The organism is Streptomyces sp. NPDC002004 (assembly GCF_053593975.1).
The window spans coordinates 78,706-194,048 of record NZ_JBSFDP010000001.1 but is presented as its reverse complement, the minus strand read 5'-3'; the positions used below and the strand labels follow the sequence as shown (position 1 = coordinate 194,048).

The 115,343-nt window shown below is 72.0% G+C and carries 90 protein-coding genes and 1 pseudogene (1 of these 91 running past the window's edge); 49 read left to right on the top strand and 42 right to left on the bottom strand.

Annotated elements, in window-relative coordinates; translation table 11 throughout:
* A protein-coding gene (locus tag ACWCP6_RS00790; RefSeq protein WP_450930142.1) for an AfsR/SARP family transcriptional regulator crosses the window boundary here: on the top strand, positions 1-493 show its 3' portion. The gene continues 2,819 nt to the left of window position 1, outside the view; 493 of the gene's 3,312 nt are visible here — the last part of the coding sequence; its start codon lies off the left edge, out of view; the stop codon is at positions 491-493.
* Between the two features lie 29 nt (positions 494-522).
* Here the strand turns inward: ACWCP6_RS00790 and ACWCP6_RS00785 are convergent, their stop codons facing one another.
* From ACWCP6_RS00785 to panB, 3 genes are all read right to left on the bottom strand, one after another.
* Complete coding sequence (locus ACWCP6_RS00785; protein ID WP_450930141.1) at positions 523-1,368, bottom strand: ABC transporter permease; 846 nt, start codon at positions 1,366-1,368, stop codon at positions 523-525.
* Complete coding sequence (locus ACWCP6_RS00780; RefSeq protein ID WP_450930140.1) at positions 1,365-2,405, bottom strand: ATP-binding cassette domain-containing protein; 1,041 nt, start codon at positions 2,403-2,405, stop codon at positions 1,365-1,367. The genes ACWCP6_RS00785 and ACWCP6_RS00780 overlap by 4 nt, the downstream gene beginning before the upstream one ends.
* 417 nt (positions 2,406-2,822) lie before the next feature.
* The gene (panB, locus tag ACWCP6_RS00775) at positions 2,823-3,713 is read right to left on the bottom strand and encodes a 3-methyl-2-oxobutanoate hydroxymethyltransferase (protein WP_450930139.1); all 891 of its coding nucleotides are present in this window, start codon (positions 3,711-3,713) and stop codon (positions 2,823-2,825) included.
* A gap of 198 nt (positions 3,714-3,911) precedes the next feature.
* Here panB and ACWCP6_RS00770 point away from each other — a divergent pair, with 198 nt between their 5' ends.
* The 4 genes from ACWCP6_RS00770 to ACWCP6_RS00755 all read left to right on the top strand — a co-directional run bounded on the left by ACWCP6_RS00770 (position 3,912) and on the right by ACWCP6_RS00755 (position 8,831).
* Positions 3,912-5,531 carry an MFS transporter gene (locus ACWCP6_RS00770; protein WP_450930138.1) on the top strand — a complete coding sequence of 540 codons (1,620 nt, stop codon included), beginning with the start codon at positions 3,912-3,914 and terminating at the stop codon, positions 5,529-5,531.
* 90 nt (positions 5,532-5,621) lie between these two features.
* On the top strand, positions 5,622-6,239 hold the full coding sequence (locus ACWCP6_RS00765; RefSeq protein ID WP_450930137.1) for a TetR/AcrR family transcriptional regulator: 618 nt from the start codon (positions 5,622-5,624) through the stop codon (positions 6,237-6,239).
* Between the two features lie 173 nt (positions 6,240-6,412).
* Positions 6,413-7,444 carry an endonuclease/exonuclease/phosphatase family protein gene (locus ACWCP6_RS00760; RefSeq protein WP_450930136.1) on the top strand — a complete coding sequence of 344 codons (1,032 nt, stop codon included), beginning with the start codon at positions 6,413-6,415 and terminating at the stop codon, positions 7,442-7,444.
* A gap of 166 nt (positions 7,445-7,610) precedes the next feature.
* A complete protein-coding gene (locus ACWCP6_RS00755) occupies positions 7,611-8,831 on the top strand; it encodes an MFS transporter (RefSeq protein ID WP_450930135.1) in 1,221 nt (406 codons plus the stop codon).
* A 159-nt stretch (positions 8,832-8,990) separates the two neighbouring features.
* Here the strand turns inward: ACWCP6_RS00755 and ACWCP6_RS00750 are convergent, their stop codons facing one another.
* The 3 genes from ACWCP6_RS00750 to ACWCP6_RS00740 all read right to left on the bottom strand — a co-directional run bounded on the left by ACWCP6_RS00750 (position 8,991) and on the right by ACWCP6_RS00740 (position 13,345).
* Positions 8,991-10,745: an NAD+ synthase gene (locus ACWCP6_RS00750; RefSeq protein WP_450930134.1), complete on the bottom strand. Its 1,755-nt coding sequence runs from the start codon at positions 10,743-10,745 to the stop codon at positions 8,991-8,993.
* 83 nt (positions 10,746-10,828) lie between these two features.
* Positions 10,829-12,472: a multicopper oxidase family protein gene (locus ACWCP6_RS00745; protein WP_450930133.1), complete on the bottom strand. Its 1,644-nt coding sequence runs from the start codon at positions 12,470-12,472 to the stop codon at positions 10,829-10,831.
* 99 nt (positions 12,473-12,571) lie between these two features.
* Positions 12,572-13,345, bottom strand: coding sequence for a hypothetical protein (locus tag ACWCP6_RS00740; protein ID WP_450930132.1), 774 nt, complete (start codon positions 13,343-13,345; stop codon positions 12,572-12,574).
* 164 nt (positions 13,346-13,509) lie between these two features.
* Here ACWCP6_RS00740 and ACWCP6_RS00735 point away from each other — a divergent pair, with 164 nt between their 5' ends.
* The 5 genes from ACWCP6_RS00735 (at position 13,510) to ACWCP6_RS00715 (ending at position 17,684) form a co-directional block, all read left to right on the top strand.
* Complete coding sequence (locus ACWCP6_RS00735; RefSeq protein ID WP_450930131.1) at positions 13,510-14,352, top strand: alpha/beta fold hydrolase; 843 nt, start codon at positions 13,510-13,512, stop codon at positions 14,350-14,352.
* 437 nt (positions 14,353-14,789) lie between these two features.
* On the top strand, positions 14,790-15,767 hold the full coding sequence (locus ACWCP6_RS00730; protein WP_450930130.1) for a magnesium transporter CorA family protein: 978 nt from the start codon (positions 14,790-14,792) through the stop codon (positions 15,765-15,767).
* Positions 15,768-15,966: 199 nt separating this feature from the next.
* The gene (locus ACWCP6_RS00725) at positions 15,967-16,380 is read left to right on the top strand and encodes a DUF5994 family protein (RefSeq protein WP_450930129.1); all 414 of its coding nucleotides are present in this window, start codon (positions 15,967-15,969) and stop codon (positions 16,378-16,380) included.
* 262 nt (positions 16,381-16,642) lie between these two features.
* Entirely contained in the window at positions 16,643-16,915 is a 273-nt protein-coding gene (locus tag ACWCP6_RS00720; protein ID WP_450930533.1) for a hypothetical protein, read from the top strand.
* Positions 16,916-17,198: 283 nt separating this feature from the next.
* A complete protein-coding gene (locus ACWCP6_RS00715; protein ID WP_450930128.1) occupies positions 17,199-17,684 on the top strand; it encodes a DUF5994 family protein in 486 nt (161 codons plus the stop codon).
* A gap of 38 nt (positions 17,685-17,722) precedes the next feature.
* On the opposite strand, the gene ACWCP6_RS00710 is transcribed toward ACWCP6_RS00715, so the two are convergent.
* The 5 genes from ACWCP6_RS00710 to ACWCP6_RS00690 all read right to left on the bottom strand — a co-directional run bounded on the left by ACWCP6_RS00710 (position 17,723) and on the right by ACWCP6_RS00690 (position 23,049).
* Positions 17,723-18,991, bottom strand: a complete 1,269-nt coding sequence (locus tag ACWCP6_RS00710; protein ID WP_450930127.1) for an ATP-binding protein — start codon at positions 18,989-18,991, stop codon at positions 17,723-17,725.
* Between the two features lie 156 nt (positions 18,992-19,147).
* A complete protein-coding gene (locus tag ACWCP6_RS00705) occupies positions 19,148-19,990 on the bottom strand; it encodes a slipin family protein (protein WP_450930126.1) in 843 nt (280 codons plus the stop codon).
* Positions 19,991-20,140: 150 nt separating this feature from the next.
* Complete coding sequence (locus ACWCP6_RS00700; RefSeq protein WP_450930125.1) at positions 20,141-20,416, bottom strand: hypothetical protein; 276 nt, start codon at positions 20,414-20,416, stop codon at positions 20,141-20,143.
* A gap of 10 nt (positions 20,417-20,426) precedes the next feature.
* Positions 20,427-21,113, bottom strand: a complete 687-nt coding sequence (locus ACWCP6_RS00695; RefSeq protein WP_450930532.1) for a DUF5994 family protein — start codon at positions 21,111-21,113, stop codon at positions 20,427-20,429.
* A 694-nt stretch (positions 21,114-21,807) separates the two neighbouring features.
* Positions 21,808-23,049, bottom strand: coding sequence for a PP2C family protein-serine/threonine phosphatase (locus tag ACWCP6_RS00690; RefSeq protein ID WP_450930124.1), 1,242 nt, complete (start codon positions 23,047-23,049; stop codon positions 21,808-21,810).
* 496 nt (positions 23,050-23,545) lie between these two features.
* On the opposite strand from ACWCP6_RS00690, the gene ACWCP6_RS00685 reads away from it, so the two are divergent.
* Together ACWCP6_RS00685 and ACWCP6_RS00680 are read left to right on the top strand one after the other, a co-directional pair.
* Complete coding sequence (locus tag ACWCP6_RS00685; RefSeq protein ID WP_450930531.1) at positions 23,546-24,517, top strand: hydroxyacid dehydrogenase; 972 nt, start codon at positions 23,546-23,548, stop codon at positions 24,515-24,517.
* Positions 24,518-24,698: 181 nt separating this feature from the next.
* Complete coding sequence (locus tag ACWCP6_RS00680; RefSeq protein ID WP_450930123.1) at positions 24,699-24,929, top strand: hypothetical protein; 231 nt, start codon at positions 24,699-24,701, stop codon at positions 24,927-24,929.
* A 72-nt stretch (positions 24,930-25,001) separates the two neighbouring features.
* Here ACWCP6_RS00680 and ACWCP6_RS00675 read toward each other — a convergent pair whose 3' ends face one another.
* From ACWCP6_RS00675 to ACWCP6_RS00665, 3 genes are all read right to left on the bottom strand, one after another.
* The gene (locus ACWCP6_RS00675; RefSeq protein WP_450930122.1) at positions 25,002-26,948 is read right to left on the bottom strand and encodes a S53 family peptidase; all 1,947 of its coding nucleotides are present in this window, start codon (positions 26,946-26,948) and stop codon (positions 25,002-25,004) included.
* Between the two features lie 389 nt (positions 26,949-27,337).
* On the bottom strand, positions 27,338-27,961 hold the full coding sequence (locus ACWCP6_RS00670; protein ID WP_450930121.1) for a DUF305 domain-containing protein: 624 nt from the start codon (positions 27,959-27,961) through the stop codon (positions 27,338-27,340).
* On the bottom strand, positions 27,958-28,647 hold the full coding sequence (locus ACWCP6_RS00665) for a DUF3105 domain-containing protein (protein WP_450930120.1): 690 nt from the start codon (positions 28,645-28,647) through the stop codon (positions 27,958-27,960). The genes ACWCP6_RS00670 and ACWCP6_RS00665 overlap by 4 nt, the downstream gene beginning before the upstream one ends.
* A gap of 165 nt (positions 28,648-28,812) precedes the next feature.
* On the opposite strand from ACWCP6_RS00665, the gene ACWCP6_RS00660 reads away from it, so the two are divergent.
* From ACWCP6_RS00660 to ACWCP6_RS00625, 8 genes are all read left to right on the top strand, one after another.
* Positions 28,813-29,268 (top strand): RrF2 family transcriptional regulator, encoded by a 456-nt coding sequence (locus ACWCP6_RS00660; RefSeq protein ID WP_450930119.1) that lies wholly within the window; start codon positions 28,813-28,815, stop codon positions 29,266-29,268.
* A gap of 54 nt (positions 29,269-29,322) precedes the next feature.
* Positions 29,323-30,288: an aldo/keto reductase gene (locus ACWCP6_RS00655; protein ID WP_450930118.1), complete on the top strand. Its 966-nt coding sequence runs from the start codon at positions 29,323-29,325 to the stop codon at positions 30,286-30,288.
* A gap of 172 nt (positions 30,289-30,460) precedes the next feature.
* A complete protein-coding gene (locus tag ACWCP6_RS00650) occupies positions 30,461-31,330 on the top strand; it encodes a universal stress protein (RefSeq protein WP_450930117.1) in 870 nt (289 codons plus the stop codon).
* A gap of 599 nt (positions 31,331-31,929) precedes the next feature.
* Positions 31,930-34,005 (top strand): transketolase, encoded by a 2,076-nt coding sequence (gene tkt, locus ACWCP6_RS00645; RefSeq protein WP_450930116.1) that lies wholly within the window; start codon positions 31,930-31,932, stop codon positions 34,003-34,005.
* Positions 34,002-35,033, top strand: a complete 1,032-nt coding sequence (gene gnd / locus ACWCP6_RS00640) for a phosphogluconate dehydrogenase (NAD(+)-dependent, decarboxylating) (protein WP_450930115.1) — start codon at positions 34,002-34,004, stop codon at positions 35,031-35,033. The genes tkt and gnd overlap by 4 nt, the downstream gene beginning before the upstream one ends.
* 3 nt (positions 35,034-35,036) lie before the next feature.
* On the top strand, positions 35,037-36,494 hold the full coding sequence (zwf, locus tag ACWCP6_RS00635) for a glucose-6-phosphate dehydrogenase (RefSeq protein ID WP_450930114.1): 1,458 nt from the start codon (positions 35,037-35,039) through the stop codon (positions 36,492-36,494).
* A 249-nt stretch (positions 36,495-36,743) separates the two neighbouring features.
* The gene (locus ACWCP6_RS00630) at positions 36,744-37,487 is read left to right on the top strand and encodes an HAD family hydrolase (RefSeq protein ID WP_450930113.1); all 744 of its coding nucleotides are present in this window, start codon (positions 36,744-36,746) and stop codon (positions 37,485-37,487) included.
* The gene (locus ACWCP6_RS00625; RefSeq protein ID WP_450930112.1) at positions 37,484-39,856 is read left to right on the top strand and encodes a glycoside hydrolase family 65 protein; all 2,373 of its coding nucleotides are present in this window, start codon (positions 37,484-37,486) and stop codon (positions 39,854-39,856) included. Before ACWCP6_RS00630 ends, ACWCP6_RS00625 begins: the two co-directional genes overlap by 4 nt.
* A 136-nt stretch (positions 39,857-39,992) precedes the next feature.
* Here the strand turns inward: ACWCP6_RS00625 and ACWCP6_RS00620 are convergent, their stop codons facing one another.
* Entirely contained in the window at positions 39,993-41,234 is a 1,242-nt protein-coding gene (locus ACWCP6_RS00620) for a globin domain-containing protein (RefSeq protein WP_450930111.1), read from the bottom strand.
* 353 nt (positions 41,235-41,587) lie between these two features.
* On the opposite strand from ACWCP6_RS00620, the gene glnA (ACWCP6_RS00615) reads away from it, so the two are divergent.
* The 3 genes and pseudogenes from glnA (ACWCP6_RS00615) to ACWCP6_RS00605 all read left to right on the top strand — a co-directional run.
* A complete protein-coding gene (glnA, locus tag ACWCP6_RS00615; RefSeq protein WP_450930110.1) occupies positions 41,588-42,949 on the top strand; it encodes a type I glutamate--ammonia ligase in 1,362 nt (453 codons plus the stop codon).
* Positions 42,950-43,399: 450 nt separating this feature from the next.
* A complete protein-coding gene (locus ACWCP6_RS00610; RefSeq protein WP_450930109.1) occupies positions 43,400-44,185 on the top strand; it encodes a hypothetical protein in 786 nt (261 codons plus the stop codon).
* A gap of 233 nt (positions 44,186-44,418) precedes the next feature.
* Positions 44,419-44,505, top strand: a pseudogene (locus ACWCP6_RS00605) (glutamine synthetase); the annotation flags it as partial.
* A 99-nt stretch (positions 44,506-44,604) separates the two neighbouring features.
* Here ACWCP6_RS00605 and ACWCP6_RS00600 read toward each other — a convergent pair.
* Positions 44,605-46,029: a glycosyltransferase family 39 protein gene (locus ACWCP6_RS00600; RefSeq protein ID WP_450930530.1), complete on the bottom strand. Its 1,425-nt coding sequence runs from the start codon at positions 46,027-46,029 to the stop codon at positions 44,605-44,607.
* A 524-nt stretch (positions 46,030-46,553) separates the two neighbouring features.
* Here ACWCP6_RS00600 and ACWCP6_RS00595 point away from each other — a divergent pair.
* From ACWCP6_RS00595 to ACWCP6_RS00585, 3 genes are read left to right on the top strand one after another with little or no spacing between them, the layout of a single operon-like run.
* Positions 46,554-46,763, top strand: coding sequence for a ferredoxin (locus ACWCP6_RS00595; protein WP_450930108.1), 210 nt, complete (start codon positions 46,554-46,556; stop codon positions 46,761-46,763).
* Positions 46,753-48,120, top strand: coding sequence for an NAD(P)/FAD-dependent oxidoreductase (locus ACWCP6_RS00590; RefSeq protein ID WP_450930107.1), 1,368 nt, complete (start codon positions 46,753-46,755; stop codon positions 48,118-48,120). The genes ACWCP6_RS00595 and ACWCP6_RS00590 overlap by 11 nt, the downstream gene beginning before the upstream one ends.
* Positions 48,121-48,153: 33 nt before the next feature.
* Complete coding sequence (locus ACWCP6_RS00585; RefSeq protein ID WP_450930106.1) at positions 48,154-49,359, top strand: cytochrome P450; 1,206 nt, start codon at positions 48,154-48,156, stop codon at positions 49,357-49,359.
* Positions 49,360-49,434: 75 nt separating this feature from the next.
* On the opposite strand, the gene ACWCP6_RS00580 is transcribed toward ACWCP6_RS00585, so the two are convergent.
* The 3 genes from ACWCP6_RS00580 to ACWCP6_RS00570 all read right to left on the bottom strand — a co-directional run bounded on the left by ACWCP6_RS00580 (position 49,435) and on the right by ACWCP6_RS00570 (position 52,997).
* Positions 49,435-50,553 (bottom strand): TolB family protein, encoded by a 1,119-nt coding sequence (locus tag ACWCP6_RS00580; RefSeq protein ID WP_450930105.1) that lies wholly within the window; start codon positions 50,551-50,553, stop codon positions 49,435-49,437.
* A gap of 82 nt (positions 50,554-50,635) precedes the next feature.
* A complete protein-coding gene (locus ACWCP6_RS00575; protein ID WP_450930104.1) occupies positions 50,636-52,066 on the bottom strand; it encodes an MFS transporter in 1,431 nt (476 codons plus the stop codon).
* A 1-nt stretch (position 52,067) separates the two neighbouring features.
* Positions 52,068-52,997, bottom strand: coding sequence for an alkaline phosphatase family protein (locus ACWCP6_RS00570; protein ID WP_450930529.1), 930 nt, complete (start codon positions 52,995-52,997; stop codon positions 52,068-52,070).
* Positions 52,998-53,244: 247 nt separating this feature from the next.
* Here ACWCP6_RS00570 and ACWCP6_RS00565 point away from each other — a divergent pair, with 247 nt between their 5' ends.
* Complete coding sequence (locus ACWCP6_RS00565) at positions 53,245-56,238, top strand: bifunctional [glutamine synthetase] adenylyltransferase/[glutamine synthetase]-adenylyl-L-tyrosine phosphorylase (protein ID WP_450930103.1); 2,994 nt, start codon at positions 53,245-53,247, stop codon at positions 56,236-56,238.
* A gap of 255 nt (positions 56,239-56,493) precedes the next feature.
* On the opposite strand, the gene ACWCP6_RS00560 is transcribed toward ACWCP6_RS00565, so the two are convergent.
* Both ACWCP6_RS00560 and ACWCP6_RS00555 read right to left on the bottom strand, forming a co-directional pair.
* A complete protein-coding gene (locus ACWCP6_RS00560) occupies positions 56,494-57,348 on the bottom strand; it encodes a phosphatase PAP2 family protein (RefSeq protein ID WP_450930102.1) in 855 nt (284 codons plus the stop codon).
* A gap of 329 nt (positions 57,349-57,677) precedes the next feature.
* Positions 57,678-58,712, bottom strand: a complete 1,035-nt coding sequence (locus ACWCP6_RS00555) for a LacI family DNA-binding transcriptional regulator (protein ID WP_450930101.1) — start codon at positions 58,710-58,712, stop codon at positions 57,678-57,680.
* A 336-nt stretch (positions 58,713-59,048) separates the two neighbouring features.
* On the opposite strand from ACWCP6_RS00555, the gene ACWCP6_RS00550 reads away from it, so the two are divergent.
* The 6 genes from ACWCP6_RS00550 to pulA all read left to right on the top strand — a co-directional run bounded on the left by ACWCP6_RS00550 (position 59,049) and on the right by pulA (position 70,987).
* Complete coding sequence (locus ACWCP6_RS00550; protein WP_450930100.1) at positions 59,049-60,323, top strand: extracellular solute-binding protein; 1,275 nt, start codon at positions 59,049-59,051, stop codon at positions 60,321-60,323.
* A 73-nt stretch (positions 60,324-60,396) separates the two neighbouring features.
* Positions 60,397-61,401: a carbohydrate ABC transporter permease gene (locus ACWCP6_RS00545; protein ID WP_450930099.1), complete on the top strand. Its 1,005-nt coding sequence runs from the start codon at positions 60,397-60,399 to the stop codon at positions 61,399-61,401.
* A gap of 19 nt (positions 61,402-61,420) precedes the next feature.
* Positions 61,421-62,290, top strand: coding sequence for a sugar ABC transporter permease (locus ACWCP6_RS00540; protein ID WP_450930098.1), 870 nt, complete (start codon positions 61,421-61,423; stop codon positions 62,288-62,290).
* Between the two features lie 80 nt (positions 62,291-62,370).
* Positions 62,371-64,080, top strand: coding sequence for a glycoside hydrolase family 13 protein (locus ACWCP6_RS00535; RefSeq protein WP_450930097.1), 1,710 nt, complete (start codon positions 62,371-62,373; stop codon positions 64,078-64,080).
* Positions 64,081-64,207: 127 nt separating this feature from the next.
* Positions 64,208-65,581, top strand: a complete 1,374-nt coding sequence (locus tag ACWCP6_RS00530; RefSeq protein ID WP_450930096.1) for an alpha-amylase — start codon at positions 64,208-64,210, stop codon at positions 65,579-65,581.
* Positions 65,582-65,707: 126 nt separating this feature from the next.
* Positions 65,708-70,987 carry a pullulanase-type alpha-1,6-glucosidase gene (gene pulA / locus ACWCP6_RS00525; RefSeq protein ID WP_450930528.1) on the top strand — a complete coding sequence of 1,760 codons (5,280 nt, stop codon included), beginning with the start codon at positions 65,708-65,710 and terminating at the stop codon, positions 70,985-70,987.
* Positions 70,988-71,054: 67 nt separating this feature from the next.
* Here pulA and ACWCP6_RS00520 read toward each other — a convergent pair whose 3' ends face one another.
* The 6 genes from ACWCP6_RS00520 to ACWCP6_RS00495 all read right to left on the bottom strand — a co-directional run bounded on the left by ACWCP6_RS00520 (position 71,055) and on the right by ACWCP6_RS00495 (position 80,088).
* Positions 71,055-71,753, bottom strand: a complete 699-nt coding sequence (locus ACWCP6_RS00520; RefSeq protein WP_450930095.1) for a TetR/AcrR family transcriptional regulator — start codon at positions 71,751-71,753, stop codon at positions 71,055-71,057.
* A 47-nt stretch (positions 71,754-71,800) separates the two neighbouring features.
* On the bottom strand, positions 71,801-72,895 hold the full coding sequence (locus tag ACWCP6_RS00515; RefSeq protein ID WP_450930094.1) for a PDR/VanB family oxidoreductase: 1,095 nt from the start codon (positions 72,893-72,895) through the stop codon (positions 71,801-71,803).
* The gene (locus ACWCP6_RS00510; RefSeq protein ID WP_450930093.1) at positions 72,895-73,839 is read right to left on the bottom strand and encodes a metal-dependent hydrolase; all 945 of its coding nucleotides are present in this window, start codon (positions 73,837-73,839) and stop codon (positions 72,895-72,897) included. The genes ACWCP6_RS00515 and ACWCP6_RS00510 overlap by 1 nt, the downstream gene beginning before the upstream one ends.
* 120 nt (positions 73,840-73,959) lie before the next feature.
* Positions 73,960-75,903 carry a hypothetical protein gene (locus ACWCP6_RS00505; RefSeq protein ID WP_450930092.1) on the bottom strand — a complete coding sequence of 648 codons (1,944 nt, stop codon included), beginning with the start codon at positions 75,901-75,903 and terminating at the stop codon, positions 73,960-73,962.
* A gap of 113 nt (positions 75,904-76,016) precedes the next feature.
* On the bottom strand, positions 76,017-76,823 hold the full coding sequence (locus ACWCP6_RS00500; protein WP_450930091.1) for a tyrosine-protein phosphatase: 807 nt from the start codon (positions 76,821-76,823) through the stop codon (positions 76,017-76,019).
* A 148-nt stretch (positions 76,824-76,971) separates the two neighbouring features.
* On the bottom strand, positions 76,972-80,088 hold the full coding sequence (locus ACWCP6_RS00495) for an alpha-N-acetylglucosaminidase (protein ID WP_450930090.1): 3,117 nt from the start codon (positions 80,086-80,088) through the stop codon (positions 76,972-76,974).
* Between the two features lie 113 nt (positions 80,089-80,201).
* Between ACWCP6_RS00495 and ACWCP6_RS00490 the strand changes: the two genes are divergently transcribed.
* Entirely contained in the window at positions 80,202-80,645 is a 444-nt protein-coding gene (locus tag ACWCP6_RS00490; RefSeq protein WP_450930089.1) for a hypothetical protein, read from the top strand.
* Positions 80,646-80,713: 68 nt separating this feature from the next.
* On the opposite strand, the gene ACWCP6_RS00485 is transcribed toward ACWCP6_RS00490, so the two are convergent.
* The 8 genes from ACWCP6_RS00485 to ACWCP6_RS00450 all read right to left on the bottom strand — a co-directional run bounded on the left by ACWCP6_RS00485 (position 80,714) and on the right by ACWCP6_RS00450 (position 89,156).
* The gene (locus ACWCP6_RS00485) at positions 80,714-82,318 is read right to left on the bottom strand and encodes a DUF1996 domain-containing protein (RefSeq protein ID WP_450930088.1); all 1,605 of its coding nucleotides are present in this window, start codon (positions 82,316-82,318) and stop codon (positions 80,714-80,716) included.
* Positions 82,319-82,558: 240 nt separating this feature from the next.
* Positions 82,559-83,548, bottom strand: a complete 990-nt coding sequence (locus ACWCP6_RS00480; protein WP_450930087.1) for an NAD-dependent epimerase/dehydratase family protein — start codon at positions 83,546-83,548, stop codon at positions 82,559-82,561.
* A gap of 102 nt (positions 83,549-83,650) precedes the next feature.
* Positions 83,651-84,229 carry a winged helix-turn-helix domain-containing protein gene (locus ACWCP6_RS00475; protein ID WP_450930086.1) on the bottom strand — a complete coding sequence of 193 codons (579 nt, stop codon included), beginning with the start codon at positions 84,227-84,229 and terminating at the stop codon, positions 83,651-83,653.
* A gap of 376 nt (positions 84,230-84,605) precedes the next feature.
* Entirely contained in the window at positions 84,606-85,529 is a 924-nt protein-coding gene (locus ACWCP6_RS00470) for a DUF6891 domain-containing protein (RefSeq protein WP_450930085.1), read from the bottom strand.
* An 84-nt stretch (positions 85,530-85,613) separates the two neighbouring features.
* Positions 85,614-86,651, bottom strand: a complete 1,038-nt coding sequence (gene glnII, locus ACWCP6_RS00465; protein ID WP_450930084.1) for a glutamine synthetase — start codon at positions 86,649-86,651, stop codon at positions 85,614-85,616.
* A 234-nt stretch (positions 86,652-86,885) separates the two neighbouring features.
* Positions 86,886-87,356 (bottom strand): hypothetical protein, encoded by a 471-nt coding sequence (locus ACWCP6_RS00460; protein WP_450930083.1) that lies wholly within the window; start codon positions 87,354-87,356, stop codon positions 86,886-86,888.
* A gap of 462 nt (positions 87,357-87,818) precedes the next feature.
* Positions 87,819-88,673, bottom strand: coding sequence for a hypothetical protein (locus ACWCP6_RS00455; protein WP_450930082.1), 855 nt, complete (start codon positions 88,671-88,673; stop codon positions 87,819-87,821).
* Positions 88,674-88,784: 111 nt separating this feature from the next.
* The gene (locus ACWCP6_RS00450; protein ID WP_450930081.1) at positions 88,785-89,156 is read right to left on the bottom strand and encodes an ArsC/Spx/MgsR family protein; all 372 of its coding nucleotides are present in this window, start codon (positions 89,154-89,156) and stop codon (positions 88,785-88,787) included.
* Positions 89,157-89,277: 121 nt separating this feature from the next.
* Between ACWCP6_RS00450 and ACWCP6_RS00445 the strand changes: the two genes are divergently transcribed.
* From ACWCP6_RS00445 to fxsT, 3 genes are all read left to right on the top strand, one after another.
* The gene (locus tag ACWCP6_RS00445; protein WP_450930080.1) at positions 89,278-90,753 is read left to right on the top strand and encodes a VMAP-C domain-containing protein; all 1,476 of its coding nucleotides are present in this window, start codon (positions 89,278-89,280) and stop codon (positions 90,751-90,753) included.
* A gap of 134 nt (positions 90,754-90,887) precedes the next feature.
* On the top strand, positions 90,888-91,973 hold the full coding sequence (locus tag ACWCP6_RS00440) for an AAA family ATPase (protein WP_450930527.1): 1,086 nt from the start codon (positions 90,888-90,890) through the stop codon (positions 91,971-91,973).
* The gene (gene fxsT / locus ACWCP6_RS00435) at positions 91,973-96,418 is read left to right on the top strand and encodes an FxSxx-COOH system tetratricopeptide repeat protein (protein WP_450930079.1); all 4,446 of its coding nucleotides are present in this window, start codon (positions 91,973-91,975) and stop codon (positions 96,416-96,418) included. Before ACWCP6_RS00440 ends, fxsT begins: the two co-directional genes overlap by 1 nt.
* 153 nt (positions 96,419-96,571) lie before the next feature.
* On the opposite strand, the gene ACWCP6_RS00430 is transcribed toward fxsT, so the two are convergent.
* The gene (locus tag ACWCP6_RS00430) at positions 96,572-97,873 is read right to left on the bottom strand and encodes a cation:proton antiporter (protein WP_450930078.1); all 1,302 of its coding nucleotides are present in this window, start codon (positions 97,871-97,873) and stop codon (positions 96,572-96,574) included.
* Positions 97,874-98,366: 493 nt separating this feature from the next.
* On the opposite strand from ACWCP6_RS00430, the gene ACWCP6_RS00425 reads away from it, so the two are divergent.
* The 6 genes from ACWCP6_RS00425 (at position 98,367) to ACWCP6_RS00400 (ending at position 104,077) form a co-directional block, all read left to right on the top strand.
* Complete coding sequence (locus ACWCP6_RS00425; RefSeq protein ID WP_450930077.1) at positions 98,367-99,467, top strand: caspase family protein; 1,101 nt, start codon at positions 98,367-98,369, stop codon at positions 99,465-99,467.
* A gap of 101 nt (positions 99,468-99,568) precedes the next feature.
* Complete coding sequence (locus ACWCP6_RS00420; protein ID WP_450930076.1) at positions 99,569-99,787, top strand: aldo/keto reductase; 219 nt, start codon at positions 99,569-99,571, stop codon at positions 99,785-99,787.
* A gap of 73 nt (positions 99,788-99,860) precedes the next feature.
* Positions 99,861-101,699, top strand: a complete 1,839-nt coding sequence (locus tag ACWCP6_RS00415; protein WP_450930075.1) for an HEXXH motif domain-containing protein — start codon at positions 99,861-99,863, stop codon at positions 101,697-101,699.
* 99 nt (positions 101,700-101,798) lie between these two features.
* The gene (locus ACWCP6_RS00410; RefSeq protein ID WP_450930074.1) at positions 101,799-102,083 is read left to right on the top strand and encodes a hypothetical protein; all 285 of its coding nucleotides are present in this window, start codon (positions 101,799-101,801) and stop codon (positions 102,081-102,083) included.
* 148 nt (positions 102,084-102,231) lie between these two features.
* Positions 102,232-102,723 (top strand): hypothetical protein, encoded by a 492-nt coding sequence (locus ACWCP6_RS00405; RefSeq protein ID WP_450930073.1) that lies wholly within the window; start codon positions 102,232-102,234, stop codon positions 102,721-102,723.
* Between the two features lie 4 nt (positions 102,724-102,727).
* Positions 102,728-104,077, top strand: coding sequence for a DUF2252 domain-containing protein (locus tag ACWCP6_RS00400; protein ID WP_450930072.1), 1,350 nt, complete (start codon positions 102,728-102,730; stop codon positions 104,075-104,077).
* A 1-nt stretch (position 104,078) separates the two neighbouring features.
* Here the strand turns inward: ACWCP6_RS00400 and ACWCP6_RS00395 are convergent, their stop codons facing one another.
* A complete protein-coding gene (locus tag ACWCP6_RS00395; RefSeq protein ID WP_450930071.1) occupies positions 104,079-104,801 on the bottom strand; it encodes an alpha/beta hydrolase in 723 nt (240 codons plus the stop codon).
* Between ACWCP6_RS00395 and ACWCP6_RS00390 the strand changes: the two genes are divergently transcribed.
* Both ACWCP6_RS00390 and ACWCP6_RS00385 read left to right on the top strand, forming a co-directional pair.
* Entirely contained in the window at positions 104,800-105,813 is a 1,014-nt protein-coding gene (locus ACWCP6_RS00390; protein WP_450930070.1) for an asparaginase, read from the top strand. The two genes, ACWCP6_RS00395 and ACWCP6_RS00390, sit on opposite strands and share 2 nt — an antisense overlap.
* Positions 105,814-105,941: 128 nt before the next feature.
* Positions 105,942-107,054 (top strand): CapA family protein, encoded by a 1,113-nt coding sequence (locus ACWCP6_RS00385; protein WP_450930069.1) that lies wholly within the window; start codon positions 105,942-105,944, stop codon positions 107,052-107,054.
* A 16-nt stretch (positions 107,055-107,070) separates the two neighbouring features.
* Here ACWCP6_RS00385 and polX read toward each other — a convergent pair whose 3' ends face one another.
* From polX to ACWCP6_RS00370, 3 genes are all read right to left on the bottom strand, one after another.
* Complete coding sequence (gene polX, locus ACWCP6_RS00380) at positions 107,071-108,810, bottom strand: DNA polymerase/3'-5' exonuclease PolX (protein WP_450930068.1); 1,740 nt, start codon at positions 108,808-108,810, stop codon at positions 107,071-107,073.
* A 120-nt stretch (positions 108,811-108,930) separates the two neighbouring features.
* Positions 108,931-109,332, bottom strand: coding sequence for a DUF5994 family protein (locus ACWCP6_RS00375; RefSeq protein ID WP_450930067.1), 402 nt, complete (start codon positions 109,330-109,332; stop codon positions 108,931-108,933).
* Positions 109,333-110,100: 768 nt separating this feature from the next.
* Entirely contained in the window at positions 110,101-110,688 is a 588-nt protein-coding gene (locus ACWCP6_RS00370) for a hypothetical protein (RefSeq protein WP_450930066.1), read from the bottom strand.
* A 368-nt stretch (positions 110,689-111,056) separates the two neighbouring features.
* Here ACWCP6_RS00370 and ACWCP6_RS00365 point away from each other — a divergent pair, with 368 nt between their 5' ends.
* From ACWCP6_RS00365 to ACWCP6_RS00355, 3 genes are all read left to right on the top strand, one after another.
* A complete protein-coding gene (locus ACWCP6_RS00365; RefSeq protein WP_450930065.1) occupies positions 111,057-111,446 on the top strand; it encodes a MerR family transcriptional regulator in 390 nt (129 codons plus the stop codon).
* A gap of 238 nt (positions 111,447-111,684) precedes the next feature.
* The gene (locus ACWCP6_RS00360; RefSeq protein ID WP_010986199.1) at positions 111,685-111,888 is read left to right on the top strand and encodes a cold-shock protein; all 204 of its coding nucleotides are present in this window, start codon (positions 111,685-111,687) and stop codon (positions 111,886-111,888) included.
* Positions 111,889-112,091: 203 nt separating this feature from the next.
* The gene (locus tag ACWCP6_RS00355; RefSeq protein WP_450930064.1) at positions 112,092-112,427 is read left to right on the top strand and encodes a CBS domain-containing protein; all 336 of its coding nucleotides are present in this window, start codon (positions 112,092-112,094) and stop codon (positions 112,425-112,427) included.
* 58 nt (positions 112,428-112,485) lie between these two features.
* Here the strand turns inward: ACWCP6_RS00355 and ACWCP6_RS00350 are convergent, their stop codons facing one another.
* Positions 112,486-112,725 carry a hypothetical protein gene (locus ACWCP6_RS00350; protein ID WP_450930063.1) on the bottom strand — a complete coding sequence of 80 codons (240 nt, stop codon included), beginning with the start codon at positions 112,723-112,725 and terminating at the stop codon, positions 112,486-112,488.
* A gap of 416 nt (positions 112,726-113,141) precedes the next feature.
* Positions 113,142-114,551: a type I glutamate--ammonia ligase gene (gene glnA, locus ACWCP6_RS00345; RefSeq protein ID WP_450930062.1), complete on the bottom strand. Its 1,410-nt coding sequence runs from the start codon at positions 114,549-114,551 to the stop codon at positions 113,142-113,144.
* A 210-nt stretch (positions 114,552-114,761) separates the two neighbouring features.
* Here glnA (ACWCP6_RS00345) and ACWCP6_RS00340 point away from each other — a divergent pair, with 210 nt between their 5' ends.
* On the top strand, positions 114,762-115,229 hold the full coding sequence (locus ACWCP6_RS00340) for an RDD family protein (RefSeq protein WP_450930061.1): 468 nt from the start codon (positions 114,762-114,764) through the stop codon (positions 115,227-115,229).
* The last annotated feature ends 114 nt before the right edge of the window (positions 115,230-115,343 follow it).

The following is a 115,343-nucleotide window of genomic DNA, read 5'->3' as shown; positions in this document are numbered from 1 at the left end:
CCGGATGTTCCTGGTGATGACACTCGGCCGCAGCGGCCGCACCGCTGAGGCGCGCCGTGAACTCGAGGGGCTGCGCGAGGGTTTCATGGCCGGTGCGTTCGTGGTCTTCGACGGCATCCTCACCGGTCTGGAGGCCTGGATCGACGCCACGGACGGCCGGTACGAGATCGCGCTCGACGGGGCGCGCCGGGCACTGGAACGCTCGCGCGACCCCATGGCGCGGATGATCATGCCGCATCTGTCGAGCGTGCACCTCGTGACGGCGGCGCGCTCGTTCGTCGGCCTCGGCGGCAGCCGGGCGCGTGACGCGGCCCGGCTCATCGGCGCGGCCGACGCCGGGCTGCCGCACGGCCATGTCGCGTCGCCGACCGAGCGGCACGCCCGGGGGGAGGCGGAGGCGGCGGCGCGGGCGGCGCTGGGCGACGCCCGGTACGAGGCCGCCTACGCCGAGGGCGGCGGCCTGTCCCTGGACGAGGCCGCCGCCCTGCTCTGACGCGGACCGACGATGCTGGTGCGGGTGTGTCAGTGCTTGGCGCGGAACTTGTGGATCGCGATGGGGGCCATGACCGCGGTGATGGCCACGGACCAGATCAGCGTCACCCAGACGTCGTGGGCGATGGGCTGGGTGCCGCCGATGCCTTCCTGGTGGTTCATCAGACCCCGCGCGGCGTCCGCCAGCGAGGACAGCGGGTTGTAGTCGGTGAAGGCCTGGAGCCAGCCCGGCATGGACTTGGTCGGTGCGAAGATCGACGACCCGAACTGCAGGGGCATCAGCACGAGGAACCCCATTCCCTGGATGGCCTGGGCGTTCTTCATCACCACGCCCATCGTGAGGAAGATCCACATGATGGACGCGCCGAAGACGAGCGAGAGACCGATCGCCGCGAAGAGACCCGGCACGTTGGACACGGACAGGCCGAGGATGAATCCGACGGACAGCAGGATCGTGGTGGCCACCAGCATGCGGCCGATCTCCACGACGATCTTCGCGATGAGGACCGAGGAGCGGGCGATGGGGAGGGACCGGAAGCGGTCCATCACGCCCGTCTGGAAGTCCTGGTTGAAACCGGTGCCGACGCCCATGGCGATGTTCATGCCCTGCATGGCCATCAGGCCCGGGACGACGTAGTTGACGTAGGCGTCCCGGTTGTCCTTGCCGGCGATCGCGCCGCCGAACACGAAGACGAACAGCAGCGTGAACACGATCGGCATCAGTACGGCGTCGAACATCGACTCCGGGTCCTGACGGATCCACAGCAGATTGCGTCTCACCAGGGCACCGATGTGGCGCAGATGGGCGCGCAGCCCGATCCGGTCCTCGACGGCTCCGTGGGCGAGGGAGGGCACGGGGGCGGTGGCGGTGGTCATACGGCGACCTCCTCGAAGGTCGAAGCGGTGTCCTGGAAGTCCTGTGCGTCCCGCGGGACACCGGCCTTCTGGCCGGTGATGGACAGGAACACCTCGTCCAGGCTGGGCAGTTCGGTGGTGAGCGAGGCCAGCGTGATCCCCCGGGCGGCGAGTGCGCCGACGACCGCGGTGAGCTGTTCGTCGCTGAGGATCGGTACGAGGACCGTGGACGACTCGGCGTCCACGGCTGCCCGGGCCGCGCCCGTCAGGCCGAACTCGTCGAGCGCGTCGGCCGTCGGGCGCAGCTCCGCCGGGTCCGCCGGGCGGATGCGCAGGGTGCGGCCGCCGACCCGTGCCTTCAGCTCGTCGATGCCGCCGTTGGCGATGACCTTGCCGCGGTCGACGACGGTGAGTTCGGAGGCCAGCTGCTCGGCCTCCTCCATGTACTGGGTGGTGAGCAGGACGGTGACGCCGTCGCCGACCATGCGCTTGACCTCGTCCCAGACCTCGTTGCGGGTGCGGGGGTCGAGGCCGGTCGTCGGCTCGTCCAGGTAGAGGACGGCCGGGTGACCGATCATGGAGGCGGCGAGGTCGAGCCGGCGCCGCATACCGCCGGAGTAGGTGCTCGCGGGGCGCTTGGCCGCCTCGGTGAGCGAGAACCGCTCCAGGAGCTCGTCGGCGCGGGCGCGGGCGGCCTTGCCGGAGAGGTCGAGGAGCCGGCCGATCATGTACAGGTTCTCGAAGCCGGAGAGCTTCTCGTCGACCGAGGCGTACTGGCCGGTGAGGCCTATCACACGGCGCAGCTGCCGGGGCTGGCGGACGACGTCGTAGCCGGCCACGAACGCGGAGCCGGAGTCCGGGGTGATCAGGGTGGACAGGCAGCGGACGAGGGTGGTCTTGCCGGCGCCGTTCGGTCCGAGCACACCGAGGACGGTGCCCTCGCGGACGTCCAGGTCGACGCCGTCCAGCGCCTTGGTCTCGCCGTAGTGCTTGACCAGCCCCCTGACCTGTACGGCGCTCGTCGCGCCGGTGCGGGGGTTCTTGTCGATTCGCGTCATGCCGACGACTGTTCCAGCCCCCACCGACAAACCACCGACATCGCCCCGACACCCGGCCACCGCCCCGATGTCGGCGCGATGTCGGTGCCCTCGTGGTGGGGCGGTGCGCCCGGATGTCCGCGCCGCCGCGCGGCCGACACACGGTCCGGTCCGCGCCGCACCGGCGGCGTACTGGACGCCCGCCCTCGCCCCGGCGCCGTGCCGCCGCGCGTCGCCCCACCCGCCGCCCGCGTCGGCCGCTCGCGGGCGATCCCCCGCCCCCGTGCATCGGGCGCGGTACTCCCGCGACGGAGAGCGGATGCCCCCGTTACCCACAGGCGCCCACGCCAGGGGAAGGCGCCGGGAAGGGCGACAGCCCGCCGACGGGGGAAGATCGGCGGGCTGTCTTGGTGCCGCATTGGCTCAGGGCACGGCGCGTCAGTGCACCGAGTGCTCCTCCAGCGGGAACGTTCCGCCGACCACGTCCTCGGCGAACGCCTTCGCCGCGTCACCCATGACGCCGCGCAGATCCGCGTACTGCTTGACGAACCGCGGTACCCGTCCGGGGGTCAGGCCGAGCATGTCCGTCCACACCAGGACCTGGCCGTCCGTCTCGGCGCCGGCGCCGATGCCGACGGTCGGGATGTGCAGCACCCGGGTGACCTCGGCCGCCAGCTCGGCCGGGACCAGCTCCAGGACGACCGCGAAGGCGCCCGCGTCCTGGACCGCCTTCGCGTCCCGCAGAAGCTGGTGCGCCGACTCGTCGCCGCGGCCCTGCACCCGGTATCCCATGGTGTGCACGGACTGCGGCGTCAGGCCGATGTGCGCCATGACCGGGATGCCGGACTCCACCAGCAGCCGGATCTGGTCGAGCGAGCGCTCGCCGCCCTCCAGCTTCACGGCGCCGACCCCGGCCTCCTTCACCAGGCGGGTGGCCGAGCGCAGGGCCTGCACCGGGCCCTCCTGGTACGAGCCGAACGGCAGGTCGCCGACGATCAGGGCGCGGCTCGTGCCGCGTACGACGGCCGCGGAGAGCATGGTCATCTCGTCGAGCGTGACCGGTACGGTCGTCTCGTACCCGAGGTGGCAGTTGCCCGCCGAGTCGCCGACGAGCAGGACCGGAATACCGGCGTCGTCGAAGACGGAGGCGGTCATCGCGTCGTACGCGGTGAGCATGGGCCACTTCTCGCCGCGCTCCTTGGCGGCGGCGATGTCGCGCACGGTGATGCGGCGGGTGCTCTTGCCTCCGTACAGCGCCTTGCTGCTGTCGGCGGACTTCTCGAGCGATCCCTCCGCGGGCTGCGTCTGGGCAGCAGGAAGCTGCGTCATCGAACGGCTCCTTCTGTCATCTCGAGGCACCCTGACGGTGTCCCCGGACCGGGTCCATGGTGGCACCAAGTGCCGCCTCGGGGCCAGACCACCCCCGCGGTTCGTGCCGAGCCGCATCCGCTGCCGCCGGGTAAAGTCTTGCTAAGACTTTTCAATACGAGACGGTCTCGTATCGTAAAGGTCCTAGGGTTTGGTGCCATGACAACTCCTGCCGTCCCCGTCTCCCGCGTACCGGAGGCAGTCCACCGGCGCCGCTGGGCGATCCTGGGCGCCCTCATGCTCAGCCTCCTGATCGTGGTGCTGGACAACTCGATCCTGAACGTCGCGATCAAGACCATCTCGACCCCGGCACCCGCGGGGCTCGGCGCCACCCAGAGCGAGCTGGAGTGGGCCATCAACGCGTACACGCTCGTGTTCGCCGGTCTGCTCTTCACGGCGGGACTGCTCGGCGACCGGCTCGGCCGCAAGAAGGTCCTCCTCGCCGGTATGGCCGTCTTCGGCATCGGCTCGGCGCTCGCCGCGGAGTCGGGTTCACCCACTCAGCTCATCGCGTTCCGGGCCGTCATGGGCCTCGGCGCCGCGTTCGTCATGCCCGCCACGCTCGCGGTGCTGATGAACGTCTTCGAGCGTGAGGAGCAGCCCAAGGCCATCGGCATCTGGGCCGGCGGCGTCGGCCTCGCCATCGCGATAGGGCCCATCACCGGAGGCGTCCTGCTGGACCACTTCTGGTGGGGCTCGGTCTTCTTCGTGAACGTGCCGATCGTGATCCTCGCACTGGTCCTGATGACCGCCCTGGTCCCGGACTCGCGCGACCCCAGCCCGGGGCGCATCGACCCCGTCGGCGTGGTCGTGTCCGTCGTCGGCCTCGTGCTGCTGGTCTACGGCATCATCAAGGGCGGCCAGCTCGCCGACTTCACCGACGCCAAGGTCCTCGCCTCGATAATCGGCGGCCTCGTGGTCCTCGCCTTCTTCGTCATCTACGAGAAGCGCAGCGACCACCCGTCCATCGACGTCAACTACTTCAAGAACCGCGTCTTCTCGGCCGCGATCGGCGCCATCGCCCTGGTCTTCTTCGCGCTGATGGGCGTGACGTTCTTCTCGGTCTTCTACACCCAGAGCGTGCGCGGCTACTCGCCCCTGCAGACCGGCCTGTTGATGCTTCCGCTCGCCGCCGCCCAGCTCATCTTCGCGCCGCGTGCCCGGCTCGTCGTCGACCGGTTCGGCAACCGTGCGACCTGCACGGCGGGCATGGTCCTGATCGCCGCGATGCTGGCCGCGTTCACGCTGCTCAAGGCGGACACGCCGATCTGGCTCCTGGAGGTCGTCTTCTTCCTGATGGGCACCGGTATGGCGCACATCATGACGCCCACCAGCGTCGTCATCATGCAGGCCCTGCCCCGGGAGAAGGCGGGCTCCGCGTCCGCGCTCAGCAACACGTTCCGTCAGGTCGGCGGCGCCCTGGGCGTCGCGGTCCTCGGCTCCGTGCTCTCCACGGCCTACCGCACCGGTATCGAGGGCAAGCTGACCGCACTGCCCCCGGGCGCGCGCCACGCGGCCGGCGAGTCCATCGAGGCCACCCTCGGCGTGGCCGCGAAGCTGGGACCCCAGGGCAGGGCCCTGGTCGGCCCGGCCAACGACTCCTTCCTGCACGCGATGCACGTCACGTCCCTGTGGGGCGCGGGAGTCGCCCTGCTGGGAGCCCTCGTGGTGCTCCTCTTCCTGCCGGGCAGGCCGGCGGAGGGCGGCGCACCCGCGGACGGCCGCTCCGCGGGGGCCGAACCGGTCGGCGCGGCGGAACCGGGCGGCGCGGGCTCCTGATCCGGCCCCCCGGCACCCGGAGCCGGGCACGTCGAAGGCGGGGGACCAGCGAGAATCGCCTGACGCACAGCGAGAGAAAGGCGGAATGAAGTGAGCCTCGCAGACCCTGCCCTGCCGGCCTCCCGGGGCGGTCGGGGCCGCCCCCGGAGCGAGGCCGTCGAACGGGCCATCATCGAAGGTGTGGTGGCCCTCCTCGAAGAGGGCGTCCCCCTGGCGGACATCTCCATCGAGCGGGTGGCCCGCACCGCCGGCGTCGGCAAGGCCACCATCTACCGCCGCTGGAGCGACAAGGAGGAGCTCTTCGTCGAGGTCGTGCGCACCGCCGAGCCGCCGGACCCCGAACTCCCCGGCACCAGCGTGCGCGACGACCTGATCGCACTGCTCGAGTCGCTGCGCCAACGCGGTCTCGCGGGCCGGTCGTCCGCCCTGCTGCACAACGTCTACGCCCAGATGAAGAGCCATCCGACGCTGTGGAAGGCGTACGAGACGACGGTCGTCGAGCCGCGCCGCAGACTCGCCAACGAGGTGCTGCGTCGCGGGCAGGAGACCGGCGAACTCCGCGCGGACGCCGACCTCGAGCTCGCCAACGACCTGTTCGTCGGCCCGATGCTCGTACGCTCCGTGCTGCGCCCCGACTCCGAACTGCCCGAGGATCTGGCGGAGCGCATCGTCGACAGCGTTCTCGCAGGTCTGCGGCCCGCCGGGTGAATGTGCGCGTTTTGTCACAGACGCCGGACCTGGGGCATCGAAGCGGAACTCGCGGCGCCGAAATGTTCGTCCTCGTGCCCGTACGGCCGTCTTGGACGGCGGAGGACGAGACCGTTCATCCCCTAGGGTCTTGAGGGCGGGGACGGTTGCACGGCAGGCAGTGAGGCGACGCGATGGCGCAGGCGTATGTGACGGAGACGGGGAACGGCGGCTCGGGGAGCGAGCGCGACAGGTCCCGGTTCCGGCGCCTGACCGATGGATGGCGCGGCGACCGGGGGATCTGGCGGCGCGGGCTGATCCTCGCGGCGGTCGCCCTGCTCCTCGCGCTGGTCATGCTGTTCCACGCGCAGATCCCGAACGACGTCGGCAACTCCGGAAGCCTCCTCGAGACGTTCCTGCCCTGGCTCGGCGTCTTCGTTCCGCTGCTCCTGGTCCTCGCGCTGGTCCGCAAGTCGGCGACGGCGCTGATCGCGGTGCTGCTGCCCGCGGTCGTCTGGCTCAACCTGTTCGGCGGTCTGCTCAGTGACAAGACGAGCGCGGGCGGCGACCTCACGGTCGCCACGCACAACGTGAACGCGGACAACCCCGACCCGTCCACCACGGCCCGCGACGTCGCCGCGTCCGGCGCGGACGTGCTCGCGCTGGAGGAGCTGGCCCCGGCGGCGGTCCCGACGTACGAGAAGGCGCTGGCCGGGACGTACCGGTACCACACAGTGCAGGGCACGGTCGGCCTGTGGAGCAAGTACCCGCTGAGCGACACCCGCCCGGTCGACATCCGGCTCGGCTGGACCCGCGCCCTGCGGGCCACGGTCACCACGCCCCGCGGGGAGCTCGCCGTCTACGTCGCCCATATGCCGTCGGTGCGGGTCAAGCTCGACGCGGGGTTCACGGCCAGCCAGCGCGACCGCAGCGCCGACGCGCTCGGCGAGGCCATCGCGGGCGAGCCGATCGGCAAGGTCGTCCTGCTCGGCGATCTGAACGGAACCATGAACGACCGCGCGCTGCGCTCGGTCACCTCCCAGATGAGGTCCACGCAGGGCGCGGCGGGCGACGGGTTCGGCTTCAGCTGGCCCGCGTCGTTCCCGATGGCGCGCATCGACCAGATCATGGTCAAGGGCGTGGAGCCGGTCGCGTCGTGGACGCTGCCCCGGACTGGGAGCGACCACCTGCCGATCGCCGCGAAGGTGCGGTTGGGGCTGCGCTAGCGGCAGGGGCGCGATGGTCGCCCGGCCGGCGTCGGAGGCCTTCGATCCGGGAATCGAAGGCCTCGTCGCAACCCCCTCTTCACTTTCCGGAATACTGGGCCTGGCAGACTTTGTTCCGTAGCTGAACATACGGAACCGCTCACCCTCCATCCCGGGAAGGCCCCTCATGCCCCTGGCCCTGCTCGCCCTCGCCGTGGGCGCCTTCGGCATCGGCACCACCGAGTTCGTGATGATGGGCCTGCTGCCCGACGTCGCGGACGACCTGCACATCTCCATACCAGCCGCCGGGCACCTGGTGTCCGCGTACGCGCTCGGTGTCGTCGTCGGCGCCCCGCTGCTCGCCGCGGTCACCGCCCGGATGCACCGCCGCACCGTACTGATCGCCCTCATGGCCCTGTTCGTGGCGGGCAACGCCCTGTCCGCCGCCGCGCCCGGCTACCACTCGCTGCTCGCCGCCCGGTTCCTGAGCGGGCTGCCGCACGGTGCCTTCTTCGGGGTCGGTGCCGTCGTCGCCACCGGCCTCGTCGCCCCCGAGCGCAAGGCGCGCTCCGTCTCGCTGATGTTCCTGGGCCTCACCGTCGCCAATGTCGCGGGCGTGCCGGTGGCCACGCTCATGGGCCAGCACCTCGGCTGGCGCACGACCTTCCTGGCGGTCGGCGCCATCGGTCTCGCGGCGATCGGCTCGCTGGCGCTGCTGGTCCCCGCCGACCGTACGCACGCCTCGGGCGGCGGGCTGCGCGGGGAGCTCGCGGCGCTGCGCAGCCTTCCGGTGTGGCTCGCGCTCGCCACGACCGTCGCCGGGTTCGGCGCCCTGTTCGCGGCGTACAGCTACATCGCGCCGATGCTGACCGGCGCCGCCGGGTACGCCGAGGGCAGCGTGACGCTGCTGCTCGCCCTCTTCGGCGTCGGAGCGACCGCCGGCAACCTCGTCGGCGGACGGCTCGCCGATCACTCGCTGCGCGGGACGCTGTTCGGCGGTCTCACGGCGCTGGCCGTGGTGCTGGGTCTCTTCCCCCTGCTGATGCGGACCGAGTGGAGTGCCGCGGTGGCCGTCGTGCTGCTCGGCATGGCGGCGTTCACGACGGGGTCGCCGCTCCAGCTCATGGTCATGGAGAAGGCCGCCGCCGCGCCGTCGCTGGCCTCGTCGGCCAACCAGGCCGCGTTCAACCTCGCCAACGCGGGCGGGGCCTGGATCGGGGGACTCGCCCTCGCCGCGGGCCTCGGCGTGACGTCGCCCGCGCCTGCCGGGGCCGTGCTCGCCGTGCTCGGTCTCGCGGTGGCCGGCGTCGCGTACGGGGTGGACCGGCACCGGGCCCGCCCGGCAGGCCGGGGCCGCCTGGTCGCCGCCCATGTCCCGGCTGCCGAGGAGCCCACGCACGCCGCGTAGTACTCCCGCGACCGGGCGCGGAACACCCGGACGCAGGGACGCCGTGCGGTGCCCGCGGGCCATGGGGGAGGCGGATCGTGCGACACGCACGTGGCGTGCGCCGGCTCGGGGAACTGCATGGCGCCGCCGCCGCGCGGTATACGGCGGCGGCACCCGGCGTCACGCGGTCTCGCGCCACCTGTTGGTGATCGGCAGACGCCGGTCCTTGCCGAAGCCCTTGGCGGAGATCTTGGTGCCCGGCGGGTACTGGCGGCGCTTGTACTCGGCGCGGTCCACCATCAGGACCGTCCGGGTCACCAGATCGCGGTCGTACCCGGCCGCGACGATCGCGTCGGCGCCCTTGTCGTGGTCGACGTACAGGTCGAGGATCCCGTCGAGCACGGGGTAGTCCGGCAGGGAGTCCGTGTCGACCTGGTCGGGACGGAGCTCGGCGCTCGGCGGCTTGCTGATCGAGTTCTCGGGGATCGGCGGGGTCGCGCCCCGCTCCGCCGCGGCACGGTTGCGCCACTCGGCGAGCCGGAAGACGGAGGTCTTGTACACGTCCTTGATGGGGCCGTACGCACCCACCGAGTCGCCGTACAGCGTCGAATACCCCACCGCCAGCTCGGACTTGTTGCCCGGCGCGAGCACGATGTGCCCCTCCTGGTTGGAGATCGCCATGAGCAGCGTGCCGCGCAGCCGCGACTGGAGGTTCTCCTCGGCGAGGCCGGTGAGCCCCAGTGCGCCCATGTACGCGTCGAACATCGGAGCGATCGGCACGGTCCGGAAGTTCAGCCCGGTCCGCCGCGCCAGCTCCTCCGCGTCGGCGACCGAGTGCTCGGAGGAGTACTTGGACGGCATCGCGACGCCGTACACGTGCTGCGCGCCCAGCGCATCGCATGCGACGGCCGCGGTGAGTGCCGAGTCGATGCCGCCGGACAGGCCCACCAGCACCGAGCGGAAACCGTTCTTCGCGACATAGGCGCGGAGTCCGACGACCAGGGCCGTGTAGACCTCCTCGTCGTCGTCGAGCCGGTCGGCGTACCCGCCGGCCAGCTCGGCCTCGTACGCCGGGAGGGGATCGGCGGAGATCGTGACGTGGTCGATGCGCAGCCCGTCGTCCACGACCCCGGACGGGGGCTCGGCGCTCGCGGCCGGCAGGTCCAGGTCGAGGACGACGCAGCCCTCGGCGAACTGCGGTGCCCGGGCGACGACGTCACCGGCCCGGTCGACGACGATCGAGTCGCCGTCGAAGACCAGCTCGTCCTGGCCGCCGATCATCGCCAGATAGGCCGTGGTGCAGCCGGCCTCCTGGGCGCGCTTGCGGACCAGTTCGAGCCGGGTGTCGTGCTTCTCCTGCTCGTAGGGCGAGGCGTTGACGGAGATCAGCAGGCCCGCGCCCGCCGTGCGGGCCGCGGGCACGCGCCCGCCGTCCTGCCACAGGTCCTCGCAGATGGCGAGCGCCACATCGACCCCGTGCACCCGGATGACCGGCAGGGTGTCGCCCGGCACGAAGTGACGGAACTCGTCGAAGACGCCGTAGTTCGGCAGGTGGTGCTTGGCGAACCGCAGCGCGACCCGGCCCCGGTGCAGCACCGCGGCCGCGTTCTGCGGGGTGCCGGCGGGCTGGCCGTACCTCGGCAGGGCCGTCTCTGAGCGGTCGAGATAGCCCACGATCACGGGGAGTTCCCCGAAGCCCTCGTCGGCCAGGCGTACGGCGAGCTCACGGAGCGCCTCGCGGGACGCCTCGACGAAGGACGACCGCAGGGCCAGGTCCTCCACGGGATAGCCGGTCAGCATCATCTCGGGGAACGCGACCAGATGCGCTCCCTGCTCGGCGGCGTGCCGGGTCCAGCGGACGACCGCCTCGGCATTACCGGCGAGATCGCCGACGGTCGAGTCGATCTGATTCAGGGCGAGGCGTAGTTGAGGCACGTCCGCCAGTGTAATCGTCAGACCGACGCGATGTCCGGCCGCGGGGTGTGGGGCGCCCCACGTCGGGGCGCCCCTTCCGCAGGTCAGCCGCGGTAGCCGAGGACCGTCATCATGCCCGCCTCCGCGTGGTAGACGTTGTGGCAGTGGATCATCCACAGCCCCGGATTATCGGCGTCGAAGTCGGCCGTCAGCGAGCGGTTCGGCAGGACGACGGCGGTGTCCTTGCGTGCACCGCCCGGGGTGCCCGCCAGCGCGAAGGTGTGGCCGTGCAGATGCACGGGGTGCCACATCGAGGTGGTGTTGGTGAACACCAGCCGCACCCGTTCCCCGGCGGCCACGGGGTGGCGCCGGTCCGCGGTGTACGGCTCCCCGTCGAAGGCCCAGTCGTACCGAGCCATCCCGCCCGTCAGCCGCAGCCGGACGATGCGGTCGGGACGCCGCACGGCAAGCCCGGCCGGTCCTGCCGCCTTCAGCCGGCTCGCCGTGAGCACCCGCCCGGTCAGCTCCTTCGGACGCACCGAGGCCGGCGGCGCCGCGCCTCCCGAGGTGCGCAGCAGGGCCAGTGCCGCGGCCTTCTTGCCCTCGGCGACCGCCGTCAGCGGGAAGACCCCGTCGCCCGCAGTGACCAGCACGTCGTACCGCTCGCCCATCCCGAGCAGCAGCGCGTCCGTCGCCGTGTGCTCCACCGGGAGACCGTCGGTGTGCGTGACCGTCATCTCGTGACCGCCGAGCGCCACCCGGTACGCGGTGTCGCCGCCGGCGTTGATCAGCCGGATCCGGATGCGCTCGCCGGGGCGCGCCCGGAACACCTGGGGCGCGTCCGCCGTGCGGCCGTTGACCAGGTGGTACGGGTGGGCGACGTCGCCAGCGTCGCCGCCGAGCAGTTCGCTCGTGGCGCCCATCAGCATGCGGGACGGCCCGGAGCGCCCGGGGGAAGCCGATGCGCCCCCGCTGTCGCTCCGCCGGCTGTCCGTCATGCCCGCCATACCCCCCATGTCATGGCCGGAGTGGTGGCCCGCGCCGCCACCGGTGTGCATCCCGTCCGCGCTGTCCATGGATCCGCGCAGCTCGGCCAGTACCCCGGGCGGTGTCGAGCCGTCGACGCCGTCGAGCCAGTCGTCGAGGACGACCACCCACTCCGTGTCGTACGACAGGGGCTCCCTGGGGTCCTCGACGATCAGCGGCGCGTACAGACCGCGGTCCTGCTGGGTGCCCGCGTGCGGATGGAACCAGTACGTCCCCGGATGCGGGACCGTGAAGCGGTACGTGAAGTCGGCGCCCGGTGCGATCGCCCGCTGCGTGAGGCCGGGCACCCCGTCCATGTCGTTGCGCAGGGCAATGCCGTGCCAGTGCAGGGACGTGGCCTCGGGGAGGTGGTTGGCGAGGGTCAGGGCGAGGGTGTCGCCCGCGGTGACGCGGACTTCCTTTCCGGGCAGGGCGTCGCCGTAGGCCCAGGAGGCGACGGTGCGGGAGCCCAGGTCGAGCCGGGCCGGTGTGGCGGTGAGCTTCACGGTGCGGACCGGGCCGGTGCCGCGCTTCCGCTCGGCGGCCCGGACCTCCGGGCCTGCCGGGTCGACGTAGCCGGCGGGGCCGCCGCCTGCGCCGTCGTGGTGCATGCCGTCGTGGCTCGTGCCGCCGTGGCCCGAGCCCGAACAGGCGGTGAGAACTCCGGTGGCGGCGATGGCCGCCGATGCGCCGATGGCGGCGCGGCGCGTGTGTGTGCGCATGACTGAGTGACACCTCGTCCGGGTTTGTGTCGGATGTGAGAAGGGCATGCCTGGCGCCGACCGGTCCGCCGGGCAGGGCGGAGCGGTCGGCGGGCCCTCCTACAGGCGCAGCACCGAAAGACGGGAGAACAGGGCGCGGGGCGGGGGTGGTTCGGGGTGCAGGGCGTGCGGCAGACGCGCGGGTCCGCCGGGCCGCCGTCGGTACGCGCGCGGGTGCAGCAGTCCGCCCAGCAGTACGAGCAGGGTGAAGCCGCCGAGCACCGCCAGGCACACGGACATCGGGTCGAGACCGTGCGAGCCCGTCCCCGCGGGCGTCGGCGGCCCGGCGGCGACGCGGCTCGCCCCGGCGGCGCGGGTCTGCGTGTGGTCCGCGACGGTGGTTGCACCGGTCATGTGCGTCTGCGTGTGGTCCGCGACGGTGGTTGCACCGGTCATGTGCGTCTGCGTGTGGTCCGCGACGGTGGTTGCACCGGTCATGTCCGGCCGCGTGTGGTCCGCGGCGGCGGTCGCGTCCGGCAGAGCGGTCACGGCCGTTGCGGACAGGGCGCCCGTGCGCCGGCCGGACTCCACGGGGGTGCCCACGCGCCCTGCGGACGCCGCGGAGGGACCGGTCCCGTGCCTGGTGGGTGCCGTGAGGGTGCCGGTCCCGTGCCGGGCGGACTCCGCCGTGGTGCCCGCGCGCCCGGTGAACGCCGTGGTCGTGCCGGTTGCGTGCCGGGCGGACATCGCCGTGTCGCCCATCCCGTGCTCCGCCGGATGTCCCAGCGTGTGCATGGTCACGATGCCGAGGAGCAGCGCGGTGAACAGCAGCAGCCGTCCCGGCCGTGCACGGGCGCCGCCGGGCGCACCGTCTCTCCTGGTGGTCGTGACCATGACGCGAGCCTACCCCTACCGGGTATCGGCGACCGCGGCGGCGTACTCCACTGCGCCGCCCGCACGCGGGTGCCGCCGCCCTCCGCCTGCCGTGCCCGCCGCGCCGCGGCCGATTCCGGCCGGATCCGCGGGCGACCGGGACCGGCGCCCACGATGCTGTCCCCATGACCTTCGTAGGCATCGGCGGAGTCCCGCACCACGTGGTCGTCGAGGGCGACGGGCCGGTGTGCGTGCTGAGCCCGGGGCTCGGCATGAGCTGGTTCGACTGGGACCCCGTCGTGCCGTTGCTCGCGGCGCACCGCACGGTCGTCCGGTTCGACCGGCCGGGGCTCGGTCTGAGCGCGGCCGCGCGCACCTGGCCGACGCTCACCGGCGAGGCGGAGCGCATCGCCTGCGTCCTGGACGCCTTCGGCTTCGACGGCCCCGTGACGGTCGTGGGCCACTCGCTCGCGGGATTCCACTGCGAAGCCTTCGCGCGACTGCACCCCGGGCGGGCGGCGGCGCTGGTGCTGGTGGACCCCAGCATCGAGGAACGGCCCCGGCCGCGGCGGGCACCGGCCGCATGGGACGCGGTCACGCACGTGTGCGGCACGGCACTCGGTCTGCTGGGTGTGCCCCGCGCCCTCGTCCCCCGTCTGCGGCGCGCCGCGGTGCGGGCGGTCCGGATCGAGGGCGGCGACCCGGCACCGTACGAGCTGACGCGCCGCGCCTACGGCACCAGCCGCGCCCTGCACGCCATCCTCCGCGAATACGTGCGCTACGAGGCCGAGGCCGTCGACCTGGCCCTGCTCCGCCGCACCCGCCCGCTTCCGCCGGGCCTGCCGGTGACGGTCGTCGCCGCCGTCGCGACGGACCACACCGCTCCCGACTGGATCGGCCGCCAGCGGTCCCTGGCCGACCTCCTGGGCGGCAGCTTCCGTGTCGCCACCCCCTCCGGCCACCTGGTGATGCTCGACCGGCCCGCGGACGTGGCGAGCGCGATCCTGGCCACCGGGCCGGCCGGATGACGCAGGGCGCCCGGACGGGGGCGTCAGCCCCGCCGGGGCCCCCGCACGCTCTCCGGGATCACGATGTGGGTGCCCAGCACATGACGTTCCTGGGTCGGCCGGCGGCGGCAGCACAGGACCAGGCGGGAGCCCGCCGCGCAGCGCCTCCGCGCACCGCGCCATGCGCTCGCGGTACTCGGCCTTCCTCGTCTCCTCGACTGGCCGGGGGGTCAGGGGCGTTGACGCTCCCGGAGCGCCCCGGACCATGATGTCCCAACGGGCCGCACGCGGCGTCAGCGCGCGGCCTCGTACTCCTTCAGGAACTCGTCCGCCGCCTTCCTGCCGCCCTGCCCCTGCCGGTTCCGGTGGACGGCGTCCCGGTCGGGCACCTTCTTGCTGCCGCGCTGGCAATCGGGACGAAGCGGGATGATCGAGGCGCGAGAGACTAGCCTCGGGTCATGGTGACGCGCACCCGGCTGTATCACGACGGCACTCTCGTCCTGGAGGACTTTCCCGCCGGTGACGTTGCCGGGTACCTCACCGATCCGACGTCGGTGGTGTGGCTGGACCTGTATCGGCCCGGATCCGCCGAATTCACCATGCTCGGTGAAGAGTTCGGCATCCATGAGCTGGCTCTGGAAGATGCCGCTCAGCGTGGGCAGCGGCCGAAACTCGACCGCTATCGCACCCATGAATTCCTCAGCGCCTACTCCGTCGCCGTCAGCCCGGACGGTGCGGAACTGTCATACAGCGAGATCGCCGTCTTCCTCACCCGTCAGGCCATGATCACCGTCCGCAAGGACGACGGTCTCGACATCGAGAACGTCGTTGCCCGCTGGGACGAGAGCCCGGACCTGGCCGGCCACGGCGTCGGATTCCTGCTGCACGGCCTGCTCGACCATCTCGTGGACGGGCACTTCGCTGCGGTCCGGCAACTGGACGACAGTGTCGAGGAGCTGGAGGGTCTGCTCTTCGCGGCCGGGCGCCGTGAGATCGAAGCTGTACAGCGCCGGGTTTTCGCGCTGCGCAAAGCGCTCGTCCAGTTGCGCCGCGTCGTGCTCCCGATGCGTGAGGTGGTCAACGGGCTCATGCGTCCCGGCCTGCACATGATCGCCGACCCTCTCGTCCCGTATTACCAGGACGTCTACGACCACGTGCTGCGTGCCATCGAATGGACCGAATCGCTGCGGGACCTGGTGGCCTCGGTCATGGAGACGAACCTCTCGGTCCAGGCCAATCGCATGAACCTGATCATGAAGAAGGTGACGAGCTGGGCCGCGATCATCGCGGTACCCACCGCGATCACCGGCTACTACGGCCAGAACCTCCCCTATCCCGGTTTCGGCCGCCAGTCCGGATTCATCACCTCCGCTGCCGTCATCGTGGTCCTGTCCGCCGTGCTGTATCTGACGTTCAAGCGCAAGGACTGGCTCTGACGGGCGCGCCGTCGGGCCTCGGGGAGCAGGTCCCGAAGGCAGGAAAATGCCAGGTCATCTGCGGTGTTTCGGGCCAGCGGGCGGAGTAGTGTGAAACCACCGGGAGTTCTTCGTGCACCGGCTCCGCTGCAGGTGCCGTTTCCGGTGATCGACAACGCCGGGCCGCTCACGAGCCCGGGGGCAGGTTCGTGCCATGTCCGTGACCATCGACCGCACGGCATCGGGCAGGCGCGCGCCGCCGCTGCCGGCTCGCCTGTCCCTGAAGTCCGCGCCGGGCGGGCTGGACGGCATGTGGTGGCCTCGCTCCCGTGCCCTCACCCGTGAGTTGCCACCGTTGACAGCCGCCCTGGGGGATCTCTGGGGCCGCATCACACGTATCACGGTGAACCCTGCCCACTGGCCCGTCATCCCGCGGTGGGTGTCCGTCGCCGGGCGCACGGTGCATGTGGGCTGGTCCACCGAGGAGCAGGATCCGCACAGACTGACCCTTTTCTCCACCGGTGGCCGCCGGGACGTGCTGGTGATTCCGCCGGAAACCGGTGCGGATGCCGCCGCGCAGCTGATGGCCGGCGACGGCATCGATGTGCCTTCGCCCGCCGGTCGGCGGAGGTGAGAGAACCATGACTGTCATCGCCGTGGCCGTGCTGCTCCTTCTGATCGCCATCGGACTCGTTCTGATCCACCGGCTCAACGGTCAGCACGCCGAACGGATCGCTGCCTTCCACTACAGCGATGTTCTGCCGGGGATCGGGCGTCGGACCCGGAGGCAGCCTCGGTCGGCGGTGGACGCGACCGTTCCGACGCGCCCCACCGCGACGGCGACCGCGGACGACATCGACTTCGGCCCGGCCTCGGGCGGTAGAGGAAGGCGCATCATGGCGATATTGCGAGACCGGAAGACGTACCGCGAGAGGATCATGCAGGCTCTATACCAAGCCGCCGAAGGCAATCGCCTCCTGGGTGTCGATGGGGCGAAGCTCCGCAACGACCTCGGTATACCTGAGCAGGACATGGCGGCTGCTTGTACGTACCTGGCGGGCGAAGGCTGGGTCGTCGTGGACTGGGGGAGGGGCAACACGCCCGCGATGATCACGCTGACGCACCAGGGGATCCGGCAGATGGAGACAGAAGAGGAAGGGCGTGGCTGAGCCACCACGTCGGTTTCTCGGACCGAAGTGAACCTTCGCAAGGATGGCTTATGTCGGAGTAATCCGTTTGGCGTAATATGGGAAGTGGGTCGGCGCACGCTCACGTGCGATGACCTGGAAGGGCGGCTCCGGCGGGTATACGCCGGAGCCGTTGCCTGTCCTCCGGAACCGCCCTGCGGCGAAGCGCTCGCGGGAGTGTCGTGCGGAGTACGGTGAGGTAGCAGAGGCGTACCGCGGTCGCACGCTCTGCGGTCGCACTGCTCTCTGCGGACGGGCGGACATCATGGCCGACTCAGACACCCCCGACCTCCCCAGGCTCCTGCCGGACGCCGTCCAACGGTCGCTGAAACCCGGGACGGCCCTGCTGAGGCTGGAGACGACACACGCGCGCGAGGGAATCCTGGACGGCGGGTGGTGGCCGCGGTCCCGGGACATCGGTGCCGAGCTCCCCTCGCTGATCTCCGCGTTGACCGAGCATCTCGGACCTGTCACCCGGGTCGGTCTGGACGGCAGTGCATGGGACGAACTACCGACCCGGGTGATGGTCGACGGCCGAGTCGTGCACATCGACTCCTTCCCCATCGGTGACGACACCGTCCTCATCACCCGAGGCGACCGGGACCATTTCTCCCTGTTGCTGGTCCCTCCGGACACGTCGCCCGACGCGGCACGCGCCGCGATGGCCAGGGCCGTACGTGCCGACAACGTCACCGAGGCCAAACAGATCCTCATCGATACGGGCAGTGACACGCCGACCAAGCCGGCCTGACACGTCCGTCGCAGATCGACTCCCCGTCGGCCTGGACGCTAGAGACGGGCGAACTTCTGCGTCTGCTGGGCGAATTCCTGGACCATGGCGGCGCTGACCGTGGGCCTGGTGTCGCGGATCGTGTCCAGGTAGTCGTCGGTGGTGGGGGCGGTACGGGTTCCGGTGTCGAAGGTGCGCTCGAACTGGGCCTGGGAGACGGTGCGCGCCGCGTGGGCGATGTCGGCGGGGGTGAACCCCTCGCTGGCGGACGCGAGTACCGCGCTGTCGGCCTGCGCGCCCGCTCGGCCCAGGTAGCTCTCCCACAGCGCGGTCCTGGCGGTGAGGTCGGGAGGGCCGATCGGCAGCACGTAGTCGAAGCGGCCGTGCCGCAGGAACGCGGAGTCGAGCGTGGTCACGTTGTTCGTGGCGCAGACGAGCAGCCGTCCGTCCCGGCTTCGGAACCGGACGATCGCCTTGAGCAGTTCGTTGACGACGCCGACAGCCGTCGCGTCCGCACCGCCGCGTTCGCCGGCGATCTCCTCGACCTCGTCGATGAAGACCAGGACGTGGTCGAGCCGGGCGATCTCGTCGAAGCGCCGGTTCAGCCCGGTCGCCAGGCCGTACTCGGCTGCCAGACGTGCGGGGAACAGTTCGAGGAAGGGCCATCCCAGGCGGCTGGCGATCGCGTGCGCGAAGGTGTTCTTGCCGGTCCCGGGCGGACCGAACAGCATCACCGCCCGCGGCAGTTCCACTCCGTGCTGGGCGGCCATTTCGGGATGGGCCAGCGGCAGGACCAGACGCCGCTCGATGAGCCGCTTCTCCCGTTGCATGCCCGCGACCCTCTGCCACAGGCCCCCGGGCGGCAGTTCCGCCCCGAGCGAGGACAGCGTGTCGGCCGACTGCGGGGTCACCGGCCCGCGCTTTTCGAAGAAGACCAGCCCGGGGCGGGCGCCGAAGTCGCAGTTGCGCAGAGCGGCGGCACCGGTCTCGCCCTCGGGCAGGACGGCGTGCACTGCCCGGACGCCGGCGGCGAAGAGCCGTTGCTCAAGGGCGGTGATCAGGGCACTGCCCAGCCCGCGCTGCCGCCAGCCGGGCGCCATGCAGATGCGCAGGATCCATGCCCGTTCGCCCTCCACCCTGCTCACCGCGGCGCCGATCAGCCCGTCGCCGGCCGTGGCCACCACAGCCGGGTGGCGGGCCTGGAGAGCCGTCACGGCGTCCGAGAGCGGGAAGAGCGGCGGCTCCTCGGTCGTGCCGCTGTCCATGTCGACACGGACCAGCGCTTCGAGATCGTCCTGGGTGTAGTCCCTGACCTGCCAATCCGTCATGCTCAGCTCCGCGTGTTCGGCCGTACTCCCATCATCAGCCGATGCCCGGAGAACGCGCGCGACAGACGTCGGCCACGAGTCCGCCCTGGCGGCACTGATCGCTCGCCCGCACCACCACCGCGGTACGCGGTGAAGATCCGGGCCGCCGTAGTCGGGTCAGGCTGCGGTGCCGGCTGGGCTGAGGGACTTGTCGGTGCGGCCGGTGCCTGCCAGTGGCGCTGCCGCGGCGGGTGCAGCGGCCGCGGTTTCCCGGGCGAGGAAGGAGCCGAGCTCGCCGATCGTACTCATGAGGGGGGCTGGGAAGACGACGGTGGTGTTCTGGTCGACACCGATCTCCACCAGGCTCTGCAGGTTGCGAAGTTGAAGGGCCAGCGGGTGGGCCATCATGGTGTCCGAGGCGTCGCCGAGCGCGGCTGCGGCCAGCGACTCGCCCTCCGCGTTGATGATCTTCGCTCGCTTCTCCCGCTCGGCCTCGGCCTGGCGGGCCATGGCGCGCTTCATGGCGTCGGGCAGTTGGATGTCCTTGAGCTCGACCAGGGTGACCTGCACCCCCCAGTCGACGGTGGCGACGTCGAGGATCTGGCGGATGTCCAGGTTGATGCGGTCCGTCTCCGACAGCGTCTCGTCGAGCGTGTGCCGGCCGACGACCTTCCGCAGGGTGGTCTGGGCGATCTGGTTGATCGCCGCGTTGACATTCTCGACGGCGACGACCGACTTCACGGCGTCGACGACCCGGAAGTAGGCGACCGCCGACACGTCCACGCTCACGTTGTCCCGGGTGATGATGCCCTGGGACTGGATCGGCATGGTGACGACCCGCAGTGACACCCGGTGCAGGACGTCGACGAACGGGATGATGAACCGCAGCCCCGGGGAGCGTGTTCCGACGAGTCGGCCGAAACGGAACAGCACTCCCTTCTCGTACTGCTTGACGACTCTCACGGAGAAGGCGAGGGCCAGGACGACCAGGAGGCCGACCACGACGAAGAGAATGATCATGTGCTGCTCCTCGGGACGAGGACCACGTGGGGCGGGAACCCGCCGGTCGAGACACCTGCATGTGTCTGCGTCGGTTCGTGGGGCAGGGCCGAAACCCGTCGGTACGGGCCGCGCCGACGGTCGGTGCGCGGGGCCGGGGACATCGCCTCGTCACCCGTGGTGAGTCGTGCGGTCGCGGCGGCAGCGCGGTGGGAAGCGGCCACGTCCGTCGCGGTGGTCACGTTCGCCGACGGCCGGCGACCCGGACAGTGGTGGTTCCGCAGGGGGGCGTGCCGCGTCGATACCGCGGCCCGGGCCGCCGGGCAGGGCGCGACCGTACCGGTGCACGGCGATCCTTTCCGCGTGCTCGATGTCGAGCCGATGGATCACGAATGCCGCCGCTGCGATGAGGACCACGAAGGCGCCGGTCGTCAGGAAGGTGTTCATGGCGGCTGTCTCACATGCCGATGATCAGGCGACTGACGCGGCCGGTCTGTGCCGGAACGTCCGCAGAGGAGGGGCCGCCCTCGTACGTCCCTGCCTCGTCAGGTTCGAGTGTCCGGTCGGCAGCGGAGACGGCACGCCGGGTCTCGTCCGCGGCGATGAGAGCACTTGCGGTCAGCGGCGGACCGTCGTAGTCGGACGCGGCCGCCATCAGGCGGGCCGCCGACTCCGCCCCGGTCTCGGGCGGGATGACCAGCAGATCCCAGCGGCCGGTGCCGTAGGAGAGCAGCAGCAGCTTGTGCGGGTCGATCTCCGGGGTGAACCAGCCGACCTTGACGACATGACCGCCCACGGGGACCTTGTGCGGGATGACCGGCCAGTACTTGGGGTTGACGGCGATGCGGGTGATGCGGCCCCACAAGGGGTCCAGCACATCGGTCAGTGCGGGCAGCTCGCTCAGCAGATCCCGGGAGCGGGGCCACCAGGCACCGTCCAGGAGTCCAGGGGACGTGCCGTCGGTCTTCAGCGCGAGACGCGCGGCCGGGGCTGCGACGGGCTCGTGGTGTGGCAGGGATTGCAAGGTCGCCGACATGATGCGAACCCGTCTCCGGGCCGCCTTCGCGACGACCCGGGTTTCATCTCTCGCCGAGAACGACCCGGCGTGGAAGCCGGTGTACGAAATGCCCTCGGTGTTGTCCAGGGTACTCCGCACACGCCGGGGCGGTCGCGGAGACGACTCCGCATTCGGCGAAGCGGCTGTCGATACCGGCGGGGGCGCGCTGCGGGTGTCGGGGCACCCATGCCGATTGCCGGACCGGTCTCATGCCCGACGGCCGGTACACCCTGGCCCAGCACTCCGTGGCCGTGTCACACGATCGGTGAGCACCCGTTCCGATCGCCCTCGTGGCTGTCGTGCCGGGACTCATCCGTGCGACAGCGGAGGGCCCCGGCTGTCTGCTGATCATCGGCACCATGCTCCTCGTGGCCGCCATGGCCCTCGCTGCCGTGCGACTGTCCCGGCGCTCCCACAGGCGCCTCCTCCGCCGGCTGCGGCTGCGGACGCCAGGGCCTTGTGCTCCGTTCAGCCCGTCGTTGCGTATCGGTCCGTCGGGGCTCGGCGAGGAGTACCGTGGTGACTACCGAGAGCATCTCGTACACCGGCTTCCAAGCCGACGTCGTCCTCGGCGATTCACGACAACCGGGCCGGCCGTGACCGGCCCGGGGTCGGGTCCGCGCCGTGACTGCGACCATTCCGTTCACGCCCGCAGTCGAAGGCCGGGCCCCTTCTTCGTCACCGCTCCTGTCTCCAGGAAGAGCTGGGGATCCGGCCCGTGCAGCGTCACCCGGCCGGTCTCCTGAACCGAGGCGCCATTTATGGGGGTTCGGCGGTCGCCTCACTCCAGGAGAGCGAGGTGGTCGGCGGCGCCCCCGCGCCATTCGACCAGGAAGAGGGTCGCGTCGTCGCTGGTACGGCCGCCCCGTTGCTGCTTCAGGGCGTGGGAGAGTGCGCGCACCACCGCGCGTACTCCCTTCTCTGTGTGTTCGATGCGGTTGACCCAGTGGATGAGTTGCTCCTCGCCGAATTGCTCTTCACCGGCTTCGTGTTCCTCGATCAGGCCGTCGGTGAAGCACAGCACCCGGTCGCCGTGTTCGAGCATCTGCTCGCTGACCTGGGGCTCTTCACCGCCGAAGCCGACCGGCAGGGTGGTCGGGCCTGTGAGTTGCCGCACGACCTGGTGGTTGCGGATCAGCAGCGGTGCGGGGTGGCCCGCGTTGACCCACTGCAGGTGGCCCGTTGCGATGTTCAGACGCATCATCTGCGCGGTGACGAAGTGGTCGGGCCCGAACTGCTCGGCGATGGCCCGGTCCATGAACGCGTAGATCTCGGACAGGCCGATGTCGGCGCGTCTGGCGTGCCGGTAGGCCCCGACGGCGACGGTCGCCATCGTGGCGGCGTCCAGGCCGTGCCCCATCGCATCGACGATGGCCAGGTGCAGGATGTCCTCGTTGAGGGCGTAGTCGAAGCTGTCGCCTGCGACGCTGTAGGCGGGCTCCAGGATTCCGGCCACCGCTGCCTGCGGGACGGACATCGCCAGCGGCGGCAGCAGGGACCACTGGATCTCCGCGGCCACGCTCATCGGTTCGCGGCGCCGGGCGAGGAAGAACTGGTCGGTGTAGCTGTGCTTGGTGACCAGCATGTCGGCGACCAGACCGGCGAGCCTGCGCAGTAGCCGCCGGTCGTCGTCATCGACGGTGTCCAGGGTGAGGGCCATCACTCCCACCTGGTCGCTGCCGTCCAGCAACGGTAGGTACATCCGGACGCCGTCGGACTGCGGCACCTCGACAGTGGTCGCCTGCAGGAAGGCCGTGCCGGCGTGGGAGTCACCGATCGGCTCGGGCTCGCCGACCATCAGCCGCCGACCCGGCAGCGGCACCAGCATCAGCTGGGCGTAGTCCTGCAGCAGGATCGAGACGTCGCGGCCACCGACCCTGGCCACCTCTTCCGCGATCAGCGGGGCGATCAACTGCGGCGGCATCTCGTGTGCCCGGTCCAGAAGCACCCCCAGCAGCCGCTCACCGAACCCTTCCGAACGGTCCGTCATGCCGTTGTCCGGTCGCCGCTCACCTTGTGCCATGGCCGCGCCCTTGCACCGGTGTCCTCAAAGTCCCGGTCACCGTGTCCCTGCTCACCCCGTGCAGCGGAGTCAGCGCCCGCCCCGACACGCTTGTGGCCGTCCGGTCGCCCCTCTCACGTGATCCGTACACAGGGCTCCTGACGCGACCGTGATCAACCCTTCCAGAGTGACGCCGCCGACCGGCACAACGTGCCCATTACGCCAAACGTGGCATGTCACGCGTGATCGGGGAAGAGCCGTTCTGACTGTGGCCGTCGCAGGGCGGCCGGACCGCCCCCGGGCCGTTCCTCCGTCACCGCAGGCACGGCAACCCCTCCGTCGTCGGAACAAGGTGCCGGGAATCTAAAGCGGTTACTGTTCCGGGTCAACTCCCTGAGCAGCGGCCTCCCTTGACCACCTGCCGGGCCTGCCCCTAGCCTCCGGGCAGCAGCTGGAAACCGTTTACTGCGAGGGCGGGTGGCGGCGCGTGACGGAGCGACCGATCGCGGCACTGGCGATGGGTGCCGAGGTGGCGGAGCGGGTCCTCCCGCCGGATCTGCGGGACCGGCTCGCCCGGACCGTGCGGCTCGTCACCGTCCCGCCTGCCGGGCCCCTCGGCGCGGATCCGGCCCGTGCGGCGCTGGCCCGTGCCGAGATCCTGGTCACCGGATGGGAGAGCCCGCGGCTCACCGCCGAGGTGCTGGCGCTCGCGCCCCGGCTGCGGGTGGTGGTGCACGCCGCCGGGTCGGTGAAGCCGGTGGCGACGGACGCGCTGTGGGACCGCGGGATCGTGGTGTCCTCGGCCGCCGACGCCAACGCGGGGCCGGTGGTGGCCTTCACGCTCGCCGCGGTCACCTTCGCCGCGAAGGGGGCGCTCCCGGCCGCCGCCCGCTACTCCGCCGGATGGCCGCGCTTCGCCGAACGCCCGGGCGCCGACGGACGCACCGTCGGCATCGTCGGCGCGTCCCGCATCGGCCGCCGGATGATCACCGCGCTGCACTCGTCCGACGCCGGATACCGCGTCCTGCTCACCGACCCGTACGTCTCGCTGGAGGATGCCGCCTCGCTTGGGGTGGAGCTGGTCGAACTGGCCGAACTCTGCCGCCGCAGCAGCATCGTCAGCATCCACGCCCCCCAACTCCCGGAGACCAGGGGTCTGCTGTCCGCCGACATGCTGAAACTGATCCCCGACGGCGGCGTGGTGGTCAACACGGCCCGCGGCTCCCTGATCGACACCGAGGCTCTCACCCGCGAGTGCGCCGCCGGCCGCCTCGACGCCTTCCTCGATGTCACCGACCCGGAGCCACTGCCTCCGGGCCACCCCCTCACGACGCTGCCGAACGTCCTCGTCACTCCGCACATCGCCGGCGCCCAGGGCAGTGAGGTGCGGCGGCTCGGGGTGTACGCGGTGGACGAGGTGGAGCGGTACGTGCGCGGGGAAGCGCTGCGCGGGAGGCTGCGACGGGAGGATCTCGCCCGGCTGGCGTAGGAGTGCTCCCCGGGGGTGCGCCGGGGGAGCGGGGGTGGCGGCGCCCGAGCGGGAGGCCCCGGCGGCCCCCGAGCGGGGGCCCCGGCCCGGGCGCCGGTCCGCCGGCGGTGCGCGCCGTGCCCCGGCGCCGGGCGGGCTACGAGCGGGTGCGCGCGCTGCCCGGGCGCCGCATGATCGGATCATGAGCACCGACAACGCTCCGACCGTCCTGGTCGAGGTCGCCGAGTACGCGGCCGACAACCGCTACCGGCGCGTGCATTTCGAGGGCACGGGCTGGGAGTCCCTGGAACAGGCGGAGTTCGAGCCGAGGATCAGGCAGCTCTTCCCCGACCTCGACCCCCATGACCCGGCGCGTGTCCACTGGGCGGACCGGCCGTGGGAGTGGCCGCCCTGGCACCCGGGCGAGGCATGACCGCCCGCACACGACAGCGCCCGCCCCCGGAACCGGGAGCGGGCGCCGTACTGGGCCGGACGGCCCGGAAGGTCAGCGGCGGTACGAGGAGACGTAACCGGGCGCGGGCGAGCCCACACCGGTGACGTCGTCGTAGCCGCGGACGGCCTTCAGGGAGCTGTCCTTGCCGAGGCTGCGCACCGAGGTGAGCAGGCCGCCGGACGCGTCGTAGCCGTTGGCGAAGTCGATCCGGGCCACGGCCAGGTCGACGTTCCGGCCCAGCGGGTGGTCCGTGACGTCGTGGTACAGCTTGGAGCCGAAGCGGTCGTAGATCACCGGGTTGGCGAAACCGATCGCACGGCCGCCGCGGGCCTCCTGCGCGAGCGCCTGGATGCCGGCGATCACGGGAGCCGCCAGCGACGTACCGCCGATGCGGTACTCGCTGTACTTCTGCGACTTGTCCGGGAACGTCTGCGTCTGGCCGACGAGGAAGCCGGTGTTCGGGTCCGCGATCGCCGCGATGTCCGGAACGGTACGCATCCGCTTGGTGCCGTTCGCCTTGGCGAGCGAGTCCGGCACGACACCCTTCTGGTAGAAGGGCTGGTTCACGGTCTTGCTGGTGCCGCCGCCGGCGCCCGAGGAGTAGGCGCCGGGGAAGTCCTTCCAGCTCTTCCCGTCCGAGGACAGGCTCGCCTTCAGGGTGCCCCAGCCGGTCTCCCACTTGTACGCGTCGTGCTTGCCGACCGCGAGCGAGGTACCGCCGACCGCCGTCACCCACGCCGAGTTGGCGGGTGTGTCGACCTGCTTCGTCCCGGTGTGGGCGACCTCGTCGCCGTTGTCACCGGAGGAGAAGTAGAAGCCGATACCCTCGATGGCGCCCTGCTTGAACACCTGGTCGTAGGCGGCCGCGAGCTCCGGGGTCTGGTTGGCCTCGATGTCGCCCCACGAGTTGGAGACGATGTCGGCCAGGTGACCGTCGACGATCTTCCCGAGCGAGTCGAGCAGGTCGTCGTCGTAGCAGGAGGCGGCGCCCACGTACGTGATGTTCGCGTTGGGCGCGACCGCGTGCACGGCCTCGACGTCGAGGGTCTCCTCGCCGTACCAGCCGGCCGCGCCGCACTCCTCGGTCTTGGTGTACTGGCTCGGCAGCACCTGCTTCAGCTGGTTGCTGCGGTAGCCGCCGTCACCGTGCTTGCCGGCGTACTTGGCCGCGTCCTGCGGGATCGTCGGCGAGGCGTACGCGTCGGTGATCGCGACCCGCACACCCTTGCCGGTGTGCTTGCCCGCACCGTACGCGGCGCGCAGCTGCTTGCCCGTGTAGCCCTTGACCGCGTACGGGATCCTCTGGCCGTACGCCTTCGGCAGGCTGCTCGCGGTCCGGGAGCCGTAGTACGAGGAGAACGGCCCGGAGTTCTTGAACACGGCGTCCGGCGGCGGGAGCTCGTCGTGGTGCTGCGCCATGTGCGGAGCGCTGTCCAGGCCGGTGATCGTGAGCACCGCCCCGTCCAGGGACGCCGGGACCGAGGCGGTGCTCTCGGGGGCCCGGTAGGTGTGCGCACCCTTGCGGAAGTTGTGGAACCGGGTGCCGAACGCCTTCTCGGCGGCGGCCACATCACCGGACACGGTGATGTAGTGGAGGGTCGTGCCCGTGACCTTCAGGCCCGCCTGCTTGAGCCAGGCCGTCACCTCGGCGACCTGCTCCTTGGTGGCGCCGAAGCGCTCCTGCGCCTGCTTGGCGCTCAGGTACTTCCCGTACAGCGGCGAGGACGGGTCGGACACCGCCTGCGCGTACTTGGTGAGCCCCGCGGCGTCACGTCCCGCCAGGTACACACGGGCACTCACCTTGTTGGAGTCCGCCGTGGCACCCTGGTCGGCCTTGGCCGTCGCCCACAGCGGCTTGGTGCCCTGCAGAGCGTCACGGCCGCCCGGGTTCGGGTCGGCCTGGGCCGCGGGTATGCCGAGTGCGAGAGCGCCGGCGAGCAGCGGCAGTGTTGCTGCGATGCTCACCCCGGCGCGCACAGCGGCGCGATTGGATCTCATAAAACCCCCTGCTGCATTGCGATTGGTCGCGTGCAACCGCTCACTCTTGCGATGAACGATTCATGCCAGGGGAATGGGAACACCAAGAGCGTTCCAAGGACGCTCACAACTTGCTGTGAATGCATGCCCTTTGGGGCGATGTGTCCGGTGAACGAGAGGTGACGATTACCTCGTGGGACTTGCCTCGCGGGCGTCGGCCGTCTGCGCCCGAGGCCGGGTGGCGAGTTCTGGGGGGTGTCCCGGAGCCCTGCGCGAGTGCCGTCACGGGGATCTGCGGCGCCGGCGGGCGGGCCACGCGGACGTGTCCCGAAAGGCCCCATCGCCCCCGCACGGGATCCCGTGCGGGGGCGATGGGGCCTCTTGGTCGTGACTCTCCGCAGAACTGCGGCTCAGGCGTCCGGCTCGGCGCCCCGCGCCTTCAGCATCCCGGCCATCAGCTCGATCTCGGACTGCTGCGCGTCCACCATGCCCTGGGCGAGCCGCCGCTCGACCCCCACGCGGCACTTCCGGACGCAGCCCTCGGCCATGTGGATGCCGCCCCGGTGGTGGGCGGTCATGAGCTGGAGGTACAGCACCTCGGCCCGCCTGCCGCTCGCCCTGCGCAGCTCGTCCAGCTGGGCGTTGGTCGCCATGCCGGGCATCAGCGCGCCGTCGCCGCCCATCGGCATGTCCCCCATGCCCATCCAGGTCATCGGCGGATCGGCGGACACCTTGGGCAGCTCCCACAGGTCGAGCCAGCCGAGCAGCATGCCGCGCTGGTTGGCCTGGGTCTGTGCGATGTCGTACGCGAGGCGGCGCACCTCCTCGTTCCGGGTGCGGTCGCGCACGATGTACGACATCTCGACGGCCTGCTGGTGATGGACCGCCATGTCGCGGGCGAAACCCGCGTCCGCGGACGCGGCGGTGGGGGTCTTCGGCGGGTCCGTACTGCTCGCCGACGCGACGGTGAAGCCGCCCGCCGCGGCGAGCGCCACCGCCGCCGCGGCCCCGGCGATCAGGCCGGCGCGCTTCACCGGGCCAGTCCGCCGGTGCAGGGGGCGCCCGGCTCGGGGGTCTGCGGGCCCTGGACGAAGGAGGTGAAGAACTTGTCGACGTTCGGGTCGGCGGCGCCGGTCACGGTGCGCTGCTTGCCCCACGCGCTGAGCATGATGGGGTCCTTCTGCTTCTCGTCCGGGCTCATCAGCGAGTACGGCGTCCTCCTGACCTTCTCCGCGAGCTTCTTCACGTCCGCGGCGGAGGCCTTCGAGGTGTACGTCACCCAGACCGAGCCGTGCTCCAGCGAGTGGACGGCGTTCATGTCCGGGATCGGTTTGGTGTAGACGTCGCCGTTGCAGTTCATCCACACGGGGTTGTGGTCACCGCCGACGGGCGGCGTCATCGCGTAGTGGACCTGCTTGGTGACGTGGTTGCGGGTGAGGTCCTTGGGGTCCCACGACGTCACGCCGTCCTTGCCGACGGTGAACTTCGGCGCCCCGCCCTTCGCGTCGTTCTTCGTGTCGCCCTTCGCCGCCGGGGAAGCGGCGCTGGACTTCTGCGTGAACAGATAGGCGCCGCCGCCGGCCAGCGCCGCGACCAGGATCACGCTCGCCGTGATCACGAGCCCCCGGGTACGCCGCTCGCGCGCACGCTCGGCGCGCCGCATCTCCTCTATGCGCTGCTTGCGTGCGTCGGTGGGACCGGTGCTCTTCGCGGAACCCATGGCTTGTCCTTCTGTGGAGGAGACGAGTGGGCCCGCTGATCGTAGTGGCTCCGGATGGGTGAGGGCAGGTGTCCCCGGCGCCGTGATGACGCGAAAGCGGCCGTGCCCGCGGCACCGGGCACGATTTAACTTGAATCCGGAATGTGCATTATTTACCGTGCAGGCATGCGGCTCATGCACTCCACCGATCTGGCGCTGCGCATCCTGATGCGGCTGGCGGTCGCGGACGGCACCTCCCCGACGACCCGGGAGGTCGCGGACGGGATGCGGGTGACGTACACCCATGCGGCGAAGGTCGTCGCGACGCTCCAGCGACTCGGCCTGCTGGAGGCCCGTCGCGGCCGCGGCGGCGGCCTCGCGCTCACCGAGGCCGGGCGGAGCGCATCGGTCGGCGCGGTGGTCCGCCACTTCGAGGGTGTGGGGGACGTCGTCGAGTGCGAGGGCGCGACCCCGTGCCCCCTGCACACCGGCTGCCGCCTCCGTGGCGCCCTGCGCCGCGCCCAGGAGGCCTTCTACGCCTCCCTCGATCCGCTCACCCTCGCCGATGTCACGGCCTCCCCGACGGAGCCGCTGCTGCTGAGCATCGCCGGACGGGGCGGTGAGGAGGCGCCGTCCGCCTGAGGCGGGCGTCCCGGGCCGCGACGCCCGCGCGGTGTCACCCCGTAGGGTGACGCCGTGACGACGAACACGGGTACGGGTACGGCCGGCGGGCACCTGGTGTACGGGTGCATGGGGCTGGGCGGACGCTGGGAACCGGGACCCTACGGTGCGGCGGACATCGCCGAGGCCGAGGCGGCGGTCGTCGCGGCCCTGGAGATCGGCGTCACCGTGTTCGACCACGCCGACATCTACCGGCACGGCAGGGCCGAGGCCGTCTTCGGCGAGATACTCGCCCGCACCCCCGGGCTCCGTGACCGCATCGTCGTGCAGACCAAGTGCGGCATCCGCCTTCCCGAAGGCGAACGTCCCGGCATGTACGACCTGCGAGGACGCACCATCACGCGCCGGGTGGAGGAGAGCCTGGCCCGGCTGCGCACCGACGTCCTCGACGTGCTCCTCCTGCACCGGCCCGACCCGCTCGCCGACCCCGACGACGTCGCCGAGGCGCTGACGTCCCTGCACCGGCAGGGCCTGGTACGGCGGTTCGGTGTCTCGAACATGGCGGCCGAGCAGATCGCCCCGCTGCTCGCCCGCCTCGACGGCGTGCCCCTGGTCGCCAATCAGCTGGAGATGAGCCTCCACCGCCGCGACTGGCTCGAAGCCGGCGTCCTGGTCAACACGCCCGCGTCCGCCGGGATCGGCTTCCCGCTGGGCACCCTGGAGTACTGCCGCGCCAACGGCATCGGGATCCAGGCCTGGGGCGCACTGGCCCAGGGCCGCTTCACGGGCCGCGAGGAGACGCCCCAGGAGCGGGCCACCGCGCGGCTCGTCGCCGCACTGGCCGAGAAGAAGGGCACCACCGCGGAATCGATCCTCCTGTGGTGGCTGATGCGTCACCCCGCCCGGATCGCACCGGTCATCGGGACCGCGCGCCCCGACCGCATCCGTGCCTGTCGCGATGCGGCCCTGCGGGAGCCCGGGCTCACGCACGAGGAGTGGTACGAGCTCTGGCTCACGGCCCGCGGCGAGCCGCTGCCCTGACCCCGCGGCACCCGGCGGCACGGGGCGGCTCCCGGAGCGCTCCCCCCGAGTGCCGTGGCTCGCACAGAACCAGCGATTTGTTCATATTGGTCCCATGTGCGGAGGTCGATGACCGTCCCTCCCGCAGAAGCCTCAGGAGCGGCGAGAGCCCCGAGAGACGAGGAGACCGAGCATGCCGGGACGGATCGTGGTGGGGGTGGACGGCTCCGACGAGAGCCTGACGGCCGTGGACTGGGCCGCGGACGAGGCCGCACTGCGCGGAGGTGAACTGCGGCTGGTCAACGCGTCCCTGTGGGAGCCGCACACGCCCGCCGGGGTGCGGCCGACCCGCGAGACGCTGACGGACCGCGCGCGGCGGATGCTCGACGCCACGAAGGACGGCGTGCGGACGCGGCGTCCCTCGGTCGACACGGTCACCGTGGAGGTCGAGGACGCCCCCAGCCAGGCGCTGCTGGCCGCCGCGGCCGACGCCGACCTGCTCGTGCTCGGGTCCGAGCAGGTCGGGTCGGGCGGTTACCTCTTCGGCTCGCTGGAACAGGAGGTCGTGGCGGGGGCACGGCATCCGGTGGTGCTGGTGCGGTACGGACGGGAGTCCGGCCCCGGCGGCCCCGCGGCCGGGAAGGACGACGGGCGGGTGGTCATCGGCCTGGACGTGCGGCACCCCGCGGACCGACTCCTCGACTTCGCCTTCGACTTCGCCGCCCGGCGCGAGGTCCCGGTCCAGGTCGTCCACACCTGGCACGTACCCGTCCTGCACCGCACACCTGCCGACGGCACGGGCGACGGTGCACCGGCCGAGCTCACCGAGGCCCTGGAGGCCGCCGTGCGCCCCTGGCGTGAACGGTTCCCGCGCGTGGAGGTCGCCGAGAACACGGTTCCCGGCCGGGCCGGCAGCCATCTCGTGGCCGCGGCCGCCGGGGCGGGACTCATGGTCGTCGGGCGCCGTGACCGTCGTACGCCGGTGGGCCCGCACATCGGATCCGTCACGCACGTCCTGGTCCACCACGCCCTGTGCCCGGTGGCCGTGGTCCCGCACGACTGACCCCGCCCCGGCCGCCGCACGACCGGCCCGCGGGCCGTCACGCCCCGGGCCGGGTCCCCGCGGCGGCCCCGGACGTCGGAAGCCGGGACGTTGGAAGCCGGGACGGGCGGGAAGACGGGACCGCGGGAAGGGCGGGCGGAAGGGCGGGAGGGCCGGACGGTGGGAGGGCGGGCAGGCCCGGCGAAGGCCCTGCCCGGGACGGGCGGCCGGAGCGAGAACTCCGGCACCCGCCCGGGCGGCAACGGCCCGCGGACTTCCCCCGGGACGCCGGGGCGTCGGCTCTCGAGGACTTCCACCGGAAGTCCGGGTCGGCAGCCCCGCCGGGCACTTCCTGGGACGCCGGGGCGGCAGTCCCGGTGCGCTGCTCCCGGGACGCCGGGATGTTTCACCCGTACGGACGGGTCGTCGTGCCCGGACGCCCCCACGGCGCAAGCCCGTTCGGACCCCCGCACTGGTGCGGGCGCAGGCCCCGGCGCGGGCGGGCACCGGTCTCCTCATCGGCGGCGCGGCGGTCCTCCGCACGCCCGGCACGCGCATGCGCGGCCGCGAGGTGTGGCGTGTACTGGTCGCACCAGCGCTACCGAGATCGGGGACTGCCGATGACAGACCTGGACATCCTGTCGGTGAACACCATCCGGGGCCTGTGCATGGACGCCGTCCAGCAGGCCGAGTCCGGACACCCCGGCACCCCGATGGGCATCGCGCCGGTCGCCTACACGCTCTGGCAGCGCTTTCTGCGCTTCGATCCGAAGGACCCCATCTGGCCGAACCGGGACCGGTTCGTGCTCTCTGAGGGGCACGCGTCGGCGCTGCTGTGGTCCCTGCTGTACCTGACCGGGGTCCACTCGGTCGACCCGGACTACGAGGTGCTGGGACGCCCGGCGGTCACCCTCGACGACCTGAAGTCCTTCCGCCAGCTCGGCTCGCACTGCCCCGGCCATCCCGAGTACCGATGGACCAGCGGCGTCGAGACCACTACCGGCCCGCTCGGCCAGGGGGTGGCCACCTCCGTCGGGATGGCGATGGCAGGGCGGTGGCTCGCCGCCCGGTACAACCGCGAGGGGTACCCGCTCTTCGACTTCGACGTGTACGCGCTCGCCGGTGACGGCTGCATGATGGAGGGCATCGCCTCGGAGGCCGCCTCGCTCGCCGGGCACCACGGGCTGTCCAACCTGTGCTGGATCTACGACTCCAACCGGATCACCATCGAGGGCCACACCGACATCGCCTTCACGGAGGACGTCGCCGCACGGTTCCTCGCGTACGGCTGGAACGTGACCACGGTCGCCGACGCCAACGACCTCGATGCCGTCGCCCGGGCCCTGCACTCCTTCCGCGCCGAGGCCGAGCGCCCCACCCTGGTCCTGGTGCACAGCCACATCGGCTACGGCTCGCCCGTCGAGGACTCGCCGAAGGCCCACGGGTCACCCCTCGGACCCGACGGCGTACGGGCGGCCAAGCGCTTCTTCGGCCTGCCGGAGGACGAGACCTTCCACGTGTCCGACAGCGTCCGTGACGGGTTCGACCGGGGGATCGGCACGCGCGGTGCCGAACTGCGCTCCTCCTGGGAGAAGATGTTCGACTCCTACCGGGCCGCCTGGCCCGCCCTGGCCGACGAGGTCGAGCGCATGCAGCGCCGTGCCCTGCCGGACGACTGGGACGCCGAGCTGCCCGAGTTCCCGACCGACCCCAAGGGCCTGGCCACCAGGGATTCCTCGGGCCAGGTGCTCAACGCCCTCGCCCGGCGGATCCCCTGGCTCCTCGGCGGCTCCGCCGACCTGGCCCCGTCCACCAAGACCCGCCTCACCTTCGACGGTGCGGGCGACTTCCAGCCCGACGACACGTCCGGACGCAACCTCCACCTGGGCGTGCGCGAGCACGCCTCGGCCGCCGTGGTCAACGGAATGGCGCTGACCAAGCTGCGGCCGTACTGGTCGGGCTTCCTCATCTTCTCCGACTACGCCAAGGCGGCCATCAGGCTGTCCGCGCTGATGGAGATCCCGGCCGTGCACATCTTCACGCACGACTCCATCGGCGTCGGCGAGGACGGGCCCACGCACCAGCCGGTCGAACAGCTCGCCGGGCTGCGCGCGATGCCGGGACTGCTGGTCTTCCGGCCCGCCGACGCCGGCGAGGTCGTCGAGATGTGGCGGGTGGTCGCGCAGCTCCGCCACGAGCCGGCCGCGCTGGTCCTCTCCCGCCAGGCGCTGCCCACCCTGGACCGTTCGGTACTGGCCCCCGCGGCGGGCGTCGCACGCGGCGCCTACGTCCTGGCCGAAGCGCCCTCGGGTGCACCACAGGTGATCCTGCTGGCCACCGGATCCGAGGTGTCCCTGGCCCTCGCCGCGCGGGACGAACTCGCCGCCGAGGGCATCGGGGCCCGGGTGGTCAGCATGCCGTGCTGGGAGCTGTTCGACCGTCAGCCCCGCGCCTACCGCGACGAGGTGCTGCCGCCCGGGGTCACCGCACGGGTCGGCATCGAACAGGCGTCGACGTTCGGCTGGGACCGGTACGTGGGGGACCGGGGCACCCTCATCGGCATGCACACCTTCGGCGCATCGGCGCCGCTGAAGCAACTGCTCACGAAGTTCGGGTTCACACCGCAGCGGATCGCGCAGGCAGCGCGCGAGCTGGTGGCGGCCCGGGCGTCCGACGAAGGGGAAGGTCGACCGTGACCACTGACTCACCGATGCAGCTCGGCATGATCGGGCTCGGCCGCATGGGCGCCAACCTCGTGCGCCGTCTGATGCGGGACGGCCACACCTGTGTCGTCCACGACCTCGACCGGGCGGCCGTCAAGGAGCTGGAGAAGGAGGGGGCGACCGCTGCCTCCTCGCTGCAGGACTTCGTCGACAAGCTGGAGCAGCCGCGGAACATCTGGCTGATGGTGCCCGCCGGTGTGGTGCAGTCCCAGCTCGACGAGCTGACCGGGCTGCTGGACACCGGCGACACCGTGATCGACGGCGGGAACTCCTACTACCGGGACGACATCGCCCGCGCCCGGCAGCTCTCCGAACACGGCATCCACTACGTCGACTGCGGGACCTCCGGCGGGGTCTGGGGCCTGGAGCGCGGCTACTGCCTGATGATCGGCGGCGACGACGAGGCCGTCGCACGGCTCGATCCGATCTTCCGCACCATCGCGCCGGGACCCGGTACCGCCGAGCCCACCCCCAGCAGGACCCGGACCGACGGGACCGCGTCCCAGGGCTATCTGCACTGCGGTCCCAACGGCGCCGGCCACTTCGTGAAGATGGTCCACAACGGTGTCGAGTACGGGATGATGGCCGCCATCGCCGAGGGACTCAGCATCATCAAGCACGCCGACGCCGGACTGCACCAGCGGGACGTCGACGCCGAGACCGCCCCGCTGCGCGAACCCGAGGCCTACCAGTACGAGATCGACGTGGCCGAGGTCGCGGAGGTCTGGCGCCGCGGATCGGTGGTGAGCTCCTGGCTGGTCGACCTCGTCGCCGACGCGCTGGCCCGCTCGCCCGAGCTCGACACGTTCACGGGCCGGGTCTCGGACTCCGGCGAGGGCAGGTGGACGGTGCTCGCGGCGGTCGACGAGAGCGTGCCGGCGCCCGTCATCACCGCCTCGCTGATCCAGCGCTACGAATCGCGCGGCCTCGGCGAGTTCACCGACAAGGTGCTGTCCGCGATGCGCGGCGAATTCGGCGGTCACGCCGAGAAGGCGCGGTGAGCCGTGGCCGGCCGCACCCGGTCCGAGGGCCGCGACGAGGTCCCCGAGGACCACGTCATCGTGCTCTTCGGCGCCACCGGAGACCTCGCCCGGCGCAAACTCCTGCCGGGGCTCTTCCACCTCGCCAAGGCGGGCCTGCTGCCGCCCCGTTACCGCATCGTCGGCTCGGCGCCGTCCCGGGGAGCGCCCGACGACGAGGAGTTCCGCAAGCGGGCCCGGCAGGCGGTCGCGGAGTTCGGCCGGTCGAAGCCGGAGGGACGGCACTGGGAGGAGTTCGAGGACGCGCTGTCCTTCGGCGCGGCCGACCCCGACGACCCCGGACCGCTGCTGGCCGCCGTACGCAAGGCCGAACAGGCCGTCGGGGGAACGCCGCGGCGCCTGTTCCACCTCGCGGTGCCGCCCGTCGCGTTCTCCTCGGTCGTGGAGATGCTCGGCGCGACCGGCCTCGCCGAGGGCGGCCGCCTGATCGTGGAGAAGCCGTTCGGCACCGACCTCGCCTCGGCCCAGGCCCTCAACGCCACGATCCACTCCGTCTTCGACGAGTCCCGGGTCTTCCGCATCGACCACTTCCTCGGCAAGGAGTCCGTCGACAACATCCTCGCGCTCCGGTTCGCCAACGGGCTCTTCGAGCCGGTCTGGAACCGCGACCACATCAGCCATGTGCAGATCGACGTACCGGAGAAGATCGGAATCGAGGGCCGGGCCCAGTTCTTCGAGGGGACCGGCACCTTCCGGGACATGATCGTCACCCACCTCTTCCAGCTCCTCGGCTTCGTGGCGATGGAACCCCCGACCTCCCTCGCGGCACAGGCCCTGCGGGACGAGAAGGAGAAGGTCTTCCAGAGCATGAAGCCCCTGAACCCGGCGCATGTGGTCCGGGGCCAGTACGAGGGCTACCGCTCGGAACCGGGAGTCGACCCCCGCTCGGACACCGAGACGTTCGTCGCGCTGCGCGCCGAGCTCGACAACTGGCGGTGGGCCGGGGTGCCCTTCTACCTGCGCTCGGGCAAGTCGCTCGCCGAGGGACGGCACGTCGTGACGCTCGGCTTCCGGGAACCCGCGCTGCGGATGTTCCCGCTGGGCGCCCGCCACGGTTCCCAGGCCCGCAGCAACGAGCTGGTCATCGACTTCGACGACCCCGGCCGGATCGCCGCCCGCTTCCTGGTGAAACAGCCGGGCCCCTCCATGCGGCTGACCGAGACCCAGATGGTCTTCAGCTACGCCGAGTCCTTCAACACGATGTACGCCCTCGAGGGCTACGAACGCCTCATCCTCGACGCGATGCTGGGCGACCAGTCGCTCTTCACGCGCTCCGACGGGATCGAGCGGCTCTGGGAGGTGTCCACACCGCTGCTGGACGACCCGCCACCGGTCGAGCCCTACGCCCCCGGTTCCTGGGGGCCCGAACGGATCAACAAGCTTGTCGCACCGCACCACTGGAACCTGCCGGACCGCTTCTGAGGCGGAGCCCGGGCACCCGGCACGGCCGTCACACACGGTGCCGTCCGGCGCACCGGGCGCGTTCCCCCACCGGCGCACCCGCCCCGGGCCGTGGCGGGTGCGCCGACGCGGTGCCGTGCGGTGCGGGGCGGCCGACGGCCGCTCACGCTGCTCCGGACAGCAGCCGCGCATCCTCCCCCTGGGCTACCCGCACCGCGGCGGACGCGTCCTGCCGCCGCTACGGCGCCGCGCCCTCATACCCTCGGCGGCATGCTGGGGCTACCGGATCACGTCCGCACCTGTCTGTTCGACCTCGACGGCGTCCTCACGCGTACCGCAAAGGTGCACGCGGCCGCGTGGAAGGAGATGTTCGACGACTATCTGCGCGGGCGCGCCGAGCGGGAGGGCACCGCGTTCGTGCCGTTCGACGCCGTGCACGACTACGACGAGTACGTGGACGGGCGTCCGCGCGCGGACGGCGTCCGTACCTTCCTGGCGGCGCGCGGCATCACCCTGCCCGAGGGCACCCCGGACGACGGGCCGCGGACGGAGTCGGTGAACGGGCTGGGCAACCGCAAGAACGAACTGGTCCTGCGGAAGATCCGCGAGGAGGGCGTGGAGGCCTACGACGGCTCGGTGGCCTATGTGCACGCCGTCCGGGACGCCGGCATGCGGTGCGCCGTGGTCTCCTCCAGCGCCAACTGCCGTGACGTCCTCGCTGCCGCGGGCATCGAGGAGCTGTTCGACGAGCGCATCGACGGGGTCGTCGCCCAGGAGCAGCAGCTGCGCGGCAAGCCGGAACCGGACACCTATCTGGCCGCGGCCCGTGCCCTCGGCGCGGAGCCCGCCGCGGCGGCCGTCTTCGAGGACGCGCTGGCCGGCGTGGAGGCCGGACGGGCGGGACGGTTCGGTGTCGTCGTCGGTGTCGACCGGACCGGGCAGGCAGCCGAACTGCGCCGGCACGGCGCCGATCTGGTGGTGAGCGATCTCGCCGAACTGATGGAGCCGTCATGATCACTCATCCCAGCTACGCGGTCGAGCCGTGGTGCCTGCGCGAGACGGAGCTGAACCTCGACGTCCTCGCCCAGAGCGAGTCCGTCTTCGCCCTGGGCAACGGCCATGTCGGATGGCGCGGCAACCTGGACGAGGGCGAGCCCTACGGGCTGCCCGGCGCCTACCTCAACGGCGTCCACGAGACGCATCCGCTGCCGTACGCCGAGGCGGGATACGGATACCCGGAGTCCGGCGAGACCGTCATCAACGTCACCGACGGCAAGATCATCCGGCTGCTCGTCGACGATCACCCCTACGACCTGCGCTACGGCCGACTGACCGCGCACGAACGCGTACTGGACTTCCGCGCGGGCGTCCTGCGCCGCACCGCGGAGTGGACCTCGCCGGGCGGCAGCAGGGTGCGCATCACATCGGAGCGGCTGGTGTCGCTGACCCAGCGGGCCGTCGCCGCGATCTCCTACGAGGTGGAACCGCTCGACGGCCCGGCGACGCTGGCCGTGCAGTCCGAGCTGGTCGCGAACGAGGCGATGCCGGCCGAAGGCGGAGACCCGCGGGTCGCGGCAGCGATCGAGTCGCCGCTCGTGGCGGAGGAGGACTTCGCCCGGGACACCCGGCTGCGCCTGGTGCACCGGGTCAGGCGCAGCGGTCAGCGGGTCGCCGCCGCGGCCGACCACATCATCGAGGGCCCCGCGCACACCACCTGGTCGGCTGAGAGCGAGCCGGACGTCGGCCGTCTCACCGTCACCGCCGCGCTGGCCCCCGGGGAGCGGCTGCGGCTGGTGAAGTTCGTGGGCCACGGCTGGTCGGGGCAGCGCTCGCTGCCCGCCGTCCGCGACCAGGTCGACGGCGCCGTCGCGGCCGCACGGGACACGGGCTGGGAGGGGCTGCTCGCCGAACAGCGGGACTACCTGGACGCCTTCTGGTCCTGCGCGGACGTCGAGGTGGAGGGCGACGCGCAGATCCAGCAGGCCGTGCGGTTCGCGCTCTTCCACGTCCTCCAGGCGGCCGCCCGCGGCGAGGAGCGCGCGATCCCCGCCAAGGGGCTGACCGGCACGGGTTACGACGGACACTCCTTCTGGGACATCGAGTCCTTCGTCCTGCCCATGCTCACCTTCACGGCGCCGGGGGCCGTCGCCCCCGCTCTGCGCTGGCGGCACGCCACCCTGCCCGACGCGCGGGACCGGGCCCGTCAGCTGGGGCTGTCCGGGGCGGCGTTCCCCTGGCGGACCATCACCGGCGCCGAGTGCTCGGGCTACTGGCCCGCGGGCACGGCCGCCTTCCACGTCAACGCCGACATCGCGGACGCGGTGGTGCGCTATGTGAACGCCACCGGGGACGAGGAGTTCGATCGGGGGCCGGGACTGGAACTGCTGGTGGAGACCGCACGCCTGTGGCACTCGCTCGGCCACCACGACGCCGACGGCGTCTTCCACATCGACGGCGTCACGGGCCCCGACGAGTACAGCGCCATCGCCCGGGACAACCTCTACACCAACCTGATGGCCCGCCGGAATCTGGTGGCCGCCGCGGAGGCCTCGGCCCGCCATCCCGAACGGGCCGAGGCGCTGGGCGCGGACGACGAGGAGGCCGCCGCCTGGCGCGACGCGGCGTCGCGGATCGCGATGCCGTACAACGAGTCGCTGGGGGTGCACGAGCAGGCGAGCGGCTTCACCACCCAGCAGCACTGGGACTTCGACACGACGTCGCCGGAGCAGTACCCGCTGCTGCTGCACTTCCCCTACTTCGACCTCTACCGCAAGCAGGTCGTCAAGCAGGCGGACCTGGTCCTCGCCATGATGACCTGCGGCGACGCCTTCACGGCCGAGGAGAAGGCCCGCAACTTCGCCTACTACGAGCCGCTGACCGTGCGGGACTCCTCGCTGTCGGCCTGCTGCCAGTCCGTGATGGCGGCCGAGACGGGACACCTGCGGCTGTCCTACGCCTATCTGGGCGAGGCGGCCCTGATGGACCTCGACAACCTCGAGCACAACACCCGGGACGGGCTGCACATGGCGTCCCTCGCGGGCACCTGGTTCGCCCTGGTGTTCGGGCTCGGGGGCATGCGTCTGCACGGCGGTACGGGCGACCGGCTGGGCTTCGCGCCCCGGCTGCCCGAGCAGCTCGCCCGGCTGACCTTCACCGTCCTGGTACGGGGGCGCAGGCTGCGGGTGGACATCCGGCAGTCCGGGGCGCGCTACACCCTTCTGGAGGGCGACCCGCTGCACGTCCTGCACCACGGGGAGCAGCTCACCGTCACCCTGGCCGACCCTGCGGAGCGTCCGCTGCCGCCGGTCCCCGTGGCGCCGGAGCCGCAGCAGCCGCCGGGCAGGCACCCGGCCGACCGCCTGGCCCCGGAGCCCGCGGGCTGACGTGGGGCCCCGGGGTGCGGCTTCCGGGGCCGGAACCGGAGGGCGCAGGCTCCCGGGCCCGGGGGACGGGGCGGCACTCCCGGGCCCCAGGGGCCGGCCGCCCTGCTCCGGGGCCGGCCGACGGGCTTGCCGGTTCTCAGCCGTCCTGCCCCAGCCACAGGTCCGGGCCGAAGACCTCGTAGTGGATGTCGGCGGCCGGGACGCCCTGGGCGAGGAGCTGGGCGCGGACCGCGCGCATGAAGGGGACGGGGCCGCAGAGATAGGCGCGGGTGCCCGGCGGCACCTCCAGGCGCGACACGTCGGCGCGGCCGGTGCGGTCGGCGGGGTGGCCGGGGTCCGGCAGCTCGTACCAGAAGTGGGCGGAGCCGTCCGGGAGTTTGGCGGTGAGCTCCTCGTGCTCGGCGCGCAGTGCGTGGTCGGCGGGGGAGCGGTCGGCATGGACCACGGTCACCGGGGCGCGGTGGCCGGAGAGCGCCAGCTGCTCCAGCATCGCGATCATCGGGGTGACGCCGATCCCGGCGGAGGCCAGCAGGACCGGGGCGTCCGTGTCCGTCAGGACCAGGTCGCCGTAGGGCGCCGACAGGTGCAGTACGTCGCCCTCGCGGACGTGCGCGTGCAGATGACCGGAGACCTCGCCGTCCGGAGTGCGGGGGGCCGGGACCGGGCCGCCCCCGGCGCCCGGGGTGCCCGTACCCCCGCGGGCCCGCTTCACCGCGATGCGCCGCACCGGTGAGCCGGGCGCGGCGGCGAGGCTGTACTGGCGTATCTGCCGTGCGCCGTCGGGGAGTTGCACGCGGACCGAGACGTACTGGCCGGGGCGGAAGCCGGGTGCCGGGGCTCCGTCGGCGGGGCGCAGCTCGAAGGCCGCGACGTCCGGGGTGGGGTCGGTGCGGCTCAGGACCTCCCAGGGGCGCCAGTCGCCGCCGGCGGCGATGCCGCGTTCCGCGTACAGCCGGGCCTCGGCGGCGATGAGCGCGTTGGCCATCAGCCAGTAGACCTCGTCCCAGGCGGCGGCGACCTCCGGGGTGACCGCGTCGCCCAGCACCTCGCCGATCGCCGCGAAGAGATGACGGTGGACCGTCCCGTACTGCTCGGGCGCGATGCCCAGCGAGGCGTGCTTGTGGGCGATCCGCTCCAGCAGCGCGTCGGGCCGCTCGTCCGGCCGCTCCACCAGGAATCCGGCGAACGCGGCGATCGAGCCGGCGAGCGCCTGCCGCTGGGTGCCGGAGGCCTGGTTGCCCCGGTTGAAGAGGTCCCGAAGCAGCTCGGGACGGGCGGCGAACAGCCGCGCGTAGAAGCGCTCGGCGATGGTGCCGACGGCCGCGCCGACGACGGGGAGGGTGGCGCGCACGGTGGCGGCGGAGCGTTCGGACAGCACGGGGTCTCCTCGGTCCGTGGAGGGGCGTACGCATCCGGGTGAACCGGGTGGGGCGCGTCCGCAGGGGCAGGGAGGGACCCGTCCGGTGGGGCGGAAAGCACGGGTCCGGCGGATTCGTACGCTATTTAATATGCATCTGAGATACAAATTTGAGCACGATGCGGGATGCGGGGCGATCAGCAGGCAATATGGGCGTAGGAGCGGTACACCGAGGGGACCCGGGCGTCAGGGCCGAGGTCTGCGGGGGTCTGCAACGTCCCTGAAATCCTGTGGTGGGATGCTCATGTGCCCCCTAGGCCCCTCCGTGGCGTAGGAGCAGGCGGCCTGACCAGCAAGGATGGGTGGAAGTCGAGATGGATAAGCAGCAGGAATTCGTGCTCCGCACCCTTGAGGAGCGCGACATCCGGTTCGTACGCCTGTGGTTCACGGATGTGCTGGGCTTCCTGAAGTCGGTCGCGGTGGCCCCGGCCGAGCTCGAACAGGCCTTCGATGAAGGCATCGGCTTCGACGGCTCCGCGATCGAGGGCTTCGCCCGGGTGTACGAGTCGGACATGATCGCCAAGCCGGACCCCTCGACGTTCCAGGTCCTGCCGTGGCGCGCCGAGGCCCCGGGCACCGCGCGGATGTTCTGCGACATCCTGATGCCGGACGGCTCACCGTCCTTCGCCGACCCGCGTTACGTCCTCAAGCGGGCCCTCGCCAAGACCTCCGACCTCGGGTTCACCTTCTACACCCACCCCGAGATCGAGTTCTTCCTGCTGAAGGACAGGCCGCTGGACGGCTCGCGGCCGACCCCGGCCGACAACTCCGGCTACTTCGACCACACCCCGCAGAACGTCGGCATGGACTTCCGCCGCCAGGCCATCACCATGCTGGAGTCGATGGGCATCTCGGTCGAGTTCAGCCACCACGAGGGCGCCCCCGGCCAGCAGGAGATCGACCTTCGGTACGCCGACGCGCTGTCGACGGCCGACAACATCATGACGTTCCGCCTGGTCATGAAGCAGGTGGCGCTGGAGCAGGGCGTGCAGGCGACCTTCATGCCGAAGCCGTTCTCGGAGCACCCCGGTTCGGGCATGCACACGCATCTCTCCCTCTTCGAGGGCGACCGCAACGCGTTCTACGAGTCGGGTGCCGAGTACCAGCTCTCCAAGGTCGGCCGCTCCTTCATCGCGGGCCTGCTGCGGCACGCCGACGAGATCTCGGCCGTCACCAACCAGTGGGTCAACTCCTACAAGCGGATCTGGGGCGGCTCGGCCCGCGCCGCGGGCGCCGGCGGCGAGGCCCCCTCCTACATCTGCTGGGGCCACAACAACCGCTCGGCCCTGATCCGCGTCCCGATGTACAAGCCCGGCAAGACGGGCTCGGCCCGTGTCGAGGTCCGCTCCCTCGACTCCGGCGCCAACCCCTACCTCGCCTACGCCGTCCTCCTCGCCGCCGGCCTCAAGGGCATCGAGGAGGGCTACGAACTCCCGCCGGGCGCCGACGACGACGTGTGGGCCCTCAGCGACGGCGAACGCCGCGCGATGGGCATCGAGCCCCTCCCGCAGAACCTCGGCGAGGCCATCGCCCTGATGGAGCGCAGCGAACTCGTCGCCGAGACCCTCGGCGAGCACGTCTACGACTTCTTCCTGCGCAACAAGAAGCAGGAGTGGGAGGAGTACCGCTCCGAGGTCACGGCGTTCGAGCTGCGGAAGAACCTGCCGGTGCTGTAAAGCCTGGTCAGGTTCGTACCGCACCGCATCCGTTCCGTGGGGCCGACGGTCATGGACCGTCGGCCCCACGGATTCTCACCGCTCCTGAGCCGTCTCCGGGCCGTCCGGTGCTGATGAGAGCGCGCTAGCGACGGTGGCTGCCGGCTTTCGGCCTACTCCCGCCCTGGCGAATAGGTGTGGGGCTCGGGAGCCAGTGCGACCGAGCGCCCAGATCAGGCTGAGGAATTCCGCTACCCGGCGGTGGGCGCTGCCGAGCCGAAGCAGACGCGCCTCTCGGATCTGCGTCCCACACTCTCTTGGCTGTCTATGGCTGGACGGGGCCAGTCCTGTAGCCCATGGTTCGAAGCGGTACGGCAGCAGCGCGAGAGCTAGACAGCGAGGGAGGTGCACATGCCTCGCTTTGCCCGACGATTCCGGCGGCCGGGTGCGCCGCCCTCGAGTACTGAGCAGGTGTCCACCAGGGCAGCGGTCGCCAGTGCTTTCATCGCTGGCATATCCGCCATCGCTTCCACGGTTTCTGCGATTTATGGCGTCAACGCGTCGAGGGATCTCGGCGACGCACAGCGGCGGGATGCGGCTCAAGCTGCAATATCCCAATACGTGGTACAGATGAGCGAACTCGACCGTACAGGCGGATCTTCCCGTCGCAATGAAATTGTCGCGCTGGCTACTCAAGTAGACAGCCTGATCGCGCAATATGGTCAGAGTGAGCTACATCTGAGTGCTTCTACTTATCGGCTGGTAGGGCTATTCCTGACGCTTTCCACCACGGATCTTGAGCTCGCGGAGCGCATGGCCCGGGAATCATTGAAACTGTCCGCCCGAATGAAACCCGACGGCGCTGGCGGCCTGCATATGTCTGATCCATTAGAGGCACTACAGGCGCATCGCGTTATCGCCGATGTCGCTGCACAAAATCTGGACCTTGCCAAGATGGACAGAGAGTACGAGGCGGCCCTCGATATCACCGAATCAGAAGGAAAACGCAATCGATATATCAGGGTAGAAGCGCGTCGGTTCACACGCGTGTATTGGGCTCTGAGTGCAATGAAGCTTGTTGATGACTTAGGGAAACCGAATGCCGCGCAATGCCGTGAGGTGCGACGTCGCGCAGATGTGGCACGTGTAGATTTCGAGGCGTTGGGCAAGAACCCGGAGGTGGGTCGCCGGGCAAGACGGATCGAAAGTAATAGATGCTCGACCTGGCTTAATCTCGGCGCTCTGCAGAAGTATTGAATGCTTATCGCGCCTGGAGCCCTGACGGTCTTGGCCAACTGTGCAGAAGGCAACAGCTCCAGACGCCTGACCGGCTTTCCCGGCGTAGCGGGTCGGGCTCGGGCTCCCCGGGCCGTCTGTGGGCCGTCGAAGGGTGGCCCACCCCAGCGGCCGGCGGTGACCAGCAACGACCGCTTAACCCTTGGGTATTGCTGCGGCCACGTCTGTCGAGCGAAGTCACTGTTGCGCCGGACTTCCTGCGCAACAAGAAGCAGGAGTGGGAGGAGTACCGCTCCGAGGTCACGGCGTTCGAGCTGCGGAAGAACCTGCCGGTGCTGTAGGCGCGGCTCGCGGCCGGGTCTCCCGGGCGAACGGCAGCAGGGCCCACGGTCGGTGACCGTGGGCCCTGTTCTCGTGTCATGCGCTCGGCGGCCGCCGTGTCACTGCTTGGAGGACGCGCCGGCCTTCCGTGTCAGCAGTGCCACCGTCACGCCGGGGGCATGTCCCTTGCCGTAGCGCTGGTACTTCGCGCGCAGCGCGTCCGCCTGTTCCTGCGGGATCGCGTCCAGGGGGTCCCCTCGGTCGCCGGGCACCACCAGCCAGATGCGGCTCTCGCCCTTCAGGCACGTGGCCGGGTGCGGGCAGTAGGTCGGGAACAGGTCGTGGTTGTCCGCCGCAGAGGCCGTCAGAAAGACCTCCCGCATCTTCACGTCCCGCGGGAGGTAGTAACGGACGCCCTGGTCGAGCATCCACGCCGCCCCGTCACGGCTGAAGACCACCGCGTCCCCGGGCCGGTAGTACTTCATGACGGTCTGCGCCGCTGCCACGTAGTCCGTCGGCACGTCGTCGTCGTGCGAGTACTGATCCCTCAGCTTGTGCTGCTCCGGCAGCACGAGCAGAGCGATCGTGACGAAGGCCGCCACGACCGTCTTCCAGGACGCCGTCGCGGCGGCCAGGCCCGCCCCGGCCAGCACGGCCCAGGCCGGGAGGGTGATCAGGAGGTACTGGAAGCGGAAGTAGGAGATGTGCCCCTGGGACACCGCCCACAGCGTGAGCGGGGGCAGCACGGCCAGGCCGGCGCACAGCACGAAGGCGTCCCGGCGCTTCTTCGGTGCCGTCACGGCCAGCGCGATCACCGCTCCTGCGCACAGCGCCGACGCGAACAGCTTCGGCCAGATGCCGAGCAGATCCCCCGCGTCCGGGTGCGGGACGTACCAGAGCTGCCGTTGCACCTGCGAGCTGCCCGACAGCGCCAGCGGGGCCGCGCAGATCACACCGGCCATGGCCGCGAGACCGAAGCCGTCCAGTACCCCGCGCTCCTTCCGGTCCCGTACGGCCGTGGCGGCCAGGTGCCCGAGCAGGATGGTCAGCGAGAGCAGGTGCAGCACCCCGACGGCCGCCACGCAGAGCGCGTACGCCGCCCAGCGCCGTCGGCTGCGGGGTGCCTCCCAGGCCCGGAGCAGCAGGAACGTCGCCACGGCGGAGAGCAGCACCACCAGCGGGTAGCTGCGGGCCTCCTGGGCGTACCGGCTCACGGCCGGGACGAGGGCGAACAGCAGTCCGCCGTACATGCCGGCGGACCGGCCGAACAACCGCTGCCCGATCAGTGCCACCGCAGCGGCCGACCCCGCCATGGCCAGCGCCGAGGGCAGGCGCAGGGACTGAACGGAGTCGCCGAAGAGCGCGATCCACCAGTGCATCAGGAGGTAGTACGCGCCGTGGACCGAGTCGACGTTGTGCAGGGTGGCCATGATCTGCCCGAGGCCGCGTCGGGCCACGTCCCAGGTGACCAGCTCGTCGGTGTACAGCTGAGGGCTGCTGATCCGGAAGGCGCCGATGGCGAGGGTGACGAGGGCGGGCCACATCCACAAACCGGCTGATGCTCCGACGGGGGGTGGACGCATCTCCGCCGGACGGGCCTGCGCGTTCGGAGCGGGACGGGTGAGAGTCGCCATGGCACCGGCTTACCGGCTGCCGTGCGGCCCCGGGGCGGCCACACGGCCGTAGTCCCGGCTTTTCGCCCGATCGGGCCGCAGCCGTGCCGCGGCTCGGCGCGCACCGGGATTGCGTGCACCGACCGCCGTGGCCGGACGGGTGCACCGGTCGGCACGGACCGGACAGGTGCCCTGCATGGCTGGCGCCGCGTGGACGTGACGGGCGATGGTGCCGGCCAACGGGTCGGCCGGTGGGGGCAGTTCTTCCGGTCCGGTCATCACGGCGGTCCTCCCTTCCCGGGGAGTGCGAAGCGGGCAGATGCCGCGGGCCGGGCCGCCGAGCAGGGACGGCCGGCGGTCGTGAACCGTCGGCCCTCCGTCGTCCGGCGCGCGCATGGTCCCTCCGGGAGCTAGAAAGGAAGGGGAAGCCGGTGTGCCGGAGGGAGTGACCAGGGATGCAGATCGTGGTGGATCTCGCCCGTTGCCAGGGGTATGCGCAGTGCGTGTTCCTGGCGCCGGAGGTGTTCGAGCTGCATGGCGAGGAAGGGCTGCTGTACCACCCGGCTGTTCCCGACGGCCAGCGCGAACGCGTGCGTCAGGCCGCGGCGGCATGCCCGGTCCAGGCCATCCTGCTCGGCGAGGAGGTGAGCCCTGGTGCCCGGTGACCTTCAGGACGGCCGGATCGTCATCGTCGGCGCATCGCTGGCCGGGCTGAGGGCTGCCGAGAAGCTGCGCGAAGAGGGCTTCACCGGCTCCCTGACCATCGTCGGGGACGAGCTCCAGCCGCCCTACGACCGTCCCCCGTTGTCCAAGCAGGTGCTCCTCGGCAAGGTGCCGGCCAACTCCACCGGGCTGCCGATGCGCCGCGATCCGGAGGCGGAGTGGCGGCTGGGGGTGCGCGCCACCGGACTGGACACCGTCGAGAAGCGGGTGCGGCTGGCCGACGGGGAGTCGCTGCCCTACGACCGGGTGCTGATCGCCACCGGGACGCGTGCGCGGCCCTGGCCGAATCCGGAAGAGGCCGCACTGGACGGGGTGTTCACGCTGCGCACCAGTGACGACGCAGGACTCCTGGCCGAGCGGCTGGCGGCCGGGCCGCGCCGGGTGCTGGTGATCGGCGGGGGCTTCACCGGCTCGGAGATCGCCTCGGCCTGCCGGGAGCGGGGCCTGGACGTCACGGTTGCCGAACGCGGCCCCGCACCGCTGGTGGGCGCGCTCGGCGGGACGCTGGGGAGACTCGCCGCCGCCATGCAGCGCAACCACGGCGTGGACCTGCGCTGCGAGGTCACGGTCACCGCGCTGCGCGGCAACGGCCGCTTCACCGGCGCGGACCTCTCCGACGGCAGCCGGGTCGACGCAGATGTGTGCATCGTCGCCATGGGGGCGGTCCGCAACGTCGAATGGCTGGCGGATTCCGGGCTGGCCGCAGGCCCTCGCGGGGTCGCCTGCGACGCCGGGTGCCGCGCCTTCACCATGTACGGGATCGTCACCGACAGCGTCTTCGTGGCCGGAGACGTCTCGCGCTTCCCGCACCCGCTCTTCGACTACCAGCTGCTGTCGCTGGAGCACTGGCGCAACGCGGTGGAGCAGGCCGAGGTGGCCGCCCACAACATGGTCAGCCCGGAACCGCTGCGGCGCCCGCACCTTGCGGTCCCGGCGTTCTGGTCGAGCCAGTTCGGGCTCAACATCAAGTCCGTGGGTGTGCCCACCTTCTCGGACCAGGTCGTCATCGCCCAGGGCTCGCTCGAGGCGCGCCGCCTGGCGATGGTCTACGGCTTCCGGGGCCGTGTGACCGCCGCGGTCACCGTCGACATGGCCAAGTCGCTGGAGTACTACCAGAACCTGATCGAGACCGCCGCCCCCTTCCCGCCCGCGCCCGGCGCCTCGGACCGTCCGCCGGCGGCCGAAGTCCCGGTCCCCTCCGATGTGCCGGATCCGAGCGGGCTCTACCACGGCCCCACCGTCGCGCTCACCGGTCATCTGCCGGACCGCCGACTGGTCATGATGCGGCCCACCGGGTGACGCGTCGCCCCGCCCGTCCACGAGGAGTCCCCCATGACCGCCGACACCCTGCTGGAGCGGATCACCGACTACGCCAACCGCCCCGACCCCTGGCCGCTGTACGCGGAGCTGCGGGAGGCCGGGCCCGTGGTGCCGCAGCGGGACGGCAGCTACCTGGTCGGCACCTACCACGAGCTCGTCGCCCTGCTGCACGACCCGCGGATCAGTGTGGATCCCCGCAACCAGATCACCCCGCAGTCGCAGGCATCCGAAGAGGCACGGAGGCTGCCGTTCCTGCGGCTCGACGACCCCGAGCACCACAGACTGCGGACGATCGCCATGCGGCCGTTCGGCCCGCCGCACAGCCCCGGCCGGATGGACGCCATGCGGGGCGAGATCACCCGGATCACCGAGGAACTGATCGAGTCGATCCGGGACCGCGAGCAGATCGACATCGTGGACGACTTCGCCTACCCCCTGCCCGTCACCGTCATCTGCCGACTGCTCGGCGTCCCGCACGAGGACGAGCCGAAGTTCAGGGAATGGACCGACGTCCTCGTCGCGTCCGCCGACATCGGAGCCGGCGAGGGCAGCGAACAGCGGCAGAAGGCGGCCGTTCAGGCCCAGCAGGAGATGGGCCTGTACCTGCTGGGTCTCGCCGACCAGCGCCGCGGCCGTCCGGCGGACGACATGCTCTCCGCCTTCATCAACGAACCCGACCCCGCCCTGCGGCTGACCCCCGACGAACTGGCGGAAACGGCCATCCTCCTGCTCATCGCCGGACACGAGACCACGGTCAACCTGATCACCAACGGCGTCCTCACCCTGCTGCGCCGACCCGACCAGTTGGACCGGCTGCGCCGCGAACCCGAGCTGATGCCGCGCGCGGTGGAGGAACTCCTGCGTTACGAGCCCCCGGTCCACATGCGGGAGCGATTCCCTCTCGTCGACGTGGACTTCGCGGGGACCACCCTGCCCCGAGGCTCCACCGTGATCGTCGCGCTGGCATCGGGCAACCGTGACCCGAAGCGGTTCCACGACCCGGACGTGTTCGATCCCACCCGCCCGGACAACGAGCATCTCGGCTTCTGCAGCGGTGTCCACATCTGCTTCGGCGGACCGCTCGCCCGCCTCGAAGCCCAGACCGCACTCAGTGCGCTGCTTCCCCGCCTCGGCGCCGCGGCCCTGGTGCAGGACCCGCCCCCCTACCGGACCAACGCGATGCTCCGAGGCCCTCGCCACCTCCCCGTCACGTTCTGAACCACCTCCACGCGTGAGAGGCCGGAGCCGCGGGACGGGCCAGCCTGCCCCGGCCGGTGCGCCCGCCCGGGGCGATCAGGGGAGATACGCGGGGGAGACCGCCGCGGTCGTCAGACGGCGCGGTGCTCCCGTGCCGTCCGCCGGGACCGTGTAGAGGTCGGCGCCGTAGTCGCCGGGCAGTGCGTAGGTCAGGGTGCGGTCGTCGCGCCAGACCGCCTGGTCGTCGACGCTGCGGGTCTCGGCGAGCGGGGTTTCGCGCCCGGTGCGCAGGTCCAGGACGTAGAGCCGCCAGGGCGCGTCGGCGGGCAGGCCCTCGACGCGCTTCTTGAACGCGATACGGGTGCCGTCGGGGGAGAGCGAGGGGCACTCGACGTTCGACCGGAGGGCCGTGACGGTCCGGGTGCGCAGGTCGCCGCGGACCAGACGGGTGCTGCCGTGCGTGGCGAGCGTCGCGTAGAAGTGGCGGTCGTCGGCGGCGAAGGTGACGCCCCAGAAGTTCACGTCCGACGCGTGGTACGGACGCCCGTCCATGACGATCCGGAACGCCTCCAGCGACGGGATGAGGCTCCCCGTGCGGGTGTCCGCGATCGCCGCCCGCGTCGAGAAGTTCGTCCCGGCGTAGGAGTCGCCGCCGACGAACGCGGTCCACGCGACGTAGCGGCCGCTCGGCGAGACCCGGGCCCGGGAGGGGATGCCCGGCACGTCGTAGCGGGCCCGCTCCTTCAGATGTGCGTCGAGCACGACCGCGCGATAGGTGTCCTGGACCGGGCCGTGCACCGCCTGGAGGCAGATCCCGGTGCCCGAATCGGCGTAGAAGCGCAGGCACTTGACGCGCGCCGCGGTCCGCTCCGCTCCCGGCCGGCCCGCCGGCACGGCCGTCAGCTCGTCGCGGTGCGGGCCCCATGCCATGTTCCGGAAGACCAGCAGACCCCTGCCGTCCAGCGCCACGTGCCCTGCCGTGATCCGCGGGCCGCCGGGCCGCGCCCGGTCCCGGCGGTCGGCGCGCTCCGCGGCGTGCAGCACCGACGCCACCGCGACCGCCGCGAGGACGACGACGGCGCCCAGGAGCACGAGCAGCCGGGTCAGCGTGCCCGGGCGGACGGCAGCGGTGGAGGGCGCACCGGTCGTGGGCGGTGTGCCGGGCGCGGTCGCGGCGTCGGTCGTGGACGGGGCGTCGGGCGCGCGGTCGGTCATGCGGAGGCCTCGTTCCGGGCGGGTGCGGGTGCGGGTGCGGGTGCGGGTGCGGGTCCGGGTGTGGGGGTGATCCGGTGGGCGGTCATGCCGCGGCGGCGCCTTCCGCGGCAGCGGCCGGTCCGACCGGGCGGAGGTACGCGGCGCAGGCGAGCCCCGCCGTGAGGGCGACGGCCGCCACGGTGAGCGCCGTCCGGTCGCCCCAGGCGGTCCAGGCGGCACCGAAGGCGAGGGAGCAGACGAACCGGGCGAGCGCCTGTCCCGTCTGCACCAGGGCCAGGCCGGACGAGCGCAGTTCGGCGGGCACGCCGTCCGACGCGGCGGCCATCAGGACGCCGTCGGTCGCCGCGTAGAAGCCGCCGTGCAGCAGGAGCACGGCGTACGGAAGGAGCGCGGTGTACGGTGCGCCACCGTGCTGCCGGGGCGCGAGCAGCAGGCCGTACGCGAGCAGCAGCGTGCCGTGCCCCGCGAGGAAGACCCGCCACCGGCCGGCCCGGTCGGCGAGCCGCCCCAGCGGCACGGCGAGCAGCAGGAACGCCGCCGCGGTGCCCAGCGGCAGCAGCGCGAACCAGCGCTCCGGCACCCCGAGGCGCCGTTGCAGCAGCAGATAGACGAACGAGTCGCTGACCGTGGCGAGGCCGAGCAGCAGCGCGCATACGGTGATCCGCCGCAGCTCCCGGCCCTGCAGGAGGGCGACGGCCCGGCGGAGGGTGGGGCGGGGCGCGGACGCCCGCGGCCCCTGCGGACCGGGTGCGGCCGCCGCCGTGCCCCCGGTCGTCCCGGCACGCGCCGCGTCCCCGGGCGGAGGCACGGTGCCCCCGGACGTGCCCGCGAGGCCCGTCGCCCCGGACGTGCCCGCCCGTCTCCCCGGCACGAACAGCACCAGCACCAGCACCCCGACCACCGCGACGCAGAAGCTCACCGTGAACACGGCGTCGTAGCCGTCCACCGTGGCGCGCAGGATCAGGAACGCCACGAGCGGGCCGAGCAGCGCGCCCGCCGTGTCCATGGCGCGGTGCACACCGAAGGCACGGCCCCGGGACGCGGGGTCGCTGGAGAGCGAGATGAGGGCGTCGCGGGGCGCGGTGCGCAGGCCCTTGCCCGTGCGGTCGGCGGCCAGGACCGCGCCGATGAGGGGCAGTGAGTGCACGGCCAGCAGCAGGGGTTTGCACACGGCCGACAGTCCGTAGCCGATGGCGGCCACCGTCTTGTGGCGGCCGTCGGCGCCCCGGTCGGCGAGATGTCCGCCCACCAGCCGCACCAGCGCCGAGAAACCGTTGTAGACGCCGTCGAGGAGGCCGAACCCGAGGGGCGAGAGGCCGAGCCCGACGACCAGGTAGAGGGGCAGGACCGCACTGACCATCTCCGACGACACATCGGTGATCAGGCTGACCGTGCCCAGCGCCAGCACCGTGGGGGCGACCGCCGCGCGCCGCCCGGCCGGAAGGTTCCCGGTCCGGGCGGCGCGCTCGGCGGACGGCTCCGCGCGGGCCGCGCGGCTGTCCGCTACGTACATGTCAGGACGTCCAGATGCCGGTGATGTCCTGGGCGGAGCCCGAGTTGCCCGCGTGCCCGAGGCCGTGCATGTCCTCGAGCGTGTGCAGCAGGTCGTAGTGGTTGTAGGTGGTGGTCGAGGACGAGCCCGGCGTCACCTGCTGGCCGTACAGGACGGTCGGGATGCGGTTGCCGCTGAGCCGGTTGTCCTCGTCGAAGGTGACGACGAGCAGGCTGTTGTGGGTCTTCGCCCAGGTCGCGTACGCGCCCAGGTTGTTCTGCAGCCAGGTGTCCCCGGTCGACACCGAGCAGTCGTGCATGTCGCTGCACAGGTTCGGGACGACGAACGACACCTGGGGGAGGGTCGTGTAGTCGGTCGGGAACTGGGCGAACGTCTTCGCGCTCGACGTCGGTACGTTGCTGAAGCCGAACCACGGGTTGTGCTTGCGGGCGTACTTGCCGCTGCTGCAGGTGGTCGAACCCTGGCTGGGCAGCGTCTCGTTGTAGCTCGCCCAGGTCTTGCCCGCGCCGATCAGTTCGGACGCGAGGTTCGGCGCCGAGCTGAAGCCGGGCGTGTAGCAGCTGTCGTCGGTGATGCCCTGCGTGGAACCGGAGAACAGGGCGAAGTAGTTGGGCTGGCTGGGGTGGGTCTCGGCGAACGACTGCGACAGGTTGGCGCCACCGGTCTTCAGCGAGTTGATGTACGGCGCCCTGGAGGAGCCGATGACCTGGCTGTACGCGTGGTTCTCGAACACCACGACGACGACGTGGTCCGGCGTGGGCACCCCGGCCGCGGCCTGCGCGGACGAGCTGCCGATACCGGTCCACAGGCCGATGGCGGTGGCGGCCAGTGCCACCGCTCCGGCGACGGCGGCGCGGCTGCGGCGGAACAGTGATCTGTCGGGCACGGGGACCTCCGGTGGGGGTGGGCGGGGGCGGTGCGGACAGAGCATGCTCACGCCAAGATGCCCCCGCCGTACGGCGCTCCACAACCCATATGAAGAACGGATGAACGTCCGCCGGGCCTCCCGGCCGGCCGGGAGGCCCTTCCGCGCCGGACGTGCCGGGCGCCCACGGGCCCCGCGCGGGGACGCCGGCCGTCGCGGGCGCGCGGTGTCCGCGGCCCGCCCCGGCGCTCCGCCCGCCGCCTGCGGTTAGGCTCAGGAACGAGGCGTGATCGGCGGACCGAGGAGGCGGGCGATGACGGTGCCGCAAGGGCGCAGGAGCAGTACCTTCACGCGGCTGTTGCGGCACGGCTTCACCGACCCGTCCGCCGCCGAGCGGCTGCTCGACTCCGCCGCGCTGGCGAGCGTACGCACCGACCCGGTGCTGCTGGACGCGCTGGGCGCCTGCGCCGACCCCGACCTGGCCCTGCACGGTCTCGTACGCCTTTCGGAGGCGCAGCCCGACGACATCGGCCGCCGGGAGCTCCTCGACACGCTCGTCGCCGCGAAACCGCTGCGCGACCGGCTGCTCGGCGTGCTCGGCGCGTCCGAGGCACTCGCCGACCATCTGGCCCGGCACCCGCGCGACTGGCAGGCCCTCGTGACCTACGAGGCGCAGGACCTCCACCCCGGTCTCGCCGAGTTCGAGCGCGGCCTGGCCGGCGCCCACGACCCCGTGTCGCTGCGCATCGCCTACCGCCGGTGCCTGCTGTCGATCGCGGCCCGCGACGTCTGCGGCACCACGGACATCGCCGAGACCGCCGCCGAGCTCGCCGACCTCGCGACCGCGACCCTGCGGGCGGCCCTCGGCATCGCGCGCGCCGCCGCCCCCGAGGACGCCGCGATGTGCCGCCTCGCCGTCATCGCCATGGGCAAGTGCGGTGGCCACGAGCTGAACTACGTGTCCGACGTGGACGTCATCTTCGTCGGTGAGCCCACCGAGGGCGCCGACGAGGCCAAGGCGCTGCGCGCCGCGACCCGTCTCGCCTCGCACATGATGCGGATCTGCTCCGAGACGACCGTCGAGGGCGCCATCTGGCCCGTCGACGCCAACCTGCGGCCCGAGGGCCGCAACGGCCCGCTCGTCCGCACCCTCTCCTCCCACCTCGCCTACTACCAGCGCTGGGCCAAGACCTGGGAGTTCCAGGCGCTGCTCAAGGCCCGCCCGGTCGCCGGGGACATGGAACTCGGCGAGGAGTACGTCGAGACGCTCGCGCCCCTCGTCTGGCAGGCCGCCGAGCGCGACAACTTCGTCGCCGACGTCCAGAAGATGCGGCGCAGGGTGGTCGAGAACATCCCCGCCGGCGAGATCGAGCGCGAGCTGAAACTCGGCCCCGGAGGCCTGCGGGACGTCGAATTCGCCGTCCAGCTGCTCCAGTTGGTGCACGGCCGCTCCGACACGACGCTGCGCAGCGGCACCACCCTCGACGCGCTCCAGGCGCTGGCCGACGGCGGATACGTCGGCCGTGTCGACGCCACCCAGCTCGACGACGCCTACCGCTTCCTGCGGTCCCTGGAGCACCGCATCCAGCTGTACCGTCTGCGCCGCACCCATCTGGTCCCCGAGGACGAGCGCGACCAGCGGCGCATCGGCCGCTCCCTCGGCCTGCGCACCGACCCGATCACCGAGCTGAACCGCGCCTGGCGGCGCCACACCACCGTCGTGCGCCGGCTGCACGAGAAGCTCTTCTACCGTCCGCTGCTCGACGCCGTCGCCCAACTCGCCCCCGGCGAGGCCCGGCTGAGCGCCGACGCCGCCCGCGAACGCCTCGTCGCGCTCGGCTACGCCGACCCGGCGGCCGCCCTGCGTCATCTGGAGGCCCTCGCCTCAGGGGTGACCCGCAAGTCGGCCATCCAGCGCACCCTGCTGCCGGTCCTGCTCGGCTGGTTCGCCGACTCGGCCGACCCCGACGCGGGACTCCTCGGCTTCCGCAAGGTCTCCGACGCGCTCGGCAAGACCCCCTGGTACCTGCGGCTGCTGCGCGACGAGGGCGCCGCTGCCGAGAACCTGGCCCGGGTGCTCTCCGCCGGGCGCCTCGCCCCCGACCTGCTCATGCGCGCCCCGGAGGCGGTGGCGCTGCTCGGCGACCCGAGCGGGCTCGAACCCCGCTCGCGCGCCCACCTGGAGCAGGAGGTCCTGGCCGCCGTCGGCCGTGCGGACGGCGCCGAGCAGGGGGTCGGCGCGGCCCGCGGCGTGCGCCGCCGCGAGCTCTTCCGCACCGCCGCCGCCGACATCATCGCCTCCTACGGCACCGAGGACACCCCGGCCGAGCCCGACCAGGGCGCCCTCGTCGACCGGGTCGGCGCCGCCGTCTCCGACCTGACGGCGGCGACCCTCGCGGGCACCCTCCGTGCGGTCGTGCGCGACGGCTGGGGCGACGAACTCCCCACCCGTTTCGCCGTCATCGGCATGGGCCGGTTCGGCGGCAACGAACTGGGCTACGGCTCCGACGCGGACGTCCTGTTCGTGCACGAGCCCCGCGAAGGGGTGGACGAGCAGGAGGCGGCCAAGGCCGCGGGCACCGTCGTCGCCGAGATGCGCCGGCTGCTGCAACTGCCCAGTCAGGACCCGCCGTTGCTCATCGACGCGGATCTGCGCCCCGAGGGCAAGTCGGGCCCGCTGGTGCGCACACTGGGTTCGTACCAGGCGTACTACCAGCGCTGGTCGCTGGTCTGGGAGTCGCAGGCGCTGCTGCGCGCCGAGCACGTCGCCGGCGACGAGGACCTGGGCCGCCGCTTCATCGACCTCATCGCCCCCCTCCGCTACCCGGCCGAGGGGCTCGGCGAGGACGCCGTGCGCGAGATCCGGCGGCTGAAGGCCCGTATGGAGTCCGAACGGCTGCCGCGGGGTGCCGACCCGACCCTCCACGCCAAGCTCGGCCGCGGCGGGCTCTCCGACGTCGAGTGGACCGTGCAGCTGTTCCAGCTCCAGCACGGTTGGGTGGAGCCGGGCCTGCGCACCACCCGCACCCGGGAGGCGCTCGCCGCCGCGTGCGCCGCCGAGCTGGTGTCCGGCGAGGACGCAGCCGTGCTGGACGAGGCATGGGTCCTCGCGACCCGGGTGCGCAACGCGGTGATGCTGGTGCGCGGCAGGCCCGGCGACACCTTCCCGTCCGACGGACGGGAGCTGGCCGCGGTCGGCCGCTACCTCGGATACGGCCCGGGCCACGTCGGGGACATGCTCGACGACTACCGGCGTACGACCCGCAGGGCTCGGGCCGTGGTCGAGGAGCTGTTCTACGGGGCGTGACGCCTACGGCGGGCCGGGGGCCCGAAGCTCTCCGACGGGTGGAGACCCCACGGCTGGCGCAGGCACCGGGCGCCAGGGGCAGGGCCGGGCCGACCAGGGCTTCGAGCTCGCCCTCGCGGGCTTTCCGGCGCACGCCGGGGTCGTGGGAGCGGTGACTCTCCGCGGCCGCCCGGCGCGCGGAGCAGCAGGCGCCGGGTGCCCCGGACGCCGGTGGCGCCGCAACGCGGCCACGCCCCGACGGGACGCCGCCGTCCCTCAGCGCAGCGGGGGAGCGGCCGAACCCGCGGCCGCCGGCCACGGCCCCAGGGACCGGGGCAGCTCGTGCGGCGCTGCCCCGTACCAGACCCGGGCCGCCGCCAGGCCGATGCCCAGGCACACCGTGCCCCCGGCCGCGTCGAGCCAGAAGTGGTTGGCGGTGGCGACGATGACGACGAGGGTGGCTGCGGGGTACAGCAGACCGATGACCCGCACCCACGGCACCGACGCCAGCGCCGCGACGGTGAGGCCGCACCACAGGGACCAGCCGATGTGCATGGACGGCATCGCCGCGTACTGGTTCGACATGTGCTTCAGGTCGCCGGAGGCCATGGAGCCCCAGGTGTGGTGGACCAGCACCGTGTCGACGAACCGCCCGTCCGGCATCAGGCGAGGCGGTGCCAGCGGGAAGTAGTAGTACCCGAGCAGGGCGACCGCCGTCGTCGCGAAGAGGGCCAGGCGCGCCGCCGCGTAGCGCCCCGGATGCCATCGGAACAGCCATACGAGGACGGCCAGCGTCACGATGAAGTGCAGGGTGGCGTAGTAGTAGTTCATACCGACGATCAGCCATGTCATGGCGTTGGACGCGTGATTGACCGACCGCTCGACGGCGATCCCGAGGGTCTGCTCGGCCGTCCAGATCCAGTGGGCGTTGCGCACCGCCTGGCCGCGCTGTTCCGGCACCGCGTTGCGGATCAGCGAGTACGTCCAGTAACTCGCCCCGATGAGCAGGATCTCGAACCAGATCCGCGGCCTGCGCGGTGCACGCATCCGCCGTACGAGAGGGCGGACCCCGGCATCCGCGCCGGTGGCCCCCTTCCGGGCTTCCAGTGCCGTCACGGTCGTCTCACCCATAGGGACCACCCATAGGGACACAGTGTGCCAGAAATCCCACCTATGCCCGATGATCCCGCGGCCGGGTCATATGTGCATTCCCTGGCACTTGGGGGAAACCTCCGGGAAGTCTCTTGCACGGACGGGTGACGGCCCGGCGGTCGGTGTGCGTAGCACGGAAACGGCCGCGTGGTCTGCGGGCACGACGACTGCCGCGTGGTCTGCGCGGACCGGGACGGCCGCGCGCACGGAGGCGGCCGCGCGTACGGCAACGGCCGGGCTGCTCACGCGCGGCGACGGCCGGGGGCGGTCCCTGCGCGGGTGCGGCGGTGTCGGGCGCGGCGCACCCCCTAAGCGCGGGCGCGGTCCCCCGGGGCCGAGGCGGTTGAACCCCGTACGACGAGCTCCGGCATGAAGACGAACTCGCTCGGCGGGGCCGGCGTCCCGCCTATGGCCTCCAGCAGCGTGCGCACCGCGGCCTGCCCCATCGCGGGCACCGGCTTGCGGATCGTGGTGAGCGGCGGATCGGTGAAGGCGATCAGCGGGGAATCGTCGAACCCCACCACGGAGATGTCGTCCGGCACCTCCAGGCCGCGCTGCCGGGCCGCCCTGATGGCGCCGAGTGCCATCATGTCGCTGGCGCACACGATGGCCGTGCAGTCGCGGTCCATGAGCGCGGAGGCCGCGGCCTGGCCGCCCTCCAGGCTGTACAGGGAGTGCTCGACCAGTCGCTCCTCGACGTCCTCGGCGCCGAGGTCCAGCAGGTCCTGCATGACGCGGACGAATCCCTCTATCTTCCGCTGGACCGGGACGAACCGCTTGGGGCCGAGTGCCAGCCCGATCCGGCTGTGGCCGAGCGACACGAGGTGCGTCACCGCGAGCTGCATGGCCGCCCGGTCGTCCGGCGAGATGAACGGCGCCCGCACCTTCGGCGAGTAGCCGTCGACGAGCACGAAAGGCACGCCCTGGCCGCGCAGCTGCTCGTAGCGCTCCATGTCGGCGTTGGTGTCCGCGTGCAGCCCCGAGGCGATGATGATGCCCGCGACGCCGCGGTCCACCAGCATCTCGGTCAGCTCGTCCTCGGTGGAGCCGCCCGGTGTCTGGGTGGCCAGGATGGGGGTGTACCCCTGGCGGGTCAGGGCCTGGCCGATGACCTGGGCGAGGGCGGGGAATATGGGGTTCTCCAGCTCCGGCGTGATCAGCCCGACCAGGCCGGCGCTGCGCTGGCGCAGCCGCACCGGACGCTCGTAGCCGAGCACGTCGAGCGCGGCCAGCACGGACTGGCGGGTGGTCGCGGCGACCCCCGGCTTGCCGTTGAGCACCCGGCTGACGGTCGCCTCGCTGACCCCCGCCTGGGCTGCGATGTCGGCGAGCCGTGCGGTCACAGGGGTGGACTGTACCGGGCGGCCGTCGGACCGCCCACCAACGGGCCGCCGGTCGCCGCCCGTTATGGGGGTGCCCCCGCTCGGGCGAGGCCGAGAGTCAGGGAGGTCCGCCGAGGGCTGCTCCGTCATTGCGCTCCTTGTATCCCCATGTCCCCGTATGTGCGTACGCAGGGATCATCCCTGGCCACAGCCCGTGAAGCAAGACCTTGCAAGGCCTTGCGAAATCACTTGCACTTTTTTGCTGCAAGGTCTTTCGCCAGGATTGCATCGCTGTTACGTTCACGTCGCCCGGCGGCCGCAAAGGTGCGATACGCGGGCCAGACCCAAGGAGAACTCATGCGGCGTGGCATAGCGGCCACCGCGCTCGTGGCATCCCTCGCCCTCGCGGCGACGGCCTGCGGCGGCAGTGACAGCAGCGACACCAAGGCGGACGGCCCCGTCACCCTCACCTGGTGGGACACCTCCAACGCCACCAACGAGGCCCCGACGTACAAGGCCCTGGTGAAGCAGTTCGAGAAGGCGAACCCCACCGTCAAGGTCAAGTACGTCAACGTCCCCTTCGACCAGGCGCAGAACAAGTTCGACACCGCCGCGGGCAGCAAGGGCGCCCCGGACGTGCTGCGCTCCGAGGTCGGCTGGACCCCGGCGTTCGCGAAGAAGAGCTACTTCCTTCCGCTCGACGGCACCCCCGCCCTCGCCGACCAGGCCAAGTTCCAGCCCAGCCTGATCAAGCAGGCCCAGTACCAGGGCAAGACCTACGGGGTGCCGTTCGTCACCGACACCCTCGCGCTGGTCTACAACAAGGCGCTGTTCAAGCAGGCCGGCATCGACAAGGCGCCGACCAGCTGGAGCGACCTGAAGGCCGACGCCGCCAAGATCAAGGCCAAGACCGGCAAGGACGGCTACTGGGGCTCCACCCAGGCCTACTACGCGCAGCCGTACCTCTACGGTGAGGGCACCGACACCGTGGACGTGCCCGGCAAGAAGATCACCATCAAGAGCGCCGCCGCCGTCAAGGGCCTCAAGACCTGGCAGAGCCTGTTCGCCGGCAAGGGCCTGCACAAGGCCGACACCACCGCCGACGCGTACGCCCACATCCAGGACGCGTTCGTCAACGGCAAGGTCGCCGCGATCATCCAGGGCCCCTGGGAGATCACCAACTTCTACAAGGGCTCCGCCTTCAAGGACAAGGGCAACCTCGGCATCGCGCCCGTCCCGGCCGGTTCCTCCGGCAAGGCCGGCGCCCCGACCGGCGGCCACAACCTCGCCGTGTACGCGGGCTCCGACAAGGCCCACCAGCAGGCCGCGCTGAAGTTCGTGAAGTTCATGACCTCGCAGAAGGCGCAGGAGCAGATCGCCCTGAAGAACTCCACGCTGCCGACCCGCCAGGACGCCTACACGAGCCAGGTGCAGAGCGACCCCGGCATCGCCGGCTACCAGAAGGTCCTCTCCGTCGCCCAGCCGCGCCCGGCGCTGCCCGAGTACGGCTCCCTCTGGGGCCCGCTCGACACCGAGCTGCCGAAGATCGCCGGCGGCAAGGAGTCGCTGGACAAGGGCCTGGGCAACGCCGAGCTGGCGATGTCCAAGCTGGTTCCCGGCTTCAGCAAGTGACCCAGACCGCCGGGTCCGCCCCCGCGGGGCGGACCCGGCGGCCGCACGCCCCAGCCCCAGAAGGTGCCCCACCATGACAGTCGCCGTCGAGAGACCTGCCGCCCCCAGCAGCGGCGACCGTGCGCCCCGCCGCCCCGGTCCGCTGGAACGCCTCAAGCTCGCGTACCAGAGGCATTGGTACGCGTACGCGATGATCACCCCGGTCGTCGTCGTCCTCGGTGTCCTCGTCGGCTACCCGCTGGTGCGCGGCATCTATCTGACGTTCACCGACGCCAACAGCCTCAACTCGGCGCGCACCATCGGCGTCAACCACATCGCCGCCACCTACAAGTTCATCGGCATCGACAACTACGCCGACATCCTGTGGGGGCCCACCGCCTACGACAGGTTCTGGTCGCACTTCCTGTGGACCGTCGTCTGGACGGCGGTCTGCGTCACCCTGCACTACGTCCTCGGGCTGGGTCTCGCGCTGCTGCTCGACCAGAAGGTCCGCGGACGCACCCTCTACCGGCTGCTGCTGGTGCTGCCCTGGGCGGTGCCCACCTTCGTGACCGTCTTCTCGTGGCGGATCATGCTCGCCGACTCCGGGGCCATCAACTCCGTGCTCGGCTTCCTGCACCTGCCGCAGCCGGAGTGGCTCGAGGACACCTTCTTCCAGCGCCTCGCCGCCATCATGGTCAACACCTGGTGCGGTGTGCCGTTCATGATGCTGTCGCTGCTCGGCGGCCTGCAGTCGATCGACTCCTCCCTGTACGAGGCGGCCGAGATGGACGGTGCGAGCGCCTGGCAGCGTTTCCGGCACGTCACGCTGCCGGGCCTGCGGTCCGTCAGCTCCACCGTCGTCCTGCTCGGCATCATCTGGACCTTCAACCAGTTCGCCGTCATCTTCCTGCTGTTCGGCCCCACCGGCGGCCCCGACGCCCAGATCCTGGTCACCTGGGCCTACTACCTCGGCTTCGGCCAGCAGCCCCGCGACTTCGCGCAGTCCGCCGCGTACGGCGTGCTGCTGCTGTCGATCCTGGCCATCTTCACGTCCTTCTACTACCGCTGGCTGAACCGCAATGAGCAGCTCGCCTGACGCCGCAGGAGCCCTCCCCATGAGTACGACGACGACGCGCACGAGAAACGTCCGCCGGCGCGGCGAGCGCGGGCCGCTGGGTTCCGTCCTGGTGCACGGCACGCTGATCGTCGCGAGCCTCATCGCCCTGTTCCCGGTCGTGTGGCTGGTCTTCCTGTCCCTGGGCAGCCAGAAGGACGACTATCTGCACCCCGGGCGCATCCTCGGCAGGATCTCGCTGTCCAACTACAGCTTCGTGCTGGAGCGCACCAACTTCTTCAAGTGGCTCGAGTCCTCGCTGATCGTGTCCCTGGGCACCAGCATCATCGGCGTGCTGATCGCCGCCACCACGGGCTACGCGGTGTCGCGGATGCGCTTCCCGGGCTACCGGAAGCTGATGTGGGTGCTCCTGCTGACCCAGGCGTTCCCGATCGCGGTCCTGATCGTGCCGATGTACGAGATCCTCTCCGACCTCGGCCTCATCGACAGCTACCTCGGTCTGATCCTCGTCTACTGCTCCACCGCGGTGCCGTACTGCGCCTGGCTGCTCAAGGGCTACTTCGACACGATTCCGTTCGAGATCGACGAGGCGGGCCGGGTCGACGGTCTGTCGCCCTTCGGCACCTTCGCGCGGCTGATCCTGCCGCTGGCCAAGCCCGGTCTCGCGGTCGCCGCCTTCTACAGCTTCATCACCGCCTTCGGCGAGGTCGCGTTCGCCTCCACCTTCATGCTCGACGACCAGAAGTACACGTTCGCCGTCGGGCTGCAGAGCTTCGTCAGCGAGCACGACGCGCAGTGGAACTACATGGCCGCGACCGCGGTGCTGATCGCGATACCCGTCTCCGCGTTCTTCTACCTCGTCCAGAAGAACCTGGTCACCGGCCTCACCGCAGGCGGGACCAAGGGCTGAGCGGCCTCCTTCCGATGGGACACGTACCCGCCACCGCCGCACCCCCCACGCACACAACCCCCTTACGCAGCAAGGACGTCATGAGTCAGCACACCGCCGACCACACCGCCGCCGACCAGCCGCAGACCTCCTCCTGCGGTACCGCGACCACCCCCGGATGGTGGCGCGACGCCGTGATCTACCAGGTGTATCCGCGCAGCTTCGCCGACAGCGACGCCGACGGCATGGGCGACCTGGAGGGCGTGCGCTCCCGGCTTCCGTATCTGCGTGACCTCGGCGTCGACGCCGTCTGGCTGAGCCCGTTCTACGCATCGCCGCAGGCCGACGCCGGCTACGACGTCGCCGACTACCGGGCCGTCGACCCGATGTTCGGCAACCTGCTGGACGCCGACGCCGTGCTCCGGGACGCGCACGCGCTCGGTCTGCGGGTCATCGTCGACCTCGTGCCCAACCACTCCTCCGACCAGCACGAGTGGTTCAAGCGGGCGCTCGCCGAGGGCCCCGGCTCGCCGCTGCGGGAGCGCTACCACTTCCGCCCCGGCAAGGGCGCGGACGGCGAACTCCCCCCGAACGACTGGGAGTCCATCTTCGGCGGACCCGCCTGGACCCGGGTCACGGAACCGGACGGCACCCCCGGCGAGTGGTACCTCCACCTCTTCGCGCCCGAGCAGCCCGACTTCAACTGGGACCACCCGGCCGTCGGCGACGAGTTCCGCTCGATCCTGCGGTTCTGGCTGGACATGGGAGTCGACGGCTTCCGCATCGACGTGGCCCACGGCCTGGTGAAGGCACCCGGCCTGCCCGACCTCGGCGCGCACGACCAGCTGAAGCTGCTCGGCAACGACACGATGCCGTTCTTCGACCAGGACGGCGTACACGCCATCTACCGCTCGTGGCGCAAGATCCTCGACGAGTACGCGGGCGACCGCATCGCCGTCGCCGAGGCCTGGACCCCCACCATCGAGCGCACGGCCCTCTACGTCCGGCCGGACGAACTCCACCAGGCGTTCAACTTCCAGTACCTCGGCGCCCCCTGGGAGGCGGGCGAGCTGCGCGAGATCATCGACCGTTCCCTGGACTCCATGCGCCCGGTCGGCGCGCCGGCCACCTGGGTGCTGTCCAACCACGACGTCACCCGGCACGCCACGCGCTTCGCCAACCCGCCGGGTCTCGGCACCCAGATCCGTACCGCCGGGGACCGGGCGCTGGGCCTGCGCCGCGCCCGCGCCGCGACCCTGCTGATGCTGGCACTGCCCGGCTCCGCCTACGTCTACCAGGGCGAGGAGCTGGGCCTCCCGGACGTCGTGGACCTCCCGGACGAGGTGCGGCAGGACCCGTCGTTCTTCCGCGCCGCCGGCCAGGACGGCTTCCGCGACGGCTGCCGGGTGCCGATCCCGTGGACGGCCGACGGCCCCTCGTACGGCTTCGGCGCGGGCGGCTCCTGGCTGCCGCAGCCCGAGGGCTGGGGCGAACTGAGCGTCCAGGCGCAGACCGGGGTGCCCGGCTCCACGCTGGAGCTGTACCGTTCCGCGCTCGCCGCCCGCCGTGCCCACCCGGCGCTGGGCGCCGGCGACTCCGTGGAGTGGCTGGACGCGCCGGAGGGCGTCCTGGCGTTCCGCCGGCGGGCCGAGGGCCGCGGCTTCGTGTGCACCGCCAACACCACCGGAACGACGGTGCGGATCCCGGCGTACGGCGAGGTCGTCCTCGCCAGCACCACGGACCTGCCCGCCGTCACCGACGGCACGGTGCTGCTGCCCGCCGACACCACCGTCTGGTGGACCACCGCCTGATCACCGCGCCCGCGCGGTGACGATCTTCCGCCCGTCCGCCCCGGTCCGGGGCGGACGGGCGGAGCACAAGACGGCGCCCGGCGCCGAACACATCAGCCCGCACAGCGACGTGCAGGAGGAACCGAAGATGGCCGTGAGACGACGACTACCCATCGTGCTGGCCCTGGCGGCGGCGATGCTCACCCCGCCCGTCACCGCGGAGGCCTCCCCGCCCGGGACGAAGGACGTCACGGCCGTCCTCTTCGAATGGAACTACGCCTCGGTCGCGAAGGAGTGCACCCGCACCCTGGGCCCGGCGGGCTACGGCTACGTCCAGGTCTCCCCGCCCGCCGAGCACGTCCAGGGCCCCCAGTGGTGGACCTCGTACCAGCCGGTCAGCTACCGGATCGCCGGCCGGCTCGGCGACCGCGGCTCCTTCAGGAGCATGGTGGACACGTGTCACGCCGCCGGTGTGAAGGTGGTCGTGGACACGGTGGTCAACCACATGGCCGCCGGGTCCGGGACCGGCACCGGCGGGTCCTCGTACAGCAAGTACGACTATCCGGGCCTTTACTCGTACCCGGACTTCGACGACTGCACCTCCCAGGTCGTCAACTACCAGGACCGCTGGAACGTCCAGCACTGCGAGCTCGTCGGACTCGCCGACCTGGACACCGGCGAGGAGTACGTCCGCAAGGCGATCTCCGGGTACATGAACGACCTGCTCTCGCTCGGCGTCGACGGCTTCCGCATCGACGCGGCCAAGCACATACCCGCCGAGGACCTCGCGAACATCAAGTCCCGGCTCACCGACCCGAACGCCTACTGGAAGCAGGAGGTGATCTACGGCGAGGGAGAGGCCGTCCAGCCGTCCGAGTACCTGGGCAACGGCGACGTACAGGAGTTCCGCTACGCACGCGATCTGAAGCGGGTCTTCACGAGCGAGAAGCTCGCGTATCTGAAGAACTACGGCGAGGGCTGGGGCTATCTGTCCTCCGGCCGGGCCGGGGTCTTCGTCGACAACCACGACACCGAGCGGGGCGGTGACACCCTCAACTACAAGGACGGCAACCTCTACACCCTCGCCAACGTGTTCATGCTCGCCTGGCCGTACGGCTCACCCGACATCAACTCCGGCTACGAGTGGTCCGACAAGGACGCCGGACCCCCCAACGGCGGTCAGGTGAACGCCTGCTGGCAGGACGGCTGGAAGTGCCAGCACGCCTGGCCCGAGATCAAGTCCATGGTCGCCCTCCGCAACACCGCACGCGGGCAGGCGGTCACCGACTGGTGGGACAACGGCAACAACGCGATCGCCTTCGGGCGCGGCAGCAAGGCGTACGTCGCCATCAACCACGAGTCGTCCGCGCTGACCCGCACGTTCCAGACGTCGCTCGCCGCCGGGACGTACTGCGACGTCCAGAACAGCCGCACCGTCACGGTGGACGGCTCCGGCCGGTTCACGGCGACGCTCGGCCCGGGCACGGCGGTGGCCCTGCACACCGGCGCACGCAGCTGCTGACCGGTCCCCGGAACGGCCTTCTGTTCCGGCCGCCCCGCGCTCCCCCGTGGGGCGGCCACTCATCCCCTGGGAGTTCTGTCCGTGATACCTCCTGCCCTGAAACGGCCCGCGGTGGCGGCGGTCACGCTGTCGCTGGCCGCCGCACTGACCACCGTGGCCGCCTCCTCGCCGGCCGCGGCCGCACCGCCCCCGCCGCCGACGGACGCGGCGCTCGCCGCGGCACCCGCCCGCCACGACCTGACCCGCGAGCAGTTCTACTTCGTCCTGCCCGACCGGTTCGCCAACGGCGACCGGTCCAACGACCGCGGCGGTCTGACCGGTTCGCGTCTGGAGACCGGCTACGACCCCACCGACAAGGGCTTCTACCAGGGCGGTGACCTCAAGGGCCTGACGAAGCGGCTCGACTACATCAAGGGCCTCGGCACCACCGCCATCTGGCTCGCGCCGATCTTCAAGAACAAGCCGGTGCAGGGCGAGGGCAAGGACGCGTCCGCCGGCTACCACGGCTACTGGATCACCGACTTCACCCGGGTCGACCCCCACTTCGGCACCAACGCCGACCTGACCCGGCTGATCGACAAGGCCCATGCCAAGGGTATGAAGGTCTTCTTCGACGTCATCACCAACCACACCGCCGACACCGTCGACTACGCCGAGAAGAAGTACGGCTACCGGCCCACGGGCGCCTACCCGTACCTCGACACGAAGGGCCGGCCCTTCGACGACACCCGGGGCCGCATCCCCGCCGTGGACGCGGACTCCTTCCCCTACACGCCCGTCGTGCGGCCCGGCGAGAAGAAGGTCCCCGCCTGGCTGAACGACCCGACGATGTACCACAACCGAGGCGACTCCACCTTCGCGGGCGAGAGCGCCGAGCTGGGCGACTTCTCCGGGCTCGACGACCTGTGGACCGAACGGCCCGAGGTCGTCTCCGGAATGGAGAGGATCTACGAGCGCTGGGTGCGCGACTTCGGAGTCGACGGGTTCCGCATCGACACCGTCAAGCACGTGGACCTGGACTTCTGGACGCAGTGGGCGACCGCGCTCGACAGGTACGCCGCCGCGCACGGCCGGAAGCGTTTCTTCATGTTCGGTGAGGTGTACTCCGCCGACACCGCGGTCACCTCGCCGTACGTCACCCGGGGACGGCTCGACGCCACGCTCGACTTCCCCTTCCAGGACGCGGCCCGCGCCTATGCCTCCCAGGGCGCCGACGCCTCCCGCCTCGCCTCCGTCCTCGGCGACGACTACCGGTACGCCACCGACAAGGCCAACGCCTACGAACAGGTGACGTTCCTCGGCAACCACGACATGGGCCGTATCGGCACCTTCCTGAGGCAGGACCACCCGGGCGCCGACGACGCCGAGCTGCTGAAGCGGGACCGGCTCGCCCACGCCGTGGTGTTCCTCAGCCGCGGCAACCCGGTGGTCTACTACGGCGACGAGCAGGGCTTCACCGGCGCCGGCGGCGACAAGGACGCCCGGCAGACCATGTTCGCCTCGAAGGTCCCGGACTACCTCGACGACGACGAGATCGGCACCGGCCGCACCCACGCCGCCGACTCCTACGACCCGAAGCACCCGCTCTACCGGTCCATCGCCCAGCTGTCCGCGCTGACGCGGCACAACCCCGCGCTGCGCGACGGGGTGCAGACCGAGCGGTACGCGAAGGGCCCCGTCTACGCCTTCTCGCGCACCGACGCCCGGAAGCGGATCGAGTACGTCGTCGCCCTGAACAACTCCGGCGACGACAAGGCCGTACGGATCCCGACCGGATCGGCCGGCATGGACTTCCGCACCGTCTACGGAGGCTCCGGAACCGTCCGCAGCGACGACGGCCGCGAGATCTCCGTGACCGTGCCCGCCCTGTCCGCCGTCGTGCTCAGGGCCACGGCCCCGCTCGGCGCGCCCGCGACCGGGCCCACCATCACCTTGAAGGCCCCGCCCTCCGGTGCCACCGGCACCGTGGAACTCTCCGCGGACCTCGGGGGCGGACAGCTGAACCGCGTCGTCTTCGCCGCCCAGACCGGCAACGGCCCCTGGCGCACCCTCGGCTCCGTCGACCACGCCCCGTACCGGATCACCCAGCACATCGACACCGCGGCGGGAACACCCCTGCGGTACAAGGCCGTCGTGGTGGACAGCGCGGGACGCACCGCGAGTGCCACGGCTGCGACCACGGCCGGGCCGACGCCTGCGCCGCAGAAGCCGCGTGCCGTCGACCGCGACTACGCCGTCGTCCACTACAAGCGCGCCGACGGCGACTACGACGGCTGGCAGCTGAAGACCGCGGCCGGCGCCTCCGACTTCGCCGGCCGGGACGCCTACGGCGCCTTCGCCTGGGTGAGGACCGAGGACGGCGCCACCGATGTGCCGTACACCGTCGAGAAGAACGGCACCGCGGACGGCCCGCAACGGACGATCGACCTCGGCCGCACCGGCGAGGTGTGGATCGAGCAGGGCAAGGACGGGCAGGAGACCAAGGCACCCGACGGCGCGTACCCGCCGCAGGACACCGCGAAGGCCGTGCTGCACTACCACCGCGCGGACGGCGACTACGACGGCTGGGGGCTGCACGTCTGGACCGGCGCCAAGGATCCGACCGACTGGTCCAAGCCGCTCCAGCCGGTGAAGAAGGACGCCTACGGCGTCACCTTCGAGGTGCCGCTCGCCGACGGCGCGACCTCGCTCAGCTACATCGTCCACAAGGGCGACGAGAAGGACCTGCCATCCGACCAGTCCCTCGACCTGGCCACCTACGGTCACGAGGTGTGGCTGCTTTCCGGGCAGCCCTCCTACCTGCTGCCCCAGACCGGCGGTACCCCCGACCTCGACCTCACCAAGTCCGAGGCGCAATGGATCGACCGTGACACCGTCGTGTGGAAGGTGAAGGCCACCGACGCCACCAGCGAGCAGCTGGTCTACGCCCCCGACGGCGGCATCACGGTGAAGGACGGCGCCCTGTCGGACGAGGGCCACTGGATCCGGCTCGACCCCGGTACCCTCACCGACGCCCAGAAGGCGGCGTACCCGCATCTGAAGGACTACCCGGCCTTCACCGTCGACCCGCGCGACCGCGACCGGGTCCGCGCCGCCCTGCGCGGACAGCTCATCGCCACCCAGCGTGCAGGCAACGGCGCCCTGCTCGCGGCCACCGGCGTCCAGATCCCCGGCGCCCTCGACGACCTGTATGCGGGCGCCACCGGGGCCGGCCTCGGGCCGGTGTTCCACCACGGGCGGCCCACGCTGTCGGTGTGGGCGCCCACCGCCCGCACCGTCTCGCTCGACCTGGACGGCCGCCGGGTGCCGATGCACCGCGACGACCGCACCGGCGTCTGGTCGGTGACCGGGCCGAAGGCCTGGACCGGCAAGCCCTACCGCTACGCGGTGCGGGTCTGGGCGCCCAGTGTGCAGAGGACGGTCACCAACCACGTCACCGACCCGTACTCCACCGCCCTCACCGCGGACTCCGGGCGCAGCCTCGTCGTCGACCTCGACGACCCGGAGCTCGCCCCGAAGGGCTGGCGCACCCTGCACAAGCCCGCCGCGGTGCCGCTGCGCGACGCGCAGATCCAGGAGCTGCACATCCGCGACTTCTCCGTCGGCGACAGGACGGCGAAGCACCCGGGCACCTACCTCGCCTTCACCGACAGGAACAGCGACGGCAACAGGCACCTGAGGGCACTGGCCAAGGCAGGCACGTCGTACGTGCACCTGCTGCCGGCCTTCGACATCGCCACCGTCCCCGAGCGGGCCGCCGACCAGTCCAGGCCCGGCTGCGACCTGGCGTCCTACGCGCCCGACTCCGACCGGCAGCAGGAGTGCATCGCGAAGACGGCCGCGAAGGACGCGTACAACTGGGGCTACGACCCGTACCACTACACCGTCCCCGAGGGCTCCTACGCCACCGACCCCGACGGAACCCGGCGGACCGTCGAGTTCCGGAAGATGGTCGGGGGGCTGAACGGCGACGGTCTGCGGGTCGTCATGGACGTGGTCTACAACCACACCCCGGCGGCCGGGCAGGCCAAGACGTCGGTGCTCGACCGGATCGTGCCGGGCTACTACCAGCGGCTCCTCGCCGACGGCTCCGTCGCCACCTCCACCTGCTGCGCCAACACCGCCCCCGAGCACGCCATGATGGGCAAGCTCGTCGTCGACTCGGTGGTGACCTGGGCCAAGGAGTACAAGGTCGACGGCTTCCGCTTCGACCTCATGGGGCACCACCCGAAGGCCAACATCCTGGCGGTCAGGAAGGCCCTCGACGCGCTCACACCCGCCAAGGACGGCGTCGACGGCAGGAAGATCGTGCTGTACGGCGAGGGCTGGAACTTCGGCGAGGTCGCCGACGACGCCCGCTTCGTGCAGGCCACGCAGAAGAACATGGCGGGCACCGGCATCGCCACCTTCTCCGACCGGGCACGCGACGCCGTCCGCGGCGGCGGTCCCTTCGACGACGACCCGCGTGTGCAGGGCTTCGCCTCCGGCCTCTACACCGACCCCAACACGTCGCCCGCCGACGGCACCCCGGCCGAGCAGAAGGCCCGTCTGCTGCACGACCAGGACCTGATCAAGGTGGGGCTCTCCGGAAACCTCGCCGACTACACCTTCACCGACAGCGCCGGCCGCACCGTCAAGGGCTCCCAGGTCGACTACAACGGCGCCCCCGCCGGGTACGCCGACGCACCCGGCGACGCACTCGCCTACGTCGACGCGCACGACAACGAGTCCCTGTACGACGCGCTCACCTACAAGCTGCCCGAGGACACTCCGGCCGCCGACCGGGCGCGCATGCAGGTCCTGGCCATGGCGACGGCGGCCCTCTCACAGGGGCCGGCGCTCTCCCAGGCCGGCACCGACCTGCTCCGCTCCAAGTCCCTGGACCGCAACTCCTACGACAGCGGGGACTGGTTCAACGCCGTCCACTGGGACTGCCACGACGGCAACGGCTTCGGGCGCGGACTGCCCCCGGCCGCCGACAACAAGGCCAAGTGGCCGTACGCCAAGCCGCTCCTCGCGTCCGTCCCGGTTCCGGGCTGCGCACAGATCGACAGGGCGTCGGCGGCGTACCGGGACCTGCTGAGGATCCGTACGGCGGACAAGGCCTTCGGCCTGAGCACGGCGCGGCAGGTGCAGGACGCGCTGTCCTTCCCGCTGTCCGGCAAGGACGAGACCCCGGGCGTCATCACCATGCGGCTCGGCCGGCTCGTCGTCGTCTTCAACGCCACGCCCGAGCGGCAGAAGCAGACGGTCGCCGCCGTGGCGGGCAAGGCGTACGCGCTGCACCCCGTCCAGGCGGCCGGATCCGACCCGGTCGTGAAGACGGCGGCGTACGAGAAGGGCACGGGCACCTTCGACGTTCCGGCCCGCACGGTCGCCGTGTTCTCCGCGGGCCGGGGCGACTGACCCGGCCCGTCCGGCACCCGGGGACCGGTTCCTGCGGCGAGAACGCCGCAGGGGCCGGATCCGGTGGTCAGGAGGGCTGGGGCGCCAGGGCGATGAGCCGGCCGATGAGCTCGCCGAAGGGGCCGTCGGCCGGTTCGCCGTCCAGGATGTGCCGCAGCATCGCCGCCATCTCCTCGTCGTGGGCGGCGCTCACCGCCGTCAGCGCGGCGAAGTCGTGGACGAGCTGGAGCTCCAGTTCGGCGCGCGGAATGCGGCGGCCGTCCAGCCAGATCAGTGCCGTGGACTCGGCGAGCGAGATCCAGGAGCGGATGACGAGTTCGAGCCGCGACGAGGGGCGGGTCACTCCCAGATGGGCGAGGATCTGCACGTAGGCGGCCTGCCGGACCGAGTCGATGAGGGCGTTCGTCGCGGTGGAGCCGACCGCGGGGCCCCCGCGCATCAGCGCCGAGAAGCCGGTGCCGTGCTCGTCGACGAAGTCGAAGAACCGGCCCATGACCCGCAGCAGCCGTGCGCCGAGCGGCCCGTCGGCGGGCTCCAGGAAGCGCCCGGACAGGTCCTCGGCGGCCCGTTTCAACGCTGCCTCGTACAGACTGAGTTTGCCCGGGAAGTAGTGGTAGACCAGAGGCCGCGAAATCCCCGCGGCCGCGGCTATCTCGTCGATCGAGACGTCGTCGGGCGAGCGGTGGCTGAACAGTTCGAGCGCGACCCCGATCAACTGCTGCCGCCGTTCGTCGACTCCCATCCTGCGGCGCACCCCGGCTGTCATGCGAACACCCTAACGGGCGTACGCCGGGACCCGGGGTGCGTGCCTGCTCACATGTCCAGTACGAGCCGTCCACCGCGTGCGCGCGAGACACAGATCAGCATCGAATCGCCACGCTCCGCATCGGTCAGCAGCTCGTCCCGGTGGTCGATCTCGCCCGCCAGCACCCGTTGTTGGCAGGTCCCGCAGAAGCCCTGCTCGCAGGAGTACGGGGTGTCGGGCAGTTCGGCGCGCACGGCGGCGAGCACGCTGGAGTCCGCGGGCACCCGGACCGTACGGCCGCTGCGGCGCAGCTCCACGTCGAAGGCGCCGTCGCCGTCCGCGGCCAGGGCCGCCGCGCCCCCGCCCGGGGGACGGCCCGTGGCACCCGGGGCGGAGAAACGCTCCAGGTGCAGGGCGCACCCGGTGGGCAGCGCCTGGGCAACGGCCTGCATCAGGCCCTCCGGGCCGCAGGAGTGGACGGCCGTGCCGGGCGCCGTGTCCGCGAGGAACGCGGCGAGGTCCGGGCGGCCGTCCTCGTCCTCGGCCACCACGGTGACCTCGCGGTTCTGCGCCAGCTTCTCGACCTCCTCGAGGAACGGCATCGACGCCCGCGTACGGCCCCCGTACAGCAGCCGCCACGGCGCCCCGTCGGCCGCCAGCGCGCGCAGCATCGGCAGGATCGGCGTGATGCCGATGCCGCCCGCCACGAAGACATGGGCGGGTGCATCGGCCAGCGGGAAGCGGTTGCGCGGGCCGCGCACCTCGACCTCGGTGCCCTCGTGGAGCTGGTCGTGCACCTCTCGGGAGCCGCCGCGGCCGTCCTCGACGAGCCGTGTCGCGATCGTGTACGAGGAGGTGTCCTCCGGGTCGCCGCACAGCGAGTACTGCCGGACCAGGCCGGACGGCAGCACCAGGTCGAGATGGGCGCCCGGCTCCCACGCGGGCAGCCCGGCACCGTCCAGGCGGAGTTGGACGACCCCGTCGGCGACGGTCTCCCGCCGGGTCACCACAAGGGTCAGCGCCCGGCTGCGGGGGCGCCCGGAGATCGGCTCCTCCAGGGCGGGCATCGGCCACAGCGGGGAGTTCCGGATACGGCGGCGCATGGCCCGCCGGGCGAGTACGGCGGTGCCGGCGACGACCACGAGGGTGCGCAGACGGGGCATCACGCGGCTCCCTTCGCGGCGGCACCCGCGGGCCCGCTCACGGCGGTCTCGGCGGCCTGCGCCGCTGGAGACGCCGCGAGATAGGCGACCGCCTGTGCGGTGCTGCCCTCCTGGGACGGGTGGTAGGTGCGGCTGAGATAGCGGGGCACGGACCTGAGCAGTGCGCCGGTGGAGGGCAGCACGCCCTGCCGTCCGCTCTCGTAGAAGTCCAGGAAGGAGGCCTTCGCCCGGCCCGGAGGCAGCGTCGGGTCGTTCTCCATGAAGAAGCGCGTGCCCCGCTGCCAGAGGAAGAGCAGTGTCGCGAACGCCGTGGCCCAGGTCCGCGCGCGGCGCCGGTAGCCCCCGTCGACGTGCAGGAACAGGTCGAAGGCGACCGAGCGGTGCTCGACCTCCTCGGCGCCGTGCCAGCGCAGCAGATCGAGCATCGTCGGATCGGCGCCGCGCCGGTCCAGCTCCGCGGCGTTCAGCACCCAGTCGCCGAGGAATGCCGTGTAGTGCTCGATGGCCGCGATGAGCGCGACCCGTTCCATCAGCCACCACCGGCGGGCCCGGCCCGGGGGCAGGGTCCGGTCCCCGAGCAGCTTCTCGAACATCCAGTCCACCTGCGCCGTGTACGGCGTCGGGTCGAGCCCCTGCTCCTTGAGGTGCGGCAGTACCTCGTCGTGGGCCTGCGAGTGCATCGCCTCCTGCCCGATGAACCCGATGACGTCCTCGCGCAGCCGTGCGTCGCGGATGTACGGCAGAACCTGCTTGTAGACGTGGACGAACCATCGTTCACCTGCGGGCAGCAGCAGATGCAGCACGTTGATGGTGTGCGTGGTGAACGGGTCGTCCGGGACCCAGTGGAGCGGGGTGGACTCCCACGCGAAGGACACCTTGCGGGCCTTGAGCGGAACGTGCTCGGCAGCGACGGGCCGGGGCAGCCGGGTCTGCTTGTTAGACATGGCGTCATGTACTGAGGGGTAGCCAGGGGCCACCAGACCTCCGCGACGGGTTTCTTGACGCGAATGTCAGCAACGCTCGCGGGGTTGGCCTCTCGGACGGCACCGGCCCCGGAGGCCGGCTCAGTGCAACGCCGAGATCTCCTTGCCGTTCGCCAGCCGCCCGCTCAGCCGGGCCTGGGCACCCTGCGCGGCCGGGACGGCGAGGACACCGCCCGGCGTCGAGCCGGTGACGCCGCCCGAGGTCCTGAGCGACGAGACCCCCTCGCTGCCCGCGGCCAGGAGATACCAGGCGCCCGCCTTCGACTTCCACAGCACACCGGCCAGGACCTGCGGCGCCCGGGCACCGCACGCGGGGGAGTCCTCCGCCTGCGCGGCCACCGCAGCGGCGGGGTGGCCGGGCGCCGCGAACTGCGCGAGCACGCGACCCCCCGTGCCCCGCCAGGTGTCCGCCCGGGTGCACACCCATGCCGCCGTGCCGTTCACCTCCGGAAGCTGCTGCCGGGCGTACGGCCAGGAGTTCACGGACCGCACCCCCTGGCCGCGCACCGCGGCGAGCGAGCACCCGGTGCGCGCCCAGTCCGCGAGCGCCGCCCGGCCGCCCGCCTCACGCGGCGCCTTCGGGCTGCCCGCGGTGAGGTGGGCGGGGACGAGTTCGCCGAGGTCGGTCAGCAGTCCGGTGCCGCCGTCGCTCCCGGTGCCGCGGACCTGCAGGACGTTCCAGGACCCGCAGGCGCCGGACTGGGCCGCCGGGCCGGAGAGCGGTTCGGCGACCCCGTCGGGCGACAGGTGCAGCGGCATCGGTGCGGCATCGGGCTTCAGCAGGTCGCGCACGGCGGCGGTGCGCACCCAGGGCGCCGTCAGATAACGGACGTTGCCGTCGGACCGGCCCAGCACCAGGGCGCTCGCCTCGGCGCCGGACGCGCCGTCGACCCGGGCGAAGTCGAGGGCGGCGCCGGCGGTGCCGTCCTCCGGCTCCGCGTACCGCACGATGCGCAGCCCGTCGTAGAGCAGCACCACACGGGCCTGGTCCACCTCGCCCGCGTACAGCAGCTGCGGCGGTCCCGGCGGGGCGCCCGCCGGGGTACCGGGCGTCGCCGACACCCGCACCGACTCGCCGGGGCGCGCCCAGACGGCGAGCGCGCGGCGCAGCAGCGCCCGGTCGCCGGTGAGGCCCCCGCGCGCGGGCCACACCGAGAAGTCGGTGCGCGCGGAGGTGCGCCATGCGGTCGAGGCCGCCCGGGTCAGCCGGGCCGGGTCCAGTGCGGCCTGCGCCGCGGGGTTGCGCGCGTACGGCGGGGCCGCCGCGCCGTCGGGCGCCCAGCCGTCGCCGGGCAGCCCCAGCAGCGCGCCGCACACCACCGCGGCGGCCGCCGCGACCAGGGCCGCCCGGCCGTGCTGCCGGCGCCGCATCAGGTCGGTGGGCCGCGCCTGGAGCGAGCAGGGGTCGAACTCGGGGGACTCCAGCAGCGCGTACTCCCTGGCGACATCGTCGGCCTCGGTGAGCGCGGCGCCCGGGTCCTCGACCCCGGCCGAGTCCAGGAGCGTGCGCACCTGGGTGTCCGGCAGCCGTTCGAGACCGCGCAGCACGTACGCCGCACGGGCCGGCCCGGACAGGGCCGACAGCCGCTGGTCGAGGGCGAGTTCGTCGGCGCCGCCCGACCGCGGGAACAGCCGCAGCCCCCACACCTGCGGCAGCAGCGGCGGCAACTGCGCGCGCCTGGGCCACGCCGCCCGGCGCAGCGGCAGTCCGGCCTCCAGCGCGCTGCTCAGCACCCGCAGCCGTACGTACGCGTAACCGGGGTCGGTGTGCCGCCCGTCGGCCGCCCGCCGCGCCTGCACCATCGGCGCGCCGCTCCCGGACCCCCGCCCACGCGGCAGCGCGCGCTGGGTCAGCGCATGCGCCGTCAGCACACGCCGGGTGCGCCCGAGGCTCGGCGGCAGCACCAGATAGGCGAGCCGGACGAGCCGCGGATAGTGCTCGACGAGCGCGGCCTCGGCCCGTTCCACGTCGATGACGTGACCGGAGGCGCGGGAGGGACGGGGGGCGACATCCTGTGACTGCACGTTCAGCAGAACGAGCGAATGGGTGAATGGTCACCTGACCGGCCGTCCGCCGGGCGTGGCGGCGGCCCCCGCCCGCGCGCGGTGTGCATCGCAGGGGGGTGACCGCGGGGCCGTCAGCCCTCCGGTGCGGTCAGCCGCTCGCGGATGCGGTCGACGGCCCGGTCCGGCACCCCGAGGCCTTCCCGTACGTACGCCTCGACGGTGCCGTACCGCGTCGCGACCTCGTCGAGGCCCGCGCGCAGGTAGGCGGGCAGGACGCCGACGACGGCAAGGGCGAGCTCCGGGTCCCCGCCCTGGGCGGCGAAGCCCTCGACGAGCGGTGCGAAGACGTGCCGTACCGCCGTGTTGACCGACAGGTACTCCCGCTCGACGGACTCCTCGTCCGCACCGAGCAGCATCAGCAGGACGCTGGTGCCCCAGCCGGTGCGGTCCTTGCCGGCGGAGCAGTGGAAGAGCAGCGGCCCGGCGTCCGGGGCGGCCAGTTCGGTCAGCAGCAGGCGGTAGGCGGCGCGGGCCGAGTCCGTCGTGACGAGGGCCCGGTAGATGTCCTCGAAGGCGGCCTGCGCACGGCCGCCCCCGAGCCACCGCTCGGCAAGCACCGGATCGGCGAGCAGTTCCCTGAGCCGGGTGGCGGCAGGCCGCACCCCGCTCGTGGCGAGCATGTCCCCGAGCGCGTCCGCGGTCAGCACCCGCACCGCTTCGGGCACCCTGTCGGGGTACGCGGCCCGCTCGGCGTCGGTGCGCAGGTCGATGACCGTCCGCACCCCGAGCGCGGCGAACGCCGGGTCGGCCGCCGGGTCCAGCCGGTCCAGCTGTCCCGACCGGAACACCAGGCCGGGGCGGACCGCACGGCCCCGGCCCAGGGGAGTCCCGCCGAGGTCGCGGAGGTTGGCCACGGTGGTCGCGGGGATCGCGGGCATGGGCAGACTCCTGTGCGAGACGGGCGTCCTGCGGCATTCGTCCCGCCCATCTTCGCCCCACCGGGCCCGCACCGGCCCCTGCACGGGCCGGGGGCGGAAGCCGGGGCCGTCGATGGCCCCGGCTTCCGCCCCCGCGGACCGCCGTCGGCTACGTCAGCCGCCAGCCGCTGAACTCCACCGTCCCGCGCGCCCCGTTCCCGCCGTTCGCCGCGGTCATGAACAGACCCACGTCCTGCGCGGCGGCCGCCCCCGGCACCGGCACGCTCGCGACGGTGCGCCAGGTCGCGCCGTCGTCGGTCGAGCAGGCGCCGGTGTACGTGCCGCCGGACCGGGTCAGCCGCAGCAGGACCGGGGCCTTGACACCGGTGATGCGTTTATACGTGTCGAGGGTGCCGTCGCCGTTCGTGTCGTACGACAGGACGACGCCGTTCGCCGGGGTGACCGCGAGGTCCAGGAAGCCGGGGGAGCCGGCCGTCGCCAGACCGTTGCGCACGATGATCCCGGCGCGTGCCCACGGCCCGGTCGCCGCCTGGGCGTCCACCTTCAGGACGACCGAGGTGCCGTCCCGGAAGGCGCCCGCCCGGTAGGCGGCGCCGAACTCCGCGGTGCCCTTCCACAGGTCCGCGCCCGCCCCGTCGATCGCGAACCGTTCGCCCAGCTGCCCGAAGACCGCCGCGTTGCCGTTGACCGTCCGCCAGCCCGCGTCGAGCGGCCCCGCCTCGAAGAGGGTGCCCTGCCGGACGGCGGTCACCCGGTCCTCGCCGAGCGGCCCGTACCGCACGGTCAGCGTGTACGGCAGGGGCTTGAGCGGACGGTCCAGCGGGGTGCCGGGCGCGCTCGCGTCCCAGCGGACCGTGCCGGTCCCGGCCGCAGGCACGCTCGCCAGCGAGGTGGGGCCCTCCGGGTCGGCGTCGATGCCGGTGAGCGTGAAGTCGACGCGGCCGGTCGCCCGCAGTCCGTTGACGTTGGTGAGGGAGGCCGACACCCGGGCATGCCCGCCGGGCGGGAACGCGGCCGGCTCGGCGGTCACCTTCAGGGAGCCCTGGTAGGGCGCCTTCGCGAGCGTGGAGCGGACGCGGACGGCCGTGCGGTAGGGGTCGGCGACCGGCCGCAGCGGATAGTCCTTGCGCTCGCGCGTCCAGGGTTCCTCGAAGGCGAACCAGTCGACCGGCACCGGTGCCCGCCCGGCCTTCAGCGCGTCCTCCAGTTCGTCGAGCCACTTCTGCCAGCGGGGGAGGTAGAAGTCGCCGACGAGGCCGTGCCATTCGCGGTTGGCGTACTCGTGCAGCTTTCCGCCGTCGGAGGTGTCCCGCCCGCCCCACACGGTGAGCAGCACCTTCGCGGTGCGCTCGAACTCGGCGCGCTCGGCGTCGTTCGTGGCCGTCCGGCGCGCGTCGTCGATCCACGGGCCGAGCAGGAACGCCGGATGCGCGCCCGTCACATCGTCGAGCAGCCGCATCAGCGTCAGCCACTGGGTGGCCAGCGCCCGGAAGGTGTCCAGGTCCTTGCGGTCGTAGGCGGCCCTGAGCTGGGGCAGGTACTGGCGGCTGCGGTGGGCGAGCGCCTGCCGGGCCACGTCGACGAGGTCCTGGGCGTACGCGGCGCTGCCGCGCAGGCTCGCGGGCATCGCGAGGAGGCCGGCGAGCGCGGCGTCGAAGCGGCCCGGCTCGTAGGTGAGCGCGTTCGGGGCGTACTCGGCGGCGCTGTCGGCTGCGAGGTCGGGGCGGGCCGCGAACAGCGAGTCGTGCGGATCGCTGCGTTCGACGGCGGTCTGCTGGTACGCGGTGTCGTGCAGCGCCCGCCATGCGGCCCGCGCGTCCGCGTCGTGCCGTCCGTAGCGGAAGTCGGCGTACCCGGCGAACCACGCGGCACGGTCGATCCTGGCGTCCGTCCACGCCAGTTCGGAGAACAGCTCGAAGGCGGCCGGGTCGCGGTCGGTGGCCTCCGGCATATAGGCCGTGCCCGCGAGCGCACTGTCCGGCTTGGACCGCCATGCGAAGAACTTCTCGTTCCAGATGTGTGCCCGGGCACCGATCGTGGTGCGTCCGCCGAAGTTGGGGATCGTGCCGAAGGCGTACGGCGTGCCGCCCCAGTCCTTCTCGCGGTCGGTGACGCTCGTGTACCGGTCCGACACCCCGTCGACGATCAGCATCCGCTTCCGGTCGACCGCGTCGAGGAGCGCGGGCAGCGGGTTGGCCTCCCAGCCGAGGATCACCCAGGTCGCCCCGGGGTGAGCCTTATGGAGCGCCCGCTCGACTCCGCGTGCCGCGTCCGGCACGGGCACGTCGCCCGCGGTGCCCCCCTCGTGCAGCAGGTCCATCTTGAAGTGGGCGGCCGTGCCGAAGACGTCCTTCTGGTGCCGGTAGAAGGCGGCGGCGACCTTCGCGAACGACTCCGTCCGTGGATCGAGCCAGTCGGGCCGTGCGAAGCCGTGCCAGGTTCCCTGCGGGACGACGTGCGCGTCACCGCCGTTGCGGCCGGTGAACCCGTCGGGCACGTGCCCGTAGTAGCCGGGCAGCACGGGCGCCATGCCCAGTTCGCGCAGCCGGGCGGCGATCCTCCGGCCCAGCGCGGCGCGTCTGTCGATGAGGGCCTGGGAGAGCGGGCCGCCGTAGCCGGAGAGGTTCTGCAGCAGCCACCACGGCTGGTGCGAGGGTGCGGGCAGCCAGGCGCGCGCCTCGGCGTCGCTGTAGCCGAACTCCTTGAGGGTGCGCTGGTACACGGCCTCGGTGCCGGCGATGACGAGCACCTCGTTGCAGCCGTGCAGCGCCAGGATGTCGATCATCCGCTCCCAGTACGTCCAGTCGGCGTACGGCGCGGTGTAGCCGTCGTTGGTGTCGTTGAGCGCGAACCGGTGCGGTAATGCCGTGGAGCGCTCCAGCGGGCGGGCGGGCGCGGGGAGTCGGCGGGGCAGGTTCAGCTGGCTGCCGTTCCAGGCGATATGGGCACCGCACACGTACTTCAGATACCAGTGGACCCCGGCCAGGAGCACCGCGGGTGTGGTGCCGCGCACCTCGATGCGGCCGGTGCTGCCGGTCACCGCGAAGCGATCGTGTCCCGCGCGCGGGGCGACGGGGACGAGACGGAACTGGTTCGCGTGGTCGGGGAGGAGCCGATTGAGCGCGGAGCGCGCCGGAGCCGTATCGAAGACGGGGCCCTGGACGGGCCCTTCGACGGCGTGAGCCGGGACGGCCGTCCCCAAGGCGGTCCCGAGGCCGATGACACCGGCCGAGCCCAGCACCGTACGTCGCGACGGGTCGGTCATATGTACCCCCCTGCGTCGATGGATGCGGCGCACGGTAATGGTGTGACGGGCCGCGCTCAACGGTGCGTACAGAGCTGGCGCGAACGCGTCGCCCGACAAGACCGGAGGGAACGATGAGGATGACGCGGAACAGGATGGCCGCCACGGCGGTGCTGCTGATGGCGCTGACGGGCTGTGGCGGTGGTGGCGGTGAGCACGCCGTGCCGAAGACGGCGACCGGCAGCCTGGAGCACCTGGCGGGCAAGGTGCACTGTGCTCCGAACATCCAGACGGACGCGGACGAGCTGCGCCAGGCCATCTGCAAGAACCACGACGGCCGGTTCATCCTCGCGACCTTCGCCACCGACCGTGGCCAGCGCGAGTGGATCAACACCGCCAAGGACTACGGCGGCTCGTACCTGGTGGGCCGCAAGTGGGTGGCCGTCGGTGAGATGAAGACGGTCATGGCGCTGCGCGGCCAGCTCGGCGGGACCATGGAGGAGGGGGCCTCGCACCACATGGGGAGTGAGAGTGGTGGGGGTCACGAGGCCATGCACTCCGGTCACCACATGGGCTGACCGCGCAGGTTCATGGGGTGAGGGCCGGCGGCGGGGAAGGAACCGTCGCCGACCCTCGTTTCAGTGGGTCACCGGCAGCGCTTGCCGGTGTTGATGCAGTTGACCAGCCGGTTCATCAGGCCGTCGGAGAAGACGTTGATGAAGTCGTCGTGGTCGGTGATCGGCTTGTGCAGCTGCTCCGGGAATCCGTCGACCGCGAACGGGTTCTTCACCTGTCCGTTCTGGACGGTCGGCGCCGGCACGTCGTACACCAGGCGCATCGTCAGCTGCGGAATGGCTTTGAAGCCGTTCGCGCAGTTGCCGTTGGCGTCGGCGAACGCGACGTGGGTGCGGTGGTTGGCGCTGTCGATGTTCTGGCCGTCCCAGCAGCTCTGGAACTTGAACGAGCGCACCACACTGCTGCCCTGGGGACAGATCGGGTACTTGTCCGTCAGCTGTCGGTTCTCGAAGCCCGTGCAGCTCCAGTGGGCGTTGGCGTTCGCGGTGCCGTTGGTGAAGGCCTTCGCGTCACCGGTGATGATGCGCAGGAACTTCGGCATCGCGACGACCTTGCTCTGCGGGTTGCCGACGAACTTGATCTGAGCCTGCCTGGCCTGCAGGATCTTGCCGGCGTTGCCCTCCTTGCCGCCGCCGTTCTGGTTGGCGTCGAACTCGTTCGTACCGTCCTGGAGGCGGAGCACCGGCCAGTAGTACGTGGACTTGTCGCCCTGGTTGGCGCAGCTCGACTGGGCGTTGGCGAGGTCCTGGTCGCTGGCGAAGGCGTTGTTGCTCTGGTTGCCCACGTAGTCGTGGGTGTGGTGGGCACCGTTGGTCACACCGGGCGCCACGATCAGGTTGTCGGAGTTGTGCAGCTTGTTCTGGTCCGTGCCGCAGAGCGTGGTGAACGTACCGACGGAGGCGTTGTTGCCCCGCTGCGGCGTCTGGACGTTCGGCTGGACGGTCTTGATGTCGACGAAGTCGGCGGCACTGGGGCCGTTTCCGGCCTGACCGCCGGCCTGACCGCCGGCCTGACCGCCGGCCTGACCGCCGTTCTGCTGCTGGCCCCCGTTGTTCTGCTGGCCGCCGTTCTGCTGCTGGCCGCCGTTGTTCTGGTTGGGGTCCCCGCCGTTCTGCTGCTGGCCTCCGGTGTTCTGCTGCTGGCCCCCGTTCTGCTGCTGACCGCCGTTCTGCTGCTGTCCGGTCGCGGGGTCGCTGGCGGTCCGGCCCGTACAGGTGGCCATCTTGTCGATCCAGCTCGGGGCCGAGCCGCCCGCCCGGCGTACCTCCAGCTTGATGCGCACGATGATCGTCGTGCGGTTGTCCTTCAGCGGCTGGAGGATTGCGTTCCGCACATAGCTGGGGTCCTTCGCGGCCGCGTCCCGGGTGGTGGCGAGCCGCTTGTAGGCCTGGGTGATCTGGCTATCCAGGGTGGCCAGTTCACCGTTGACCTCGGTGCGCGCACCGTTCGGCACGTTCGTGAGGCTGTTCCCCACGTCCGGGCAGTCGATGGTGGCGACCTGCTGCCCCTGCCCGCTGGCCTGCCAGGTGTTCTGGGGATTGGATGAGTTCTCTTCGTGCGCCGACGCGTAGACGTTGACCGCGATCAGCCCGCCGCCGCCCAGGAGCAGCGCGGCCGACGCGGCGATCGCGCGATTCGCGAGCGTCGACCGGCGTTTTCGTGATGTCCGTCGCATGGCACTCCATACGCGGACGACCATCGGAGTGTTCAGACGCCTCAGAAATTCGTAGAAGTCTCCGTTACCAATTCCGGACGAAGTAACACGACGGTAACAACCGTCGCGCCCCGCACTCCCGACACACCGTTACCCGGGGTCAACGCAGGGCAAACCGCGCCGAGTTGCGGACTCCCCTCCTCCGGTAAATGCGGAGGGAAGAATTCCGGGCTCGGCGCGGAGGAATTCCGAGCCCGGCGCTCAGAGATTCAGCAACTTGGCCTCGACCGCGGGGTCCAGGCCGGGAGCCGGCCGGTCGGGACGCTGCGGCGGAACCCCACCGAGGCTCCGGAGCCAGGCCCAGGTGTCCTCGACCGTGACGTCCACGTCCCGGCACCACAGCCCGGCCGCCATCGCCCTGCCGACATCGGCCCCGTGGAGCGCCCCGTGCAGTTCACCGCCGGGCGGTACCCACACGGGCAGCTGGGTCCACGGCTCGACGCCCGCACCGAGGACGACGTCCGGCGCCGTCCACCGCAGATCGGCGTCGGACCCGGTGGCGCGGACACAGGCCTGGAGCAGCGCCTCCATCGTGACCCGTCCGGCCGGGCCCACCACGTTGTACGCCCCGTGCAGCTTCCCGGCACCCGCGTCCAGCGTGAACTCCGCGAGGTCCCGCACGTCGACGTACTGCACGGTCAGCTCCCGCGGCCCGGGCGCCAGGACGGCCCCGCCGCGTGCGATGCGCCCCAGCCACCAGGGCAGCCGGCCGATGTTCTCGTACGGCCCGAGGATCAGCCCGGACCGCAGGAACAGGGACCGCTCACGGCCGAAGACCGACTCGACCGCGAGTTCGCCGCCGCGCTTGTCCTGCGGATAGGCGGTCTGCCCGGCGCCGGGCTCGCCCTCCACGAGCGGTGCTCCCTCGTCGTACCCGGCCGCGGGCGGCCAGGTGTACACCGAGCAACTGGACACGTACGCGTACCGCTCCACGCGCTCCGCGAGCAGCCGTGCGGTGGCCAGGACGGCGCTCGGCGCCCCCGACCAGGTGTCCACGACGAGGTCCCAGGCGCCTGACTCCAGCGCGGCGAGCCCGTCGGGGGAGGTGCGGTCCCCGTGCAGGGCCCGCACACCGTCCGGCGGGCTGTGCCGTCCGCGGTGGAAGACGGTCACCTCCCAGCCCCTGGCGAGGGCCGCCTCCGCGACGGCCCGTCCGACGAACTCCGTACCACCGAGCAACAGAAGTCTCATACGGCCGACTCTGCCCGCCGGGCGGGGCGGACGACACGCGTTTCCGCTGCCAGGGGAACCGGCGGGGGCGTACCGGCGGGCCGGCGGCGGCGCAGGACCGGCTCAGCGTCCCGTCGGCGGCGCGTACTTGTAGCCGACCCGCCGTACCGTCTGGATCGCCCGTCGGTGTTCGGCCCCCAGCTTGCGCCGCAGCCGGGCGACATGGACGTCGACGGTCCGCCCGTCCCCCACGTGCCCGTAGCCCCAGACCGTGGTGACCAGCTGGTCGCGGGTGTGCACGCGGTGCGGGTGGGCGACGAGGTGGGCGAGCAGCTCGAATTCGAGATACGTCAGATCGAGCGGCTGCCCGTCCACGGACGCGGTGCGCTGCACGGCGTCGATCCGCACGAGCTGCCGGTCGCCGTCGTCCGCGGTCGTGGGGTCGTCCGGTGCGGACACGGGGGCCAGGGGCGGCTGGTCGGCAGGCACCAGGACCAGGTAGCCGATCATCGGGGGCCGGCCCGGCAGCGTGGGCAGGGAGTGCTGGGGTGCGGGCAGCCAGGTGGCGCCCGGCGGGAGGAAGTCGGCGACGTCCAAGGCCTCGTCCCGGTCGACGGCACGCAGGCGGTGCCGTGGGGAACCGTGGGCCGGGACGGTGGCGGTGGCGGTGGACACGGACGAGAGGGGACGGGTGTTCGCCATCAGGGTCAGCTCATTTCGCGCGAGAAGTCGTCGGTCGGGCCGGTGCCGCGAGGTCGTGGTCGCGGTCACCGGGGACGTACGTCGTGCGCGCTGGCCGAAGGCCGGGGTGGTACGGCTTTAGAGGGCCCGCGCGTTCCTCACGCGGCAACACACCCGGTCGAAGTCGTCGTGCTGACGGGAAGGCCAGAAGGGCTCCAGGTCGTCGTGCCGACGACCCGTCGCGGAGTTCTCCAAGAGGCTGGCCATGGCCCCATTGAAGCAGACGTGGCGCCGGGGCAGGACCCTCCTCTCACTGCGTGGACGTGACCTTGGCGCGAACGCGACGTTTCGCGACCCTCGCACGGCCCCCTCCGCCCGTCCCGTGCCCTTCGTCCGCTCAACCCACCAGGCGCTTGCGCCAGTCCAGGCCCGTGACCTCGATGCCGGTGTCCGGCGAGCCGTTCCACTCCGTGGTCAGTCCGGCGGCCGTGAGCGCGGCGACGACCTCGTGCCCGATGGCGCGCGTGGTCTCCTCCGCGCCGTCGAACCCGCCGTACAGCAGCATGAGCCCGTACCCGGCGGCCGCACCCTCGGTGCACTGGGAGTGGAAGAAGACGAACCCGCGCGCGTCCTCGGCGCCCTCGGCGCCTATCTCCGTGGTGCCGCAGTTGCGGCAGCAGGTGAAGTTCTCACGGGCCGTGACACCGCTCGCCTCCAGAGCGGTGAAGGCCTCGGTGACGCGCTCGGGGTCCGTCGTCCCCGTCCAGGTCTCCTGCTCGGCGACCCTCTCCCGCCACAGCCGGTCCACGAGCTGTCGGGCCTGCGCCCTGGTCACGGGCCGCTCGTCCCCGTCGACCAGGTAATCCTCGGCGTCCTCGGTGAGCTGCCGGCGGTCCTGGTACCCGCAGCGCAGCAGCTCCCGCACCCGCTGCTCGAGCTCTTCGCGCACCTCTTCCGGCAGGTCGGGCACCTCCTCGCGCGGCCCGAGGTCCACCGGCTCCCAGGCCACGCCGGCGTCCCAGCCGGACTGCTGCCGAGCCCAGCCGGTCAGCAGGTCGGACACCCGGTCCGCGTCCGCGAGGTTCGTCCCGAAGAACTCCTCCTCGCCGTGCCGGTGCTCCAGTCGGTAATCCCCGCCGTGCTCGTGCCACACCTGCGCGAACACGTCCGGCAGGTCCGGTATCCGCTGGAGGATCAGGAACCGGTCCCCGGTGTCCCCGATCCGCTCCACCAGATCCCGCAGCCGCTCCGCCGGAATGCGCGTGTGCTGCTGCCAGTTCTCCGTCTCGACCTTGACGGCGAGGGCTTCGTCGATCTCCATGCCCCCACGATGGCACGGCCCACCGACAACGCGGCGGGGCACCCACCGTCGCGGTGGGCGCCCCGTCGGGGAGCGTCGGGCGGATCAGACCTGGCCGGCCTTCTCCAGCGCCGTGCAGCACGTGTCGACGAGCAGGCGCGTCACCACGTACGGGTCGACGTTCGCGTTCGGGCGGCGGTCCTCGATGTAGCCCTTGCCGTCCTTCTCGACCTGCCACGGGATACGGACCGAGGCGCCGCGGTTCGAGACGCCGTAGCTGTACTCGTTCCACGGGGCGGTCTCGTGCAGACCGGTCAGGCGGTCGTCGATGCCGGCGCCGTAGTTCTTGACGTGGTCCATCGGCTTGGAGCCCTCGCCGAGCGACTCGCAGGCGGTGATGATCGCGGCGTAGCCCTCGCGCATGGCCTTCGTCGAGAAGTTGGTGTGCGCGCCCGCGCCGTTCCAGTCGCCCTTGACCGGCTTGGGGTCGAGGGTGGCGGAGACGCCGAAGTCCTCGGCGGTGCGGTAGAGCAGCCAGCGGGCCACCCACAGCTGGTCGGAGACCTCGAGCGGGGCGAGCGGGCCCACCTGGAACTCCCACTGGCCCGGCATGACCTCGGCGTTGATGCCGGAGATGCCGAGGCCCGCCTTGAGGCAGTTGTCGAGGTGCGCCTCGACGACCTGACGGCCGTGGATCTCGTCGGCCCCGACACCGCAGTAGTAGCCGCCCTGCGGGGCCGGGAAGCCGCCGACCGGGAAGCCGAGCGGGCGGTCGCCCTCGAAGAACGTGTACTCCTGCTCGATGCCGAAGATCGGCTCCTGCGCGGCGAAGGTCTCCGCGACCTCGGCCAGCTGCGCACGCGTGTTGGAGGAGTGCGGCGTCATGTCCGTGTCGAGGACCTCGCACAGCACCAGGATGTCGTCGCCGCCGCGGATCGGGTCCGGGCAGAAGTAGACCGGCTTGAGCACGCAGTCCGACGCATGGCCCTCGGCCTGGTTGGTGCTGGACCCGTCGAAGCCCCAGATCGGCAGCTCGGAGACCTGGACCGGCTTCTGGGCGTCCGTAAGTATCTTCGTCTTGGATCGGAGCTTGGCCGTCGGCTCGGTGCCGTCGATCCAGATGTACTCAGCCTTGAAGGTCACGGGCCACGTCCTCGTTCGGGTCTCTACGGCGCAGACATGTGCGGGCGCTGCGGTACTGACAGGCAGACTGTCAACAGCCGATTTCCCGTCCGTTGCCCGAGTGTGAACCCCGTGTTACCGGGCGCCGGGGCGCGGAGAGCCGCCGTGTGAGCACCCCGCACGGCCGTGCGCGCACCCCTCGGACCCTGCGTGCGTGTGCCTCTGCCGGCCGCTGTGCTCGCGACAGGAAACCCCCTAGTGGATCACCGTGTTCGCGCCCGCGATCAGCATGCCGATCATGGCGTCCGCGAAGCCGATCAGCGTGGCCGAACCCCGCCGGTATCCGACCCGCAGCGCCGCGATGGTGCCCCAGGTGAACAGGAGAGCGGCGTTCATGCCCAGGCCGATGTTGGTCATGACGGCCTCCGGCCAGTGCGCGAGACCTGCGATGACGAGCAGAAGCACGGTCGGCAGGCACGCCGCGACGACCGGCCACTCACCGAACAGCGCCCGCGCCAGCTGCCGCCACCTGTGCGTGCCCGAGCCGGGTGTGTGCGAGGCCATGTGGTGCGCATAGCCGTGCGCGAGGGCGGAGGTCACACCGGCCACCCCGATCCAGGCGGCGTCGTAGTACGGCGTGTACGTGCCCGTCGAGTGCTGCAGCGCAGCCAGCAGCGTGCTGGCGAGCACGGTGCCGTACACCCCCAGGTACATCCAGTCACGCACGGGTGCTCCTTCCGGTCCGGGGCGCCCGTCGGGCTCGTATGCGATGACACGCGTGCGAGGACGCGCATGCAGCAAATCAGGCCCGGAGCCGGAAAAGGGGCGTTTCGGTCGCCCGGTGTGTCAGGTGTCGTCGCCGCCTTCGTCGCGCCGTCGAGAGCCCCTGCACCCGGGGGCGCGCCGCCGGATTCCCCTCCTGCGGGCAGGGCGCGAAGCCGCGCCCGGAACCGGCGGCGCCGCGTGAACCGGCCGCGCCCGCCCTGGTGTCGCCCCTCGGGGCGAGCCGCCCGTGACGTGCGCAACGTGGCCGCCCGCGCCGCGGGGCTGCCGCCGTCCCCGAGAACGGTGGCAGCCCCGCGGCTCCCGCAATGCGCCGCCGCACGGGGCACCCGGTCGATCCGAGCGGGGGATCGCCGGCTTCCCGGCACGGCGCACGGGACGCGGACGGCCACGGTCTGCGGGGCCTCAGCCCACCTTCTCGATGCGGTCCTTGCGGATCAGGAACTTGCCGGGCTCACGGACCTGTTCGAAAGCCGCGTTGTTCAGCAGGACGCAGCTGCCCGAGACCGAGGTGACCTCGACGGTCGTCGACTTGTTGTTGTCGAGGTTGGTGACCTTGAGCTTGGTGCCCTTGGGGAACTGGTTACTGGACGCCGCCGGTGCGCCGCCCTCGCCGGAGAGGGTCACGGTCGAGCCGTTGCACACCTGCTGCCCGGCACCTGCCTGGCCCGCGCCCGCCTGGTCGCCGCCCTGTTGCTGCCCGGCGCCTGCCTGCCCGTCTCCTGCCTGGTCGCCGCCCTGCTGTTGCCCGGCGCCTGCCTGCCCGTCTCCTGCCTGGTCGCCGCCCTGCTGTTGCCCGGCGCCTGCCTGCCCGTCTCCTGCTTGGTCTCCGCCCTGTTGCTGCCCGGCGCCCGCTTGGCCGCCGCCCTGCTGCTGTCCCGCGCCCGCCTGGTCTCCGCCCTGCTGTGCGTCGCCGGCCGAAGCCCCGCCCTCACAGCCGGATGCCGCCTGCTTTCGCTTGATCTCCTCGATCACGGCCTGCCGGTTGGCGATCCGGGCCTCCGACTGCGCGTCGGGGTTGGCGCGTTGGCCGTCGATGAACTTCTGGTTGTTGGCGAGCGCCTGTGCCAGACCTTGGCAGGCCACCGACGGCGGCGCCGCGTTGCTGGTGCTCGCCATGGCGAAGGCTCCGCCGCCGGCGACCACCGCTGCGCTCACCAGCAACGCGATCTTCTTCTTCGGGCCGAGGGTCCTCCTGCGCGAACCGCGCGGGCCGGGTGAACCGGGCGGCCGGCCGGAATCATGCGATACGTGCGACATGCGTGCCTCCTGTCCCCGGCCGCCGCCGAGGACGGCCGGACGGGATGGGTACGCCGCTACGTACGAGTAACCCGGCCGCTTTTCTCAACCGTCACACAGGCAACTCCCGTGTCACCGGCGCTCCATGGCCTCCCGTACGGCGTCCTCGGTGCGCGCCACCAGCGCCGATCCGTCGTCCGCCGTGATGATCGGCCGCTGGATGAGTTTCGGGTGCCGGGCCAGGGCCGCGATCCACCGGTCCCGTCCGGACGCGTCGCGCGGCCACGCCTCGCGGTCCTTCAGGTTCAGGTCCTTGGCGTCCTGCTCCCCGGTGCGGGTGATGTCCCACGGCTCCAGACCCAGCCGTTCCAGCACCGCGCGGATCTCGTCCTCGGACGGCACCTCCTCCAGGTAACGGCGCACCGTGTACTCGGCGCCCTCCGCGTCCAGCAGTGACAGCGCGCTGCGGCACTTCGAACAGGCGGGGTTGATCCAGATCTCCATACCGGACACCGTACGTCCCGAAGTCCCCACCGATGGTCATGAGGCCCTGGTAGCGCAACTTTCGGCGTGGTAGCTTCGCGACCCGGAACGGGAGGTATACCGGGTCTATGGGGGATGACCGGTGACGACACGCGCTGCCCCGCTGCCGCACGAGGTGAGAAGGCGGCTGCTGGGGATCTTCGTCAACGAACTGAGCCGTCTCGACTGTGTGCGCGACCCCGCCCAGCGGATCGAGCTGACGGAGCTCGTCGGCGAATACCTCGGCCGGAAGCTGGAGATCCGGGGCGGCGACGCGCGCGGCGACATGGTCTTCCTGGTCCGCTCCGTCCTCCACGAACAGGAAGGCGTCGACGCCCTCTTCTTCGCCGTGGGCACCCTCTCACCGGACGAACTGCGGGAACTGCGCGAGCGCGTGCGGCTGGAGCAGCAGACCGCGGACGGCCCGCTCGCCGGCCCCTTCCCCGCCCAGGACGCGGCCGCCGCCCGCTCCCTGCTCGAACGGGCCGTCGGCATCCCGCCGCGCCGCTTACGGGACGGGCTGGCGCACGAGCTGGGCCGGGACCTTCCCCGTGCCCTCCCGCCCGCCGCCCTCTTCGACGAACTCCTCGAGGCCAACGCCCAGGCCGACGGCCTGCCGCCCGCCGTCGTCCTCGTGGAGTACGCCGCCGCGCTCGCCGAGAAGGGCGGCGCCCTGCTGCGGGCCTGGAGCGACCGCTGGGCCGAGGGTGCCGGGGCCGACGAGACGGCCGCCCTGGAGCGGCGCAGGGAGCGCATCCGCACGGCGGCCGGGCCCGACGGGTCGATCCCGCGCTGCGTCGTGGTGATGGTGGACCCGGCGCACGACGGCTCGCCCGACGTCGACGTACGCCACTGGATCAACCCGGCCCCCGGCTACTGGGACCCGGTGGCCGGACCGGTCGCCCAGGCCACCACCACGACCCTGGCCGGCGCCGTGGAGCGGGCCATCCGCGAGGCCGAGGGGGAGTGGGCGGACGGCCCCGAGGACGACGAGGGCCCGGTGCATGTCGAGTTCGTCCTGCCGTACTCGATGCTCAACCACGACGTGGCACGGCTCGAACTCGGTGCCCAGTCGCCCGACCCGGTCGCCATCGGACCCCGCTACTTCGTCCATCTGCGCAGCCTGGAGCGGATGCGCGCCAACAACCCCATCCAGCTGAACTCCTGGCGCACCCGGTGGAAGAAGCTCCGCCACAAGGGCCTGGCCCAGGTGCACCCCTGGGACCCGGAGCACGACGCCCGCCTCGACGTCTGGCGCACCACGCTGGCCGCCGACAAGGCGCTGACCGCCGTGACGCTCGGCTCTCCGGCCCGCGAGGACCGGGGCCTGGAACCCCTGAAGGCCGCCATCGCCGAAGGCGTAGGACTGGCGATGTGGGACCGGCGCGACGTCTCCGAGGCCCGCGAACTGCTGCGGGTGCTCATCGGATACCCGTCCGCACAGATCCCCGCGACCATCCACCGGCTGCGCGCGCTGGCCGAGGGGGACGCCCAGCCGGAGCACATGCTCGGCCGGCACGTTGCGCTGTTCTGGGACGACCCCTACCGGCGCGTCGACTGCGAGGAGGTGCCGGCGTGAGCGACCCGGACCCGGACCGGAACGCCCGTCCGGACCGTCATCGGAACCAGAGCCCGGACCAGGGACGGCAACAGGACCTGCACTCGGGGAACATCGCGAACGGCAGGGCGGGAGCGAACGGCGTGACGGAAACGATCGACGGCACGGGCGGCGCGTCGGACGCCCCGGGACCCACCTGGCGCGTCTTCCACGGCACCGGGGCCGCGCCCACCGGGGAGCCGCCCGAGCTCCCGGCTCCGCCGCCGTGGCGGGAGTTCGCGGGGAGCCCCGTGCAGCCCGCGCCGCCCGACGACGACCGGGCGGCCGAGCGGCGCCTCGGCGCCGCCGAGGCACGGCCGAACCTGCGCGACGAGGAGATCGACACGGTCAACGCGGCCCTGCTGCTGCGCCGCCCGCTGCTCGTGACCGGCCCGCCCGGAGTCGGTAAGTCGACACTCGCGTACCTCGTCGCCCGTGAACTGGGCCTCGGCCGGGTCCTCCAGTGGAGCATCGTCTCGCGCACCACCCTGCGCGGAGGTCTCTACGAGTACGACTCCATCGGCCGCGCCCAGGCCATCGCAGCCTGGCGGGCGGGCCACGACCCGGAGAACCCGGCGGCCGGCACCGAGCGGTCTCCCGCCGCCCCGAAGGCCCCCGCCGAACGGCCCCCATACCTGGGCGACTTCATCACCCTGGGCCCCCTCGGCACCGCCCTGCTCGCCCACCGACGCCCCCGTGTCCTGCTCGTCGACGAACTCGACAAGAGCGACATCGACCTGCCCAACGACCTGCTGCATGTCATGGAGAACGGCAGCTACGAGATCCCCGAACTGGTCCGCAGCTCCCTGCCGTGCGTCGAGGTGTTCACCGACGACCCCGGCATGCGTGCCGAGATCGACCGCGGGCGCGTCGAATGCGTCGAGTTCCCACTGGTCGTGATCACCAGCAACGGCGAGCGCGAGTTCCCGGCCGCGTTCCGCCGCCGCTGTCTGCCGCTGGAGATGCGCCCGCCCGGCCGCGAGCAGCTCCTCGCCATCGTCGCCAGCCATCTGCGGCGCAGGCCGGACGGCGTCAGCGCGCTCGTCGAGGACTTCGAGCGGCGGCTGAAGGAGGGCGGCACCCAGTCCGTCGACCAGCTGCTCAACGCCGTCCAGCTGACCACCGCGGGTGGTTTCCAGGCGGACGCCGACGGGCGTAAGCTCATTGAAATGCTCCTCCGCGACCTCGCGAAGGGCCGATGATGGACGGCTTTCCCCGGGAGCGCGCTCCCGATCAGAGCCAGGCGGCGGACGAGTCATATCCCGACGACCCGGGCTGGCGGGAGATCGCCGACGCGGCCTGGCTCGCATCGGCCCGTCTCGCCGGCGGGCGCGGACGGCTCCCCGACGGCGACCCGGAACTCCCGGCATCCGGGAGCGGGCCCCCGCCGCCGCTGCCGCCCGAACTCCCGGAGCCGGACGGCCCCGCCCCCGGCGTGGTGCCCGCCGCGCCGCGCGGGGACACCCCGTCCGACGAGTACCGTGACCTCACGGCCGTACCCGTGCACGCGGGCAACGGCGCGGGCGGCGACGGGGAGACGGTGGTGAACGGCGTCTTCGGCACCCCCGGGAGCAGCGGGCACCAGCAGGCCCCGCTCGCCAAGGCCCTGCACCGCCTCGGCCGCCGCCTGCCATCGCTGCGCGCCGCCGAACTGGACGAGGAGCGCACCGCCCAGCACGGCCTCTCGGACAACCTGTGGATCCCGTATCTGCGGCCCGCCCAGGAGAAGGCGTTCGACCTGGTCGTGCTCGCCGACGACGCGCCGACCATGCGCGTGTGGGACGGCGCCGTCGACCGCATCGCGCTCGACGCGGAACGCAGCGGCGCCTTCCGCGACGTACGGACCGTGCGGCTGGAGTTACCCCGCGCCGGGCGGGCCGAGCTGCGGTGGGCCGGAGGCCGCACCGGTGATCCCGCCGAACTCGTCGACGGCCGCGGCTCCAGGATCTTCCTGGTCGCCACGGACGGCCTCGCGCACGGCTGGGCCGCACGGCCCGCCGACGACCTCCTCGCCCGCCTCGCCGGCAACGGCCCCACCGCGCTGGTGCACCTGCTGCCGACGTACCTCTGGCACCGCACCTCGCTGCATCCGCACCGGGCCCTCCTGGACGCCGGCGGATTCGGGGCCCCCAACCGCCGTGTCGCGCACCGCCCGCCGCCCGGCGGCGACGACCCGCTGCGTCCGCACCCCGGGACGGAGGAGCGCGAGGCGGCCCCCGCCGGTGCGCGGGCGAGAACCGCACAGGGCGCGGGGCGCCGCCGCCGCGCGCGCCCCGAGGACCCGGCCCCCGTGACGGCACGCCCCCGCGAGCCCCTGCCGGTGCCCGTGCTCAGCCTCAAACCGGAGTCGTTCACCGCCTGGGCCGAACTGGTCACCGGAGACCGCGGGGTCTCCCGAGTGCTCCCGATGGTCGCGGTCGGGTCCCGGGAACGGGCCGTCCCCGCGGCCGGACTCCGTGCGCCCCGGGTGCCGGACGCACGCGCCGCCGCGGCCGCCGTGCGCCGGTTCGTCGCGCTCGCCACCCCCGTCGCCCGCCGCCTCGCCGCCCATCTGGCCGCCGTGCCCTTCGAGTTCGACGTCATCGAGGAGCTCGCCGGGCGGGCCGTGCCCGAGGCCGGGCCCGCGCACATCGCCGAGATCATGATGGGCGGCCTCATCGACTGGAACGGCGACGGCGAGGGCCGGCCTGACTTCGCCGAGGGCATCCGCGAGGCCCTCCTCGCCACCACCACCCGCAGTCAGCTCGCCCGCACCGTCAGCCTCTTCGCCGGACTGCGCAGCGGCGGCGAGCGGGGCGACCGGCTGCGGGCCGCCCTCTGGGACCCGGAGGGCACCGCACTGCCGGACGAGTCCGCCGGCACCGCCTGGCTGCGCATCGAGAAGGCCGTGCTGAAGGCCCTCGCCGGACCCTACGCGCGCCGCGCCGCCCGGATGAACCAGGGCACCCGCGTGAACCGAAGGGACGATATCCGCCCGGACCCGGAGATCGTTGGCTCAGTGTCACGTCAGCGATCCCCAGGAGCCGAAGTGCCGTCCCCGTACCAAGAACCAGAACTGGTGTCCGTTCCGGAAACCAGTGAGACCGCACCGTCACTTGTAGCCCGGAAGGCTGACCCGTCCATGGATCTCACCTCGACCGATCCGCGTACACTCCGCACCGGCCAGCCGAAGATCATGGGCAATGTGCCCCCGAAGAACGCCGACTTCACGGGGCGTGAGGACCTCCTGGCGGACGTCGAGGAGCAGCTGCGCCGGGACGAGACGGCAGCAGTCCTCCCGCACGCCCTGCACGGCATGGGCGGTGTCGGCAAGTCGCAGATCGCCATCGAATACGTGTACCGGCACCGCCACGAGTACAACGTGATCTGGTGGATCCCCGCCGAGCAGGAGAGCCTCATCCTCGGCGCCCTCGCCGACCTGGCCCGCAGCCTCAACCTCGAAGTGGGTCCGCAGGCCAACACGGCCGTGCCCGCCGTACGGGAGGCGCTGCGCACCGGAAAGCCGTACGACAACTGGCTGCTCGTCTTCGACAACGCCGAGGACATCGACGTCGTCCGCTCCTACTTCCCGACCGGCGGCCCCGGCAAGATCCTCGTCACCTCCCGCAACCGGGACTGGGAGCGCGTCGCCGTCCCCCTCACGGTCAGCGTCTTCCAGCGCGAGGAGAGCATCGCCCTGCTCCAGCGGCGCGCCCGCGACCTGAGCGACGAGGACGCCGACCAGCTCGCCGACGCCCTCGGCGACCTGCCGCTCGCCATCGAGCAGGCCGGGTCCTGGCACGCCGCGACGGGCATGCCCGTCGCCGAGTACCTCCAGCTGCTCGCCGAGCGCCGCCCCGGCATCCTCGAACTCGACCCGTCGCCCGACTACCCGGTGTCGGTCGCCGCCGCCTGGAACATCTCCCTGGAACGGCTCGCCCAGACCAACCCCGCCGCCCGGCAGCTGCTGGAGATCTGCGCCTGCATGGCGCCCGAGCCGATCCCGCTGGGCATGCTCAGGGGCAGCCGCAACGTCGAGATCACCCCGGAGCTCGACCCCGTGCTGCGCGACCCGGTGCGCCTCGCCCGCGCCACCCGCGACCTCACCAAACTCTCGCTGATCCGGGTCGACCACAAGAACGGCACCCTGCAGATGCACCGTCTGATGCAGACCGTGCTCACCGCGGGCCTCGACGAGGAGGAGGCCGCACGGATGCGCCGCGCCGGGCACGTCCTGCTCGCGACGGCGAAGCCCGGCGCCCCCGAGGCCCCGGACCAGTGGCCCGCCTACCAGGCGCTGCTGCCGCACGTGCTGGCCTCCGAAGCGGTGCGCAGCGCGGACCCCTGGGTGCGTGAACTCGTCAACAACGTGGTGCTCTACCTGTACTACTGGGGCGCCCACGAAGCCGGTGTCTCGCTCGCCAGGGAGGCCTGGACCGCCTGGCACGCGCACTCCGGCGAGGAGGACGTCAAGGTCCTCCAGATGCAGAAGCTGCTCGCGTTCATGCTGCGTCTGACCGGTCAGGACACCGCGGAGGCGCTGTCCCTCAACGAGACCGCGCTGGAGGTCTCGCGCCGGGAGAGCATCCCGGACGAGGAACTCATCGAGTCCATGGTGCAGATGGGCGGTGCCCTGCGCCACAAGGGCGACTTCTACGGGGCGCGCGCCCTCAACGAGGAGGCGGACCACCGGGCCCGCGACCTGTTCGGACCCGAGGACCCCGCGACCCTCCTCGCGGCCCACGACTACGGGGTCTCCCTGCGGATGTGCGGCGACTTCGCCGCGGCCCGGGAGCTGGACGAGGAGACCGTGCGCCAGTGGGAGCTGCTCTACGGGCCGACGAACGGCCTCACCCTCAACACCCTCAACGGCCTGGCGATCGACATCCGTGAGGGCGGCGACTACCCGAGCGCCCGGGTGCTGCAGGAGGAGACCTACCAGACGTACCGCAACTACTTCGGCGAGGACAACGCCGCCACCATCCGCGCGGCCCGCAACCTCGCGGTGTGCCGGCGCCGTGACGGCTCCCTGGAGGAGGCGTCCGCGCTCACCGAGGAGACCCTGGACCGCTTCACCGTCCGGTACGGATCGCAGTATCCCGACACCCTGGCCACCGCGATGAACGCGATGGTCGACCGGCGGCTGCGGGGCGACCTCGCGAACTCCCGTTCGCTGGGCGAGAAGACCCTGGAGCGGTACCGGCTGACCCTCGGCGACGACCACGCCTACACCCTGTCCACCATGGTGAACCTGGCGGCCACCCTGCGCTCCCAGGGCGATGTCGACGGCGCGGAGGCGCTCGACACCAGGACCGCGCAGCGGCTGCACGCCACACTGGGCCCCCGGCACGTGACCACCCTGACGGCGGCGCTCGGCATGGCCAACAACCACTATGCGCGGCTCGACTTCGGGGGCGCCCGCGTCATCGACGAGGCGACCCTGCCGAAGATGACCGAGGCGGCGGGTGCCGACCACCCGCTGACCCTCTCCTGCCGCGCCAACCTCGCCCTCGACCTGCGCGGCCTCGGCGACATCGCCCAGGCCGACCGCCTCAACGCCGAGGTCGTCGAGGCCTTCTCCCGTGTCGTCGGCGACGGCCACCCCTGGCTCTCGGCGGCGCGCCTGCACCAGCGCATCGAGTGCGACATCGCCCCGATGCCGCTGTAGCCGCACCGGTCCGCGAAGGACTCCCGGTCCGCCGTGGACTCCCGGGCCGGTCCGGCCCCGGTGCCGCCGCGGCCCGGGGGTTCACCGGCAGGGGCGGGCACGGCGGAACCCGGCGGTGCCGGGTCCCTGTCCCGCCCGGGACCCCGGTGCAGGTCAGCCGGAACCGGGGGCCGTGCTCGGCAGCGGCTCCGCGTCCGTGCGCGCACCGGCCGCGGGGTCGCCCCCGCGCCGGTCCAGCCACGAGACCACCGCGAGCAGCGGCTGGGTGAGGACGGTCGTCGCCAGCGCCATCAGCACGAGCACCGTGTACAGGTTCTGACTGAGCAACCCCGCCTGGAGACCGGCGTTCAGGGCGATCAGCTCCGTCAGCCCGCGTGCACTGAGCAGCACCCCGATGGTGCGCGCATGGTGCCAGCTCAGCCCCGAGGTCCGGGCGGCCAGCGTCCCGCTGCCCACCTTCACGGTGACCCCGAGCGCGGTCACCACCAGCAGGACGACCAGCCCCGTCCCGTCGAGCCCGCCCACGGCCACGCTCTGCCCGGACACCACGAAGAAGAACGGCAGCAGCAGCATGCTCACGTCGTGCAGCGGCCGCACCAGATCCGGGTCCAGCGTCCCGCCCCGCTCCCGCGGCAGCACCGCACCCGCGAGCAGCGCGCCGAAGATGACATGGAGCCCCAGCGCGTTGGTCACCCACGCGGAACCCAGCGCGAAGCCGACGAGCAGCGCGAGCCGCACCGACGAGTCCAGGTGTCCGCGCCACAGCAGCCTGCGCAGCAGCGGCCGGGCCAGCGTCAGCATGCACGCGGTGAACACCAGCAGCAGGGTCAGTCGCACGGGCCAGGCGAGGCCCTGATGGCCGCTCGACGGCAGCATCGTGCCGATCAGCACCGCCCAGCCCACCACGTCGAGCAGCCCGGCGGCCGAGACGGCGATGACACCGGGCAGGGTGCCCGCCAGCCCGTTCTCACGGACTATCGCCGTGAGCACCGGGACGGCCGTGATGGACAGGGCGACCCCGAAGAACAGCACCGTCGCGGGGGAGAGGTGGGCCGGTGCGCCCAGGTCGTGCAGCTGTCGGTGGAAGATCAGCGCGGCGCCCGACCCGACCGCCATCGGCACCACGAACGCGGCCACCGCGATGCTCACCACGGTGCGCGCCCGGTTCCGCAGCATGCCCAGATCGAGTTCGTAGCCCACCGCGAACAGGAACAGCACCAGCGCGAACTGGGCCATGAAGCTCAACTGGGGTGCGATCGCCGGGGGGAAGACCGTCCGGTGCACCTCGGGCGCCAGATCCGCGAGGACCGTGGGCCCGAGGGCGATGCCGGCGATCAGCTGGCCGATGATCGCGGGCTGGCCCAGACGCCTGGCGAGCCAGCCCGCGCTGTGCGCGGCCACGAGGACTAACGCGGAGGCACCCACCAGGTGCGTGATCATCGAATCCGGGCTCATGGGACTCCCCTGCCGTCCAATGCCGCGGCCCCGTGCCACGGCCAGTCCGCGCGTGTTCCATGTCCGAGGTCCCGCCGCGCGTGACTATTTTCCGATGTCTTGTTAATGGACCTGATACAGGCTCATCTCACCTAGAATACTTGTCAGTTGGGCTTACACACATGTGCCCGACGCACGACCTGCCGATGTGGGGGGAGCGCGTGGCGGCAGTCGTTCTCATCCCTGGCACGGGCGTCCGCGAGCCGTGCTTCTCCGCGCCGCACATGCGCGTTACGCGCGGTCTCACCGGGTTCGTGCCCCGACCGGAGACCGTCCCGAGCGGGGGCGGTGCCCGCGGTGCGACCCGGCGCGGCGACGGTGCCTCCCTGCCTCCGGGGGAGCGCACGCGCCGCGGCCGTACCCTCGCCGCGGACGGGGGCGGCGCATACGCCACCTGCCGCACCGTGCGCGGGGCGATCGCGGCCCGGCTGCCCGCGGCCCGGGCGGAGGCCGGATGACCGGCGGGGACGGCATGCCCGACGCCCGGCGCACCCACGCCCTGATCGTCGGCGTCGAGCAGTACGCGGCCGGCGACACCTGGGAGCTGCCGGGACCCGCCCGGGACGCGATGCGCTTCCGTGCCTGGCTGCGCGGCACGGGCGTACCCGACGAGAACATCCTGCTGCTGCTCGCGCCCACCGGCGACTACGACCCCGGAGTGCCGTACACGGCGGCCACGCACGACGCCGTACGCACCGCGCTGCTGCGCGAACTGCCCGCCCGGGACGGCGATCTGCTGTGGGTGTGGTGGGGCGGTCACGGCGTCCTCGACCAGCAGGACCACCTCCGGCTGTTCTGCGCCGATGCCACCACCCCCGACAAGCGCAACCTCGACCTGGAGTCGGCGCGGCGCACCCTCGGCGGGGACGCTCTCCCGGGGTTCCACCGGCAGCTGTGGATCGTCGACGCCTGCCAGACCTTCGAGGAGGAGCTCGGCCTCCGACGGGCGCTGCCCACCGAGTCGCTGCCTCACGGGGCCCGGGACCAGCTCCACGAACAGGCCCTGCTGCTGGCGGCGACCCGCGGACAACGCGCCGCCAGCGACCGGGGCCGGGCCACCGGACTGTTCCCGGCGACGCTGCTCGAGCTGCTGGAGTCCGGTTCCGCGTCCCCGTATCCGGCCGGCGGCCCCGAGGCGCTCTTCGACGCCGTACGCGCCCGGTTCGAGGATCTGCGGGCCACGGGGCGCGTGACACAGCTGCCCGCGCTCACCCTGCACGCTCCTCAGCGCCTCGTACGCCCCGAGCCCCCGCGCACGCCTGCGCAGGCGCTGGAGCAGCTGGTGTCCGTCCTGCTGAGCTATCCACTCATGTCCGACCCCGGCGAACGCCAGGCCGTGGTGGCCGAGTTGCAGACCCGGGCCGTGGAGCGGATGGCGCGGCACGCGGTGCCGCGCACGGACGTCGTCGCGATGGTCCGCGCACTGCGCCGGCGCCCGGCTGACCTGTGGCTTCTCCATGACGCGGTCACGCTGCTCGACGACGACCCCGAGCGGTCCGCCGCACTCGCCGAGGCGATCCACGCGTGCGTGGGCGCCCGCGAGCCACATCGGTGATCGACTGTCTTGATCGCATGGGGTTCCCCGTCAGGGCGCGGATCGCCATCATGGAAGGCACGCGGCCTGCGCATCCGGCCGTGGGTGAAGGGGGACGCACCTTGAAAGAGTTCATGCACGGACCGGTACGGCGGGACGACTTAGGCGCACCGCGCGACGAACTGCTGGAGTCCGATGTGGTCGATCTGGCCGGGATGAGCATCACGGCACTGCGTGACCTGCCCGTGCCCGTGCGCGCGGTCCGGCTGCTGGACGAGGTGCGCCGGGAGCGCAGCAACGCCATGGGAGGGGGCAACCCCCCCAGCGGCCGGGCCGAGTAGCCGGGTGGGCACCGACCGGACCGACACGGGAGTCCCCCCGCTCGGGCGGGCGCCGGAGTGGGGCAGGGTACGGATGCCGGGCACCTGGTTCGACGAGCTCGCCTCCGGCGGCGGCTCGCCGGAGGCCATCGGCTTCCTGGTCCGCGCAGAGCGCACCCGGCGGCTCCAGCTCCTCGCGGAACTCCTGGACCGTCTGTCCGAACGCCCCGGCCTGCTCGGAGAGCTGGGTGGCGAGGACATCGTCGACCGGGCCTGGTGGTGGTTCGAGGAGGCCGCGCGCAAGACACCGGAAGCCGCCGAGACCCTGCTGATGAGCCCGCAGATGGGCAGCTGGACGGCGCATCTGCTGCGCCGGCTGCACGGTACGGCGGACGGCCCGCCGCTGTGGGTGGACGCCGGGCACCTGCTCGCGTTCTGCCTCGCGGTCCGCGTCCGCGCCGGGCTGGACGCCGACCTGACGGTCCCGGTGCGCGCGGGCGGCGTCGACCTGCCCACCCTGGGCCTCGTCCGGTTCCGCGAGGCCGGCGGGCCGCCCGGGTTCGCCACCGCGACGGCGCGCCTGCGCGGTACGCGGCTGCGGCTGACCGACGCCGACGGCCGCACCGTCACCGTCGACCCGCTCGGCACCACGGCCACCGCCCACTGGCTGCCGCTGCCCCGGCTCCGGCTGCACCCCGACGCCCCCGCGCCCTGGATCTGGCTCGACACCCTCGACCCCTACCGGGACCTCGACGAACCCGTCGACGCCGAACCGCTCGGCGACGCCGGGACATCGGCCTGGCAAAGGCTGCTGCTGGGCGCCGTCGGGCACCTGGGGCCGCCGCGGCGCGCCGGCACACCCCACCCGCCGGCCCCCGCCCCCTCCCGACCGGGGAGCTCCACGGCGGGCGACCCCGGCGCCGGCCGCCTCGACCCCGCGCACATCCGCCGGATCGTCCCCTGGGAGGGCGCCGAACCCGGCGCCATGCGCGACGGCACCCCCCGGCTCAGCGCGTCCACCGGGGACGCCTTCGGCTCCATGGTCATCTCGCGCCCCGGCGACCCGCTGTCCCTCGCCGAGACCCTCGTCCACGAGTTCCAGCACAGCAAGCTCGGCGCGCTGCTCCATCTGTTCCCGCTGCTCGACGACGACCGCCGCGAGGAGTTCTACGGGCCCTGGCGCTCCGACCCCCGCCATCTGAGCGGGCTGCTCCACGGGGCGTACGCGTTCGTGGGCGTGACCGGCTTCTGGCGCGACCGGAAGGCCGAGGAACCCTCCTGGCGCGCCGAGTTCCAGTTCGCGCTGCGCCGCCTGCAGACCCGCGGCGTCGTCCGCACCCTGCTCACCCGGGCCCGGCTCACCGACGCGGGCCGCCGGCTCACCCTCGGCCTCGCACGCACCCTCGACGGCTGGCTGCGCGAGCCCGTCGACCCCGTGGCCCGCGCCCGCGCCCGCGCGGCCGCCACCAGCCACCTCGTCGAATGGCGGCTGCGCAATCTGCGGTGCGGTGCGGCCGAAGCCGGTGCGCTCGCCGCCGCCCTGGCCGCCGGAGCCCCCGCGCCCGGCACGGGCCACGCCGCCGAGATCGCCGCAGGGCCCCGGCGGCCCTGGGCCGACGACCGCGCCGTCCTCTACGCCACCGCGCCCGGCAGCCTGCGCCCCGCCACGTCCCCCGGCGCCGCGCTCGCCGCGGGCGACCCGCGCACCGCCCTCGCCGGATACGCCGAGGCACTGCGCCACGACCCGGGGGACCGGCACGCGCTGGCCGGCTGGCTGCTCGCCGGCGCCGCGGCCGACCCGTCACGCCGCCACCTCCTGCACCGCCCCGAACGCCTCACGGCGGCACTGGAGTCAACGGGTTCACACCCCGGCGGACCCGACCTGGAACGGGTCGCGCAGTGGCTGTGCGCGGGCCGCGGTCGCACCCCCTAACCCCCTTGTGGCCAGGGCCTTTTGTCAGTGGGCCGCAGTAGAATGGAAGCAGTGTTCGAGGGGTCCGGACGGGCCCCTGACCGCGACAGGAGGATGCCCGTGCCCGCTGCCGCACTCATGCAGAAGCCCCTGCCGATCGACCTGCCCCCCGCCCCGCCGAAGAAGAAACCGCTGCCCGCCGGACGCCCGCGCGAGTGGTACGTCACGCACAACCGCCGGCTCAAGGCCATGCGCCTCGCGATCGCCCTGCTCGACTCGGGCGTCTACGTCGCCGACCAGGCCCACAACCGCACGATACGCAGCATCGCCGAGCTGATCGGTGTGCACCCGCCGTCGGACACGACGTGCCACATGGTGCGGGCGCTCATCCGCTACAGCCGCTGACCCGGCCCGGGCCGGGCGCCGACGTCCCGTACGGCGGCGCCCGGCCGTCACCCGTTCGCCCGGCCCGGCATGCACCCGCCCGCCGTACCGCCTTGACTGGACGGCGAGAACCCGGACGAACCGACGAACCCGGGGTACGGGAGGCGTGATGGGCGGGCGCGGAATGGCTCGGACGGCCGGGCTGCTGCTCACGACGGTGCTCGTGGGATCTACGGCTGCCTGCTCCGGTACGAACAGTCCATCCGGTGTCGCCTCCCGCGCCGCCTCCGCCGCGTCCGCGGCCTCGTCCATGGCGTCCGCCGCCGCATCGGCCGTCGGCTCCGCAACCGCCGAGGCGGGGCGCAGGCTCGACGAGTTCAAGAACGGCGTCCATGCCCAGGGCGACGTCAAGCTCGGCGCCGTCACCAAGAACGGCGACGACCGCGCCGCCGTGAAGGTCACCGTCACCAACAGCGTCGACTCCGCGAAGTCGTACGCCATCCAGATCAACTTCCGCGACCCGAACGGAAATCTGCTCGACGTGGTCGTGGTCACCCTCGACGGCGTCCCGGCACACGCATCCAAGGACGCCACCGCCACCAGCAACCGCGCCCTGAAAGGCGATGTGACGGCCTCCGTCGGCACGGCACTGCGGCACTGACGCCATGGCCGCGCCCGCGACCCCCGCCGAGCGTGCCCGGCGCGGCAGAACCGCCCGCAAAAGGGTCTCGCGGTCCGCACACGGCGCCTGGATACCCTCCGCCGACCGCCCCGACCCCGTCGCGGTCCTGCGGCGGCAGGGCGAGGGACGGCTGCCGGAGCTGCTGCCCATCCGCTACGGCAGGATGGCCGCGTCCCCCTTCGCCTTCCTGCGCGGCGCCGCCTCCGTCATGGCCGCCGACCTCGGCGTACGCGACCACACCGGGCTCACCGTCCAACTGTGCGGCGACGCCCATCTGCAGAACTTCGGCATCTTCGCCTCCCCGGAACGCAATCTGCTGTTCGACCTCAACGACTTCGACGAGACCTTCCCCGGCCCCTTCGAATGGGACGTGGAACGGCTCGCCGCCAGCGTCGCCGTGGCCGCCCGCGACAACGGACACACCGACGAGCAGGCCCACCACGCGGCCCAGGAGACCGCCTCCGGCTACCGCGAGGGCATGCACCGCCTCGCCGCGATGGGTGAACTCGCCGTCTGGTACGAACGCATCGACACCCGCGCCGTCCTGCCGTTCGCCCCCACCGAGCGCCGCCGCAGGCTCGTCGAGGCCGGCTTCGCCCGCGCCCGCAGACGCACCAGCCTCCAGGCGCTCAGCAAGCTCACCGAACTCGTCGACGGGCAACGGCGCATCCTCCACGACCCGCCGCTCCTCGAAGCCGTGAGCATCCCCGCCGAGACCGCCGTCCGCAAGATGTTCAACGACTACCGGTCCACGCTCAGCGAGGACCGCCGCGTCCTCCTGGACCGCTACCGCTTCGTCGACGCCGCCCGCAAGGTCGTCGGCGTCGGCAGCGTCGGCACCCGCTGCTTCGTCGTGCTGCTCACCGGGCGCGACGCCGACGACCCGCTGTTCCTCCAGATCAAGGAGGCGGGCCGGTCCGTCCTGGAGGACCATCTGCCGCGCGGCCCCCACCTCCACCCCGGCCACCGGGTGGTGGCCGGGCAGCGGCTGCTGCAGGCCGCCGGCGACATCTTCCTCGGCTGGATGACCGGACCCGGGGGCCGCGCCTTCTACTGGCGACAGCTGCGCGACATGAAGGGCGCCGCCGACGTCGCGAGCCTCGACCCCGAGGAACTCGCACGGTACGCGCGGCTGTGCGGCACCGTCCTCGCCCGCGCCCACGCCCGGTCGGGGGACCGCATCGCCATCGCCGCGTACCTGGGCAGGGCCGACGTCTTCGACCGCGCCGTCGCCGACTTCGCGCTGCGCTACGCCGACCGGACCGCCGCCGACCACGCGGAACTCTGCGCGGCGATCGCCTCGGGCGCGGTGCAGGCCGCGTCCGAGGTGTGAGTCACGCGGCCCCGCCGACGACGGCAGCCACGAACCGGCGGCGGTCCTCCTCGTGATCCCGCAGCCACATGCCCAACTGGTGCGGTGCACGGGGAAAGGTGAGCCGTTCGAGCCGGCCCCCGTCCGCCAGCGCGTCCGCGACCGCGGCCGTGACCTCCGGCGGGATCACGTCGTCCGTGCCGGGCACGGCCAGCACCGCATGCCCCGGATGGCTCCGGAACACGTCCAGTGCCGCCGACTTCCGCCAGCCGTCCGGCGTACGGATGATCTCGCTGAACGCGCCGTCGCCGTCCCCGAACGGCACCGTCCAGGCCTCCGGCGCGTACACCGCGGGCGCGCACAGCCCCACGGTCGCGACCCGGGGACCGTACAGGCCCAGCAGATCGGCGACGGTCTGCCCGCTCATGCTGAAGCCCACGAGCCCCAGCCGGCCGTCCGCCGGGACGCGCTCCTCGATCAGCGCGGCCGCCTGTGTGAACCTGCGTTCCAGGGTCAACTCCCGCTGGACCCCGGAACTTTCGCCGTGGCCCGAGAAGTCCAGCGCCAGTGCACGGCAGCCGTGCCCGGCGAACGCGTCGAGGACCGGCAGCAGCCGCTCCCTGCTCCCGATCCCGGCCCCGTGCAGCAGCACCACGGACAGGCCGTTGGCCGCACCGCCCTCCGGAAGCCGTTCCGTACCCATCAGTTGCTCGCCGTCACAGACGAGGGAGAAGTCGCCGATCATGGGACTATCCTCTGTCGCACGCGACGAGAACGGGGTGGGTATGGCGGCCACAGTGACCGTGTTCACGCTCGGCGGCACCATCTCCGCCGGAGGCGGTGAGGTCGCACGGCTCTCCGGAGCCGAGGTGCTGGCGGGCCTCGGCGGCGCGGGACCGGAAGTGGACGTCCGGCTCCGGGACTTCCGTCGGCTGCCCAGTGCGTCCCTGTCCCTCGACGACGTGGCCGAGCTCGCCGGAGAGGTCGACGAGGCGACGGCCGCGGGCTCCGGCGCCGTGGTCGTCCAGGGCACGGACACCCTGGAGGAGACCGCGTTCCTGCTCGATCTGCTCTGCACGCACCGGCAGCCCGTCGTGGTCACCGGCGCGATGCGGCGCCCCGACGCACCCGGGGCCGACGGCCCCGCCAATCTCGCCGCGGCACTCGCGGTGGCCGCCGACCCCGCATGCCGGGGCCTCGGCGCGGTCACGGTCCTCGCGGACGAGATCCACGCGGCACGGCACGTGCGCAAGGCGCACACCACCTCGGTCGCCACCTTCGCCTCGCCGGGCGCGGGCCCGCTCGGGACGGTCGTCGAAGGACGCCCCAGGATCCTGCTGCGCCCGGCGAAGCCCGTGGTGGACCGGCCGCTGCGGCTGCGCCGTCCGGCGCGCGTCGCCCTGCTGACGCTCTCCCTGGGCGACCGCGGGGAACTCCTCGAAGCGGTCGACGACCGGTTCGACGGCCTGGTGCTCGCGGCCTTCGGCGCCGGACACGCACCGTCCTGGCTCGTCGAGCCGCTGGGCCGCATCGCCGCCCGCATCCCCGTGGTCCTCGCCTCCCGCACCGGCGCCGGGGCCACGCTCAGCCACACCTACCGCGGCCCCGGCTCGGAGTCGGACCTCCTCGCCCACGGCCTCATCGGCGCGGGACACCTGGACGCCCCCAAGGCCCGGCTGCTGCTGCACGCGCTGCTCGCGGACGGGGCGGGGGAGCAGCGGGTGAGGGAGGTGTTCGCGGGGGTCGCTTCCCCGTGATCGCGGGGGGTCGCTTCCCCGGTGACTCCTGGACCGGCCGAGGGCCGTTCCTCATGCCCCCTGCACCGGCAGCGGCGTGTTCCTCATGACCCCTGGCCCGGGAGCGCGCCTGGCGAGAGCCTGGGGGCATGCACGGGGAGCCGCTCACCCTCTTCCTCGCCGGCGACGTGATGCTCGGCCGCGGCGTCGACCAGATCCTTCCGCACCCCGGCGACCCGGTCCTGCGGGAGGCGTACGTCAAGGACGCCCGCACCTACGTCGAACTCGCCGAGTCGGTGAACGGGCCGATCCCGCAGCCGGTGGACTTCCGCTGGCCGTGGGGTGACGCGCTGGACGCACTCGACGAGGCCGCGCCGCACGTGCGGATCGTGAACCTGGAGACCGGCGTCACGCGCAGCGACGACTTCGCCCCCGGCAAGGAGGTCCACTACCGCATGACCCCGGACAACCTGCCCGCGCTGGCCGTCGCCCGCCCCGACGTGTGCGTCCTCGCGAACAACCACGTCCTCGACTTCGGCCGCCGGGGACTGATGGACACCCTGGACGCACTCGCGGACGCGGCACTGCGCACCGCGGGCGCCGGCCCGGACGCGACCGCGGCGCTGCGCCCCGCGACCGTCCCCGTCGACGCCGGCCACCGCGTCCTGGTCCTGGCCTGCTCCATGGCCACCAGCGGCGTCCCCCGCGACTGGGCCGCGACCGCGGCGCGCAGCGGCGTCGCGTACATCTCCCGGCCGTCGGCCGGTGCCGCGGCGGACCTGGCGGCCCGGGCCCGCCGGACCAGGCGGCCCGGCGACATCGTCGTCGTCTCCGTCCACTGGGGCCCCAACTGGGGCTACGACCTCACCCCTGACGAGGTCCGCTTCGCGCACGCCCTCGTCGAGGGCGGCGTCGACGTCGTCCACGGCCACTCCTCCCACCATCCGCGCCCCGTGGAGGTCCACCGCGGCCGGCTCATCCTCTACGGATGCGGCGACCTGATCGACGACTACGAGGGCATCACCGGCTACGAGCGCTACCGCGACGACCTGCGCCTGCTCCACCTGGTCCGGCTGGACCCGGACGACGGCGCGCTGCGGGGCCTGCGCATGGTTCCGCTCCAGGCGCACCGGATGCGTCTGCGGCACGCCTCCACACCGGACCGCGCATGGCTGTGCGCCACGCTCGACCGGGTCAGCGCGCGGTACGCGACGCATGTGGAGGAGGCGGACGGGGCGCTCGCGCTGCGCTGGGGCGCCTGATCCGAGCCGGGGGAAGCTACCCCGCCCCGCTCGCCGCGCCGGTCTTGCACAGGAACCGGCGCAGCCGCCGCAGCGGCCAGGTGTTGATCACGTCGTCCGGGGTGAGCCACCCGCGCTGCGCCGTGCCGATCCCGTAGCGCAGGAACGCCAGGTGCGGCGTCGCGTGCGCGTCCGTGTCGACCGCGAACTTCACGCCGAACCGCTTGGCGCGCAGGATGTCCTCGTCGCACAGGTCCAGACGGTCGGGCTGTGCGTTGACCTCCAGCGCCGTGCCGGTCCTGGCACATGCGGCGAACACCTCGTCCCAGTCGGCGTCGACGCCCGGGCGCTTGCCGATGAGCCGGGTGGTGGGGTGTCCCAGGATGCTGACATGGGGGTTCTCGCAGGCCCGTACGAGCCGTCGGGTCATCGTGGCGCGGCTCTGCCGGAAGTGCGAATGAACCGACGCCACGCAGAGGTCGAACCCCTCCAGGAAGGAGCCGGGCCAGTCCACATCGCCGTCCGGCCCGATGTTCAGCTCGGTGCCGTGCAGCAGCCGCATCCGGCCGTGGGCGCCGTCCAGTTCCCGTATCCGCTCGCGCTGTGCCAGGGCCTTGTCGTCGGTCATGCGCTGCATCGCCATGTCGGGGGCGTGGTCGGTGACCGCGTAGTACGCGTAGTGGCGCTTCGCCGCGGCCCGCACCATGTCCTCCAGCGGCGCGACACCGTCGGTGAGGTCGGTGTGCGTGTGCAGATCCCCGCGGATGTCGTCCTCGGTCACCACCGCCGGCAGCTCGCCGCGCAGCGCCGCCTCGATCTCGCCCCGGTCCTCGCGCAGGGTGGGCGGTATCCAGGGCAGCCCGAGCCGCTCGTACACGTCCTCCTCGGTCCTGGAGGCGACCACCGTGCCGTCCTCCACCTCGAAGAGCCCGTACTCGGAGAGCTTCAGGCCCATCCGCACGGCGATGGTGCGGGTGCGGATGTTGTGGCCCTTGGAGCCGGTGAAGTACTGGAGCCCCGCACCCCACGAGCCGGGTGCCAGGACCCGCAGGTCGACCTGGACGCCGTGCGTCGTCCGCACGGACGTCTTCTTCGTGCCGTGGGCGATGACCTCGGCGGTGGCCGGAGGCCCGGTCAGTGCGGCCATGAACGGCGCCGAGCGCTCCGCCGCGACCAGGATGTCGATGTCCCCGACGGTGTCCCGCATCCGCCGCAGCGACCCGGCGTACGTACAGCGCTCGCATCCGGCCGTGCCGCGCAGCTCGGCGACGATCTCCTCGGCGCTGTCCAGGGCGACGTCCAGCGTGATGCGCCGGCCCGCCTGCCGCAGCAGGTCGATGCCGTGCAGGATGTTCTCCTCCGTCTTCTCGCCGAAGCCCTTCAGCCCGCGCAGCCGCTCCTTGCCGATCGCCGCCGCCAGTTCGTCCACCGAGCGGATGTGCAGGTCCTCGTAGAGCACCTTGGCCCGCTTCGGCCCGAGGGCCGGGATCGCCAGCAGCTCCCGCACCCCGCCGGGAAGGCTCGCCCGCGTCTCGTCCACCGCCGCGACGTGCCCGGTCCGCAGAAACTCGGCGACCTTCTCCGCGATCGACTTGCCCACGCCCGGGATCTCCCGCAGCCCCGCCACGTCGAGACCCGACACATCCACCGGATGGCCGCCGATCGCACGCGCGGCCTTCTCGTAGGCGCGCGCCTTGAACGCGTCGCCCCGGGTGATCGCGATGAGGTCGGCATACTCCCGCAACAACGCCTCGACCTCGCCGTTCCGCCGAGCCACGCTTCCAGTCTAGGAGCGCCGCGGGAGCCCGTACCCCGACGAGGCCGGCCACGCGGAGCCCGGGCGGCCCGGCGCCCCCGCGGCGGTGCGGGGGGCCGCGCCGGGGAGCATGCGCACCGTTCACGCGCCGGCGTCGGACGCGGCGGCGGCCATGAGGGACTCGGCGGCCTCCCCGGTCGTTTCCGGAGGCACGACGAGCAGGTCCCAGCGCCCCCGGCTGGGAGCGAGCAGGACGATGGTGTTCGGCGCGCGTACCGCGGTGGTCCTGCTCAGTCGTACCACCTGGTTGCAGACGAGCATCCGGCCCGGTGCCACGGACCAAGTGGTGCCGTTCACCATGACGCTGACGATCTGTCCCCAGGTACGCGGCAGGCCGGAGAGCAGCTGGGGGAGTTCCGCCGTGAGGCCGTAGGTGCGCGGCCACCACGCCCCGTCGATGCGGCGCGACACGGTGCTGGGCGGCGCGAGGCGCAGGCGGAGCAGGGGGCCGGGGAGCGGCGCGGGCCGCAGTGCGATGGTCATGAGGTGTCCTGTCGAGTGGCTCGTCGGAGCGGGGTTCGGTCCGGGCACGGCGCGGGGGCAGGGCGGAACGCTGCGGGACGGCGCGCGGTGGAAGCGCGGTGCGGGTGATGCGGGCGGATGTCGACGCTCCGCGCAGGGTCAGGCGTTCGGCCCAGGTACGGGCAGCTCGTACGGCCTTGTCGGCCGGGTGCGGCGGCCGACGGTGATGTGCCTGACCTCTCCCCGCGTTCCGCCGGAGGCCTCGGTGAGCACGAGCGCGGGCAGTTCGGCCGCCAGGTCCGCCGAGCCCGGCCACTAGGCGCCGCAGCCGGGGCCGGGTGGGAAGGCCGGCGACTCCGGAGCGTGGCGGGAGGAAGGAGGAGGGGGCGTGGGCTCCGGTCCGGACGAAACGCGTGCGTCACTGGGCGCGTTCATAGTCGCGTTCCCTGTCCCCGGCCCGCCGTGCGGTGGTCCGGTGCCGTGGTGCGCCGGGAACGACGCCGGAGTGGGAGGCAGCGTGCGGGGTATTCCCGGTGCTGCCCACCGTACTCCGACCGCCCGGCCCGGAGCGTACTCGGCAAACTCCACCCGCCACTTGTGGTCCGTCCTCCGGCAGCCGCTACCCGTCCGACGCCCGGCCTCTCGGGCCCGGGTCGGGCAAGCGGTCCTCCTGGGCGGGGACTTCCGCCGCAACGGACCACGACGGTCGGGCCGGTGTGCGACGCGGGCTCCCCACGTCCTCGGTGCCTCCCGCCGACGGGGAACGCCGTGAAGAGCGCTCCGGGCGCCTCACGGCGCTGCTCCCCTCATGGGCTCGGCAGTCCCGAGGACCAGGGCATGCCACGGGGAGGCGGCCAGGGGCACGCCCGGGGATTCCGCCGCCACACACCGCCATCCCCAGGAGCGGAGTGCATCGAGCGTCCCGGTGTCGGTACGGCTCACCAGCGTCACGCCGACTGCTGCGTCGCGGTCCGTGAGCAGCCGATTCTGCAGGCGCCGGGCGAGGTTCCAGTCATGGTTGCGGTGCTGCGCACGCACCCGGGGCTCCACGAGGATCTCCACGACTGCGAAGAGCTTCCCGGACGCGGCGAGCCGGAGCAGACTCGCCGGCAGCAGTCCGTCGACGTCCCGCCACCAGGATCCGTGGTCATTCACGGGAAAGCCGTAGGCACACCCGGTCAGTACGGTGGTCTCCGCGATCATCAGCGCGAAGCCCGGTCGTCGCACGTCGGCCTCGAGCCGCCGCAGGAACCCGCCGCGGCCCCGGCGCCGCGCCCACGACTCGGCGCCGCGCAACTCCGCGTACAGATCGCCCAGGTCCTCGAGACGGTCTTCGAGCTGGCGGCGGTTCAGCGGACGGACATGCTCGGCCTGCAACGGCGCAGGCCCCTGCTCCCGATGCGACGGCCGCGGTTGCTCCGCGTGTGTCGGGACGGAACCGGCCCTCTGCCCGCGTTCCGCGGTCGTCGGCCGATCAGGCACATTGACGGTCATGAGGCGAACCCTGCCCCGGGCGCGGAGACAGCCGGCCCGGCGTCGTCGATCGCCGGTGACGGCAGCGGCAGGAGAGCCGGTGCGCGAGGACCCCCCGGCTCCATCACCGTACTCCTGGTTCACATCGGCCCCGCGAGCATCGTGAAATCTGTCCCGGCCGCGGCAGGATGTCCGCAGAGACGACTAGAGTTCCCCTGCGGGGACCCTCTTCGCGGCGGGTCGTGCTCACGGTGGCCCGCGGGAAGGTGCACATGCCCTCACAGAGTCAGCCGGGTGCCGACCGTCGGCAGCCGGACGAAGGCCGCCCGGACGCCGTCGACCGGCTGGACGACGACCGTTTCCCCGCCTACACCATGGGCAGGGCCGCGGAACTGGTCGGCGCCACGCCCGCCTTCCTCCGGGCCCTCGGCGAGGCGCGACTGATCATTCCGACCCGGTCGGAGGGCGGTCACCGCCGCTACTCGCGCCACCAGCTGAGGCTTGCCGCGCGGGCCCGCGAGCTCGTCGACCAGGGAACGCCGGTCGAGGCCGCCTGCCGCATCATCAGCCTCGAAGACCGTCTGAAGGACTCCGAGCGCGCCAACGAAGAACTTCGCCGCGCGGCGGACGCGTCCGGTCCGGACGGCCACTTGAAAATCTGACGTCGGCGGCACAAATATTCGGTCGCCGCCGGAAAAGCATTTCACCGGAGGCCCTCCGGTGTATTTCCTGGCTGATTCGTCTTTCCTTGCTCCCGTTTCTTTCCGTGCTAGGCTCGGGAAACAGTTGCAGTTTTGGTTGCCATTTTTACGTACCGGCTTTTCCGGGCGGGGTGATCATCGCAGCGATGAGGAGTCTCGTGAAGTGCGTGCCTCCAGAACTGTCTCAGGAGTAATGAATATGGCCACCGGTACGGTCAAGTGGTTCAACGCGGAAAAGGGCTTCGGCTTCATCGAGCAGGACGGCGGCGGCGCCGACGTCTTCGCCCACTACTCGAACATCGCCACCCAGGGCTTTCGCGAGCTGCAGGAAGGCCAGAAGGTGACCTTCGACGTCACCCAGGGGCAGAAGGGCCCGCAGGCGGAGAACATCGTCCCCGCCTGACGTCGGCGCACAGGACTCAACACAAGACTGAAGCAGGGGCCCGCACCGTGGGGTGCGGGCCCTTGTTCGTGTCCGCTTCTTCTCGCGCTTTTCTCCCACCGGTGGACAACCGGAAAAGGACTGGAGAATTCATGCCGCTGAATCCTGCACGGGGACCCGTCACGGAGACGACACACCTCGGGGGCCGAACCGCTCGTGACGCCATGGTCGTTCCCGGACCGCAGGTCGGCGACGACACAGAGCTCGACGTGGCCCTTTCCGTCCTCGTCGGTGCCGGTGTCGACCACCTGCTCGTCCGCGACGACGACGGGAGGTGCTCCGGCCTCGTCACCCGGGCGGAACTCAACGCCAACCGGGCCGGCTCCTGGTTCCGGGAGGAGACCCGGCTGCGGGACATCGGCCACGACCGGGGCCCGTTCACCGCGGCCGACACCGCACTCGGCGTCGCCGACACGGCCATGCGCGACCGGATGTTGCGCGCGTCCCCCGTGGTCGACGTCCACGGGTACGCCCTGGGCGTCCTGACCAGTCCGCGCTGACAGGACCCTCAGCCCGCCCGCGCACGACGACCGGAGGCGCAAGGGGCGGCGAGCCTGCCTACGCGTGGTCGGCGGACGACAGGCTGGACGACAGCCAGGAGGGCACCGGCCCGGCGGAATGCGTGGTGTCCACGGTCAGGCAGAGCAGGGTTCCGCCCTCGTCTCCGGCAGGAAGGCTTCGCTGCTCGGTGGCGGCGAAGCAGCGTCGGAGAACCTCCGCTGTCCGGCGTGCGGTTTCGGGGGATGCGGCGACGATGCGGACCTCGGCGTGCCCGTCCGGGGGCAGGGGGTACGACATGCTCATCCCTCCCACATCCCCGGTCCGGAGGCCACGCGCACTGCCCGGGACGAGCGGGCCGGCGGCGAGGGTGCATGCTCACTGGGTGTCGTGAGGTCGGTGGTCACGGTCATGGCGCGGACCTGCCCCCGGGCTCGTACGACGGCCCGGCGTTGTTGATCACCGGGAGCGACACCTGCATGGAGCCGGTGTGCAAAGGACTCCCGGTGGCTTCACTCTACTCCGCTGCCTCGCCCGGGAATGCGCCCACGACAGGTACCTTCTTCCCTTCGGCGATCGCGCCCGCCCCGCCCGTCGCAGCCCGACCTGCGCGGCAAAAAGGCCGTCGGCCATGCCTTCCGAGCGAGCGGAAGAACACGGCCGACGGCCCACGGACGGCCCGGCGGAGCGGAAACCCGCTCCGGCCTGCGGCGACCCTAGATGTCGTAGTACAGCTCGAACTCGTGCGGGTGCGGGCGGAGCTGGATCGGGGCGATCTCGTTGGTGCGCTTGTAGTCGATCCAGGTCTCGATCAGGTCGGAGGTGAAGACGCCGCCGGCCTGCAGGTACTCGTTGTCCGCCTCGAGGGCGTCGAGGACGGCCGGGAGGGAGGTCGGGACCTGCGGAACGCCCGCGTGCTCCTCGGGGGCCAGCTCGTAGAGGTCCTTGTCGATCGGCTCGGCCGGCTCGATCTTGTTCTTGATGCCGTCGAGGCCGGCGAGCAGCAGGGCCGAGAAGGCGAGGTACGGGTTCGACGACGGGTCCGGGGCGCGGAACTCGACGCGCTTGGCCTTCGGGTTCGACCCGGTGATCGGGATACGCATCGCGGCGGAGCGGTTGCGCTGCGAGTACACCAGGTTGACCGGGGCCTCGAAGCCGGGGACCAGGCGGTGGTAGGAGTTCACCGTCGGGTTGGTGAAGGCGAGCAGCGACGGGGCGTGCTTCAGGATGCCGCCGATGTAGTAGCGGGCGGTGTCCGACAGGCCCGCGTAGCCCTGCTCGTCGTAGAAGAGCGGGTCGCCGCCCTGCCACAGCGACTGGTGGACGTGCATGCCGGAACCGTTGTCACCGAAGATCGGCTTCGGCATGAAGGTCGCGGTCTTGCCGTTGCGCCAGGCGACGTTCTTCACGATGTACTTGAAGAGCATCAGGTCGTCGGCCGCGGCGAGCAGCGTGTTGAACTTGTAGTTGATCTCGGCCTGGCCGGCGGTGCCCACCTCGTGGTGCTGGCGCTCGACCTGCAGACCCGCCTTGTTGAGCTCCAGGGAGATCTCGGCGCGCAGGTCGGCGAAGTGGTCGACCGGCGGGGCCGGGAAGTAGCCGCCCTTGTAGCGGACCTTGTAACCGCGGTTGTCCTCGACAGCGCCGGTGTTCCAGGCGCCGGCCTCGGAGTCGATGTGGTAGAAGCCCTCGTTCGACTTGGTCTCGAAGCGGACGTTGTCGAAGACGTAGAACTCGGCCTCGGGGCCGAAGTACGCGGTGTCGGCGATCCCGGTGGAGGCGAGGTAGGCCTCCGCCTTCTTCGCGATGTTCCGCGGGTCACGGCTGTACTGCTCGCCCGTGATCGGGTCGTGGATGAAGAAGTTGACGTTGAGGTGCTTCTCCTTGCGGAACGGGTCGACGCGCGCCGTCGACAGGTCCGCCCGCAGTGCCATGTCGGACTCGTGGATGGCCTGGAAGCCGCGGATCGACGAACCGTCGAAGGCGAGCTCCTCGTCCGGGTCGAACGCCTCCGCCGGGACGGTGAAGTGCTGCATCACCCCGGGCAGGTCGCAGAACCGGACGTCGATGAACTTCACGTCCTCGTCCGCGATGAACTTCTTCGCATCGTCGGCGTTCTGGAACATCCAACTCCTCCTACTCCCACCCGGGGAGGGGCGGGGTTGCAGCTCGGTCGTGCGGCCAGTGCGGTGGCACACGCTCGGCCCGACCATAGGGACGGGGGATTTCTCAAGCGTGACCCGTTTGTTTCGCCGAAGTTAACCGCCCGGGTTCCGTATCCCATACGTACACCCCCTGGGCCCGGGGTGCATATGCGGGCGCAGTACCGTGGACGGGTGGACAACAGGCAAGCAATCGGATCATGGCTCTCCGGGCCGCGCGCGGCCGCGGAGGACATGGGTGTCGACTTCGGATACCGGGGCGAGCGGCTCGGTCTCCCGGAGGAAGGGCCGGGGTCGATCGCCCCGCTCGGCCGTCGTTTCGGCGCGATCGCCGTCGACTGGGCCCTGTGCATGCTGATCGCATACGGCCTGTTCGCGCGCGGTGATCAGCAGGCTGCGGGCAACTGGGCGCTGGGTATCTTCCTGGTCCTGAGCGTACTCACCGTGGGCACGCTCGGCAGCACGCCAGGAAAGCGGATCTTCCGGCTGCGCGTCGTCTCGGAGCGCGGTGGCCGCCTCGGCTTCGGCTGGGTGCTGGCCCGGAGCGTGCTGCTCTGCCTCGCGATCCCCGCCCTGATCTGGGACCGCGACTCCCGCGGCCTCCACGACCGCCTCGCGCGCGCCGTCCAGGTCCGCAGCTGACGGTTGGACAACGTGAGAGGGGCGCCCGGAGATCTCCGGGCGCCCCCCGCACCGCCACCATGGACAGAGCGCAGCGCCGGGCGCGCACACCGCCCCCCCGCGCACCACGCCCAG

What these genes read in the sequence shown, in the direction of transcription:
- ACWCP6_RS00785 (WP_450930141.1), bottom strand. Translation starts at nt 1,368, where the DNA reads ATGACCACCGCCACCGCCCCCGTGCCCTCCCTCGCCCACGGAGCCGTC.
- ACWCP6_RS00780 (WP_450930140.1), bottom strand. Translation starts at nt 2,405, where the DNA reads ATGACGCGAATCGACAAGAACCCCCGCACCGGCGCGACGAGCGCCGTA.
- panB (WP_450930139.1), bottom strand. Translation starts at nt 3,713, where the DNA reads ATGACGCAGCTTCCTGCTGCCCAGACGCAGCCCGCGGAGGGATCGCTC.
- ACWCP6_RS00770 (WP_450930138.1), top strand. Translation starts at nt 3,912, where the DNA reads ATGACAACTCCTGCCGTCCCCGTCTCCCGCGTACCGGAGGCAGTCCAC.
- ACWCP6_RS00760 (WP_450930136.1), top strand. Translation starts at nt 6,413, where the DNA reads ATGGCGCAGGCGTATGTGACGGAGACGGGGAACGGCGGCTCGGGGAGC.
- ACWCP6_RS00755 (WP_450930135.1), top strand. Translation starts at nt 7,611, where the DNA reads ATGCCCCTGGCCCTGCTCGCCCTCGCCGTGGGCGCCTTCGGCATCGGC.
- ACWCP6_RS00745 (WP_450930133.1), bottom strand. Translation starts at nt 12,472, where the DNA reads ATGCGCACACACACGCGCCGCGCCGCCATCGGCGCATCGGCGGCCATC.
- ACWCP6_RS00740 (WP_450930132.1), bottom strand. Translation starts at nt 13,345, where the DNA reads ATGGTCACGACCACCAGGAGAGACGGTGCGCCCGGCGGCGCCCGTGCA.
- ACWCP6_RS00735 (WP_450930131.1), top strand. Translation starts at nt 13,510, where the DNA reads ATGACCTTCGTAGGCATCGGCGGAGTCCCGCACCACGTGGTCGTCGAG.
- ACWCP6_RS00730 (WP_450930130.1), top strand. Translation starts at nt 14,790, where the DNA reads ATGGTGACGCGCACCCGGCTGTATCACGACGGCACTCTCGTCCTGGAG.
- ACWCP6_RS00720 (WP_450930533.1), top strand. Translation starts at nt 16,643, where the DNA reads ATGGCGATATTGCGAGACCGGAAGACGTACCGCGAGAGGATCATGCAG.
- ACWCP6_RS00715 (WP_450930128.1), top strand. Translation starts at nt 17,199, where the DNA reads ATGGCCGACTCAGACACCCCCGACCTCCCCAGGCTCCTGCCGGACGCC.
- ACWCP6_RS00710 (WP_450930127.1), bottom strand. Translation starts at nt 18,991, where the DNA reads ATGACGGATTGGCAGGTCAGGGACTACACCCAGGACGATCTCGAAGCG.
- ACWCP6_RS00705 (WP_450930126.1), bottom strand. Translation starts at nt 19,990, where the DNA reads ATGATCATTCTCTTCGTCGTGGTCGGCCTCCTGGTCGTCCTGGCCCTC.
- ACWCP6_RS00700 (WP_450930125.1), bottom strand. Translation starts at nt 20,416, where the DNA reads ATGAACACCTTCCTGACGACCGGCGCCTTCGTGGTCCTCATCGCAGCG.
- ACWCP6_RS00690 (WP_450930124.1), bottom strand. Translation starts at nt 23,049, where the DNA reads ATGGCACAAGGTGAGCGGCGACCGGACAACGGCATGACGGACCGTTCG.
- ACWCP6_RS00685 (WP_450930531.1), top strand. Translation starts at nt 23,546, where the DNA reads ATGGGTGCCGAGGTGGCGGAGCGGGTCCTCCCGCCGGATCTGCGGGAC.
- ACWCP6_RS00680 (WP_450930123.1), top strand. Translation starts at nt 24,699, where the DNA reads ATGAGCACCGACAACGCTCCGACCGTCCTGGTCGAGGTCGCCGAGTAC.
- ACWCP6_RS00675 (WP_450930122.1), bottom strand. Translation starts at nt 26,948, where the DNA reads ATGAGATCCAATCGCGCCGCTGTGCGCGCCGGGGTGAGCATCGCAGCA.
- ACWCP6_RS00665 (WP_450930120.1), bottom strand. Translation starts at nt 28,647, where the DNA reads ATGGGTTCCGCGAAGAGCACCGGTCCCACCGACGCACGCAAGCAGCGC.
- ACWCP6_RS00660 (WP_450930119.1), top strand. Translation starts at nt 28,813, where the DNA reads ATGCGGCTCATGCACTCCACCGATCTGGCGCTGCGCATCCTGATGCGG.
- ACWCP6_RS00650 (WP_450930117.1), top strand. Translation starts at nt 30,461, where the DNA reads ATGCCGGGACGGATCGTGGTGGGGGTGGACGGCTCCGACGAGAGCCTG.
- tkt (WP_450930116.1), top strand. Translation starts at nt 31,930, where the DNA reads ATGACAGACCTGGACATCCTGTCGGTGAACACCATCCGGGGCCTGTGC.
- ACWCP6_RS00630 (WP_450930113.1), top strand. Translation starts at nt 36,744, where the DNA reads ATGCTGGGGCTACCGGATCACGTCCGCACCTGTCTGTTCGACCTCGAC.
- ACWCP6_RS00625 (WP_450930112.1), top strand. Translation starts at nt 37,484, where the DNA reads ATGATCACTCATCCCAGCTACGCGGTCGAGCCGTGGTGCCTGCGCGAG.
- glnA (WP_450930110.1), top strand. Translation starts at nt 41,588, where the DNA reads ATGGATAAGCAGCAGGAATTCGTGCTCCGCACCCTTGAGGAGCGCGAC.
- ACWCP6_RS00600 (WP_450930530.1), bottom strand. Translation starts at nt 46,029, where the DNA reads ATGTGGCCCGCCCTCGTCACCCTCGCCATCGGCGCCTTCCGGATCAGC.
- ACWCP6_RS00595 (WP_450930108.1), top strand. Translation starts at nt 46,554, where the DNA reads ATGCAGATCGTGGTGGATCTCGCCCGTTGCCAGGGGTATGCGCAGTGC.
- ACWCP6_RS00585 (WP_450930106.1), top strand. Translation starts at nt 48,154, where the DNA reads ATGACCGCCGACACCCTGCTGGAGCGGATCACCGACTACGCCAACCGC.
- ACWCP6_RS00580 (WP_450930105.1), bottom strand. Translation starts at nt 50,553, where the DNA reads ATGACCGACCGCGCGCCCGACGCCCCGTCCACGACCGACGCCGCGACC.
- ACWCP6_RS00575 (WP_450930104.1), bottom strand. Translation starts at nt 52,066, where the DNA reads ATGTACGTAGCGGACAGCCGCGCGGCCCGCGCGGAGCCGTCCGCCGAG.
- ACWCP6_RS00570 (WP_450930529.1), bottom strand. Translation starts at nt 52,997, where the DNA reads ATGCTCTGTCCGCACCGCCCCCGCCCACCCCCACCGGAGGTCCCCGTG.
- ACWCP6_RS00565 (WP_450930103.1), top strand. Translation starts at nt 53,245, where the DNA reads ATGACGGTGCCGCAAGGGCGCAGGAGCAGTACCTTCACGCGGCTGTTG.
- ACWCP6_RS00560 (WP_450930102.1), bottom strand. Translation starts at nt 57,348, where the DNA reads ATGGGTGAGACGACCGTGACGGCACTGGAAGCCCGGAAGGGGGCCACC.
- ACWCP6_RS00550 (WP_450930100.1), top strand. Translation starts at nt 59,049, where the DNA reads ATGCGGCGTGGCATAGCGGCCACCGCGCTCGTGGCATCCCTCGCCCTC.
- ACWCP6_RS00545 (WP_450930099.1), top strand. Translation starts at nt 60,397, where the DNA reads ATGACAGTCGCCGTCGAGAGACCTGCCGCCCCCAGCAGCGGCGACCGT.
- ACWCP6_RS00540 (WP_450930098.1), top strand. Translation starts at nt 61,421, where the DNA reads ATGAGTACGACGACGACGCGCACGAGAAACGTCCGCCGGCGCGGCGAG.
- ACWCP6_RS00535 (WP_450930097.1), top strand. Translation starts at nt 62,371, where the DNA reads ATGAGTCAGCACACCGCCGACCACACCGCCGCCGACCAGCCGCAGACC.
- ACWCP6_RS00530 (WP_450930096.1), top strand. Translation starts at nt 64,208, where the DNA reads ATGGCCGTGAGACGACGACTACCCATCGTGCTGGCCCTGGCGGCGGCG.
- ACWCP6_RS00520 (WP_450930095.1), bottom strand. Translation starts at nt 71,753, where the DNA reads ATGACAGCCGGGGTGCGCCGCAGGATGGGAGTCGACGAACGGCGGCAG.
- ACWCP6_RS00515 (WP_450930094.1), bottom strand. Translation starts at nt 72,895, where the DNA reads ATGCCCCGTCTGCGCACCCTCGTGGTCGTCGCCGGCACCGCCGTACTC.
- ACWCP6_RS00510 (WP_450930093.1), bottom strand. Translation starts at nt 73,839, where the DNA reads ATGTCTAACAAGCAGACCCGGCTGCCCCGGCCCGTCGCTGCCGAGCAC.
- ACWCP6_RS00500 (WP_450930091.1), bottom strand. Translation starts at nt 76,823, where the DNA reads ATGCCCGCGATCCCCGCGACCACCGTGGCCAACCTCCGCGACCTCGGC.
- ACWCP6_RS00495 (WP_450930090.1), bottom strand. Translation starts at nt 80,088, where the DNA reads ATGACCGACCCGTCGCGACGTACGGTGCTGGGCTCGGCCGGTGTCATC.
- ACWCP6_RS00490 (WP_450930089.1), top strand. Translation starts at nt 80,202, where the DNA reads ATGAGGATGACGCGGAACAGGATGGCCGCCACGGCGGTGCTGCTGATG.
- ACWCP6_RS00485 (WP_450930088.1), bottom strand. Translation starts at nt 82,318, where the DNA reads ATGCGACGGACATCACGAAAACGCCGGTCGACGCTCGCGAATCGCGCG.
- ACWCP6_RS00480 (WP_450930087.1), bottom strand. Translation starts at nt 83,548, where the DNA reads ATGAGACTTCTGTTGCTCGGTGGTACGGAGTTCGTCGGACGGGCCGTC.
- ACWCP6_RS00475 (WP_450930086.1), bottom strand. Translation starts at nt 84,229, where the DNA reads ATGGCGAACACCCGTCCCCTCTCGTCCGTGTCCACCGCCACCGCCACC.
- ACWCP6_RS00470 (WP_450930085.1), bottom strand. Translation starts at nt 85,529, where the DNA reads ATGGAGATCGACGAAGCCCTCGCCGTCAAGGTCGAGACGGAGAACTGG.
- ACWCP6_RS00455 (WP_450930082.1), bottom strand. Translation starts at nt 88,673, where the DNA reads ATGTCGCACGTATCGCATGATTCCGGCCGGCCGCCCGGTTCACCCGGC.
- ACWCP6_RS00450 (WP_450930081.1), bottom strand. Translation starts at nt 89,156, where the DNA reads ATGGAGATCTGGATCAACCCCGCCTGTTCGAAGTGCCGCAGCGCGCTG.
- fxsT (WP_450930079.1), top strand. Translation starts at nt 91,973, where the DNA reads ATGGACGGCTTTCCCCGGGAGCGCGCTCCCGATCAGAGCCAGGCGGCG.
- ACWCP6_RS00430 (WP_450930078.1), bottom strand. Translation starts at nt 97,873, where the DNA reads ATGAGCCCGGATTCGATGATCACGCACCTGGTGGGTGCCTCCGCGTTA.
- ACWCP6_RS00425 (WP_450930077.1), top strand. Translation starts at nt 98,367, where the DNA reads ATGACCGGCGGGGACGGCATGCCCGACGCCCGGCGCACCCACGCCCTG.
- ACWCP6_RS00415 (WP_450930075.1), top strand. Translation starts at nt 99,861, where the DNA reads ATGCCGGGCACCTGGTTCGACGAGCTCGCCTCCGGCGGCGGCTCGCCG.
- ACWCP6_RS00405 (WP_450930073.1), top strand. Translation starts at nt 102,232, where the DNA reads ATGGGCGGGCGCGGAATGGCTCGGACGGCCGGGCTGCTGCTCACGACG.
- ACWCP6_RS00400 (WP_450930072.1), top strand. Translation starts at nt 102,728, where the DNA reads ATGGCCGCGCCCGCGACCCCCGCCGAGCGTGCCCGGCGCGGCAGAACC.
- ACWCP6_RS00390 (WP_450930070.1), top strand. Translation starts at nt 104,800, where the DNA reads ATGGGACTATCCTCTGTCGCACGCGACGAGAACGGGGTGGGTATGGCG.
- ACWCP6_RS00395 (WP_450930071.1), bottom strand. Translation starts at nt 104,801, where the DNA reads ATGATCGGCGACTTCTCCCTCGTCTGTGACGGCGAGCAACTGATGGGT.
- ACWCP6_RS00385 (WP_450930069.1), top strand. Translation starts at nt 105,942, where the DNA reads ATGCACGGGGAGCCGCTCACCCTCTTCCTCGCCGGCGACGTGATGCTC.
- ACWCP6_RS00375 (WP_450930067.1), bottom strand. Translation starts at nt 109,332, where the DNA reads ATGACCATCGCACTGCGGCCCGCGCCGCTCCCCGGCCCCCTGCTCCGC.
- ACWCP6_RS00365 (WP_450930065.1), top strand. Translation starts at nt 111,057, where the DNA reads ATGCCCTCACAGAGTCAGCCGGGTGCCGACCGTCGGCAGCCGGACGAA.
- ACWCP6_RS00360 (WP_010986199.1), top strand. Translation starts at nt 111,685, where the DNA reads ATGGCCACCGGTACGGTCAAGTGGTTCAACGCGGAAAAGGGCTTCGGC.
- ACWCP6_RS00355 (WP_450930064.1), top strand. Translation starts at nt 112,092, where the DNA reads ATGGTCGTTCCCGGACCGCAGGTCGGCGACGACACAGAGCTCGACGTG.
- ACWCP6_RS00350 (WP_450930063.1), bottom strand. Translation starts at nt 112,725, where the DNA reads ATGTCGTACCCCCTGCCCCCGGACGGGCACGCCGAGGTCCGCATCGTC.
- glnA (WP_450930062.1), bottom strand. Translation starts at nt 114,551, where the DNA reads ATGTTCCAGAACGCCGACGATGCGAAGAAGTTCATCGCGGACGAGGAC.